Here is a 112,627-nt window from a genome sequence, read left to right as displayed (position 1 = left end):
CGTGTCGCCACCGATGAGCGGTGTCGCGGCGGCGATGGCCTCCTGCGTGTGAAACGACTTCACGAGCACGATGACCAGGTCCATCGGAGTCAGTCGCGTGCAGTCGCGCTCGGCGCGCACGGCGACCGGACGCTCGCCGCTGGGCCCGCGCATCCGCAGCCCGGCGGCGCGGATCGCCTCCACCTGGGCCGCGTTGCGGTTGATGAGCACCACGTCGTTGCCCGCTTCCGCCAGCGCCCCTCCGATGGCGCATCCCAGGGCGCCCGCGCCCAGCACTGCGATTTTCAAATCCGTCTCCTGTGAATGGACGGATTGTTGGCGGGGGCTGGCATGGCGTAAATCGCATGGGCTACATACACTCCATGTCGATTCGACATGAACAAAGCGGAGAATCCCATGCCCGACATTGACCTGCTGGATGGCCGGCAACTGCAACTGCTGGAGCTGCTCTACAGCACCGGCAGCGTCACGCGCACCGCCGAGGCGCTGGGCCAGACCCAGCCCACCGTCAGCATCTGGCTGGCCCGGTTGCGCTCGCAGCTGGGCGATCCGCTCTTCGTCCGCACGCCGCAGGGCATGCTGCCCACCCCGCGCGTCGAGGCCATGATCGCAACGGTGCGCAACGTGCTGGAGGGATTGCGTGCGCTCGCCCAGGCGCAGTCGGTGTTCGACCCTGCGACCATGCCGCGCAGGTTCCGCATCTTCATGACCGACGCCAGCCACATCACCCTGCTGCCGCGCCTCTTCTCGCAGGTGCGTGCCCTGGCGCCCGGCGTGTCGCTGGAGGCCGTGCCCATCCATGCCGGCATGGGTGCGGAGCTGGAATCGGGCGCCGCCGATCTGGCGCTGGGCTTCATCCCCACACTGGACGCCGGCTTCTACCAGCAGGCCCTGTACGACCAGGACTGGATCTGCCTGGCCCATCCCGACCACCCCCGCATCCGCCCCGGCGCGTCCTTCGGCCTGGACGACTACAGCCGGGAGGCGCACGCCGGCATCGTCTACGGCACGGGCGCCCAACTGCTGGACGCCACCATCCACCGCCTCGGCATCGAACGCCGCCTGGCGTTGCGGCTGCCCGGGTTCCTGGGCTTGCCGGCGATCCTCTCCACCACCGACCTGATCGCCACGCTGCCCCGGCAGATCGGTGAGACCCTGGCCGCCATCGGCGGCCTGCGGGTGCTCGACTGCCCGGTGCCCATTCCGGGCTTCCAGGTGCGGCAGCACTGGCATGCGCGCTTCCACCAGGACCCGGGCAACCGCTGGCTTCGAGGGGTGTGCGCAAACCTGTTCCTTCGCCCGGTCGGCGGGGGCCCGCAGTCGGATGCGTCAATGCACCGGCCGGCCCAGCCGCCGGCCGGCGCGTGAGATGCCGTAGTTCACCAGGCAATACAGCGCCGCCACCACCAGGTACACCGGCACCAGCGAGTGGTAGTTGGCGATCAGCACCCGGGCGTTCTGCATCAGCTCGCCATAGGTGACGACGTAGCCGAAGGTGGTGTCCTTCACCACGATGACCAGTTGCGCCACCAGGGCCGGCACGATGTAGCGCAGCGCCTGGGGGAAGACGATGGCGAAGAAGACCTGGGTGCCCGTGAAGCCCAGGCTGCGTGCGGCGTCGGTCTGGCCGCGGGGCACGGCCAGCACGCCAGCGCGATAGACCTCGGCCACCACGGCGGCGGTGCTGAAGGCTATGGGCAGGGTGAGCATCCAGTAGGTACTGAGTTTGATGCCCACGGAGGGCAGCACCAGGAAGCACAGGTAGATCAGCAGCAGCGTCGGCGTGCCCCGCAGGAACTCGATGGCCGCGACACTGGGCCAGCGCAGCAGCCGCCACCGGGAGAGCCGGCCCGCCATCAAAACGAGGCCCAGGCTCAGCGCGATGGCCGCGCTCATGGCCGCCGAGGCCAGCGTGCCGAGCAGGCCCTTGGCCAGAAAGGCCCAGGTCGTCGGCCAGGCGAAGAACTGCCAGTAGCGGGCCTCCAGCTGTCCGGCCGAATGAAAGCGCCACGCGATGCCGGCCGCCAGCACCAGCAGGGCGGCCGCCGCGATGGCGCTGAGCGCCCGCGTGAGTACGCGCGTGCGCGGGCTGGGCGCGCCGAACAGGGTGTCTTCGAGGGATCGGCTCATCGCAGGATGCGCACTTTCCGCTCCAGCAGGGCACCGGCCCAGCCGATCAGCAGGCCGGTCGCCACGTACATGGCGGCGGCCACCGCGAAGGCGGCCATGCCGATGGCGGAGTCGTTGCCGAGCTTGGAGACAAGCGCGGTCAGCTCGCGGCCCGGCATGGGCACCTGCGACGCCAGCGAGGTGGACAGCATCAGCGCGATGAGCAGCGATGTCATGGGTTGCACCACCGAGCGCAGCGCCTGCGGCAGCACGATCGAGGAGATCACCCGCACGGGCCGCAGCCCCAGGCTGAGCGCGGCCTCGATCTGGCCGGAGGGAATGGTGTTGATGCCGGTGCGCAGGTAGTCGGCCGTGAAGGCCGAGCAGACCAGCGCCAGCGTCAGCACCACGCTGTGCTCATAGTCGATCACCACTTCCAGGTCGGGCAGCGCGAAGACGATGAAGATCAGCAAGGCCACGCTGGGAATGTTGCGGAAGACCTCGACATGGAACGTGAGGAACGCGCGCAGCGGCGCCAGCGGGAGCAGCCGCAGCGCCGCGATCGCCACGCCCAGCGCGAAGCCGGGCACGAACGCGAGCGCGGTGAGCTTCCAGGTCAGCAAAAGGGCCTGCCAGAAGGCAGGCCCCTGCTCGGCCAGCAGCTTGGCGATGTCGCCCATCCTCTGCCCTGCTCAGGGCAACGCAGGCGGCGTCGGGACGGCCGTGCTGCCGGTGCGCTGGCCGATGGAGATGGTCCAGAGCTTGGCCCAGGTGCCGTCGGCCTCGATCTTCTTCAGGAAGGCGTTGACGAAGGCCACGCCGTCGGAGCCCTTGGGCAGGCCGATGCCGTAGGGGTCTTGCGCGCCAAAGGGCGCGCCGGCGAGCCGGGCGTCGCCGGTGCCCAGGCTCAGGGCGTTCAGCAGCAGGGTGTAGTCGGTCACATAGGCATCGACGCGGCCCTGGCGCAGGGAATCGAGCGCTTCCTGGTGGGTCTGGAATTCCTGCACGGTGCTCTTGGGCGCGAACTGCGCCAGGATGGCCGGGCCGGTGGAGCCGGCCTGGGTGGCGACCTTCTTGCCGCCCAGGTCGTTGTACGACTGGATGGCCTTGTTGTTCGCCTTGACCAGCACGCCGGCCTGCGAGGTGTAGTAGGGGCCGGCGAACGAGATCTTCTCGGCACGGGCGGGCGTGATCGAGTAGGTGGCCATGACCATGTCCACCTGGCCGTTGATGAGCACCTGCTCGCGCGTGGACGAGTTCACCTGCGTGAACTGGATCTTGGACGCATCGCCCAGGATGTAGCGGGTGATGAGCTGCGCCAGGCCGGCGTCGAAGCCGCGCATCCTGCCGTCCTTCTCGTTCAGCAGCGAGAAGAGGTTCGATGTCTGCGTGCCACCCAGGCGCAGCGCGCCGGCCTGCTTGATCTTGCTGGCCCAGGGGCTGGCCGCGACAGTGTCGGCGCTGGCTACGGGGCCACCGGCCACCAGCGCGTCGAACGCCGCCGCATCGATGGGCGTGCCCTGCGCGAAGAGCGATCCGCTGCCGGCGATCGCCAGCGCCGCCGCGGTGGATTTCAGGATGGATGTGATCGACATGGATTCCTCTCTGTTTGTTTCTATCTCGGGATGGGGATGGCCAGGGGCCATGTATAGCACTGCCGCGGGCACTTCGCTGTGGGCCAAGGCAGCCAGATGCCTGCGAATGCGGCTGGCGCGCCAGGCTGGCCGTACCGTGCAGGCAGGGTCAACGGGCCTTGCCGGCTTCCACCAGCTTCACCATGACCCACAGCGCCCGGTTCACGGGGGTGGCCACGCCCTTCGCCTGCCCGCGCTGTACCACGGAGCCGTTCAGGTGGTCGATCTCGCTGGGCTTGCCCCGGGCCAGGTCCTGCGCGGTGGACGACAACTGCCCCGGCATGGTGGTGGCGATGCCCCGCACCGCCGCATGCACGTCGCCGGGCAGCTCGATGCCGTCGGCCGCCGCGACGGCCAGGCACTCGGCCACCACGTCGGCGATGACCTCCGTCACCCCAACGGCCCGCGCCAGCCGGCCATAGGGCATTTGCGACACCGCGGAGAGGGCGTTGTAGGCGCAGTTGATCACCAGCTTGGCCCAGAGCGCGCCGCGCACGTTGCCCGAGACGTCGGTCGCGATGCCGGCCGCCGCGAATTGCCGCGCCACTTCGGCGCTGCGGGGCGAGGGGGCGATCACCAGCTCGCCCCGGCCATGGTGGCGCACGTGGCCCGGGCCGGCCATTTCGGTGGCCACGTACACCACGGCGGCGGCCACGGGGTGGGCGTCGCCCAGGACGGCCTGCACGCGCTCGTCGTTGTCCACGCCGTTTTGCAGCGTGAGCACCAGCGCGCCGGGCGCCAGGTGCGGCCGGATCTGCCGGGCCGCATCCTCGGTATCGGTGGACTTCACGCAGAACAGCACCACGTCCGCATCGGCCACGGCGCTGGCTGCGGTGCTGGCGGCCATGGGGACGTGCTCGTCCAGCCGGGCCGTCTGAAGCCGCAGGCCATGGGCCTGGACCTGCTCGACGTGCGCCTGGCGGCCGATCAAGGTGACCGCATGGCCGGCACGCGCCAGCAGGGCGCCGAAGTAGCAACCCACGGCTCCGGCGCCCATGACGGCGATGCGCAGCAGCGGGGTAGGCAACGGATGGGGGTTGGCGGGCGAGGCAGTCATGGCGAAAGCGGTCTCCTTGGGGGAGGTCGATCGTACGCCGGCCACGGCTCGGCCGTCTGCCAGACATGGCGTGATGCCGGGCGCTGGCCGCCGGGAGGGGCGCAAAAAAGCCCGCCGACGCGAACGCCGGCGGGCTTTCTTGATCCGGCCACCCGGGTGCCGGGATCGTGCCGCCGGGGTCAGCGCTGACCGGGCAGCGCGTAGGCGATCACGTAGTCCCCCCGGTCCGGCGACTGGCGCGCGCCGCCGGCGGTGACGACCACGTATTGCCTGCCGGTCCTGGGCGACTGGTAGCTCATCGGCCCGCCCTGGCTGCCCACGGGCAGGCGCGCCTTCCAGGCTTCCTTGCCGTTGCTGCTGTCGAAGGCGCGCAGGTAGTAGTCCTGCGTGCCGGCGATGAACACGAGGCCGCCCTGGGTGGCAAGCGTGCCGCCCAGCGTGGGCATGCCGATGGGGATGGGCATGCGCATCTTGATGCCCATGGGGCCGGTGTCCTGCACCGTGCCCACGGGCACCTGCCAGACGATCTGGCGGGTCTTCAGGTCGATGGCCGTCAGCGTGCCGAAGGGCGGCGCCTGGCAGGGAATGCCCGCCACCGACAGGAAGCGGTTCTTGTTGACCGCATACGGCGTGCCCTTGAGCGGCACCGCGCCCATGCCGGTGTTGACGGCCTCGCCGCCGCCGGCGGCCGCGCCGCGGTTGGCCGACGGAATCATCTGCACCCACAGGCCCAGGCGCATGTCGTTGGCGAACAGGAAGCCGTGCACCGGGTCCACCGACAGGCCGCCCCAGTTCATGCCGCCCAGCGAGCCGGGGAAGCTCAGCGACACGTCGGTGCCCGGTGCGGTGTAGAGGCCTTCGTAGCGCATCTTCTTGAAGGCGATGCGGCACAGCAGCTGGTCGAAGGGCGTGGCGCCCCACATGTCGGATTCGGTGAGCGTCTGCGCGCCGATCTGCGGCATCCCGACCGAGCGCGGCTGCGTCGCGGAATACTGCTCGCCCTGGATGTCGGCATTCTTCACCGGCTGCTCCTGCACTTCAGTCAGCGGCTTGCCGGTGGCGCGGTCCAGCACATAGATCTGCCCGGCCTTGGTGCCGATGGCCAGCGCCGGCACGGTGCGGCCGCCCTCGACGGGGAAGTCGATGAAGCTGGGCTGCATCGGCAGGTCGAAGTCCCAGAGGTCGTTGTGCACGGTCTGGTAGACCCACTTCTCCGCGCCCGTAGTCGCATCCACCGCCAGCACCGAGGCGCCGTACTTGTGGTTCAAGGCCGTGCGCTCGGCGCCGTACAGGTCGGTCGAGGGGCTGCCCATGGGCAGGAAGACGGTGTTCATCGCCGCGTCGTACGACATGGGCGCCCACGAGTTCGGGGTGCTGCGCACATAGGTCTTGCCGTCGGCGGGCGCCTTCTTGTCCTCCGGGTTGCCCGGGTCGAAGGCCCAGCGCATCTGGCCCGTGATGACGTCGAAGCCCCGGATCACGCCGCCGGGCATGTCGGCCTGCACGTTGTCGGCCACGCGCCCGCCCACCACCACGGTGGTGCCGGCCATCAGCGGCGGCGAGGTGAGCTGGTAGAACGGGTCGGGCGATGCGCCCAGGCCCGCCTTCAGATCCACCTGGCCGTTGTTGCCGAAGCCCTGGCAGAACTCGCCCGTGTCGGCGTCGACGGCGATCAGGCGGGCGTCGATGGTGTTGGTGAGGATGCGGCGCTGGCAATTGGCGCCGGCCGGCAGCGCCGCCGGCTGCACGGGCGACGCGCCCGCGGCAGTGATGGGCGGCAGGGGCGCTGCGGCGTCGAAGTAGGCCAGCCCCCGGCAGCGCTGCCACACGGACGACTTGGCGTTGATCGCACGCTTCCAGATTTCGCGGCCCGTGTCGGCTTCCAGCGCGATCAGGTCGTTGTGCGGGGTGCAGAGGTAGAGGCGCTCGCCGATCTGCAGCGGCGTGGTCTGGTCTTCGGCGCCGTTGCCGTTGCTCTCGGCCACATCGCCGGTGCGGTAGGTCCAGGCCACCTCCAGCTGGCCCACGTTGGCCCGGTTGATCTGGTCCAGCGCGGCGAAGCGGCTGCCGCCGTTGGTGTTGCCGTAGTGCTCCCAGTTCTTCTGCGCCTGGGCCGGGGCGACCGGCGTCAGGCCTGGGCCGCTGCCGTCAGCCGCCACCGTGGGGTGCGGCACGAACATGCCGCCGAACGCCGCCACCAGCACCACGGCCAGCAGGGCGGCCAGGCCGTAGGCGCCACGACCGCGCGGCGCAGCGAGGCGCGGATAGACCAGCGCCACCAGCAGGCCCAGCACGCCCAGAGCGAAGAGGCGCGAGAAAAGCGGCCAGAACGACCAGCCTGCGTCTACCAAGGCCCACACCGCGCTGGCCACCAGCGTCACCGCATACAGCCAGGCGCCGGCCGTGCGGCCGCGCCACAGCAGCACGCCGGCCACCAGCATGGCCAGGCCCGCCGGGGCGAAGTACAGGCTGCCGCCCAGCCGGGCGAGATAGATGCCGCCCGCCAGGAAGGCGAGGCCGAAGAGCACGCTCAGTGCGCCCACCAGCCTGGCCGGCCAGCGCGATCGCCCCGCCGACGGCTGGGGTTGTGTATTGAGGGTCACGAAATTTCCTCTTTTTTGATTTGTCGCAACTGGTATTTTCCCGCATTGCCCGTAACCCTGACGGCAACAGCGACTCGCCCATGAAAAAAGCCCCGGCGGGCAGGCTCGGGGCTTTGGGGGGTGGGCAGGCGCCGCCTGCCATCGATCGAATCGACCGCTCAGAGCGAATCGATGAAGCTGCGCAGCTTGTCGCTGCGGCTCGGGTGCTTGAGCTTGCGCAGCGCCTTGGCTTCTATCTGGCGGATGCGCTCGCGGGTCACGTCGAACTGCTTGCCGACTTCTTCCAGCGTGTGGTCGGTCGACATCTCGATGCCGAAGCGCATGCGCAGCACCTTGGCCTCGCGCGGCGTGAGGCCGTCCAGGATGTCTTTCACCACGTCGCGCAGGCCGGCCTGCATGGCGGCGTCGATGGGGGCGGTGTTGGCGCCGTCCTCGATGAAGTCGCCCAGGTGGCTGTCGTCGTCGTCGCCGATCGGCGTTTCCATGGAGATCGGCTCCTTGGCGATCTTCATGATCTTGCGGATCTTGTCTTCCGGGATCTCCATCTTCGCGGCCAGGATGGACGCGTCGGGTTCGAAGCCGAATTCCTGCAGATGCTGGCGCGAGATGCGGTTCATCTTGTTGATCGTCTCGATCATGTGCACCGGGATGCGGATGGTGCGCGCCTGGTCGGCGATCGAGCGCGTGATGGCCTGGCGGATCCACCACGTGGCGTAGGTCGAGAACTTGTAGCCCCGGCGGTATTCGAACTTGTCCACCGCCTTCATCAGGCCGATGTTGCCTTCCTGGATCAGGTCGAGGAACTGCAGGCCGCGGTTGGTGTACTTCTTGGCGATGGAGATCACGAGGCGCAGGTTGGCCTCGATCATTTCCTTCTTGGCGTCGCGCGAAGAGGTTTCGCCGTCGTTCATGCGCTTGTTGATGCCCTTGAGTTCGGGCAGCGGCACCACGACGCGGGCCTGCAGGTCCATCAGGCGCTGCTGCAGCTCCTGCACGGGCGGGATATTGCGCTGCAGCACCGTGCTCCAGGGCTTGCCGGCGGCGGCCTGCTTCTCGACCCACTTGAGGTTCAGCAGGTTGGGCGGGAATTCCTTGATGAACACGTCCTGCGGCATGCCGCACTTGTCCACGATGATGCGGCGCAGCTCGCGCTCCTTCTTGCGCACGTCGTCCACCTGGGCGCGCACCATGTCGCACAGCTTCTCGATGGTCTTGGCGGTGAAGCGGATGGTCATCAGCTCGGCCGACAGGGCCTGCTGGGCCTTCATGTAGGCAGGCGTGCCGTAGCCTTCCTTGTCGTAGATCTTGTGGACCTTCTCGAACAGCTCGCGCATGGTGTCGAAGCGCGACAGCGCCTCGCGCTTGAGTTCTTCGAGCTTCTTGGTCAGCGCCTTGGAGCCGCCCTTGCCGTCGTCGTCGTCCTCTTCGTCGAATTCGTCGAAGTCTTCCTCGGCCACGTAGTCGTCGGCCTCGTTCGGGTTGGAGAAGCCGTCCACGATGGTGGTGATGACGACCTTGCCTTCACGGATCTCCTCGCCCATCTTCAGGATCTCGGCGATGGTGGCGGGCGATGCGCTGATCGCCTCCATCATGTCCTGCAGGCCGCCTTCGATGCGCTTGGCGATCTCGATTTCGCCCTCGCGCGTTAGCAGCTCGACGGTGCCCATCTCGCGCATGTACATGCGGACGGGGTCGGTCGTGCGGCCGAATTCGCTGTCCACCGTGGAAAGCGCGGCTTCGGCTTCTTCCTCGGCTTCCTCGACGGTGGCGGCGGTGGGCGTCACGTTGTTCTGGAACAGCGTCTCGGCGTCGGGCGTCTGCTCGTAGACGGCCACGCCCATGTCGCCCAGCATGGCGACCACGACTTCCATCGTCTCGGCGTCGACCAGCTTGTCGGGCAGGTGGTCGGAGATCTCGACCTGCGTCAGGTAGCCGCGGGTCTTGCCCAGGGTGATCAGGGTCTTCAGTCGCGAGCGGCGCTTGGCCAGGTCTTCTTCCGACAGGACGGTCTCGTCCAGGCCGAATTCCTTCATCAAAGCGCGTTCCTTCGCCTTGCTGATCTTCATGCGCAGCGGCTTGACCTTCTCGGCGGGCGCGGCGGCGGCCGTGGCCACCTCGGGTTCCGCCTCGATCTCGCCTTCGAGGTCGGACTCGATGTCGGACAGGTCGGCGTCGTCGCCGCCCTCGGCGTCATCGGCCTTGGGCTTGCGGCCGCGCTTGGCCGGGGTCTTGGCAGCGGCGGCGGTGGTCGCGCTGGCGGCCTTGGCGGGGCGGCCCGGGCGCTTCTTCGGGGTGTCGTCGCCTTCGTCGGCGGTGGTGGCGGCAGCAGCAGCAGCCTTGGCGCGGACGGGCTTTTTCTTCAGCAATTCATCGGCAGCTTTGATGAGCTCGGCAGAACTTTTCACGGGTGAGGTCTTGACAGTGTTGGCTGCGGCACGGGGGGCGGGCGGGGCGGCCACGGCTTTCGCGGTCGCTTTCACAGCGGATTTGGAAACGGCCTTCGCGGCGGTGCCTGCAGCGGACTTGGGCGACTTCTCGGGCTTTTGAGCGGGCATGGGCAACCTCAGAATCAAAGACGGACAGAAAGGAACGCAAGCGCCACGATTCCCGGCGCGGGTGGCACGGCGCGGGCTCGCAGCCCGCGCGGCTCGAGAAGCCACGACCCCTTTCAGGTGACTGAAATAGGTGTCAGGTTCTCAAAAGGCAAGATGTCTGGGCGAACATTTGGTGTGCAGTCCTTGCGGCAGTTGGGGCGGTTGTGCGCGTTCGTCACGGTTGCCCCGGGGCCGGAGGTGTTGCTGTCGCTCTTGCCGGTAAACCGTACATTATACCGGCCTGCCAGAATTCAAGGGCCGGTGTCAAGAGGATGCGACAAGGCGCCCCCACGCTCCGTGGTGGCAAAGGAGGCCGGTGGCGCGCGGCGGAGCGCCCCCGCTCATGCGACCCTGGCCGCGATGCCGCGCAGGTGCTTGATGCGCTGCTCCAGTTCCTGGTAGCGCGCCAGGGCCTCGGGTTCGCGCGTGACCCGCGGGATCAACTCCTTCTGTTCCTGCATCAGCGCCTCGACCAGCATGCGGTCGAGCAGGCCGCGCAGCTCGCCCAGCAGTTCGGTCTCGTCGCCCTCGGTCTGCGCATGCGAGCCGGTCATCACCCGCTCGGCCGTGGCCGCGCAGGCATGGCCGCGCAGGGCTTCGCGCAGCACGGCCCAGGGCTGTGGGCCGTGTTCGTGCAATTGGCCTTCCAGCCAGGTGAAGAGCGGGCCGTGGGGCGCTGGCTGCGCGCACAGCGTGGCGTGGTCGTCGTGCGACAGCCGCTCCAGGAACTCCATGTGCGAGAGCAGCAGCCGTGCGGCATGGTCCACGCGGCTGGCCGGGGGCGTGCGCGGCAGCGGCGGCTGCGCGGGGCGCTCGTCCCTCTTCCACCTGCTCTTCCAGTCGCCCTTTTTCCAGTCGCCCTTCTTCCAGTCATCGGTGGATCGAGGGCTGAAGGGCTTGCGGGCATGGCCCATGCCGCCGCCGGGCTCGCCGGCGGGCTGCCAGCCGCCGGCGTCCGCCGCGCTCTGGCCCCAGGGCGGCTCGTCGGCATACGGGTTGTGGTCTTCGGTGGGCGGGCGCGCCGCATGCCGGCCGGGCGTGCGGGCCGCGTCCTGCGCGCTGGCGTGCTGCCAGAGCTCGGCCAGGTCCTTGGCATCGAGCTGCCCCAACTCGCCCAATTCGCCCAGCAACTGGCGGCGCAGGGCGCCGTCGGGCAGGGCAGACCAGAGCGGCCGGGCATTGCTCAGCATGCGCGCGCGCCCCTCGGCCGTGCCCAGGTCGCAGCCCTCGCGGGCCGCCTCGACGAGAAAGCGGCTGAGCGGCATGGCGTCGCCCACATGGCGCGCGAAGGCTTCCGTGCCATGGGCGCGGATGAAGCTGTCGGGGTCGTGCTCGGCCGGCAGGAAGAGGAACTTCACGCTGCGCGTGTCGCTGGCATAGGGCAGGGCGCCGTCCAGCGCCTTGCGCGCCGCCCGCCGGCCCGCGGCGTCGCCGTCGAAGCTGAAGACCACCGTGTCGGTGAAGCGAAAGAGCTTGTGCACGTGGTCGGCCGTGCAGGCCGTGCCCAGCGTGGCGACGGCGTTCGGAAAGCCGAGCTGCGCGAGCGCCACCACGTCCATGTAGCCCTCCGTCACCAGCGCGAAGCCGTGCTCGCGGATGGCGGTGCGCGCCTCGTACAGGCCGTAGAGCTCCCGGCCCTTGTGGAATACCGGGGTCTCGGGCGAATTGAGGTACTTGGGCTTGTCATCGCCCAGCACGCGGCCGCCGTAGCCGATGCACTCGCCCTTGACGTTGCGGATGGGGAACATCACCCGGTCGCGGAAGCGGTCGTAGCGCTTGCCGCCGTCGTCCTCGCTCACGATCACCAGGCCGCTTTCTTCCAGCAGCGGGTCGTCGTACTGCGCGAACACGCTGGCCAGCCCGCGCCAGCCCTCGGGCGCATAGCCCAGGCCATAGCGCTTGGCGACGGCGCCCGAGACGCCGCGGCCCTTGAAATACTGGATCGCCCGGGGCGAGTCGCGCAGATGCCGCCGCCACGATTCGCCCGCCTTTTCCAGCACGTCGGTCAGCGTGGCCTGCTTCTGGCGCTGGGCGGCGGCGCGCTCGCGGTCCTGCGGCGACACGTTGTCGTCCGGCACCTGCAGCCCGGTCTGCTGGGCCAGGTCGTGCACCGCCTCGACGAAGCCCATGCCGGCGTGGTCCATCAGAAAGCCGATGGCATTGCCATTCTTGCCGCAGCCGAAGCAGTGGAAGAACTGCTTGGACGGGCTGACGCTGAACGACGGCGACTTCTCGCCATGGAAGGGGCACAGGCCCATGAAGTTCGCGCCCGCCTTCTTGAGCTGCACGTAGCGGCCGACGACATCGACGACATCGACGCGCGAAAGCAGCTCCTGGATGAATGGCTGGGGAATGGACACCCGCCGATTTTCACCCATGGGCCCACAACATGCGGTGTTCTCCTGCAAGCAGGGGGAGTGCGGTAGCTGTTACCCTTTGCGACATGTCACCTGCCCAGCCCCTCCGAGCAGCGTCGTCGCTGGCGCATCCGTCACCACCGCCGTGCGGCCTGTGCCGGGATGCGCCGCCGCTGGACTTCAACTTCACGATGGCTTTCCAGCCCATCGTGGACATGCGCCAGCGCGTCGTGGTGGCGCACGAGGCGCTGGTGCGCGGCACCGACGGCAGCGGCGCTTTCAGCGTGCTCGAGCGCGTGACGGCCGAGAACCGCTATGCCTTCGACCAGTCCTGCCGCGTCAAGGCGGTGGAGCTGGCCAGCCGGCTGGGCATGCAGGGCCTGCTGAACATCAACTTCCTGCCCAACGCGGTCTACCAGCCGGAGACCTGCATCCGCGCCACGCTGATGGCCGCCGAGCGGCATGGTTTCCCGATCGAGCGCATCGCGTTCGAGGTCGCCGAGCAGGAAAACGTGGGCGACAAGGCCCACCTGAAGAACATTCTGCAGTCCTACCACCGGCAGGGCTTCCATACCGCCATCGACGACTTCGGCGCGGGTTATGCGGGCCTGAGCCTGCTGGCCGACTTCCAGCCCGACACGATCAAGATCGACATGGGGCTGGTGCGCGGCGTGGACGACGACCCGGTGCGGCAGGTCATCGTGCAGTCCATCCTGGGCCTGTGCGACTCGCTGGGCATCCAGGCGCTGGCCGAGGGCGTGGAGACCGTTGCCGAGATGGAATGGCTGATGGCCCGGGGCACGTACCTCTTCCAGGGCTACCTGTTCGCCAAGCCCGAGATCGAGGCGCTGCCCGCCGTCCGCTGGCCCTGACACTCCGAAGCGTCAGGCATTTGCTATGCTATTGATAGCTGAAGGCGCCTGATATACAGGCGCTGGAGCCATATTTCTTGCTTCATCGCGCCTGATTCGGCGGCTCACAGTATCGAGCTTCCGCCACTGCCGCGCACGGCATCCTGAACTGGCTCCGCCGCCGCCGGCATACGCACCTGCGGCAGGCAGTCCGGGTATTCCCGCTGGATGAAGGTGACCAGGGCTTCCCGCACCCGGCAGCGCAGATCGAACGCCAGGCCCGATGACCGGGCCGAGACCAGCACGCGGATCTGTATGGTGCGCTCCGTCACGTCGGTCAGCTGCAGCACTTTCACCCTGCGGTCCCACTCGGGCGCGGTCTCCAGCACGCGGTCGAGCTCGGCGCGCAGCGGGTCCAGCGGTAGGCGGTAGTCGGCATGGAGGAACACGGTGCCCAGGATCTCCGAGCTGTTGCGCGTCCAGTTCTGGAACGGGTTCTCGATGAACCACTGCAGCGGAATGATCAGCCGCCGCTCGTCCCAGATGCGCAGCACCACGTAGGTGCCGGTGATCTCCTCCACGCGGCCCCACTCGCCCTCGATGATCAGCACGTCGTCGATCCGGATCGGCTGCGCCAGCGCGATCTGCAGCCCGGCGATCATGTTGCTGAACACCGGCCGCGCCGCGATGCCGGCCACCAGCCCCACCACGCCGGCGGAGGCCAGCAGGCTTGCACCCACCTGCCGCGCGCCCGGAAAGGTCATGAGCATCATCGCCAGGCCCGCCATGAACACGCCCGACATGGCGGTGCGCGACAGCACCCGCGCCTGCGTGGCGATGCGCCGCGCCTGCAGGTTGTCCTCCACGTCGGCCGGGTGGCGAGCGATGATGCCGTTCGCGAGGCCCCGGATGCCGCGCATCAGAAGCCAGGTGCCGCAGGCGATCACCAGCAGGCCGTTGAGGTGCCGCACGCTGGCGATGTAGCGCTGCTCATCGCTGGCGGCCTGCCACACCATCTGCAGCGCGACGAGGGGCAGCAGCACGCGCATCACCGGCACGCAGGCCTGCACCACCGCATGCAGCAGCGGCGCGGGGCGGGTGGCGCGCAACGCCAGCAGCGCGGCGATGCGGTGGCCGAAGGCGGCGGCGACCACGGCAGCCAGCGCGGCGACGGCCGTGGTGGCCCAGGGTGACAGGTGCAGGGAGTCGAGCATCGGCAAAGAAAAAAGCGGCGCGGCGGCGGTGCCGGGCATGGACAGGCCAGACATCTTGACCGTACCGGCCGCTTTCCCGTTCGGCTGTCGGAGAGCGTCCCGCGTGCTGGAACGTCGATGGCGCTTACGCCGCCATTTGCCAAAAACGGCACCCAATTTGGTTACGTCTTGACATACTGCACGTCCAGAGGGAACCGCCCGCCGGCGTTCCCGCCCTTGTGCCCAACCTAGACACCGTAACCGTGATGGCTTTTTCCGCCAGGCGACCGCGTCGTAGTCCACCCGCTGGCCGCCCGGCAGGCCGGAGGCGTCCATGAGCCGGGCAGCCGGCGCGACGGCCTCGTTGCTGGAGCGTTGGATCGACCGCGACGCGCGCTGGTGGCGCGGCGTGCTGTGGGTGCTGCTGCCTGCACTGCTGGGCGCGGTGCTGGTGGTGCAGGGGCTGGCGGCGTGGCGCGCCCATGACCGGGCGGGCGACCGGGCGCAGATGCTGCAGGCCGCGGCCGACCGCCTGGTGCACCAGACCAGCGGCGGCCCGATGCTGGGCGCGGTCACGCTGCTGGGGCTGTCAGAACCTTCGTTGAAGGCGCTGGCCCGGGGCGAGCTGCCGCCCGACGCGCCGGCGGCCCTGGCGCGCATGGCGCTGGTGCGCGACCGCTTCCTGGGCAGCGCGATGTTCGTCATCTCGGCCAGCGGCACGGTGGTGGCGCACGACAGCGCCGGTCCTTCCGCCGTCGGGCTCAACCTGGCGTACCGGCCGTACTTCCAGCAGGCCATGGGCGGCGTGGTCGCCGTCTACGCCGCGCTCGGCGCCAACACGCACGAGCGCGGCCTCTACTACGCCGCGCCGCTCTACGACAAGGAAACCCCCGTCAGCGCCATCATCGGCGTGGTGCTGTTCAAGGTGGCGTTCGAAACCTTCGACGCCGCGCTGACGCGGGTCGGCCAGCCCATGCTGCTGATGTCGCCGCAGGGCGTGGCGTTCGCCTCCACCCGGCCCGAATGGCTCTATGCGGTGGCGCCGCCGCTCACCCAGGCCCGCATCGACGAGATCCGCGCGCTGCGGCAGTTCGGCCAGCGGTTCAACAACGGCGTGGCCTCGGCGCTGCCCTTCCGGCCCGACGCGAGGGAGGCGCTGGTCGACGGCGTGCGCTACGCCATCGAATGGCGTGCCATCGACTGGAACGACCCGGCCGGCCCCTGGCGGCTGGTGATGCTGGACGACGTGAGCGCGCTGGTGCCGCTGGCCGAGCGGCTCTGGGTGGGCGCGGCGGCCTTCGTGCTGCTGGCGCTGCTGGGCGCGATGGTGCGGGACATGGTGCGCAACCGCCTGCGCATGCGCGCCGCGATGGAACGCTTCGGCGTGCTGGGCGCCGCGCTGGAAAGCAGCCCGGTGGCCGTCACCATCACCGACGCGGACGGCCGCATCGAGTGGGTCAACCCCCAATACGAGCGCAAGACCGGCTACAGCCTGGCGGAGGTGCGGGGTGCCAAGCCCTCCATCGTCGCGAGCGGCCAGACGCCGCGCGAGACCTACGCCGGCATGTGGTCGCAGCTGCTCGCCGGCCAGTCCTGGCGCGGATCGTTCATCAACCGGCGCAAGGACGGAACGCTCTACCACGACGAGGCCACGCTCTCGCCGGTGTTCGACGGCCAGGGCCGGCGCATCGCCATCGTCGGCCTGCACGAGGACGTGACCGACCGTCGCCACCTGCAGGCCCAGGTCGCCGAGCAGCTCGCCTTCCAGCAGGCGCTGATCGACGCCATACCGGTGCCGCTCTTCTACAAGGGCGCGGACGGCCGCTACATCGGCTTCAACCGGGCCTACGAGCAGGCCTTCGGCGTGCAGCGCACCGACCTCATCGGCAAGACGGTGCTGGAGCTGGACTTCCTGCCGGCCGAGGCCCGCGCCCGCTTCGAGAGCGACGCGCGGGCCGCCGTGGCCGGCGAGCAATGGGTGCACAAGGAGGTCGACCTGCCCTACGCCGACGGCGCGCTGCACCACACGCTCTTCTGGCTGCACGGCTTCAGCCGCCCCGACGGCTCCCCCGGCGGAGCCATCGGCACGTTCGTGGACATCACCGACCGCCAGCGCGCCGAACGCGACCTGCGCCGCGCCAAGGAGCTGGCCGAGGAAACCGCCGCGCTCAAGTCCAGCTTCCTGGCCAACATGAGCCACGAGATCCGCACGCCCATGAACGCCATCATCGGCATGTCGCACCTGGCGCTGAGGTCGGGGCTGAACGCGCGGCAGATGGGCTACATCTCCAAGATCCAGCAGGCGGGACAGCACCTGCTGGGCGTGATCAACGACATCCTGGACTTCTCCAAGATCGAGGCCGGCAAGCTGGTGGTCGAGAACCAGCCCTTCGTGCTGGACCGCATGCTGGGCGGCGTGGCCGACGTGGTGGGCTACAAGGCCGCGGCCAAGGGGCTGGAGCTGGTGCTGGACGTGGCGGCCGACGTGCCCGCCCACCTCGTGGGCGACGCCCTGCGACTGGGGCAGATCCTCATCAACTATGCCAACAACGCGGTCAAGTTCACCGAGGCCGGCGAGATCCACGTCCTGGTGCGGGTGGTGGAGGCCGTGGGCGCGCGCGTGGTGCTGCGCTTCGAGGTGCGCGACACCGGCATCGGCATCGCGCCCGAGCAGATGGGGCGCCTCTTCCAGAGCTTCCAGCAGGCCGACACGTCCACCACGCGCCGCTACGGCGGCACCGGCCTGGGCCTGGCGATCTGCAAGAACCTGGCCGAGCTGATGGGCGGCGAGGCCGGCGCCGAAAGCACGCCGGGCGTGGGCTCGTCGTTCTGGGTCACGGTGCCGCTGGAGCGCGGCGAGGCGCTCCAGGCCCTGCCGCCGCCCGCCGGCCTGCGCGAGGGCCGCGTGCTGGTGGTGGACGACAACGCCACCGCCGCCACGGTGCTGGCCGACATGCTGCAGGCCATGGGCTTCGAGGCGACGCAGGTGCATTCCGGCGACCAGGCGCTGCAGGCCCTGGCGCAGGCCCGCGCCACGGGGCAGCACTTCGGCCTGCTACTGCTCGACTGGCAGATGCCGGGCATGGACGGCATCGAGCTCGCGCGCCGCATTCGCGCCCTGGGCTGGGACCGGGTGCCGCAGATGCTGATGGTGACCGCCCATGGGCGCGAGGAGCTGAGCCGGGCCGCGCGCGACGAAGGCATCGACTCGGTGCTGGTCAAGCCGGTGAGCGCCTCGGTACTGCACGACGCGCTGATGCAGCCGCTGGAGCACGGCTGGCTGCCCAGCCACGCGCCGCTGCTGCAGCCCGTGCCCGAAGAACTGCCCGCGTCGCTGCGCGGCGCGCACGTTCTGCTGGTGGAAGACAACGCGCTGAACCAGCTCGTCGCCACCGAGCTCCTGCGCGACGCGGGCCTCCGGGTGGACGTGGCCGACGACGGCCAGGCAGCGCTCGAGTGCATCGAGCGCCAGCGCTACGACGTGGTGCTGATGGACATGCAGATGCCGGTGATGGACGGCGAGACCGCCACCCGCCGCCTGCGCGCCGATCCGCGCCATGCCGGCCTGCCCATCATCGCCATGACCGCCAACGCCATGGAAGCCGATCGCCAGCGCTGCTTTGCCGCCGGCATGAACGACCACGTGGCCAAGCCGATCGACCCGCCGGTGCTGTGGGCCGCGCTGATGCGCTGGATCGCGCCACGCGGGGAGGGCGCCCCGGCCGGGGCGCCTGGCCGGCCGCCCCTGCCGCGCCCGCATGGCACCCCTGCCGCCGTGCGGCTGCCCCGCGACGTGGCGGGGCTGGACGCCGCCCTGGGCCTGCAGCGCGCCCTGGGCAAGCCCGCGCTCTATGCCGACATGCTGCGCCGGTTCGCGCAGGGCCAGCGCGGCACCGACCGCGCCCTGGAGGCGGCGGAGCAGGCGGGCGACGCGGCGCTGGCCGAGCGCCTGGTGCACACCTTGCGGTCGGTGGCTGCCAACATCGGCGCGCGCGGGCTGGCCGACCAGGCGCATGCGCTGGAGCAGTCGCTGCGGGCCGGCGAGCCCCCCGCCGCGCGCCAGCAGCTGCGCGACGCCATGGCCCTGTCGCTGGCCGTGCTGCTGCGCGGGCTGGACGCCTGGATGGACGAGACCATCACGTCGCCCGCCGCATCCGCCGACCCGGACGCCCCGCCGCCCGGCGAGGCCCTGCGCCACCTGGCGGCCCTGCTGCGGCAGGACGACCCCGCCGCGCTCGACTGCCTGGAGCAGCACCGCGCCGCGCTGCAGGCGGCGCTGGGCGATGCCTTCGAGCGGCTGGAGCGCAGCACCCGCGCATTCGAGTTCGACGCGGCGCTGGCCGTGCTGGCCCGCGCCGGCCCGGAGTGACCGCAGTGCAGCCGCCGACGAAAGCCCATTCGACCCCCGTTCTTGCAGGAGCCGCCACCATGGATTCGACCTTGCCAGCCGACCCCCGCGACCGTTTCGCGGACAAGCCCAGCGCCACGGTGCTGGTGGTGGACGACACGCCCGACAACCTCACGCTGATGGGCAACCTGCTGGCGGGCCGCTACCACGTGCGGGTGGCCAACGGCGGCGAGAAGGCGCTCAGGATCGCGCAATCGGCCACGCCGCCCGACCTGATCCTGCTGGACATCATGATGCCCGGCATGGACGGCCATGAAGTCTGCCGGCGCCTGAAGGCCCATGCGGCCACCCGCGACATTCCCGTCATCTTCCTGACGGCGCGCTCCGAATCGGAGGACGAGCGCGCCGGCCTGGCGCTGGGCGCGGTGGACTACATCACCAAGCCCATCAGCCCGCCGATCCTGCTGGCGCGGGTGCACACCCACCTGGCGCTCAAGGCCACGGCCGACTTCCTGCGCAACAAGAGCGCCTACCTGGAGCGCGAAGTGGCGCTGCGCACGCTGGAGGTGCAGGCGATCCAGGACGTGACCATCATGGCCATGACCTCGCTCGCCGAAACCCGCGACAACGAGACGGGCAACCACATCCGCCGCACCCAGCTGTACGTGAAGGTGCTGGCCGAGCGCCTGCGCCGCCACCCGCGCTTCGAATACCTGCTGAACGACCGCACCATCGACCTGCTCTACAAGTCGGCGCCGCTGCACGACATCGGCAAGATCGGCATTCCCGACAGCATCCTGCTCAAGCCCGGGCCGCTGACGGCCGAGGAATTCGAGATCATGAAGACGCACACCACGCTCGGGCGCGAGGCCATCGAGAAGGCCGAGCGGCGGCTGGGCATGCGGGTCGCCTTTCTCAGCACGTCCAAGGAGATCGCCTACAGCCACCAGGAGAAGTGGGACGGCAGCGGCTACCCGCAGGGGCTGCGGGGCGACGACATTCCGGTGTCGGCCCGGCTGATGGCGGTGGCGGACGTGTACGACGCGCTCATCAGCCGCCGCGTGTACAAGCCCGCCTACACCCACGAGCAGGCCTGCGGCACCATCGTGCGCGGCCGGGGCAACCATTTCGATCCCGACATGGTGGACGCCTTCGTGGAGGTGGCCGAGGACTTCAGGCAGATCACGGTGAAGTACCCCGACGACGACGGCGCGTGACCCCGGCGGGCGCCCGCCGTGCGCAGGCGGGCCGGGCCGCCCTCAGAAAGGCGCGGGCGCGGGCTTGTCGCCGGCTTCCGCCGCCGGGGCGGACGCCAAGGTATCGCCCGGGGTGGGCGCTGCATCGTCCGCCAGCACCGGCACATCCAGCGCGTCGGCCGCCTGGCGCACGGCCGCCTTGTCGCCCGCGCTGGCGAACTTGCTGTACTTGCTGAGGATGGGCACCAGCTGGCCGTAGATGCGCGGCGCGCCGGCCAGGCATTCGCGCTGTTCCATGAAGTCGGCCTCGCCGGTGAAGTTGCCCACCAGGCCGCCCGCTTCCGTCACCAGCAGGGAGCCGGCCGCCACGTCCCAGATCGACAGGCCCGTCTCGAAGAAGCCCTCGGTGAAGCCGGCGGCCACGTAGGCCAGGTCCAGCGCGGCGGCGCCGGGGCGGCGCAGGCCGGCGGTGCGCTGCATCACGTCGGCCATGATGTTCAGGTAGTTCTTGAAGTTGTCGCCCGGGCGGAACGGGAAGCCGGTGGAGATCAGCGATTCCTTGAGCTGCGTGCGCTTGGAGACGCGGATGCGGCGCTCGTTCAGGTAGGCGCCGCGGCCCTTGGTGGCGGTGAAAAGGTCGTTGCGGGTGGGGTCGTAGATGACCGCCTGCTCGACCTTGCCGCGCACGGCCAGCGCGATGCTGACGCAGTAGACGGGAAAGCCGTGGATGAAGTTGGTGGTGCCGTCCAGCGGGTCGATGATCCAGATGAATTCGGAATCCTTGGCGCCATGGCTGGTGCCCGATTCTTCGGCCAGGATGCCGTGGCCCGGGTAGGCGCCCAGCAGCGTCTCGATGATGATCTTCTCGCTGGCGTGGTCCACTTCGGTCACGAAGTCGTTGATCTGCTTTTGCGAGATGCGCACGGATTCCACGTCCAGCGCCGCGCGGTTGATGATGGCGCCGGCGGCGCGTGCGGCCTTGATGGCCACGTTGAGCATGGGATGCAGATTGGTCGACATTGGATTGTGATGAAGGAGCGGTGGAGCGCCGGGGGGCTCCGGATGGACGGCGCGCCGGGCGATGCCGGCGCGCAAAGGCGGCATTTTACCCAGGACGCGCCGATTCGCCGAGGCGGCGACAATCGCCGCCTGTCGCGCCCCGCCCGGGCGCACCGTTTCCCCTTCCTCGGCTTCCCGCATGAAAACCCGCTTCATCCTCATCCAGACCAGCCATGCCGGCAACGTGGGCGCCACGGCGCGCGCCATGAAGACCATGGGTTTCGACGACCTGGTGCTGGTGGCCCCGCGCTGGGCCAACGTGCTGCGGCGCGAGGAAACCATCCAGCGCGCGAGCGGGGCGCTGGACGTGCTGGCCAACGCCCGCATCGTCGCCACGCTGGACGAGGCGCTGGACGGCATCAGCCACCTGTGCGCCACGGCGATGACGCCGCGCGACTTCGGGCCGCCCACGCGCGAGCCCCGGGCGCATTTCGAGATGCTATTGAAAAGTGAGCATCAGGCCCAGGAATATCAAGCGCTGGAGCCTGATTTGACTGCGAATCTGGCAGCTGGGGCGCCTGCGGGGGAGGCCGGCGTGGCCTTCCTCTTCGGCAGCGAGCGCTTCGGCATGGCCAACGAGGACGTCTACCGCTGCCATGTGGCGCTCTCCATTCCCACCGATCCGCAGTTCGGCTCGCTCAACCTGGGCGCGGCGGTGCAGGTGATCGCCTACGAGTGGCGCCAGGCGCTGGGCGGCTTCGGGTCGCCGGCCCCGGCAGGCGCAGGCGCCGCCCCGGCGCGGGCCGACGCCCGGCAGGTCGCGGGCATGCTCGCGCACTGGGAGCGGGCGCTGGTCGAGATCGGCTTTCTCGACCCCGCCGCGCCCAAGAAGCTCATGCCCCGGCTGAACCAGCTGTTCAATCGCGCGCAACTGGGGCAGGAGGAGATCCACATCCTGCGCGGCGTGGCCAAAGCCATGCTGGAGACAGCGGAGCGCGCGCGGCGATAGACTGCGCGCCGTTGTCCGGGTCGTCGCCGATGGCCCGGGGCCCCTCAAAGAACCCGCTCGTTCCATGTTCCGTCGCCTCCGCTCCGATATCCAGTGCATCCTCGACCGCGATCCTGCCGCACGCAGCACGTGGGAGGTGGTGACCTGCTACCCGGGCCTGCACGCGATCTGGCTGCACCGACCGGCCCACTGGTGCTGGCAGCACGGGCTGAAGTGGCCGGGGCGCTTCATCTCCAACTTCTCGCGTTGGCTCACAGGCATCGAGATCCACCCGGGCGCGGTGATCGGCGAGCGCGTGTTCTTCGACCATGCCATGGGCGTGGTGGTGGGCGAGACCGCCGTGATCGGCGACGGCTGCACCATCTACCAGGGCGTCACGCTGGGCGGCACCTCGCTCTACAAGGGCGCCAAGCGCCACCCCACGCTCGGGCGCGACGTGGTGGTGAGCGCGGGCGCCAAGGTGCTGGGCGGCTTCGAGGTGGGCGACGGCGCCAAGATCGGCAGCAATGCGGTGGTCATCAAGCCGGTGCCGGCAGGCGCCACGGCGGTGGGCATTCCGGCGCGCATCATTCCGTCCAGGAGCGGCGCCAGCGCCGACGTCACCGAGCCGCAGCCCGCGCGCAGCTTCACGGCCTACGGCATCACCCAGGAAGACGACCCGCTGTCGCAGGCCATGCGCGGGCTGATCGACAACGCCTCGTCGCAGGAGCGGCAGATCGCGCTGCTCTGGGAAGCGATCGAGAAGCTGGCCCGCACCGCGCCGCAGGCCGGCGGCTGCGTGCCGGGCGACGCGGCGCGCTGCGAGCAGTTCGAGGCCGAGCGGCTGAACGCGCTGGTGGGCAAGTAAAGCGCCAAGCGAAGGCGTCGCCTGCCGCCTGTTTGCTATGAAAAGAATAGCTGCATGCGCTTGATACACAAGCGCCTGCGGCCTCTGGGACTGCTATGGAGGCCGGTTCAGTCGCGCGCCGGCCGCTGCGCGTTCTTGGGCCGGAAGGCCTTGCACACCGCGTCCCGCGTCTCGATGTACGGCCCGCCGATCAGGTCGATGCAGTAGGGCACCGCCGCGAAGATGCCCGGCACCGACTGCGCGCCCGCCGCGTCCTTCACGCCGCCCAGGGTCTCGGCGATCGCCTTGGGCTGGCCCGGCAGGTTGATGATGAGCGCCTTGCCGCGCACCACCGCCACCTGGCGCGAGAGGATCGCCGTGGGCACGAAGTGCAGCGAGATCTGGCGCATCTGCTCGCCGAAGCCCGGCATCTCCTTGTGCGCCACCGCCAGCGTGGCCTCGGGCGTCACGTCGCGCAGGGCGGGGCCGGTGCCGCCCGTGGTCAGCACCAGGTCGCAGCCGGAGACGTCCACCAGGTCCCGCAGCGTCTGCGCGATGGTGGCCTGGTCGTCCGCGATCAGGCGCGGCTCGTAGCTCACCGGGTTCAGCAGCGCCCGGTCCAGCCAGTCCTGCAGCGCGGGCAGGCCCTTGTCCTCGTACACGCCGCTGCTGGCGCGGTCGCTGACCGAGACGATGCCGATGCGCACGGCGTCGCAGCGCGGGTCGGGCATGGGGGCGGGGGGATTCAGGGTGTCAGTCATCGGTGGGCGCTCCTTCGTCGTGGGCTTCGGTGCTCGCATCGTCCATCTGCTCGCGCACCAGCTGGAACAGCTCGCGGTAGGCGCGGCCCTTGCGCGGGGCCAGGCCCTGCGACACCTGCACGTTGGCGACCTTGCCCTCGGGCTGCGCGTCCTTGCGCGCCTGGCGGATCAGCGCGCGGATCTGCTGGGTGTCGGTGCGCGGGAACTGCTCCAGCCATTCGGCCAGCGCGCCGTCCTCGGCGATCAGCCGTTCGCGCCACTGCTCGGCCTGGTGCAGCGCCAGCTTCTCGCTGGCCGATCCGCTGTGCTGCTCCTGCAAGGCGGCCTGGGCGGCCTGCACGGTGGCCTCGTCGAGCTTGCGCATCAGCTTGCCGACGTATTGCATCTGGCGGCGCTTGCCCTCGAAGTTGGTGATGCGCCTGGCCTCGGCCAGCGCGTCGGCCAGCTTTTCCGGCAGCTGCAGGCGCTCCAGCAGGTCGGCGCGCAGCGTGAGCAGGTCGCGGCCCAGGTCCTGCAGCGCATCGCTTTCGCGCTTCAGGTCGGTGCGGCTCGACTCGCTCGTGCCTTTGAGCTCGGCCTTGAGCTGGATGTCCAGTTCGCTGCCCTCGGCGACGAACTGGCCTCGCACGAAGTAGCCTTTGGTGGGTTTGCGTGACATGGTGGGGGAGGCGGGAAGGGAGACAGGGGCGCGGCTCGACAAGCCGAAGCGCGCCCGGAGAAAAGACCCGGCTCCATGGCGCCGGGGAGCGGCAAGTATCATAGCTGCCGATATGAATACACCCCGTGCACACGCCGCCCAAGGCGCCGATTCCGCCCCTGCCGACAACGGCTTCAGCTACACCCGTTCGTTCTTCGAAGGCCTGGTTGACCACGCCCTGGCGCATGCGCTGACGCTCGGCGCGACCGACGCGGGCGCCGAGGCCTCGGAGGGCTGCGGCCTGTCGGTGAACGTGCGCAAGGGCGAGCTGGAGACCGTGGAGCGCAACCGCGACAAGTCGCTGGGCGTGACGGTGTACGTGGGCCACCGGCGCGGCAACGCCAGCACGTCGGACTTCTCCCTCGCGGCCATCGAGCGCACCGTGCAGGCCGCGCACGACATCGCCCGCTTCACCGCCGAAGACCCCGTGGCCGGCCTGCCCGACGCGGCCGACATCGCGCCCGAGGCCACGCACCGCGACCTGCAGCTCTTCCACCCCTGGGCCATCGACAGCGAAACCGCGGCCCGGCTGGCGCTGGAATGCGAGGAGGCGGCGCTCGGCACGCACAAGCGCATCACCAACAGCGAGGGCGCGGGCGTGTCGGCCCAGCAGAGCCATTTCTTCAGCGCCCACACGCGCGGCTTTCGCGGCGGCTATGCCAGCTCGCGCCACAGCATGTCGGTGGCGCCCATCGCCTCGCTGCCCGGCCGCAATGCCGAAATGCAGCGCGACGCCTGGTACAGCTCCATGCGCGACGCGGCCGAGCTGGCGGCGCCCGCGCGCATCGGCCGCTACGCCGCCGAGCGCGCCCTGAGCCGGCTGGGCAGCCGCAAGATCGCCACCACCGAATGCCCGGTGCTGTTCGAATCGCCTCTGGCGGCCGGCCTGCTGGGCGGCTTCGTACAGGCGGTGAGCGGCGGCGCGCTCTACCGCAAGAGCAGCTTCCTGCTCGATTCGCTCGGCCAGCGCGTCTTCCCCCAGCACATCGACGTGGTGGAAGACCCCTTCCTGCTGCGCGGCAAGGGCAGCTCGCCGTTCGATGAAGAGGGCGTGCGCGTGGCGGCCCGCAAGGTGGTCAACGCCGGCCGGGTCGAGGGCTACTTTCTCTCTACCTATTCGGCGCGCAAGCTGGGCATGAAGACCACCGGCAATGCCGGCGGCTCGCACAACCTGAGCCTCACCTCGCGCCACACCCGGCCGGGCGACGATCTGGATGCCATGCTGAAGAAGCTCGGCACCGGCCTCTTCGTGATCGAGCTGATGGGCCAGGGCGTGAACTACGTCACCGGCGACTATTCGCGTGGCGCCAGCGGCTTCTGGGTGGAGAACGGCGAGATCGCCTTCCCGGTGCACGAGATCACCATCGCCGGCAACCTGAAGGACATGTTCCGCGGCATCGAGGCCGTGGGCTCGGACGCCTACAACTACGGCGCCAAGACGGTCGGCTCCGTGCTTATCAATCGCATGAAGGTGGCGGGCAGCTGATCGGCCCTGCTTGCGTCCAGGCAAAAAAAGACCCGCCGAGGCGGGTCGAATTGCTTGAAAAGCAAAGGGAGGGTTGTCGGCTGGAGGGCCGACGAGAGTGATCTTAGGGCGCGGCCTGCGTTTTGTGGCGTCCGGATGTGCCGTCTGATGGAAACGCGCCGTTGAGTCGTCCCACCGCTTTCCACCCTGCTGCGGCATCGTCCTACGGCCGCATGCGCCCGGCGCGAACGCCTGTCGTCTCAGGGTTTTCTAGGATGGCTCCATCTCCATTTTTCCGGTTTTTCCGGTGAGAGGCTATCGTGAACAGTTGGTACCGCCTGGACCTGGGCAGCGAACGCAAGGCATTCGAGCCCGCCCGTCAGATTCAGCAGATCTTCATGGCCCGGTTCCTGATGGACAAGCCCGGCTCCGGCCGTGCGCTTTTCTCCAGCTACGACTCCGTCGCGGACCAGGTGCATCTGTTCTTCTCCCCTGCTGCCGCCGACGTGGCCGTGCGCTTTCGCGCCGTGCCCTGCGACAAGCCGGTGGCGCCGTCCTACCTGAGCCTGCTGGCCGGCGAGGGCGACGCCCTGTCCACCTACTTCCCCGAACCGCTGGCGGCCTGACGCCGCGAGCCCCACGCGCCCCGCATGCAGGGCCTTGGGCACGGCATCAGTCGTCGATGGACGCGCTCCAGCGCTGGCCCCAGTCCCGCGCCTGGTCGATGTTGCGGCGGTCGCGCTTGGTGGGCCGGCCCTCCTGCAGCGTCGCGGCCGGCTCGGGCGCCAGGCGGCGCATCTCGGCCGCTTCCGCCCGCCTGGCCAGGCTCTCGGCGGTTTCCTCGTAGAGCAGTTGCGCGGCCGGCGCCGGCCCGCGCAGGCCGCTCAAGGCGCGCACGGCCACGGTGCGCTCCACGGGCCCCTGGCGCATCACCAGGGTATCGCCCGGCCGCACCTCGCGCGACGGCTTCGCCAACTGGCCGTTGACCGTCACGCGGCCCTTGTCGATCTCCTGCGCCGACAGGCTGCGCGTCTTATAGAAACGTGCGCACCAGAGCCATTTGTCCAGCCGCATCGATGCCATGGGGGTTGTGGTCATTGACGCCATTGTGCCTATGCGCAGCCGGGGGCGCACCCTCCGGCCGAGGCGCAACGGCCCCGGCCCGCCAAAGACCCTGCACCTATACTTCGCGGCTTCGTTTTCCCGTCACCATCCAGTCGCCCATGCCTCTTTCACGCCGCGTTTTCGCCATCGGCCTCGGCCTCGCCACGGCGCTGTCCGTTCCCCTGTCCGCACAGTCCCAGGACCGGGTGCTCACGGTCGCCTCCAGCGCCACCTATGCCCCCTTCGCGTTCGAGAACAAGGACAAGCAGATCGTCGGTTTCGACATCGACATCATCAACGCCATCGCGAAGCAGCAGTCGCTGAAGATCAAGATCGTGAACACGCCCTGGAGCGGCATCTTCGCCGCGCTGAACAACGGCGACGTGGACCTGGTCATCTCCGGTGTCACGATCAACGACAAGCGCCGCCAGAGCTACGACTTCACCGAACCCTACTTCGCGGCGCAGCAGCTGATCGCCGTGCCCAAGGCCAGCACGGTGACCTCGCTGAAGGACCTGGCGGGCAAGAAGGTCGCGGTGGTGAATGCCTCCACCGCGGACGACGTGGCCTCGCGCGAGTTCGGCAAGACCAGCCCGAACATCCGCCGCTTCGAGAGCACGCCGCTCATCATTTCCGAGCTCGCCGGTGGCGGGGTCGACGCGGCCATCGGCGACAACGGCGTGATCGCTTTCCGCGTGTCGCAGAACGCGGCGCTCAAGACCGTCGAAGATCCAGCCTTCCCCGTCGAGGGTTTCGGCATCGTGGTCAAGAAGGGCGACAAGGCGCTGCAGTCCAAGCTCAACGCCGGCCTGGCCGCCGTGCGTGCCGACGGCAGCTACAACCAGATCTACAAGAAGTGGTTCGGCAAGGACTACCAGCCGCGCTGATCTGCGATCTGAAGTCCCCGCCGCTGTTCCGGGCCCGGGGAACAGGCGTTCGTGAACGCCGTGGTGAGCGGGTGCCGGGCGCGCCCGCTTTCTCTTTTGGCACGGCGGTTGCCTTCCCTGCGGCTGGCAGCGCGGAAAGGGCAGCCTTGTGCTTCCCGTGAGTTTTGGAGAGGAAAATGCCATGCAGCCTGTCGAGTGGTTTGGCTGGTTCCGGCCGGACATCCTGGTGGAGTACAAGGACCTGTTCATCCAGGGCGCCTGGATGACGCTCGGGGTCACCGTGGTCTGCGTGCTGGCGGGCGGTATCTGGGGGTTGCTGCTGGCCCTGGCGCGGCTGGCGCATGCGCGCCATGCTCCGTGGAGCGGGGTGTGCCGCTATCTGCTGCGCTGGCCGTCCACCGTGTACGTGAGCTTCTTTCGCGGCACGCCGCTCTTCGTGCAGATCCTGCTCATGCATTTTGCGGTGATGCCGCTCTTCATCCACCCCACGTCGGGGCTGCTGGTGACCGGGGACTTCGCGCGCACGCTCAAGCAGGACCACGGCGCGCTCATCTCGGGCATCGTGGCGCTGACGCTCAACTCCGCTGCCTACATCTCCGAGGTGTTTCGCGCCGGCATCCAGTCGATCGCGCGCGGCCAGTCCGACGCGGGCCGGTCATTGGGCTTCACGCCCGGCCAGGTGATGCGCCACGTGGTGCTGCCCCAGGCCTTTCGCCGCATGCTGCCGCCGCTGGGCAACAACGCGATCTCGCTGCTGAAGGACACCTCGCTGATCTCCGCGATCGGCCTGGCCGAGATGGCCTACGCCGCCCGCACGGTGGCCGGGGCGTACTCGCGCTACTGGGAGCCGTACCTCGCGATCGCGCTTGCCTACTGGCTGATGACGCTGGCGCTCACCGGCGGCCTGCGGCGGCTCGAACACCACCTGGCCCGCAGCGACCGGGTGTGAACGGGTCCTGGCATCGGCTGCTCCGGCTCAGGCACCGCCCGTCGGCGCGCCACCCGTCCCGGCCGCCAGCGGCACCCGCACGATGGCGTCCAGCCCTTCGACGCGGCTGCCCTGCAGGCGATTGACGAGGGCGATGCTGCCGCCCAGCGCCTGCACGATCTCCTGGCAGATCGCCAGGCCCAGGCCCGAGCCGGTGCGGATGTCGCCGGCCGAGAAGGGCTGGAAGAGCCGCGTGGCCAGCTCCGCATCGATGCCTGGCCCCTGGTCGGCGATGGTGAGCGCGGCATGGCGCCCATCGGTGCGCAGGTCCACCGTCAGCGTGCTGCCGGGCGGCGCGTGGCGCACGGCGTTGTGCAGCAGGTTGCGCGTGAGTTCGCGCAGCATCCATTCGTGCGCCTGCATGGGCGCGGGGTCGGTGTGGATGCCGAAATCCAGGTCGTTCTGCGCCACCAGGGGCGAGAGGTCCAGCGCCACCTCGCGCAGCACCGTGTCCAGCCGGGTGACGGGCGGGGTGCTCTGCTGGCGCAGCTGCTCCACCTTGGCCAGCGCCAGCATCTGGTTGGCCAGTTGCGTGGCGCGGTCCACCGTGTCGCCGATCTCGCGCAGGGCCTGGTCCGGCGGCGCGTCGCCCCGAAGGGCCGACTGCACCTGGGTCTTGAGCACGGCCAGCGGCGTGCGCAGCTGATGCGAGGCATCGCGCACGAAGCGTTTCTGGTGTTCCAGCAGGTGGGCCAGGCGCTGCATGACGCCGTTGGTCGCGTCAATGAGCGGCTGCAACTCGCGCGGCGCGGCGGGGGCCGTGATCGGGTCGAGCTCCTCTTCCGAGCGGGCCTGCAGGTGGGCGCTCAGCTGGCGCACCGGCCGCGTGGCGCGCTGCACCACCAGCACCACGATGAGCGCGATGGCGGCCACCAGCAATGCCTGGCGCGCCACCGTGGCCCACAGCATCTGCAGCGCCAGGGCCTGGCGCAGCTCCAGCGTCTCGGCGACCTGGATCACCGCCATGCCGCGCCCTTGCGGCGAAGACACGGGCTGCAGCAGCACGGCCACGCGCACCGGCTGGCCACGGAATTCGTCGTCGTAGAAGTCGACCAGCGCGGAATAGGGTGGCCGGGCCGGGATGCGCCCGCGCCAGACCGGCAGCTCGGCAAACCCCGACACCAGCTCGCCGTGCAGGTTGGAGACGCGGTAGAACATGCGGCTCTGGTTGTCGGCCTCGAAGGTCTCCAGCGCCGAATAGGGCACGATGGCGCGCAGGATGGCGGCGTCGTCGTAGCCGCTCACGTCCAGCTGCTCGCTGATGCTCTTGGTGGAGGCGAGCAGGGTGCGGTCGTAGGCGGTGTGCAGCGAATCCAGCGTCTCGCGGTAGAGGCTCAGCGTGTTGAACACCACGAACGCGATCACCGGCACCAGGATGCCCACCAGCAGCTGCCGGCGCAGTGATCGGGCGGCGGGCCGCCTTGGCGCGCGGCTCACGCCTCGGCCTTGAGCAGGTAGCCGAGGCCGCGCAGCGTCATCAGCGTGAGGCGGGTGCCGGCCAGCTTCTTGCGCAGGCGGTAGACCACGACCTCGATGGCCTCGTACTGCACGTCCAGCTGGCCCGGAAAGACCAGCTCGTAGAGCCGCTCCTTCGTCACCGCGTGGCCCGGCTGCGCCAGCAGGGCGTGCATCAGCGCCAGCTCGCGGGGGGTGAACTCCATCACCTCGTTGCCCAGGTAGATCGCTCCGCTCTCTTTTTCATAGCGTATGGCGCCGATCAGAAGGGCGCTGGAGGCCGATTTGGCCTCTGAAGGCTCGCCGCTGCGCCGCAGCAGGGCGCGCAGCCGGGCCTCCAGCTCGTCCAGGTCGAAGGGCTTGGGCAGGTAGTCGTCGGCGCCGGCGTTGAGGCCCAGCACGCGGTCGCCCACCGTGCCGCGTGCCGTCAGCAGCAGCACGGGGGTGCGCAGGCCCCGCGCGCGGGCCTGCTGCAGCACCTGCAGGCCGTCCAGGCCGGGCAGGCTGAGGTCGAGCACCACGGCATCGGGCGGCTGCGCCGTCCACTGCGCCAGGGCCTCGCGGCCGTCGCCCAGGGCCGTGACCTCCATGCCCCGGCGCGCCAGCGAGCGCTGCAGCGTGGCCTGCATGGCGGCGTCGTCTTCCACGAGTAACAGTTGCATGCGCGGCACCTTAGCACCGGCGATACGGGGGTGGCAGGTGGGTGTTTTCCCTGAGTCTGCGGACAGCCGTTTGACAGGATGCGCGCGCATCATCGCCTGCGTCAGATTGCACCCACAACAGGAGACATCCATGCGTCGCGATACCTTCCTCAAGTCCCTGGCCGCCCTCGCGGCCGCCGGCACCTTGCCCCTGTCGGCCCAGGCCGCCACTGCCGTGAAGATGCTGCTGCCCGCCAACCCCGGCGGCGGCTGGGACACCACGGGCCGTGCACTGGGCAAGGCGCTGCAGGACGCGGGCGTGGCGTCTTCCGTCACCTATGACAACAAGGGCGGGGCGGCCGGTGCCATCGGCCTGGCGCAGTTCGTCAACGGCTCCAAGGGCGACCCGAACGCGCTGATGGTGATGGGCGCCGTGATGCTGGGCGGCATCATCACCGGCAAGCCGCCGGTCAACCTGTCGCAGGCCACGCCCATCGCGCGCCTGACCAGCGAATACAACGTCTTCGTGCTGCCGGCCAACTCGCCCTACAAGTCGATGGCCGAGGTGATCGTCCAGCTGAAGAAGGACCCCGGAAGCGTGAAATGGGGCGGCGGCTCGCGCGGCTCCACCGAGCACATCGCGGCGGCCATGATCGCCCGCGAAGTCGGCGTGGACCCGGCCAAGATCAACTACGTGGCCTTCCGTGGGGGCGGCGAAGCCATCGCCGCCATCCTGGGCGGCAACGTGACCATCGGCGGCGGCGGCTACAGCGAGATGGCCGAATACATCAACACCAAGAAGATGGTGCCGGTGGCGGTCACGTCGGGACAGCGGCTCAAGGGCTCGTCGGTGCCCACGCTCAAGGAGCAGGGCATCAACGTGGAGATCGGCAACTGGCGCGGCGTGTACGCGGCGCCCGGCATCACGCCGGCCCAGCGCAAGGCGCTGATCGACATGGTGGCCGCCGCGCTCAAGAGCAAGAGCTGGGCCGAGTCGCTGGAGAAGAACGACTGGACGCCCGCCTGGCTGGCGGGCGACGAGTTCGGCAACTTCGTCGATGCCGAATTCGCCAGCCTGCGCGCGACGATGGTCAAGGCCGGCATGGTCTGACCCAGCGCGGTGGCGCACCCGCTCCGCCCCTGACGGCGGAGCCGGCCTGCGGCGCCGCAGGCCGCCCAGCCGGATTGCGCAGCCATCGCCGCGCCCGGCTCCCGGAGCTTTCCCATGACTGAACCACTGAATTCCCCCCTCACCGCAGGCGACGCACCACCCGCGCCCGGCGCCGCCGGCGTGCCCGCGACCGGCATGCAGGTCGCCGTCGGCGTCGGCGTGTTGCTGACGGCCGCCGCCCTGGCCTGGGGCGCGCTCGACATCCCTTCCAATTCGGGCTACGGCGGTGTCGGCCCCAACTTTCTGCCGTGGCTGGTGTCGGGTGTGCTGGCCGTGTGCGGCGTCTTCCTCGTGTGGGAGGCGCTCTCCGGCGGCTTCCGCGAGCTGGACGCCGCCCCCGGCGCGGAGCGTGCCGACAAGGGCGCATTCGTGTGGGTCTCGGCGGGCCTGCTGCTGAACGCGGCGCTCATCACCACCCTGGGCTTCATCCTGAGCTGCACCCTCTGCTACGTGCTCGCGGTGCAGGGGCTGCGCCGCGCCGCCGGCCAGCCCGCCGCCGGGCAGCTGCGCACCTGGGCCACCGACCTGGTCACCGGCCTGCTCATTTCGGCGCCCGTCTTCTGGGCGTTCACCCAATTCCTGGCGATCAACCTGCCGGGCCTGACGAACACGGGGTGGCTGTAATGGAAATCTTCGACGCACTGCTGGCCGGCTTCGCCACCGCGGCCACGCCCGCCAACCTGCTCTGGGCCCTGGTGGGCTGCGCGCTGGGTACCGCCGTTGGCGTGCTGCCCGGCATCGGCCCGGCCGTGGCGGTGGCCATGCTGCTGCCCATCACCGCCAAGGTCGAGGTCACGGCCTCGATGATCTTCTTCGCCGGCATCTACTATGGCGCCATGTACGGTGGATCGACCACCTCCATCCTGCTGAACACGCCGGGCGAGACGGCGAGCATGGTGACGGCCATGGAAGGCAACAAGATGGCCAAGAGCGGCCGCGCCGGCGCGGCGCTCGCCACGGCGGCCATCGGCTCGTTCATCGCCGGCACCATCGCCACGGTGGTGGTGACGCTCTTCGCGCCCTATGTGGCCGACTTCGCCGTCAAGCTGGGCCCGCCCGAATACTTCATGCTGATGGTGCTGGCCTTCACCACCGTGAGCGCGGTGCTGGGCAAGAGCACGGTGCGCGGCATGACCGCGCTCTTCGTCGGCCTGGCGCTGGGCTGCATCGGCATGGACCAGATCTCGGGCGCGGCCCGCTACACGCTGGGCCAGCCGGAGCTGCTGGACGGCATCGACATCGTGCTGGTGGCTGTGGGCCTGTTCGCCGTGGCCGAGGTGCTGCATGCCGCCATGTACGAGGGCAAGGTGATCGACACGCAGAACCGCCTGGGCCGCGTGCACATGACGAAGCGCGACTGGAAGCGCTCGGTGCCCGCATGGATCCGCGGCACGCTGATCGGCACGCCCTTCGGCTGCATCCCGGCCGGCGGCACGGAGATCCCGACCTTCCTCAGCTACGCCACCGAGAAGAAGCTGGCCAAGGGCGAGGACCACGCCGAGTTCGGCACCAAGGGCGCCATCGAGGGCGTGGCCGGCCCGGAGGCCGCCAACAACGCCACGGTGACGGCCGCGCTGATTCCGCTGCTGACGCTGGGCATTCCCACCTCCAACACCACGGCCGTGCTGCTGGGCGCGTTCCAGAACTACGGCATCAACCCCGGCCCGCAACTGTTCACCACGTCGGCCACGCTGGTCTGGGCGCTGATCGCCTCGCTCTACATCGGCAACATCATGCTGCTGGTGCTGAACCTGCCGCTGGTCAGCCTGTGGGTGAAGCTGCTGAAGGTGCCCAAGCCGCAGCTCTACGCCGGCATCCTGATCTTCGCCACGGTGGGTGCCTATGGCATGCGCCAGAGCACGTTCGATCTGTTCCTGCTCTACGGCATCGGCCTGTTGGGCGTGCTGATGCGGCGCTTCGACTTCCCCACCGCGCCGGTGGTGGTGGGCATGATCCTGGGGCCATTGGCCGAAGCGCAGATGCGCAACGCCATCTCCATCGGCGAGGGCAGCTGGATGGTCTTCCTGCAGCGCCCCATGTCGGTCACGCTGCTGGTGATCGTGCTGGCCGTGCTGATCGTGCCCCGCATCATGAAGACCGTGGCTCGCCGCAAGCTGCAGCGGCTGCAGCCGCTGGACGCCTGAGCCACCCACGGCAAGCGGTTCCAACGAAAACGCCCGGCCTCGAGCCGGGCGTTTTGCTTGGGGGTGACGCTGGCGGTGGCTGGGTCAGAAATCCACGCTGGCGCTGACCACGAAGGTGCGGGGCGCGCCCAGCGCCAGGTATCCCGAGCCGGGATAGCCGCCGACGGAGGCCCAATAGTTCTTGTCGGCCACGTTGTCCACCCGGGCGCGCAAGGTGAGGGCGCGGCCGTTCCATTCGGTCAGGTAGCGCACGCCCATGTCCAGGCGCGTCCAGGCCTTGGCCTGCAGCGTGTTGGTGGCGTTGGCATAACGGCTTCCGGTGTAGACCGCGCGCGCATCGACCGCCCAGCCGCTGGCGCCGGGCACGTCCCATTCCGCGCCCAGCGTGGCCTGCAGGCGGGGCACGCCGATCACGCGCCGTCCGTCGGTGGCGGCGTTGCCGGTGCTGCGCTGCTCGGCGTCCAGCCAGGTGGCGCCGCCCAGCAGGCGCAGGCCGCGCATGGCCTCGCCATGCACGGTCAATTCCACGCCCCGGTGGCGGTCTTCGCCCTCAGAGGTGAAGCGGTTGTCCACCAGCACCGAGCGCGGCTTTTCGGTGGAGAAGAGCGCGATGCCGCCGCCCACGCGGCCGCCGTCGTACTTGAGGCCGACTTCCTTTTGCTTGGAGACGTAGGGCGCCAGGTTCTCGCCGGCGTTCGTCACCCGCACGCCGCCCGACGTGGCGGGCGCGGTGTCGCCCTGCACCAGGCCTTCGATGTAGTTGCCGTAGACCGAGAACTGCGGCGTGAGCTTGAACACCGCGCCCAGCACGGGGCTGGTGCGGCTGCCTTCGTAGACAGTGCTGGCGCCGCCGGGGTTGGTCACCGCGCCGTTGATGACCGTGCGGTAGGCGACCGACTCGACCTCGATCTTCTGGTGGCGGGCGCCGATGGTGAGCAGTGCGCGGTCGTCCAGGAACGAAAGCGTGTCGCCCAGCGCGAAGCTGCGCAGCTTGGTGCCGCCGTTGTAGGCCGGATCGGCCAGGTCGTTGCCCAGGAAGTTGAGCGGCGTGATGGCGTAGGAAGCCGGTTGGTAGAGGTTGGTGGCCAGGTTCACCCCGGAACTGAGGCCATACGCGTTGTCCTTCTTCAAATGGAAGGCAGAGAACGACGCCACCCATTCATGGCCCACGGCGCCGGTGCGCAGCTTGCCGCGCAGCCCCAGCTCGCCGGTGTCGACCTGGTCCTTGCGGGCGTTGTCGAAGCGGCTGGTGGTCAAGGCGCCGTTGCCGGCGGAAGACAGGGTCACGTTGGCCAGCGAATTGGCTTCCTTGCTGCGGCGCAGGCCGTAGGCGGCCCATGCGGTGACGTCGCTGGCGATGTCCCATTCGCCGCGCAGCGTGCCGAAGATGTCCTTCTCGTTGGAATACGTCCAGGGCTGGGCCCAGTTGGAGCTCGCATCCGGCGCCGCAGGGATGGCCGCCAGGGTGGCCGAGGGCGTGACGTTGGTGCGCGTGCGCTTCAGGCGGTTGTCCTGCCAGCCGATGTCGCCCGAGAGCCGCACGTCGCGGCTGCGCCAGTCCGCGCCCAGCGAAACCAGGCCCAGCCGGCTCTTCTCGTCATCCACCGCCGTGCCGTCGCCGCGGTAGGCCGCGTTCAGGCGAATGCCGATGTCGCCCTGCGGCCCCACGCGGCGGGCGATGTCGGTCGCGACCGTGGCGTTGCCGCTGTCGTCCACGCTGGTGGTGATGCGCGTCAGCGGCTCGTTGGGGGCCCGCTTGGGCAGCAGGTTGATGCTGCCGCCGATGCCGCCGCCGTTGGGGCTGGCCCCCACCAGGAAGGCCGACGCGCCGCGCAGCACCTCGACCCGCTCGAACAGCTCGGTGGCGATGTACTGGCGCGGCAGCAGGCCGAAGAGGCCGTTGTAGGCGACGTCGTCGGAGCTGAGCAGGAAGCCGCGAATGAAGTACGACTCCTGGAAGTTGCCGAAGCCGCGCGCCATGCGCACGGAGGGGTCGTTCTGCAGCACGTCGCCCACGCTGCGGGCGTGGCGGTCCTGGATCAGCTCGTTGGTGTAGCTGGTGATGGAGAACGGCGTCTCCATGTTGTCGCGCGTACCCAGGATGCCGGCCCGGCCGCCGCGTGCGACCTGCCCGCCGGCGTAGGCGGGCGAAAGGCCCTGGGCCGACGCATCGGCGCTGGCGCTGACGTCCACGGTGGGCAATGCCGCGGCCGCGGTGGCCGGCGCGGCGGGCGCGGTGTTCTGTGCCTGGACGGACAGCGTGTGCAAGGCGAGCACTGCGGCTGCCGCGATGGGATGGAGTCGGGTCATGGAATGGCCTGGATGCAGGGCGAAGGGTGGATGAGCAACGGAAACGGGCGGCGAGGACGACCGGCTGCGGACTGGCGAAAAAAAAGCGCCAGAGGCGCGGGCACGGCGTGGCATTGCGGCAGGCAAGCCGCCAGGGGCGGGAAGGCTGGGCCGGCTTGTCTGGTAAAAACGGGTGAGAAGCGGCGCCGCTGGCGGTGGGCCGCAGCAGCAGGCCCCCCCGGGGCACTGCATCGCGCTCCAGGGGGCCTCCCCCACCAGAGAAGCATGCTTGCAAGCCCGGCATTCTAGGGGGAATGAGAACCGTTATCAAGTGCGTAAGCGTTGACGGGCTCGATGCCTACGCATTGCGTGCGGTCCTTGCCGCAGCATGGCCCAGGGTTTGCTCATCCAGCACACCACGTCACAGGGCGCCATGCCCGGGAGCCTCGACACATGACACGCAGAAACCAACAAAAGGCCGCGGCCTTGTGGCGCCAGGGGACGGAGCTGTCCGTCGCCGCCCCGCAGGTCATCGCCCATCGACTCGCCCGCATGGCCGCTGCGGGGGCCAGCCCTTCCGCGCGCGACCAGCGCGAGTTCACCCGCATGGTGGCGGAAAAGCAGACCGCCTTCGCCCAGGCCTGGATGGCGATGGCCACACAGTCCATGGTGGCCGGCCCCGCGCTCGCGGCCAGCATGGCGCGCAGCTGGTTCACGCCCTGGGGCGCTCAGGCGTGGGCGGGCCAGCAGGCGCTGGCCGCGCAGTGGCAGTCCGCCGCCCTGGGGGTGATGGGCAAGGGCCTGGCGCCAGTGCGCGCCGCGGCGGTGGCCAATGCGAAACGGCTGAACCGGCTGTGACCGGCGGCGCCTGACGGCCGGTCAGCGCACCGGCCAGCCTCCCAGGTGCTGCTGGGCGATCTGGCTCAGGGCGGTGATCCACGGGCCGCTGTCGTTCATGCACGGGATGTAGCGGAACGCCTGCCCGCCCGCGTGCAGAAAGGCCTCGCGGGCTTCCATGTTGATCTCTTCCAGCGTCTCCAGGCAGTCGCCCGTGAAGCCCGGGCACATCACGTCCACGCTGCGCGTGCCGGCCTCGGCCATGGCGACGAGCGTGGGCTCGGTGTAGGGCTCCAGCCACTTCGCCTTGCCGAAGCGCGACTGGAAGGTCACCCGGAACTGGTGCGGCGCCAGGCCCAGCGCCTGCGTCAGCAGCCGGGCGGTGGCCAGGCACTCGGCCTGGTACGGGTCGCCCAGGCGCACGTTGCGCTCGGGAATGCCGTGAAAGCTCATCACCAGCTGCTCGGCCGGGCCGCCCTCGCGCGCCCAGTGCGCCCGCACGCTCTGCGCCAGCGCGTCGATGTAGGCGGGGTGGTCGTGATAGCTGTTGACGAAGCGCAGCTCCGGAAACCGCCGCTGGCGCCGCGCCCAGGCCGTGACGTCGTCCACCACGCTGGCGGTGGTGGTGGCCGAATACTGGGGGTAGAGCGGCAGCACCAGCACCCGGTCCACGCCTTCGTCCCGCAAAGCCTCGAGCTGGGATGCGATCGAGGGGTTGCCGTAGCGCATGGCGTGGCGCACCCCGACGCGCAAGCCTGCCTCGCCCAGCCAGCCGCGCAGCATCACGGCCTGCCTGGCCGTCCACACCGCCAGGGGCGAGCCCTCGGGCATCCAGATGCTGGCGTACTTGGCGGCCGACTTGGCCGGCCGAATGCGCAGGATGATGCCGTGCAGGATGGGCAGCCACGCCACGCGCGGAATCTCCACCACGCGCGGGTCGCCCAGGAACTGCGCGAGGTAGCGCCGCAGGGCGGGGGCGGTGGGTTCGTCGGGGGTGCCGAGGTTGCAGAGCAGGATGGCGGTGCGAGGGCCGCCGGAGCTGGCGGGCGGCTGGGCGGGCAGGGGCGTGGCGGACATGCCGGCATTGTGGAGGATGGCCGTTATGCTCGCCGCCATGCTCGACATTTCCCGCATCCGCGCCATCACCCTCGACCTGGACGACACCCTCTGGCCGGTCTGGCCCACCATCGAGCGGGCGGAGCAGGCACTGCGGGCCTGGCTGCTGACCACGGCGCCGGCCACGGCCGCGCTGCTGGCGGTGCCGGAGACGGCGCGTGCCATCCGGGCGGGCGTGGTGGCTGCGCACCCGCAGCTGTCGCACGACCTGAGCGCGCTGCGGCGCGAGAGCATTCGCGCGGCGCTGCATGCGGCCGGCGAGGACACGGCGCTGGCCGAGCGGGGCTACGAGGTGTTCTTCGCGGAGCGCCAGCGGGTCGACCTGTACGAGGACGCGCTGGAGACGCTGGAGTGCCTGGCGGCACGGCACCCGCTGGTGGCGCTGTCCAATGGCAATGCCGACATCCAGCTGATCGGCATCGGCCAGTATTTCCGCGCCAGCGTCAGTGCGCGGGAGTTCGGCGTGGCCAAGCCCGATGCGCGCATTTTTTGGGCCGCCGCCGAGGCGGCCGGCGTGGCGCCGCACGAGGTGCTGCACGTGGGCGACGACGCGGCGATGGATGCGCGGGGCGCGGTCGCCGCCGGCATGCAGGCGGTGTGGATCAACCGCACCGGCAAGCCCTGGCCGCTGGACGATGCGCACCTGCCGCACGCCACGGTGACCGACCTGCGCGGGCTCTGCGCGCTGTGGAACGCGGGGCTATGAAAAAAGTAGCTGGATGCCCAGGTGGATCAAGCGCTGGAGCCTGATTTCATAGTGAAACCTTGCCCCGCCAGATGTCGCGGTACATGGCCCAGTCGCCCATGAAGCTGTAGAGCGGCCGCTTGAAGCTGGCGGGCCGGTTCTTCTCGAACACGAAGTGCCCGACCCAGGCGAAGCCGTAGCCGCAGAGCAGTCCCACGAGCAACCACGCCGCATGCCCGGTGGCGACCATCAGCGCCAGGCAGGCCAGCGCCAGCGTGGAGCCGGCGAAGTGCAGGCGCCGGCAGGTGCGGTCGCTGTGCTCGGTCAGGTAGAACGGATAGAACTCCGCGAAGCTCCGGAAGCTGCGCGGGTCCACCGGCGTGGCGCCGGCGGGGTGCGCCGATCGCGGCGAGGGCGCCGCCTGGGTCGGGATGGGCATAGCGTGTCTCCTGGCGCCTTCTGGAGGGCGAGGCGCTCCAGACCAGTGTAGAAGCCGGCCGCCCGCCGCGCCAGGGGGCCGGCCCCGCGATCAGCGCGCCAGAAAGTCGCGCAGCGCGAACAGCGTCTCGTCGGGCGCTTCCGACATCTGCTGGTGGCCGCTGGGCAGATCTGTAACCGTGACGGCCAGGCCCGCCGACCGCGCCGCGGCGATCAGGCCCTGCGCCGCCTTCGGCTGGGTCATCTGGTCCTGGCGGCCCAGGGCGAACAGCACCGTCGCGGTGACGCGGGCCATGGCCGCCTCGCCGCCCGTGTACCGGTCGCAGGCCTGGAAGCCGCGGTGGAACACGTTGACCGCGGTGTTGGAGCGCAGCACGCGCCGGCCCAGCGCCATACCCGCGCCGAACACCCAGGCGCCCGCTCCCGAGGGCGGCGCCAGCGTGCTGCGCGAGAACACGTTGACCATGCGCATCGCCTTCTCGGGCTCGTTCAGCGCGGCGTCCAGCAGGGCGGGCGACACCTTCATGGGGTAGGCCGTGCCGACCAGCGCCAGGTGGGTGACGCGGTCCCGCAACCGAGCGGCCGCCTCCAGCGCGATCAGCGAGCCCCAGCTGTGGCCGGCCAGCGCGGCACGCGGCGCGCCGGCCGCCTGCAGCAGGGCGACGATGAATTCGGCCGCCTGCTCCACGCTCTCGGGCGCGTCGCCCGCGCTGCGGCAGTGCCCGGGCAGGTCCACTGCCAGCACGTTCCAGCCGTGGTGCGCCAGGTAGCGGCTCTGCAAGGCCCACACGCTGTGGTCGTTCAGCACGCCGTGGATCAGCACCACGGTGGGCTTGGCCGCATCGAAGGGTTTGCCGCCGGTGTAGCAATACGTGGCGGCGCCGTTGACGTCGAGGTACATGCTCAGCCTCCCGCTTTCTCGGCGGCCTTCAGCGCGCGCTTCAGGTCGTCTATGAGGTCGTCCGCATCCTCCAGCCCGATGGACAGGCGGATGGTGCCCTGCGAGATGCCTGCCTGCTGCAGCGCCTCGTCGCTCATGCGGAAGTGCGTGGTGCTGGCAGGGTGGATCACCAGGCTGCGGCAGTCGCCCACGTTGGCGAGGTGGCTGAACACCTTCAGCGCCTCGATGAAGGCCTTGCCCTGGGCGCGGGTGCCCTTCAGGTCGAAGCTGAAGACCGAGCCGGCGCCGCGTGGCAGCAGCCGCTGCGCCAGTGCGTGGCTGGGGTGCGATTCCAGCAGCGGATGGCCCACCCGCGCCACGAAGGGCTGGACGGCCAGAAATTCGACCACGCGCTGCGTGTTGCGCATGTGGCGCTCCATGCGCAGGGGCAGCGTCTCGATGCCCTGCAGGATCAGCCAGGCGGTGTGCGGGCTCATGCAGGCGCCGAAGTCGCGCAGCCCTTCGCGCCGGGCGCGCAGCAGGAAGGCGCCCACGGTGGATTCCTCGGTGAACACCATCTGGTGAAAGCCGTCGTAGGGCTGGGTCAACTCGGCGAACTTGCCCTTCGAGCGCGGGCCGTCCCAGTCGAAGCTGCCGCCATCGACCACCACGCCGCCGATCACCGTGCCGTGGCCCGAGAGGAACTTGGTGGCCGAGTGATAGACCAGGTCGGCGCCGTGCTCGAAAGGCTTGATGAGCCAGGGCGAGGTCAGGGTGGAATCGACCAGCAGCGGCACGCCGGCGTCGTGCGCCACTTGCGCGACGGCAGGAATGTCCAGCACGTCCAGGCCCGGGTTGCCCACGGTTTCGCCGAAGAACAGCCTGGTGTTGGGGCGCACGGCGGCGCGCCAGCCGTCGATGTCGCCCGGCTTCACGAAGGTGGTCTCGATGCCGAAGCGACGGAGAGTGTAGTGCAGCAGGTTCTGGGAGCCGCCATAGAGCGCGGTGCTGGCGACGATGTGGCTGCCCGCGCCCATCAGCGTGCAGATCGCCAGGTGCAGCGCGGCCTGGCCGCTGGCCACCGCGATGGCGCCCACGCCGCCTTCCAGGGCGGCCACGCGCTGCTCCAGCACCGCGTTGGTCGGGTTGCTGATGCGGCTGTAGACGTGGCCGGGCCGCTCCAGGTTGAAGAGCGAGGCGGCGTGGTCGCTCGACTCGAAGACGAACGAGGTGGTGAGGTGGATGGGCACGGCGCGCGCGCCGGTGGCGGGGTCGGGTGCGGCGCCTGCATGCAGCGCCAGCGTGTCGAAGCCGGGATCGGAATAGCCGGGCATGGTTGTCTTGTCTCCTGATGTACGGATGTGCGGGACATTGTGGGCTATATTCTTTCGTTATCTACCCGTGGCCCGCGCGGGCCTGAATCCCCGGAGACACCCATGAAAGTCAGTGACATCCTTCGCGTCAAAGGCAGCACGCTCTATACGGTGACGGCGGACGAGCCGCTGTCGCAGGCGGTGCAGGTGATGGCCGAGAAGGACATCGGCTCGCTGGTGGTGATGGACCACGGCGACCTGGTGGGCATGCTCACCTTCCGCGAGGTGATCCAGGCGACGGTCAAGAACGGCGGCAGCGTGGGCACGATGCTGGTGCGCACGGCCATGGACGACGCGCCGCTCACCTGCACGCTGGAAACCGAGATGGACGAGGTCCGCCGCATGATGCTGGGCCGCCATGCCCGCTACATGCCGGTGATGAACCAGCGCATGCTGATGGGCGTGATCAGCTTCTACGACGTGGCCAAGGCCGTGGTGGACAGCCAGAACTTCGAGAACCAGATGCTGAAGGCCTACATCCGCGACTGGCCTGAAGAGAAGGCACCAACCCCCTGAGCCGCTGCGCGGTTTCCCCGTTATTTCGTCGCGCTGCGCACGCCGGGATGGGGAACGACGCCAGCAGCCGGGCGAAGCCGGTTCCGCGGGGTCCGCTGGCTTGGCCTGCTCTGCGGCCATCTGATGGGCGGGGCCGTGCCGGCGCAGACCCCGTGCCCGTCGACTGGCTCTGACGCTGCTTTTCTTTGTCGGTGGGGCCGCACGTCACCGGCTCCCGCTGGGGCTCTGGGATAATCCCGCGCCATGAGCGGCAACACACTCGGCACCCTTTTCGCAGTCACCAACTTCGGTGAATCCCACGGCCCGGCCATCGGCTGCGTGATCGACGGCTGCCCGCCGGGCATGGAACTGTCGGAGGCCGACATCCAGGCCGACCTGGACCGCCGCCGGCCCGGCACCAGCCGCCACGTCACCCAGCGCGCCGAACCCGATGCGGTGGAGATCCTCTCCGGCGTCTTCGAAGGCCGCACCACCGGCACGCCCATCGCCCTGCTCATCCGCAACACCGACCAGCGCAGCAAGGACTACTCGAACATCGCCCAGAGCTTTCGCCCGGGCCATGCCGACTACACCTACTGGCACAAGTTCGGCATCCGCGACCCGCGTGGCGGCGGGCGTTCTTCGGCGCGGCTGACGGCGCCCACCGTGGCGGCTGGCGCCGTCGCCAAGAAGTGGCTGCGCGAGAAGTACGGCACCGCGTTCCGCGCCTGCATGACCCAGATCGGCGAGCTGCCGATTCCGTTCGAGAGCTGGGACCACGTGCCGCACAACCCGTTCTTCGCGCCCGTTGCCGACGTCTCGGCACTGGAAGCCTACATGGACGCGCTGCGCAAGGCCGGCGATTCCTGCGGCGCACGGCTGCGCGTGCAGGCGACCGGCGTGCCGGTGGGCCTGGGCGAGCCGCTCTACGACAAGCTCGACGCCGACATCGCCCATGCCTTGATGGGGCTGAACGCGGTCAAGGGGGTGGAGATGGGCGCGGGCTTCGACAGTGTGGCCCAGCGCGGCACCACCCACGGCGATTCGCTGACGCCGGACGGCTTCGCGAGCAACAACGCAGGCGGCATCCTGGGGGGCATCAGCAGCGGCCAGGACATCGAGGCCACCATCGCCATCAAGCCGACGAGCTCGATCATCAGTCCGCGCGAGTCGATCGACGTGCATGGCCAGAGCACCGAGGTCATCACCAAGGGCCGGCACGACCCCTGCGTCGGCATCCGCGCCGCGCCCATCGCCGAGGCGCTGCTCGCGCTGGTGCTGATGGAGCATGCGCTGCGGCACCGTGCCCAATGCGGTGACGTGGTGGCGGCGGTGGCGCCGATCAAGGCGTCGCGCTCCTGAGTCGCAGGCAGGGCAAGGCGAGGCCGGGGAGGGCGCGGCCCTGTCTGCGCCTGACCCGCCTGCCGGGCCCATGCCGGTCGGTGGATACAAGTCCGTTTTCGGGTTGAGCTTGTCGAAGCCAGGGCAAGGGGCTTGCCAGCCGTTCGGCAAGCGCGAGGCGAACGGTTCACTGCCTGGTATCGGCCTGCCGGGCGGCCATCCGCTATCAGCAGTTCGTGGTGGACTAGCAGTCAAATAGGCTGCAAGCGCCCGAGGAATAAACGCTGGTAGCTATCAAAAAAATAGCATTCGACATGAGCCGAATTCGGCCAAGGTAGGCGCCGGCATAAAGCCACGTCGGCGGGTAACGTGCGCAGCCTGTGCGCACGGCCTGCCGGCCGGATGGCTACTTGCGCACCTCGTCCACCATCGCCCGGAAGTCGTCGATGTCCTCGAAGCTGCGGTAGACGCTCGCAAACCGGATATAGGCCACCTTGTCGAGCTTCTTGAGTTCGCGCATGACCAGCTCGCCGATGCGGTTGGAGAAGATCTCCCGCTGGCCCAGGTTGAGCAGCTTTTCCTCGATCCGCTCGATGGCGCTGTCGATCTGGGTCGTGCTGACCGGCCGCTTGCGCAGCGCCAGCGTGAACGAGCCGGTGAGCTTGGCGCGGTCGTAGTCCACCCGCCGTCCGTCCTTCTTGACGATGGTGGGGAAGTTGACTTCGGGCCGCTCGTAGGTGGTGAAGCGCTTTTCGCAGGCGCCGCATTGGCGCCTGCGCCGCACGAAATCACCGTCCTCGCCAACCCGTGTCTCCACCACCTGCGTTTCGGCGTGGCTGCAGAAGGGGCATTTCATCGCGGGCGGGCGGTGGCGGCGCGTCGGTCGCGCTTCAACGGTAGACCGGGAAGCGGCTGGTCAGCGCATGCACCTTGGCGCGCACGGCGGCCAGGTTGGCTTCGTCGTGCGGGTTCTCCAGCACGTCCGCCACCAGGTTCGCGGTGATGCGGGTTTCCTCTTCCTTGAAGCCGCGCGTGGTGATGGCGGGCGTGCCCACGCGAATGCCGCTGGTCACCATCGGTTTTTCCGGGTCGTTCGGAATGGAGTTCTTGTTGATGGTGATGTGGGCCTGGCCCAGGGCCGCTTCGGCCACCTTGCCGGTAATGCCCTTGGCGCGCAGGTCCACCAGCATGACGTGGCTTTCGGTGCGGCCGCTGATGATGCGCAGACCGCGCGCGATCAGCGTCTCGGCGAACACCTTGGCGTTCTTCACCACTTGCTGCTGGTAGGCCTTGAATTCAGGCGTCAGCGCCTCCTTGAAGGCCACGGCCTTGGCGGCGATCACGTGTTCCAGCGGGCCACCCTGCAGGCCGGGGAAGATGGCGGAATTGATCGCCTTCTCGTGCTCGGCCTTCATCAGGATGATGCCGCCGCGCGGGCCGCGCAGGCTCTTGTGCGTGGTGGAGGTGACCACGTCGGCGAACGGCACGGGATTGGGGTATTCACCCGCGACCACCAGGCCGGCGTAGTGGGCGATGTCCACCCACAGGATGGCGCCGACTTCCTTGGCAATCTTGGCGAAGCGCTCGAAATCGATGCGCAGGCTGTAGGCGGAGGCGCCGGCGATGATCAGCTTGGGCTTGGACTCGCGCGCCTTGGCTTCCAGCGCGTCGTAATCGATCTCTTCCTTGTCGTTCAGGCCGTAGGAGACGATGTTGAACCACTTGCCACTCATGTTGAGGGGCATGCCGTGAGTCAGGTGGCCGCCTTCGGCCAGGCTCATGCCGAGGATGGTGTCGCCAGGCTTGAGGAACGCCAGCAGCACGGCCTGGTTGGCCTGCGAGCCCGAATTGGGCTGCACGTTGGCGGCATCGGCGCCGAAGAGCTGCTTCACGCGGTCGATGGCCAGTTGCTCGACGACGTCGACGTTTTCGCAGCCGCCGTAGTAGCGCTTGCCCGGGTAGCCCTCGGCGTACTTGTTGGTGAGCTGCGAGCCTTGCGCCGCCATGACGGCGGGCGAGGCGTAGTTTTCGCTGGCGATCAGCTCGATGTGTTCTTCCTGGCGAACGTTCTCCGCCTGGATGGCCGCCCACACTTCGGGATCGGCTTGTTCGACAAGGATATGGCGTTGGTACATGGCGTGGCAGTCCTATGACTTGTGTCCCTTGCAACAAGGGCTGCCCAGGCGAACGGCGGAACGCACGGCGACGAGATCGGTGCGGCACGCTTCCCAGTGGTCACAGGAGGTGCCTCCTGCCGGATTCCACGTCAGCGGCGGCGCCCCGAAAAAGGTCGCCGCGCCTATCGCCAGTCGCGTGCCCTGCTAGTGTAGCCGAGCCGCCAATGGCCCTGGGCGCGGGGGATCAGCCCTCGGCGCCCGTCAGCAGGGCGACCTTCTCGTTGGCCGGTGCCGCCTCGGGCGCCGCCGTGGCCGTGGTGCCGGTCGTGGAGGCCGGGGCGGCAGGCGCAGCCGATGCCGGCGCCTTGGTGGACAGCATGGCGGGTGGCGGCGGCGCCATCGGCTGGGGCGTGGTGAGCGGCACCGAGCGGCCCGCGGCCACCTGGCGCAGGCGGAAGTGTTCGGCCAGCACCTTGGCCGCATAGCCGCCGTCGTCGGGCAGGTTGGCCGCGCCCACGTAGTGCCGCAGTCCGCCCTCGAGCGAGCCCGCCCGCGTGATGCATTCCTGCAGCACCTTCACGCCCACGCGCAGGTTGGACACGGGGTCGAAGGCCGCGAAGTGGCCGCCGAAGTTGTCGTACTTGTCGGTGTGCACGCGGGTCATCACCTGCATCAGGCCCTGGGCGCCCACCGAGCTTTGGGCGAACGGGTTGAAGCTCGACTCCACCGCCATGATGGCGAGGATCAGGGTCGGGTCGAGCTTGGTGCGCGAGCCGATGTCGTAGGCCTCGGACACCAGCACCGCCAGCGGCTCGGGCGCCACGCGGTACTTCTTGCTCAGCCAGTACGCGACGGCCGCCTGCTCCTTAGGAAGATCCTTCGGGTTGCTGGCGGTGGCGCGTTCGCTGGCGCCCGGCTCCACCGGTGCGCCCAGCATCGCCACCTGGCGGGCCTGCAGCCAGTTGCGCAACTGCGCTTCGCCCGCATCGCGCAGGTCGGGCCGGGCCGTCAGGGTGATGACCACGAAGGCCAGGGCCAGCCCGACGAGGGCGAAACCGCTGTGGGTGATTTCCAGAAAGCCGTCGGTGACATCGGAGACGAACGTTCGTATACCGGCCAACCATGTTCCTGACGCTGTCATAGCTCTTCCTTTCTGAGTCGAGACCTGTGAAGCACCCTCCTGGGATCAGGGGGCGCTGCCAGGCTTCTCGCCTGGATTGGTACGCCATCGAGTTCGCGTCGCACGCGGCAGCGTGTCGATGGATGCGAACTGACTTAGCCGGGGTCGGCAGCGGAGTGGGGGTTTGAACCAGCCCGGAATTTCGGGCTGGCGGATTCTAGGAGCGCTCTAAATGCTAGGTCAACACTAACAAACCAGTTTCTTAGAACAATATATGATAACAAAACTGTAGGAAATCACAGTACTTGCCGAAATTCAAGGGTTTTCACCAGGGGCCTGGACATGGGTTTGTCACACTTTTGGCGGCCTTGCGGAACGGTCGTCAATGGACGGGCCCCGGACCATTGACGAAAGCATTTGCGCGGGTGCCGAGTGCGGGGTAAGGTGGCATTGCCTGTTGCGACAGGCATGCCAAAAGGGGCTTCTGCAGCGTGTCCGAGGGCGTTCAGCGCCATGGACCTGCGGCAGGAGTCCCGGCTGGCCACCCTCGGAAGCAATACCTTGCTTCCTGCCGAACCGACGTTCATCTCGGGGACGCAAATCGATGGCAGAGGACCTTCGTGTCCGCCGTCAAGCCCGGTGACGAATCCTTTCGTCACCGGGCTTTCTTTTTTTCGTTTCTTTACAAGGTGCATGGGGGCGTTTCTGGTGGAATGCCTGTTCCTGCCGCCTCGTTCAGAAACATCTTGTCATCCAACTTCTTTTTTTCCCGTGCGCCATGGGCCCTGCGGGTGTTGCGAGCCCTGGGCTGGACCGCGGCGGCCGTCGTGCTGCTGGGTGTGCTGGCCTGGTGGCTGGTTCCCGTGGTGCTGAAGGCGCAACTGGAGCAAAAAGGCACGCAACGGCTGGGCCGTGCGGTGACGGTCGAGGCGGTCGAGTTCAAGCCGTGGTCGCTGGAGCTGGAGCTGCGCGGCGTGAAGATGGCGACGGCGGACGGCAGCGGCTCCCAGGTGGAAATCGGACGCCTCTATATAGATGCGGCCATCCAGTCCCTGGTAAGGCTGGCCCCGGTCATCGACGCCATCGACATCGAAGAGCCGGTGGTGCGCTGGGCGCAAGTCGCGCCTGGCCGCCATGACATCGACGACGTGATCGAGCGTCTGGCCTCGAGCCCGGGCGCATCGGCCCCGGACGCATCCAACGGCCCGGCCCGGCTGGCCTTGTACAACCTGTCGGTCTCCGGCGGGGCGATCGACTACGAGGACCGGGTCGCCGGACGGACCCAGTCGGTGCGCGACCTGCGCCTGGCGCTCCCCTTTCTCAGCACCCTGCCGACCCACCGCGAGGTCACCGTGACGCCGCGGCTGGCCTTCCTGCTCAACGGCAGCCCCTTCGAAACCACGGCCGAGGCAACTCCGTTCGCGGCCGATCACCGTGCCGACGTGCGTTTGCGCATCCAGCAGTTCGACCTCGCTCCCTTGGCTCCCTACCTGCCCGCCAGCCTGCCGTTGCGGCTGCAGTCCGGCCGGCTCGATGCCGATCTGCAGGTGGCTTTCGAGCAAGCCGAGCAGCCTTCGGTCGACCTCTCCGGAACGGCGACCGTGCACGATGCCCGACTGCTGGACCGGCAAGGGCGTGAGACGGTGGCGTTCGACGCATTGCACGTGCAGCTGGGCAGCGTGCAGCCGCTGCAGCGCCGGGTTCGGCTCGCCGCCGTCGATGGCCTCGGTGTGCATGTGGAGATGCGCCGCCGGGCCGACGGCGCGCTGGACCTGCTCTCTGGCGAGGCGGCGGGCGCCTCGGCCGCAGTCCCTTGGGGCGGGCCGCCCGCGTCGCCGGGGGCGCCAGGTGCCCGTGCCGCCGCGCCCAGCGGGGAGCCCTGGCGCATTCAGGTGGAGCGCGCTTCGCTCAGCCAGGCCCGGCTGGGCTGGACCGACCAGGCCGCAGGCGGTGCCCGGTGGGAGGCCCGTGGCGTGAACCTCACCAGCTCAGGCATCGCCTGGCCGTTGAAGGAGCCGCTGCACTTCCAGGCCGAGGCCGAGTTCTCGGGTGATTCCGCGCCGGGCCAGGCGGGGCGGCTGGCGCTCGCGGGGCAGGCCACGCTGTCGTCGGCATCTGCGGCGGTGTCGCTGCGGTCGGTGCCGCTGGCACTGGCGTCGCCCTATCTGCAGGCCCACCTGCGGCCACGCATCAGCGGGGCGCTCGACGCCGACCTGGGCCTGGCCTGGAACGGTTCCGCCTGGCTGGCCCGGCTCGCCAGGGTGTCCGCGCGGGATGTCGCCCTGGCATGCGCCGGCGACGGCGCAGGCTGTGGCGCCACGCTGGCCGAAGCTGGCATGCCGCGCCCGGGCCAGCGCCGCCTGGCGGACTGGCGAAGCCTGACCGTCGAAGACGCCTGGGTGCGCCCCGCGCAGCGCGAGGTACGCATCGGCCGGCTGGCCTGGGCCGAGCCGCGTTTCCATGTGGCGCGCGATGCGGACGGCCGCTGGGCCTTCGAGGACTGGCTGGCGCCGGCACCCGCCGCCGCCCCGGACGGCCCCGCCCCGAAGGGCCCCCAGTCCCCTGCCTGGACGGTCACGCTGGCCGACTCGAGCGTGGAAGGCGGTGCGGTGGCGTTCCGCGACGCTTCGAACGTGCGGCCGGTGGCGGTCGATGTGTCGTCGCTGCAGATCCGCCTGCGCGATGCCGCCCCGCTGGCAAAGGCGGGTGCCGCGCCGCAGTCGGCGCTCACCTTCTCGGCCCGCGTCGGGTCCGGCCGATTCGAGCCGGGTCGCGTGGCCTACGAGGGCACGCTGCGCACCGCGCCTCTGCAACTGCAAGGCCGCGTGCAGGCCAGCCATGTGCCGCTGCAGGCGCTGGAGCCCTATGTGGCAGACCAGCTGAACGTGCGCATCGCCCGTGCCGAGGGCAGCTTTTCGGGCGAACTGGCGGTGGCGCAGAGCGAACGCGGCACCTCCACCACCGTGCGGGGCGACGCCACGCTGGACGAGCTGCGGGTGCGCGGCACCGAGGCCACCGACGGCGGCACGGCGTCGGACACCACGGCCTCGGTGGGCGGGGCGGGGCGCAGCGACCTCGTGCGCTGGAAATCGCTGGGGCTGCGCGGCATCGATCTGGCCATGCTCCCCGGCCGCCCCCTGGCCCTGCAGGTGCAGGAAACCGCGCTGACCGACTTCTTCGCCCGTGTGGTGCTGCAGGAAAACGGTCGCATCAACCTGCAGGACGCCTTCAGGCCACATGCTGCCGCCAACGCCCCGGCGGACACGGGTGCGGGCGCGTCCCCATCACCGTCACCGTCGCCGGGTGAGCGGGGCGGCAAGCCCGCGGCGCCGGCAGACAGCCCGGTACTGGCCTTCGGGCCGATCACGCTCAGCGGCGGCAGCGTGCAGTTCTCCGACCGCTTCGTGAAGCCGAACTATTCCGCCGACCTCAGCGAACTGGCGGGTCGCCTGAGTGCCATCTCGTCGGCCAGGCCCGGTGCCGGCGGCGATGGGCCCATGGCCGACCTGGAGCTGCGGGGCAAGGCCGAAGGTACGGCCACTGTGGAGATCAGCGGTAAGGTCAACCCGCTGGCCCAGCCGCTGGCGCTCGACATCCGGGGCCGCATGCGCGACCTGGACCTGCCCGCGCTCTCGCCCTACAGCGTGAAGTACGCGGGCCACGGCATCGAGCGCGGCAAGCTGACAATGGACGTCAACTACCGCGTGCTGCCGAGCGGGGAGCTGACCGCCAGCAACCGGCTGGTGCTGCGCCAGCTGGTGTTCGGCGAACCGATCGAAGGCGCGCCCGCGAGCCTGCCGGTGCGGCTGGCCGTGGCCCTGTTGGCCGACCGCAATGGCGTGATCGACGTCGATCTGCCGATCAGCGGCTCGCTCAACGATCCGCAGTTCAGCGTGGGGTCGCTGATCTGGAAGGTGCTGGGCAACCTGATCGTCAAGGCGGTCACCTCGCCGTTCGCGCTGCTGACCGGCGGATTCGGCGGTGGCGAGGAGCTGGACAAGGTCGATTTCCCGCCCGGCAGCGCCGTGCTGCAACCGGCGGCGCAAGCCCGCCTCGATACGGTCGCCAAGGCGCTCGCCGACCGGCCGGCGCTGAACCTGACGGTGGTCGGGGAGGCGGCGCTGGAGGCGGAGCGCGAGGGCTGGAAGCGTCAGCGCCTGCAGGATCTGGTGTTGTCCGAGAAACGACGCGCCGCCGCGCGGGCCGGCCAGGAGGCGGCCCAGGTCGCGCCGGTGACCGAGGCTGAATACCTGCCGCTGCTGCGCGAGGCCTATCGGCGCGCCGACATCGCCAAGCCCCGCAACCTGGTCGGCATGGCCAAGGACATGCCCCAGCAGGAGATGGAAAACCTGCTGCTGGCCAACATCCCCGTGCCGCAGGACGCCATGCGCAACCTGGCCATCGCCCGGGGCGTGGCGGTGCGCGACTACCTGGCGGCACGGTCGATACCGACCGACCGGCTGTTCCTGGGGGCACCCCGGCCGGATGCCTCCGGCGACGGGTGGGCGCCGCAGGCGGAGTTGAGTCTGGGTCGGCGTTAGCGCCGGGCGGCGCACGCTCCGAGCGGCCTGCGACCGGCGCAATGGGTTGGCCAAAAGGGTACGTTCCGGGGCGTGGTGGCGCTGCTGCCCGACCCGCGCTTGCACTGCGCCGCTGCGCCCCCAACTGCCTTGTCATCCCTGAACGGCGATAGCCGCAATGACCCTGCGCCACCGGCGGCGATCACGCCGCCTTCGGCACAGGGCAAAACCGGGCGAAAATAGCGTTTTCGATGGGCCGCGCCTCCCGGCGCGAATCGGCCCGTCGGCGCTGGTGTTCCGCCGGCCATCCTTCCTCCCTACTGGATCCATGTTCCCTTTTTCCTCCCGCAGCACCATGTCCGACGCACCTGAAGTGAATCCGGCCCCGGCCAAGGCCTCCGAGCCGCATCCCCTCGATGCGCTGACGGGCGGCGCCTTTTCTGCCCCTACCTCCGGCGAACGCGCTTCGCGCATCCGCGACTGGCTGGCCACGCAGCCCGAGCAAGACCAGCTGCAGGAAGTGTTCAAGGACCTGAGCGCCCGCGACAAGGGCGCGGCGCGCGCCGTGCGCGAGCGCCTCGACGAGTTGCGTCGTGCCAAGGGGCAGGAAGCCATCGCCGCCGAGTGGGCCGACAAGGCCCGGGCGCTGCTGGCGGCCCCCAAGCTCAATATCGCCGACGCGATGGCCTGGCAGCGCGACGCCGCCAAGGCCGGCGCGCCACTGTCGCGCGAGCCCCTGTCGGCGCTGAAGGCGCAACTGGCCGAGCGCATCAAGGTCATCGAAGACCTGCAGCACCGCGTGCAGGTGCAGCGCGAGGCGGCGGTGCTGCTGGCCCAGCGCATCGAGGTGCTTTCCACCAAGCCGTGGCGTGACGCCCAGGCCGCGCTGGAAGTGCTGCGCGCCGACGTCGGCCGCTGGCAGGAGCAGGCCGAGACCCTGACGGGCGATGCGTCGTGGCCGAGCGTGGAGGCCCGCTTCCCGCCGCTGCTGGACGCCTCGCGCGCGCAGCTGCTGCTGGTGTGGGATGCCTTCCAGCCGGCGGTGGCGCAGGCCGCCGCGGCGGCCGAGGACGCCAACACCCCCTTGCCATCGGTTCCGGTCTGGGCGGATGAACTGCGCGTGGCGCGGGGCCTGCCTTCCGAGGCCGCCGCGGCAGCCGCCAAGAGCGAGCCCCGTCCAGCCGCCAAACCGAAGGTCGATCCGCAGGTGCGCGACAAGGCCGTGCAGGCGGTGAGCGAGGCGCTTGCCAAGCTCGAACAGGAAACCGCCGAGGGCCATGGCAAGGCCAGCGCCGGAGCGGCTGCCGCCCTGCGCGCCGTGCTCAAGACGCAAGGCAAGCACATCGACAGCGCGCTCGAGCAGCGCGTGCACACCGCGCTGGTGGCGGCCGGTGAGCTCGAGGGCTGGCAGCGCTGGGGCGCCGACCAGGTCCGCGAAGACCTGGTGGCGCGCGCCGAGGGCTTGCTCAAGCGGCCCGACGGCCAGGCGCTGGGCGGCCGCAAGATGCAGGAAACCCTGCGCCAGCTGCGCGACCAGTGGAAACAGGCCGACCAGGGCGGACCGGCCAACCATGCACTGTGGAAGAAGTTCGACGAAGCCTGCAACGCCGCGCACAAGGTGGTCGAGGCGTGGCTGGACAAGGTCCGTGCCGATGCTGCCGAACACAAGGCGCAGCGGGTCGCGCTCATCGACGAGCTGAAGGCCTGGACCCAGGACCAGCTGCCCGCGATGGCGTCCGACCTGAAGGCCGTCAACCGAGCGCTGCACCAGTTCAGCGACCGCTGGCGCGATGGCGGCCATGTCGGCGAGAAGATCTTCGCGGAGCTGCAGCCGCAGTGGAAGCAGGCATTCGCCGCAGCGGCCGCGCCGCTGGAGAACTCCCAGAAGGAGAGCGTCGCCCGCCGCCAGGCCATGATCGAGGAAGCCGCCCAGCTGGGCGCCGCGCCCAGCCTGCGTGTGGACGCGGTCAAGGCCCTGCAGCAGCGCTGGCAGGCGGAGGCCCAGTCGGTTCCGCTGGACCGCAAGCACGAGCAGAAGCTGTGGGACGCATTCCGCAAGCCGATCGACGATGCGTTCAACCGCAAGACCGCCGACCGCGAACGCGCCACGACCGAGATGAGCGCACGCGACCGCGCCGTCCTGGAGGCCTCCAAGGCGCTGGAAGCGGCCAATGCCAGCGGCGACGCCCAGCGCATCCGCACGGCCATGGCCGACCTGGAAGCCGCGCTGCGCAGCCAGGCCCAGGGGAACCAGGAGGCCGCCGGTGCTTCTTCGAAGCCCAATGCGGCCCCCGCGCTCGTGGAATCTACGCCTGGCGCTATTGAAAATGTAGCAACCGATGCCGACGGCGAAGCGCAGGCCCCTGCAGCGCCCGAAGCGGCCGCCGCTCCCAAGCCGGCGCCGCGCCCCGTGGTGGCCGTGCGCGGCGATGACCGTCCCGGCATGAAGAAAGACGCGCCTGCCATGGCGGGCGGTCGCGGCCGCCCCGAAGGCCGTGGCGGCCGGGAGGGCGCGCGCGGCCCGCGCGATGCGGGTCGCCCCGGTGGCGATCGCTTTGGCGCGGACCGCGGCGGACGCTTCGGCGACCGCGGCGATGGGCCTGAAGCCCGCGGCCCCCGTCTGGGCGACGCGGCGTTCCGCGCCCAGCGTGACGCCATCGAGCATGCCCAGGCCGCGCTGCGCAAGCTGGCCGCGCAGGCCCATGGCGAGGCGCTGACCCAGGTGCTGTCCGCGTGGAGCCAGCGCGACCCGGCCCTGCTGCCGAGTGCGCAGGAACTCGGCGGGCAGGTCAATGCCGCGACCCGCACGGCGTGGGCGCAGGCCCTGTCTTCCGCTCCGTCGGGCGATGCGTCGCAGTCGCTGCTGCGTCTGGAGATGGCGGCAGAGGTACCGACCCCGGCGGAACAGCTGTCCGAGCGCCGGGCCCTGCAGCTGCAGCTGCTCACGCGCCGCAACGATCCCGCGCCCATCCAGACGTGGGGTCAGGACGCCGCGCGCGTGCTGGCCAGCGCCAGCGACGACGCCACCGCGCGCCGCCTGCAGAACGCGCTGAAGGCACTGCTGCGCAAGTGAGGCGAGCGCCCGTCCGGCATCTCGCGATGCCTTGGACGGGGCAAGAGGGCAGGGTGGTGCGGGCGAGGGCGCAAGGGTGTCGACCTTGTCCTCGTGCCCAGCCCGGCTCGCCCGCCACGCACGCCTGCACGCCTGCACGCCTGCACGCCTGCACGCCTGCACGCCTGCACACGGGCTGCCGTCTGGATTTCGTGCCTGCCGGCTTCGAGCGGGCAAAAAAAAGCCGCTGTGTTCACAGCGGCTTTTTGCATTTGGTGCCCAGGAGAGGACTCGAACCTCCACGATGTTACTCGCTAGTACCTGAAACTAGTGCGTCTACCAATTCCGCCACCTGGGCATTTCAGGAAAGATCGAATTATAGAACAGTTTTTTGCCTGTTCAAGCAAATCGATGAAGCCACGGCTGCATCGCGTCTGTGACGTTGCGCGGCCGGTGGCCGGAGCCGATCAGACCACCCGCCCGGGCCGCTTCGGAAAATAAAAAAGCCGCTTCGTACAAAGCGGCTTTTCTTTTCGAAACCCTGACGGGTTCTCGTTAAACTTGGTGCCCAGGAGAGGACTCGAACCTCCACGATGTTACTCGCTAGTACCTGAAACTAGTGCGTCTACCAATTCCGCCACCTGGGCTTTCAGGAAAGACTTAGATTGTATATCAAAAAATTGAACCCCGGTACCAATTCGTCGTCGGGAACGGAAGAAATTGAAGGCAGTGTGCAGGGGCACCGGGACGGTCACGGCTTCGTACTGCGTGACGACGGCGAAGGAGACATCTACCTGCCGCCCAACGAGATGCGGGCAGTGCTTCACAAGGACCGCGTGCGGGTGCGGATCGTGCGCCAGGACCGGCGCGGCCGTCCCGAGGGGCGCGTGGTGGAGATCATCGAGCGGCCCGCGCAGCCGCTGATCGGCCGGCTGCTGCAGGAAAGCGGGGTCTGGCTGGTGGCCCCCGAAGACAAGCGCTATGGCCAGGACGTGCTGATTCCGAAGGGCGCGACCGGCTCGGCCAAGCCAGGCCAGGTCGTGGTGGTCGAGCTGACGGAGCCGCCCGCGCTGTTCGGCCAGCCCGTGGGCCGCATCAAGGAGGTGTTGGGCGAGGTCGACGACCCGGGCATGGAGATCGAGATCGCCGTGCGCAAGTACGGCGTGCCGCACGAGTTTTCGGAGGCCTGCCTCGCGCAGGCCAAGGCCCTGCCCGACAAGGTGCGTGCGCAGGACAAGCGCAACCGCGTCGACCTGACCGACGTTCCACTCGTCACCATCGACGGCGAGGACGCACGCGATTTCGACGATGCCGTCTACTGCGAGCCCGCCAAGGTGGGGCGCGCCAAGGGCTGGCGCCTGCTGGTGGCCATCGCCGACGTGAGCCATTACGTGGAAACGGGCAGCGACATCGACATCGATGCCTACGACCGCGCCACGAGCGTGTATTTCCCGCGCCGCGTCATCCCCATGCTGCCGGAAAAGCTGTCCAACGGGCTGTGTTCGCTCAACCCCGAGGTGGAGCGTCTGTGCATGGTGTGCGACATGCTCGTCACCGCCAAGGGCGAGGTCCACGCCTACCAGTTCTACCCGGCCGTGATGTTCAGCCACGCCCGCTTCACGTACACCGAGGTCGCCGCCATCCTGGCCAACACCCGGGGCCCGGAAGCCACCAGGCGCAAGGCGCGCGTTCAGGATCTGCTGCATCTGCACGACGTGTATCGCGCCCTGCTGGCGGCGCGGCAGGTTCGCGGCGCGGTGGATTTCGAGACGACGGAGACGCAGATCATCTGCGACGACAACGGACGGATCGAGAAGATCGTTCCGCGCACGCGCAACGAGGCCCACCGCCTGATCGAGGAGGCCATGCTGGCGGCCAACGTCTGCAGCGCCGATTTCATCGCCCAGGGCAGGCAGCCAGGCCTGTTTCGCGTGCACGAGGGCCCCACGCCGGAAAAGCAGGAGATCCTGCGCAACTACCTGAAGGCGATGGGCGTCGGCATGACCATCGGGGACGATCCCAAGCCCTCGGAATTTCAGGCCATCGCTACGGCGACGAAAGACCGGCCCGACGCGCAGCAAATCCACACCATGCTGCTGCGTTCGATGCAGCAGGCCATCTACACGCCCGTGAACAGCGGCCATTTCGGCTTGGCGTTCGAGGCGTACACCCACTTCACCAGCCCCATCCGGCGCTACCCGGACCTGCTGGTCCACCGGGTCATCAAGGCGATCCTGGGGAACACGAAGTACCGGCTCCCGGCGCTGCCGACACCGGGCGAAGCCCATGCCAAGCTCGCCAAGCGGCTGGCTGCCCGGGTAGCCGCGCCCACGAACAAGCCGCGTAAGGAGGCGCCGCCGCCCTCCAAGGAAGTCCAGGCCTGGGAGGCCGCCGGCCTGCATTGCAGCGCCAACGAGCGGCGCGCCGACGAAGCCAGCCGCGACGTGGAAGCCTGGCTCAAGTGCAAGTACATGCGCGAGCATCTGGGCGAGGAGTATTCCGGCGTGGTCAGCTCCGCGACCAGCTTCGGCATCTTCGTCACGCTCGACGCCATGTACGTGGAAGGCCTGGTGCACATTACCGAGCTGGGGGGCGAGTACTTCAAGTTCGACGAGGCGCGCCAGGAACTGCGCGGCGAGCGCACCGGCATCCGCTATGCCATCGGCACCCGCGTGAACGTGCAGGTCAGCCGGGTGGACCTCGACGGCCGCAAGATCGACTTCCGCCTGGTGAAGGACGGCGAGGCCTACGCGCCCGTGAAGTCCCAGCGCGAGCGCGGCGGTGAGGCGCCCCGGTCGCCCCGTGATGACGTGGCGCTGGACGATGCGCCTGCCTCGGGCCGCGGTGGCCGTGGCTCGCGCTCCCGCGGTGCAGCGGCCAAGGACCGGTCGGCGCGCGGGGGTGCTGCCTCCGCCAAGGCGCCGGCGAAGAAGCCCGCGGGCAAGAGCGCGCCCAAATCGCGGCGCTCCCGTCGCTGAGCGGCAGGCGAGTCCGGCCCGGTTGCCGAGCCGGGAGGCCAGAACACCACAGTCCCAGGCCCATGCGCGCCGGGCTGCGGTGCAGATAGCGGTCCGATCCGGCGGCCATGCCGCGCGCGGCCGCACTACTTGGAAGGTGAATCGTGACGATGAAGAACAAGGTGGCGATCGTGACCGGGGCGGGCACCGGTATCGGGCGGGCGGCCTCGCTGGCTCTCTTGCGGGACGGCTGGACGGTGGTGCTGAGCGGGCGCCGGCCGCAGCCGTTGCAGGATGTGGCCGAGGAGTCGGGGGCCGGGCCCCGCGTGCTGGCCGTTCCCTGCGACGTGTCCGATCCGCAGTCGGTCCGTGCGCTGTTTGATCGCGCCGTCGATGCGTTCGGCCGGGTCGATCTTCTGTTCAACAACGCGGGCGTGGGTGCGCCGGCCGTGCCCATCGACGAGCTGCCGATCGAGCAGTGGAAGCAGGTGGTGGACATCAACCTGAGCGGCATGTTCTACGGCATCCAGAACGCCTTCCGTGTGATGAAGGCGCAGTCGCCGCGAGGCGGCCGCATCATCAACAACGGCTCCATCTCCGCCCACACGCCAAGGCCGAATTCGATTGCCTACACGGCCACCAAGCATGCCGTGCTGGGCTTGACCAAGACGGCATCACTCGACGGGCGCCACCACGACATCGCCGTGGGCCAGATCGATGTGGGCAATGCCGGGACCGAGCTCGCCCAGCGCATGACCCAGGGGGTGATGCAGGCCCACGGGCAGGTCGCCCCCGAGCCGCTGATGGACGTCGACATCGTGGGGCAGTCCGTGCTCTACATGGCCAACCTGCCGCTCGAAGCCAATGTCATGTTCCACACCGTCATGGCGACCAAGATGCCGTTCGCCGGTCGTGGCTAGCGGGGCGCTGCCCGCACGCAGCGCCCGGGCTGCCTGGGCGCCACGCTGGCGTGGCCTGGCGGGGACGATGGGGCTGGTGGTGGCCGCGCTGTGGCCATCTGGGGCGCTGCCCCAGGCGCTGACCGCAGCGGAGATGGCGCCCCGTGTGCTGGCCTGCACCGCATGCCATGGCAAGGAGGGGCGCGCCACGCCGGAAGGCTACTTTCCGCGCATCGCCGGCAAGCCTGCCGGGTATCTCTACAACCAGCTGCAGAACTTTCGGGACGGACGCCGGAACTATGCGCCCATGGCGCATCTGCTCCGGCACATGAGCGATGCGTATCTCTGGGAGATGGCGCGTTATTTCGCCGCGCTCGATGTGCCCTATCCGCCAGCGGCGCCGGCCAAGGCACCGGAATCCACCCTGCGGCGTGGGGCCCGGCTCGCGCTGCAGGGCGACCCTGCGCTCGGCCTGCCGGCCTGTGCCCAGTGCCATGGCCCGGCCCTGGCGGGTGGTGGCGACTACGTGCCCGGCCTGCTGGGCCTGCCTCGCGACTACATCAACGGGCAGATCGGGGCCTGGAAGGCAGGCCAGCGCCGCGCGCACGCGCCCGACTGCATGGCGCGCGTCGCCGATGCGCTCACGCCGGACGACATCGGCGCGGTCTCCGCGTGGCTGGCCGCGCAGTCCTTGCCGCCGCCGTCTGCGAGCCCGCTGCCCACCCTGCCGCCGCCATGGCCCTGCGGTGGTCTCGGTGCCACGCCCCACGGGGGCCGGACGCCATGAGCCGGGCTCGGGTGGGTCGATGGTTCGCGGCGGTCCTGGCGGTGGGCCTGCTGGTGGGCTTGGCGGTCGGTTCGGTGCTATGGCGGGCCGTGGGGCAGCACGTGGCCGAACCGGCCCCGGCGTCGCAGTCCGTCCTGCCGGCCCAGGGTGCGGATGTCATTCGGCGCGGCGAATATCTGGCGCGCCTGGGCCACTGTATGGGTTGCCACACGGCGCAGGGCGGGGCGGCATTCGCCGGCGGACATGGCATCGAGACACCCTTCGGCACGATCTACGGCCCCAATCTCACGCCGGACGCGAAGACGGGAATAGGGCGCTGGTCCGCCGACGACTTCTGGAACGCCCTGCACCACGGCATATCCCGCGATGGCCGGCTGCTGTATCCGGCGTTTCCGTACCCCAGCTACACCCACGTCACCCGCCAGGATGCCGACGCCATCTTCGGCTACCTCCGTTCGCTGCCGGCGGTAGAGCAGGCGAGCCGCCCGCATGCATTGCGGTTCCCGTTCAACACCCAGGCGGCGGTGGCTGCCTGGCGGGCCTTGTATTTCCGGCCCGGTGCGTGGGTTCCCGACCAGGACCGGCCACCGGAATGGAACCGGGGCGCTTACCTGGTGCAGGGCCTGGGACACTGCGCCGCCTGCCACGCCCCGCGCAACGCCTGGGGCGCCACCGTCGATGCGGCCGCCCTGCGCGGCGGAATGATGCCGGTGCAGAACTGGCTGGCTCCCTCGCTGGCGGCGCCGCACGAAGCAGGCGTGGCTGACTGGCCGCTGGAAGAGATCGTGGCGCTCCTGCAGACCGGGCAATCCCCGCGGGCGACCGTGTCCGGCCCCATGGCCGACGTCGTCTTCGGCAGCACGCAGTACCTGCACGCGGAGGACGCCCGGGCCATGGCGGTCTACCTGCAGTCCCTGCCGCAGCAGAACCGCGCCGAGGCGCCGAAGGCCGCCGTGCCGGGCGCCGCCGTCATGGAGCGGGGCGCGGCGGTGTACGCGGCACACTGCGCGCAGTGCCACGGCGCGTCGGGGCAAGGGCAGCCCGCGCAGTTCTCCGCGCTGGCCGCCAACCGCGCGGTGAACCTCGGCAATCCCACCAACCTGGTGCGCATGGTGTTGCAAGGAGGCTACGCCCCGGCGACACCCGGAAACCCCTGGCCCTACGGCATGCCGCCGTTCCAGCAGGTGCTGGGCGACGAAGACATCGCCGCCGTGCTGACCTACGTCCGCAATGCCTGGGGCAACCGGGCGCCGCCGCTGGACAGCCTCGATGTCCAGCGCGTGCGGGAGCGCCGCGCCCCGGGTTAAGCTCGGGGCGGCACCGCTCTGCCGGTCCCGCGTCGAAACTCTGAAAGTCTCTCCTTCCATGCCCCTTCCTGCCGTAGAGCCCGCTGCCAGCGCCACTCCAGAGGTCGCCGACCTTTGGGTCGTCTGCCTCTGCGCTGCATGGTGCGGCGTGTGCCGGGATTACCAGGCGCTGTTCGACGACGTGGCCGCGGCCCATCCCCGCGCCCGTTTCGTGTGGTTGGATGTCGAGGACGAATCGGACCTGGCTGGGGACATCGACGTGGACACATTCCCGACGGTGCTCCTGGCAGCCGGGGGGCATGCGCGTTTTCTCGGCCCCCTGTTGCCGCAGGCGGGGGTGCTCAGGCGGATGGTGGAGAATCTGGAGGATCAGGCGGCGCTGCCTGCCGCGCACGAGGCCCAGGCATTGCTCGCCCGCGTTGCTGCGCGGCACGGCTGAAAGGGGCGCGACAGGCGCCGCGTGCCGCTTCGCTGGCAAATCAGTGCGTTAGCGGCTACAATAAGATTCTCACGACCAACCGGGCGGGTACTCACCGCCCTTTTTTTTTGGGCGTTTATTTTCCAGCTCGAAGCTGCCGGGAATGATTCGGGCGGTTGTCGGGTTTTTTGTATTTCCGGACACTGAACAGAAGCACACGTGGCATTGCAAGAGATCGTCGAACAAACCGTCAGCGGGCTGGGCTATGACCTGGTGGAAATCGAGCGCTCCGCTGGGGGGCTGCTGCGCATCACCATCGATCACCCCTGGACCCCCCCGGTTTCGCCCGGCGATGGTGGTGCCGGTGCGGCCGCAGGCCCGCTGCCCGAGCAGTTCGTGACAGTGGAAGACTGCGAGAAGGTCACCCGCCAGCTGCAGTTCGCGCTCGAAGTGGACGGCGTTGAATACAAGCGCCTGGAAGTCTCGTCACCCGGCATCGACCGTCCGCTGCGCCACGAACAGGATTTCGTGCGATTCGCCGGCGAGGTGATCGATCTGACGCTCAAGGCCCCGCTGGGCGCGGCCGCCGAAGGCCAGGTGAATGCCAATCGCAAGAAATTTCGCGGCACGCTGGAGCGGGCTGATTCGGGTGGCTGGCAGATCGTCTGGAGCGAGGAGCCGCCACCCAAGCCCGGCCAGCGCGTGAGCAAGAAGCGCGTGCCCGCCCCGCTGCAGGCCCTGGGCTTCACGCTGGATGAGCTGAAGGACGCCCGGCTCGCGCCGCTGGTGGACTTCAAGGGCCGTGGAGCCAAGGCGGGCCAGGCCGGCGCCTGAACCCCAAGAACAATATCGGGCCGCTGCCGGCGCATCGGTCCTCGGGTGATTGAAATAGGAGAGTCGTCGCATGAATCGCGAACTGTTGATGTTGGTCGAAGCCATTTCGCGCGAAAAGAACGTGGAGCGCGATGTGGTGTTTGGTGCCGTGGAGTTGGCGCTGGCCCAGGCTACGAAGAAGCTGTACCCCGGCGAGGTGGACATCCGCGTGTCGATCGATCGTGACAGCGGCAATTACGAGACTTTCCGTCGCTGGCTGGTGGTGCCCGACGATGCGGGCCTGCAGAATCCGGAAGCCGAAGAGCTGCTGATGGACGCGCGCGACCGCATTGCCGACGTCGAGGTCGGCGAGCACATCGAGGAAGGCGTCGAGTCGGTGCCCATCGGCCGTATCGGCGCCATGGCGGCAAAGCAGGTGATCCTGCAGAAGATCCGCGACGCCGAGCGCGAAATGCTGCTCAACGACTTCATGTCGCGTGGCGAGAAGATCTTCACCGGCACGGTCAAGCGCATGGACAAGGGCGACATCATCGTAGAGTCCGGCCGCGTGGAAGGGCGCCTGCGCCGCTCGGAGATGATCCCGAAGGAAAACCTGCGCAATGGCGACCGCGTGCGCGCCATGATCATGGAAGTGGACCTGACGCTGCGCGGCGCGCCGATCATCCTGTCGCGTTCCGCGCCGGAATTCATGATGGAGCTGTTCCGCAACGAAGTGCCCGAGATCGAGCAGGGCCTGCTCGAGATCAAGAGCTGCGCCCGCGACGCCGGCAGCCGCGCCAAGATCGCCGTGCTCTCGCACGACCGCCGCGTGGACCCCATCGGCACCTGCGTGGGCGTGCGGGGAACGCGCGTCAATGCCGTCACCAACGAGCTGGCCGGCGAGCGCGTGGACATCGTGCTGTGGTCGGAAGACCCCGCGCAGTTCGTCATCGGCGCGCTGGCGCCTGCCAACGTCTCGTCCATCGTGGTGGACGAGGAAAAGCACGCGATGGACGTGGTGGTGGACGAGGAGAACCTCGCCATCGCCATCGGCCGTGGCGGCCAGAACGTGCGCCTGGCTTCCGACCTCACTGGCTGGAAGATCAACATCATGGACGCGGCCGAATCCGCCCAGAAGCAGGCCACCGAGACCGACACCTCGCGCCGCCTGTTCATGGAAAAGCTCGATGTGGACGAGGAAATCGCCGACATCCTGATCGCCGAAGGTTTCTCCAGCCTGGAAGAAGTGGCCTACGTGCCCATCCAGGAAATGCTGGAGATCGAGAGCTTCGACGAAGACACGGTCAACGAGCTGCGCGCTCGCGCCAAGGACGCCCTGCTGACGATGGAAATCGCCCGCGAGGAAAGCGTCGAGGGCGTGTCGCAGAACCTGCGTGACCTGGAAGGCCTGACGCCTGAACTGATCGCCAAGCTGGCCGAAGGGGGCGTCCACAGCCGTGACGACCTGGCCGATCTGGCCATTGATGAACTGACTGATTTGACCGGACAGTCGCCGGAAGATGCCAAAGCCTTGATCCTGAAGGCTCGTGAACATTGGTTCGCAGGGCAACCAGAGTAAGGGTAGGGAGGTACGAATCCAATATGTCCAGTAATACCGTTGCAGAGTTCGCGAACGAACTCAAGAAGTCTCCCGAGACCTTGCTCGACCAGCTCAAGTCCGCTGGCGTGGCCAAGTCCAACGCGAGCGATGCCTTGTCCGAATCCGACAAGCAGAAGCTGCTGTCCTTCCTGCAGGCCAGCCACGGCACCGTGGCCACCGATCGCCGCAAGATCACGCTGACGAAGAAGTCGACCAGCGAGATCAAGCAGGCCGACGCCACCGGCAAGGCCCGGACCATTCAGGTGGAAGTGCGCAAGAAGCGCACCTTCATCAAGCGCGAGGACGAGGCCGAGACCGTGCCGGAAGGCGAAGACGCGGCTGAGAGCCCGAGCGCCGCCGATCTGGAGCTGGTCCGCCGCGAGGAAGAAGCCCGTGGCCAGGCCGAACTGATCCGCCGCCAGGAGGAAGAGCTGAACGAGAAGCGCCGCGAGCGGGAGAGCCGCGAGCAGCGCGAACGTGAAGCCGAAGAGCGTGCGGCCGCCTACGCGGCGCAGGAAGCCGAGAAGGCCGCCCAGGCATCGGCCCAACGCCAGGAAGTCGTGCGTGGCCAGGCGGCCGAAGCCGCCGCCCGCACCGCCGCGCAGGCGGAGGCACGTGCCAAGGCCGAGGCCGAGTCCGCCGCGCGCGTCGCGGAGGAAACGGCGCGCGCCGCCGACCTGGACGAGCGCCGCCGCAAGGCCCTCGCCGAGGCCGAGGCCATCCGCGCCATGATGGCCGCTCCCAAGAAGGTGCTGGTCGCCAAGAAGCCCGAAGAGCCCAAGCCGGCTCCCAAGGCACCCGGCGCCGCCGATGCCAAGAAGGGCACGCTGCACAAGCCGGCCGCGACGCCGGGCGCGGCGCGTCCGGGCGCGCCCGCCGCACCGGGCGGTGCCGGCAAGGAAGTCAAGTCCGCCAAGCTCTCGTCGAGCTGGGCTGGCGATCCGGCCAAGAAGAAGGAAATCAAGACCCGTGGCGACAGCAGCGGGGGCGTGGGGCGCAACAACTGGCGCACCGGCCCGCGTGGCCGCCGCGGCAACGACCGGGGCGACGATCACCACCACCAGCCGCAGGCGCAGGTGGAGGCGCGCGTCATCGAAGTGCACGTGCCGGAAACCATCACGGTGGCCGAGCTGGCGCACAAGATGTCGATCAAGGCGTCCGAGGTCATCAAGTCGCTGATGAAGATGGGCCAGATGGTCACCATCAACCAGCCGCTGGACCAGGACACGGCCATGATCGTGGTCGAAGAAATGGGCCACAAGGCCGTGGTGGCGGCGCTGGACGATCCGGAAGCCTTCACCGACGAGGACGTGTCCGGCCAGCAGGCCGAACTGCTGCCGCGCGCTCCGGTGGTCACCGTCATGGGCCACGTGGACCACGGCAAGACCTCGCTGCTGGACTACATCCGCCGCGCCAAGGTGGCGGCGGGCGAAGCCGGCGGCATCACGCAGCATATCGGCGCCTACCACGTCGAGACCGAGCGCGGCATGGTGTCGTTCCTCGACACCCCCGGCCACGAGGCCTTCACGGCCATGCGGGCCCGCGGTGCGCAGGCGACCGACATCGTCATCCTGGTGGTGGCGGCGGACGACGGCGTCATGCCCCAGACGAAGGAAGCCATCAAGCACGCCAAGGCGGCCGGCGTTCCGATCGTCGTGGCCATCACCAAGTCCGACAAGCCCGATGCGAACTTCGAGCGCGTGAAGCAGGAGCTGGTGGTCGAGGAGGTCGTGCCCGAAGAGTACGGCGGCGAGTCGCCCTTCGTGCCGGTGTCGTCCAAGACGGGCGCGGGCATCGACGAGCTGCTCGAGCAGGTGCTGCTGCAGGCCGAAGTGCTGGAGCTGAAGGCGCCCGTAGAGTCGCTGGCCAAGGGCCTGGTGATCGAAGCGCAGCTGGACAAGGGCCGCGGCCCGGTGGCCACGGTGCTGGTGCAGTCCGGCACGTTGAAGGTCGGCGACATCGTGCTGGCCGGCCAGACCTATGGCCGCGTGCGCGCCATGCTGGACGAGAACGGCCGCGTCGCCAAGACGGCGGGCCCGTCGATCCCGGTGGAGATCCAGGGTCTGACCGAGGTGCCCCAGGCAGGCGACGACTTCCAGGTGCTGGGCGACGAGCGCCGTGCCCGCGAAGTCGCGACCTACCGCGCCGGCAAGTTCCGCAACACCAAGCTGGCCAAGCAGCAAGCTGCCAAGCTGGAGAACATGTTCGCCGACATGACTGCGGGCGAGGTGAAGTACCTGCCCATCATCGTCAAGGCCGACGTGCAGGGTTCGCAGGAAGCGCTGTCGCAGTCGCTGCTCAAGCTCTCGACCGACGAGATCAAGGTCCAGCTGGTGTATGCCGGCGTGGGCGGCATCAGCGAATCGGACGTCAACCTGGCGATCGCCTCCAAGGCCATCGTGATCGGCTTCAACGTGCGCGCCGATGCCGGTGCGCGCAAGCTGGCCGAGAACAACGGCGTCGATCTGCACTACTACAGCATCATCTACGACGCCGTGGACGAGCTGAAGGTGGCGATGTCCGGCATGCTGGCACCCGAGCAGCGCGAAGAGGTCATCGGCACGGCCGAGATCCGCACCGTGTTCGTGGCGACGAAGATCGGCACCATCGCCGGCTCGTACATCACGTCGGGCATGGTCCACCGCAATGCACGCTTCCGCCTGCTGCGCGACAACGTCGTGGTCTACACGGGCGAAGTGGACTCGGTCAAGCGCCTGAAGGACGACGTCAAGGAAGTCAAGGAAGGCTTCGAGTGCGGTATCAAGTTGAAGAACTACAACGACATCAAGGAAGGTGATCAGCTGGAGTTCTTCGACATCAAGGAAATCGCGCGGACGCTGTAAACCATGGCTGGCAAGAAATCCTCCACGCCCAACCGCGGCTTCAAGGTCGCGGACCAGATCCAGCGCGATCTGACCGAGCTGATCCGCGAGTTGAAAGACCCGCGCATCGGCATGGTGACCCTGCAGGCCGTGGAGGTCACGCCCGACTACGCGCACGCGAAGGTGTTCTTCAGCGTGCTCGTGGGCGACCAGCAGGCGACGCAGGATGCGCTGAACCAGGCCGCAGGCTTTTTGCGCAACGGGCTTTTCAAGCGCCTGCACATCCACACCGTGCCCACGCTGCACTTCATGTTCGACCGCACCACCGAGCGTGCCGCCGACATGAACGCGCTGATTGCGCGCGCCGTGGCGTCCCGCTCCAAAGACGACGAGGACGCATGACCGCACGCGCTCCCCGCATCCGGGTGCAGCGGCGCCCGGTGCACGGAGTGCTGCTGCTCGACAAGCCGCTGGGCTTTTCCAGCAATGACGCCTTGCAGAAGGTGAAATGGCTGCTGCGCGCCGAAAAGGCGGGCCACACCGGCACGCTCGATCCGCTCGCCAGCGGCGTGCTGCCGCTGTGCTTCGGCGCGGCGACCAAGTTCAGCCAGTTGCAACTGGACGCGCCCAAGACCTATGAAGCCGTCGCGCTGCTGGGCGTGACCACGTCCACCGGCGACGCCGAGGGCGAGGTGCTGGAGCGCCGCGAGGTCAATCCCGCGCAACTGAGCGACGAGCGGCTGGCCGAGGTGCAGCGTCAGTTCACCGGTCCGATCCGGCAGGTGCCGCCGATGCACAGCGCGCTCAAGAAGGACGGCCGTGCGCTCTACGAATACGCCCGGGAGGGCATCGAGGTGGAGCGGCCCGCGCGGGACGTCACCATTCATGCATTGCAACTGGCTCTGGCGCCCGTGGATCAAGCGCAGTACGCTATCAAAATGATAGTAAACTGCAGCAAGGGCACCTACATTCGCACGCTGGGCGAGGACATCGGCCGGGCGCTGGGCTGCGGTGCGCACCTGACGTTCCTGCGCCGCACCGACACGGGCGGGCTGGGGCTGGACCGCTGCGTCACCCTGGCCGCGCTGGAGGCGATGGCGGAAGACGACCGGCTGGCGTGCGTGCACCCGGTCGAGACGCTGCTGCCGCAGCACGAGCGTGTCACGCTCGACGGCGAGAATGCGGGCCGATTCCTGTCGGGCGTGCGTCGGCGGGGGGCCTGGCCCGACGCGCCCGCCGTGGCCGTGTTCGGCAACGCGCCGCGCGCCCTGCTGGGCGTGGGGCACATCACCGCAGGCGAGCTGGTGCCGGACCGGCTCCTGAGCCCGCTCGAAATTCAACAGATCATCGAAATCGGAAACACACCGCGGACTACGGAGCGCGGCACATTGGAAGCACTATGAGCAAACAAATTCGCAACATCGCCATCATCGCGCACGTCGACCACGGCAAAACCACCATGGTCGACCAGCTGCTGCGCCAGTCCGGCACCTTCGCCGACCACGAAAAGGTCGTCGACACGGTGATGGACAACAACGCGATCGAAAAGGAACGCGGCATCACCATCCTGGCCAAGAACTGCGCCGTGAGCTGGGAAGGCACGCACATCAACATCGTCGACACCCCGGGCCACGCGGACTTCGGCGGCGAAGTCGAACGTGCCCTGTCGATGGTGGACAGCGTGGTGCTGCTGATCGACGCGCAGGAAGGCCCCATGCCCCAGACGCGCTTCGTGACCAAGAAGGCCCTGGCCCTGGGCCTGCGCCCGATCCTGGTGGTGAACAAGGTCGACAAGCCCGGTGCCAACCCCGACAAGGTGGTGAACGCCGCGTTCGACCTGTTCGACAAGCTGGGCGCGACCGACGAGCAGCTCGACTTCCCCGTGGTGTATGCCTCCGGCATCAACGGCTGGTCGTCGCTGGAAGAAGGCGCTCCGGGCGAGCAGTGGGGCCCCGACATGTCGGCCCTGTTCAACACCATCCTGAAGCACGTCCCCCCGAACTCGGGTGACGCATCGGCTCCGCTGCAGCTGCAGATCTCGGCGCTCGACTTCTCCACCTTCGTGGGCCGCATCGGCGTGGGCCGCATCAGCCAGGGCACCATCAAGCCCGGCCAGGACGTGCTGGTCATGGAAGGCCCCGACGGCAAGAGCGTCAAGGGCCGCGTGAACCAGGTGCTGACCTTCCAGGGCCTGGACCGCATGCAGACCCCGCTGGCCGGCCCCGGCGACATCGTGCTGATCAACGGCATCGAGGACATCGGCATCGGCGTGACCGTGACCGACCCGGCCAACCCCGCGCCGCTGCCCATGCTGAAGGTGGACGAGCCCACGCTGACGATGAACTTCTGCGTCAACACCTCGCCGCTGGCCGGCCGTGAAGGCAAGTTCGTCACCAGCCGCCAGATCTGGGACCGCCTGCAGAAGGAACTGCAGCACAACGTGGCCCTGCGCGTGAAGGAAACCGACGAGGAAGGCATCTTCGAAGTGATGGGCCGGGGCGAACTGCACCTGACCATCCTGCTGGAGAACATGCGCCGCGAAGGCTACGAGCTGGCCGTGTCCAAGCCCCGCGTGGTGTTCAAGGACATCGACGGCGTCAAGCACGAGCCGATCGAGCTGGTGACGGCCGACATCGAGGAAGGCCACCAGGGCGGCGTGATGCAGGCCCTGGGCGAGCGCAAGGGCGAGCTTGTCAACATGGAATCGGACGGCCGTGGCCGCGTGCGCCTGGAATACCGCATCCCGGCGCGGGGCCTGATCGGCTTCACCAACGAATTCCTGAACCTGACGCGTGGCTCCGGCCTCATCAGCAACATCTTCGACAGCTACGAGCCGCACAAGGGCGACATCGGCGGCCGCAAGAACGGCGTGCTGATCTCCATGGACGACGGTGAAATCTTCACCTATGCCCTGGGCAAGCTGGACGACCGCGGCCGCATGTTCGTGAAGGCGAACGATCCGGTGTACGAAGGCATGATCGTCGGCATCCACAGCCGCGACAACGACCTGATCGTGAACGCCACGCGCACCAAGCAGCTGACCAACTTCCGCGTCTCGGGCAAGGAAGACGCGATCAAGATCACGCCCCCGATCGACCTCACGCTGGAATACGGCGTCGAGTTCATCGAGGACGACGAACTGGTCGAGATCACGCCCAAGAGCGTGCGCCTGCGCAAGCGCTTCCTGACGGAAAACGAGCGCAAGCGCGCAGCCCGCTCCTGATCGGGGGCCGCCAGCACGCAGGTGCTGCGGCCGGCCGGATCGAGGCCCGGAATTTTTTTGGAAAGGGTGCGTCCGCTGCGGTGGACGCACCCTTTTTGCCTGGGGCCGGCGGAGAATGCGGCCCCCGGACACCGGTTCGTGGAATTTTTTTTTACAACCAACTGCGCCGGCCCTCGTCAGGGCGGCCCGCGCTGGAGTCGTCGCATGGCAGGCAGGGCAGCGGGTTCGTGGGGTGCGCTCACCCACGGCAGGGCGGTGTGGCTGATGGTGGCGATCACGCTGATGTGGTCGATCGCCGGCGTGGTCACGCGCTACCTGGAGGCAGCGCGCAGCTTCGAGGTGACCTTCTGGCGCAGTTTCTTCACGGTGGTGGCGCTCCTCGCCATCCTGCCGGCGCTGCAGGGCCGCGCCGTGTTCGCCTCCATGCGCCGGGGCGGCCGGGCGCTGTGGGTGTCCGGCCTGTGCTGGAGCGTGATGTTCACCGCCTTCATGGTGGCCATCTTGCTGATGCCGGTGGCCAACGTGCTGGTGACGATGGCGGTCGGCCCGCTGCTCACGGCCGTCTTCGCCTGGCTCTTCATCGGCCACCGCATCGCGCCGCGCACCTGGGCGGCCATCGGCGTGGCGGGGCTGGGCATCGGCTGGATGTACGGCGCCCAGGTCGCCGGCCTGCCGCTGCTGGGCACGTTGGTGGCCCTGTGCGTGCCGGTGGCCGCCGCCGTCAACTGGACGGTGGTGCAGCATTCGCAGCGGCACGGCCACGCGGTCGACCTGGCGCCGGCGGTGCTGGTGGGGGCCGTCATCTCGGCGCTGGCGACCCTGCCGGTGGCTTTGCCGTTCCAGGCCTCTGCCCATGACCTGATGCTGCTGGCCCTGCTGGGCGTGGTGCAGCTGGCGGTTCCGTGCGTGCTGGTGGTGCGCTGCGGGCAGGTGCTGAAGGCGCCGGAGATCGCCCTCTTGGGTTTGCTGGAGGTGATCTTCGGTATCGTGCTGGCATGGCTGGGCGCGGGCGAGCGGCCCACGGCCGCCGTGCTGACGGGTGGCGCGCTGGTGATCGGCGCGCTGGTGTGCAATGAACTGTGGGGTTGGAAAGAAGAACGATGAGCGACAAGACGGAGACGACGACGAACACGAACACGAATACGGGCACCGGCACGGCGGCAGCCGCCGCGGCGCCTGAGGTGCTGACCGAGGTGCGGGGCCAGGTGGGCTTCATCACGCTGAACCGGCCGAAGGCGCTCAATGCGCTGTCGCTGGGCATGGTGCGCGAACTCATGCGCACGCTGCTGGCGTGGCGGCAGGACCCGCAGGTGCTGGCCGTGGCGATCCGCGGCAGCAACAAGGAAGGGGCTTTCGGCGCCTTCTGCGCGGGGGGCGACATCCGCTTTCTGCACCGTGCCGGCACCGAAGGCAACCCGCAGTTGGAAGACTTCTTCACGGAAGAGTACGCGCTCAACCACCTCATCCACCACTACGGCAAGCCCTACATCGCGTTCATGGACGGCATCGTCATGGGCGGGGGCATGGGCATCAGCCAGGGGGCGAGCCTGCGCATCGTGACCGAGCGCACCAGGATGGCCATGCCCGAGACGGCGATCGGCCTCTTTCCCGACGTGGGCGGCGGCTACTTCCTGTCGCGCTGCCCCGGCCACGTAGGCGAGTGGCTGGCGCTCACCGGCAACACCATCGGCGCGGCCGATGCCGTGGCCGCCAAGCTGGCCGACGGCAGCATGGCATCGGCCGACCAGGCCGCCGTGTGGGAGGCGCTGGGCACGCAGTCCTTCGGCGATGGCGCGGCCGTGCAGCAATGGGTTGAATCAAAATTGATAGCAACAAGCCCAGGTGGGATAAGCGCGCGAAGCCAAATCGACCATTATTTCGGCCTGCCCGACGTGCCCGCGATCATGGCGGCGCTCGAGGCTGCGGCGGACGACGACTGGTGCCGGTCGACCGCCGCCACGCTGCGCCAGCGCTCGCCGCTGATGCTGTTCGTGGTGCTGGAGCAGATCCGCCGCGCCCGCGCCATGAACCTGGCCGACGACCTGCGCATGGAGCGGGACATGGTGCGCCACTGCTTCCATCTGCGCCCCGGGCAGAGCGAAACGCTGGAAGGCATTCGCGCTCTGGCCGTGGACAAGGACCACGCGCCGCGCTGGAACCCGGCGCGCATCGAAGACGTTTCCGCCGCTACGGCGCGCGCCTTTTTCGACAGCCCCTGGCCCGCGCACGCCCATCCGCTGGCGACCCTGGCTGGCTGAAGCCGGGCCGACGGCTTGCGGCGGCCTGGGCCTGGCCGGCTGTCGTGAAAGACTTCAGCCGGGCAGGGGCGCCAGCTATCTGTTCCCTACTTGCTGGTATACGGCGGTCGCGACCGCCAGCAGGGCAGGGCGTGGCAATGCGCCGCTCAGCGCATAGCCGAAGCCCTGGTCCACCCAATAAAAGCTGGCCACGGCGCCGTCCTGATGGAACTGGAAGGCCGTTTCCCCTGCTTGCCCGGCCTTGGCGCTGCCCGGCGTGGTCGAGGCGGCGTCCAGCGCACCCAGGTAGAACGTGATGCGCTGGCCGGTCGGGTCCTGGTACATGAACTGCGCACGGGCACCGTCGCCGCCCGGCAGCAGGCGCCCGCCCACCAGCTCGAAGCCCTGGGCCGACAGCACCGGCACGGCGAGCGGCCGGCCCAGCCGCCGGGACAGCCACTGCACCAGATGGTCCTGCTGCGCCGCGCCGACTTCGACCGGGTGGCGCTGCTCGGGCTGGAAGACCGCGTGGGCCACGGCCGCCTGCTGCACGAAGGCGGCAGGCGCAGCCGCACTGGGCGCATTGCCCATGCCGCCGGCCCCAATGCGCTCGCTCTCGCCGTGCCATCCCCAGCCCAGGCCGAACGCCAGCAGCCAGCCGGCCGCGATGCCGCCCCAGCGGCTCCAGTCGCCCTGCCGGTCATGCCGCCGCTGCAATTGCTCGGCGGCCTGGCGCAGCCCGGGCGCCGGCTCTGCGGGCTGCAGCGCCCCGTGCAGCGCGCGCAGGCCGTCGCGGTGCTGCTGCCATGCAGCCACGTCGGCCAGCGTGTCCGCGTCCAGGCCGTCCCGCACGCGCTGGACCTGCGCGGGGGAGCACTGGCCGTCGACGAGCGCATGCAGGCGCGCATCGCCGTGCGGATCGGTCGCAGGGTCGGCGGGAGGGCGCTGCATGGGCGGTCGCTCGCTCATCATTTCAGCCGCCGCAGCGCGGGTGGCGCATCGGCCGGCGTCCGGGCCGCATCGGCGGGCACGGGCGCAACGCCGCCAGGCCGCTGATCGGCGCTTTCCATCCATTCACGCATGCGCGAACGGGCCCGCGACAGGCGCGACATCACGGTGCCGACGGGCACGCCCAGCACGCGGGCGACCTCGGTGTACGGCAAGTCTTCCAGGGTGACCAGCAGCAGCACGGCGCGCTGGTCGGGCGGCAGGCGCTGCAGGCAGCGCTCCAAGTCCAACGCAGTGTCGTGGCTGAGCCCGGTGGCGGCCGGAAGCTCGGCGGCGGCGTCCTGCCCGTCGAGCAGGTGCAGGGGCGGGGCGCCCCGGCGCTGGTTCAGGTAGAGGTTGTGCATGAGCGTGAAGAGCCATGCCCGCAGATCGGTGCCCGCGCGCCACAGCAGCCACTTGCGGCAGGCCCGCTCCAGCGTGTCCTGCACCAGGTCGTCCGCGGCCCAGCGGTCCCCTGTCAGCATGCGCGCATAGCGGCGCAGGCCGGGCAGATGGTCCTGCACCTGGGCGCGGTTCATGCCGGGGCGATGGGTCGGGGCGGTATGCCGGGCTCAGGGCGTGGCGGTGCGCCAGACCTTGTTCACCCCGTCGCCGGTCTTGTCGCCGGGCTTGGTGTCCTTGGCCCAGTAGTAGAGCGGCTTGCCCTTGTAGGCGATCTGGCGGCTGCCGTCATCGCGCTGCACCACCGAGTAATCGGGGGCCGCCGGGGCGGTGGCGCCCGCCATCAACGGCGGCCAGTTGGTGGCGCACTGGCCGTTGCAGACCGACTTGCCGCTGCCGGCCGTGTCCCGGTCGAAGGTGTAGAGCGTCATGCCATTGGCGCCCACCAGCACGCCGTTCTGCACGCTGGCAGGCGCCATGGGCTGGGTGGCGGCGCAGCCGGCGGTGAAGGCGAGCACGGCCAGGGCGGGGGCCAGAAAGGTGAGCTGCTTGATCGTCATCGGAATCTCCTGTCGGTGCCGGCCGTGCCGGGTGCGGATTGCACCCGTCTCCAAGGCGGCCTGCGAAGGGATGAACACCGCCAGCGCGTGGTTTATTCCACGGCACCCTGAAAAAAAGCGCTAGCCCCGCGTCAGCGGTGGTGCACCTTCATCGCGCGCTCCACCTCGCGCTTGCCTTCGCGTTCCTTGATGGTGTCGCGCTTGTCGTGCTCGGCCTTGCCCTTGGCCAGGGCGATTTCGCACTTCACGCGGCCGTCCTTCCAGTGCAGGTTGAGCGGCACCAGCGTGTAGCCGCGCTGATCGACCTTGTTCACCAGCTTCTCGATCTGCTCCTTGTGCAGCAGCAGCTTCTTGGTGCGGGCAGCCTCGGGGTTGACGTGGGTCGAGGCCGTCTTGAGCGGGTTGATCTGGCAGCCGATCAGGAACAATTCGCCGCCCCGGGCCAGCACGTAGCCATCGGTCAACTGCACCTTGCCTTCGCGCAGGGCCTTGACCTCCCAGCCCTGCAGCACGAGGCCCGCCTCCAGGCGCTCTTCGAAGAAGTAGTTGTAGGCCGCCTTCTTGTTGTCGGCGATGCGGGACGATGTTTCGGGTTTCTTGGCCATGGCTTTCAGATGCGGCGCAAATCGGGAGTTCAAAGGCCTCCCTACAATTGTTGTCGTCTCGCTCGCAGGATTTTAGGCCAGGCACGTCTGGAAGCCGTCCCACCTGAAGGCCCCTCGCACGTCCCTATCATTTCCCCTATGAAAACCGTCAACAAGTCCGTCCTGATCTGGTATAGCCCCGAAGAAATGTTCGCGCTGGTGACGGATGTGGCGAAGTACCCCGAATTCCTGCCGTGGTGCGACCGGGCTGCGGTGCTGGAGACGGCGGGCGACACCATGACGGCCGAGGTCGGCATCGCGCTGGGTGCCATCCGCAAGTCGTTCGTCACGCGCAACACGCACGTGCCGGGCCGCAGCGTGCAGATGCAGCTGGTGAAGGGCCCCTTTTCGCAGCTGGAGGGGCTCTGGCAGTTCCACGCCGTGGGCGACGGCACGCAGCGCGCCTGCCGGGTGGAATTGCAGCTGCAATACGGGTTCGACAGCGCGGCATTGGCCGCGCTGGTGGGGCCGGTGTTCGACCGCATCGCCAGCACCATGGTCGATGCGTTCATTAAGCGGGCCGAGCAGGTCTATGGCTGAGCCGGCCGGAACGCCGTCCCCGATCCAGGTGGCGGTGGTGGCTTCCATTGCACCGGGCGAAGTCAGGGAGTGGTCGTTGCGGCTGCCCGCGGGCGCCTGCGTGTCCGATGCGCTGAAGGCCTGCGGCCTGGACCCTGACCACGCGCAATGTTCCAGCAGCGTGTGGGGCCGGGCCGCGCCGCCAGGGCAGGCATTGCGCGACCAGGACCGCGTCGAATGGTGCCGGGCCCTGCTGGTCGATCCAAAGGTGGCGCGCCGCCAGCGCTTCGCGCGGCAGGGTGCGCGCACGGCCGGGCTCTTCGCCGACCGCCGACCGGGAGCCAAGGCGGGGTATTGAGCGGCCGGGCCATCGGCCTGGGTGCAGGCAGGCTCGGGCGGGACGGCGATGGCCCGGTGGTTCCAGTGTGCTGCCTGACTGGCTGAACGCTGCCGTCGTCAGCGCGCCGCAGCCGGGCCGCAGTCCGATGCGATCACCGAATCGGCGCGCTGCGTCTCTGCCGCCCGCGTGGCGTCGTCCATGAAGCCGCGTTCGCCCTGGGCGTTGGTGTGCGAGAGCAACTGGCCCGAATTCAGGGTGGCCTTGGCTTGCCGTGCCCGCGCGCAGTTGTCGGCACGTGCCTTGGCCACGCGTTCGGCTTCGGCCTTCTTCCTGGCCGCTTCAGCCGCCTCGGCCTCGGCTTTCTTCTTTTCCAGCGCCTCGTCCTTGCCGGCGGGGCGGGGCGCTGGTGCCGCCGCCTGGCCGGAGGGCGCCCCGGCGGGTTGCGACACCGCCGCGCCGCCGTCCTGCGCGGCGGCAGCCGCTGGTGCGGCCGGAGCGGGCGTTCGGGACGTGCCGCGTGGCTGCTGGAGGATGTTGGCCTGCGGCGTCTCTGCCGGCGGTGGGCGGTCGCTGAAGACCTTGCGTCCGTCCTTGTCCACCCACTGCCATTGCGCAGAAGCGCCCAGGGCCCATGTGCAGGCCACCGCCAACAGAACCAGCTTGTGCTTTGTCATGCGCCGCAGTTTATCTGCGCCGCCGCACGCGCACCAGCGCGGGCGGCCCTGCGCCGCGTTCCGCTGCGTGGGCACGGGTACAATCCGCCTTTTGGAGCTTTCTCATGCGCCTTCTTGGAAAAGCGCTCACCTTCGACGATGTGTTGCTGGTGCCAGCGTACTCCCAGGTCCTGCCCAAGGACACGTCCCTCGCGACGAAACTCTCCCGCAACATCCAACTGAATCTGCCGCTCGTGTCCGCCGCCATGGACACGGTGACCGAGGCGCGCCTGGCCATCGCCATCGCGCAGGAAGGCGGCATCGGCATCGTCCACAAGAACCTGACGGCGCAGGAGCAGGCAGCGCACGTGGCCAAGGTCAAGCGCTACGAGTCGGGCGTGGTTCGCGACCCGGTCGTCATCACCCCACAGCACACGGTGCTGCAGGTGCTGCAGCTCTCCGAGCAGCTGGGCATCTCGGGCTTTCCGGTGTGCGACGGCGGCAAGGTCGTGGGCCTGGTCACCGGGCGTGACCTGCGCTTCGAGACGCGCTACGACGTCAAGGTGCACGAGATCATGACGCCGCGCGAGAAGCTCGTCACGGTCAACGAGAAGGACGGCACCTCGCCCGAGCAGGCCAAGGCCTTGCTGAACAAGCACAAGCTCGAGCGGCTCCTGGTCGTCAACGACGCCTTCGAGCTCAAGGGCCTCATCACCGTCAAGGACATCACCAAGCAGACCAGCTTCCCCAACGCAGCGCGCGATGCCTCGGGCCGCCTGCGCGTGGGCGCGGCGGTCGGCGTGGGCGACGGCACCGAAGAGCGCGTGGAAGCGCTGGTCAAGGCCGGCGTCGACGCGATCGTGGTCGACACCGCCCACGGCCACAGCCACGGCGTGATCGAGCGCGTGCGCTGGGTCAAGAAGCACTATCCGCAAGTGGACGTGATCGGCGGCAACATCGCCACCGGCGCGGCCGCCCTGGCGCTGGTCGAGGCCGGCGCCGATGCGGTCAAGGTCGGCATCGGCCCGGGCTCCATCTGCACGACCCGCATCGTCGCGGGCGTCGGCGTGCCGCAGATCATGGCCATCGACAGCGTCGCCACGGCCCTGAAGGGCACCGGCGTGCCGCTGATCGCGGACGGCGGCATCCGTTACAGTGGCGACATCGCCAAGGCGCTGGCCGCCGGTGCCAGCACCATCATGATGGGCGGCATGTTCGCCGGCACCGAAGAGGCGCCGGGCGAAGTCATCCTGTTCCAGGGCCGCAGCTACAAGAGCTACCGCGGCATGGGCTCCATCGGTGCCATGCAGCAGGGCTCGGCCGACCGCTATTTCCAGGAATCGAGCACCGGCAACCCCAATGCCGACAAGCTGGTGCCCGAAGGCATCGAAGGCCGTGTGCCGTACAAGGGCTCGATGGTCTCCATCGTCTTCCAGATGGCGGGCGGCGTGCGCGCGGCCATGGGCTACTGCGGCTGCGCCACGATCCAGGACATGAACGACAAGGCCGAGTTCGTCGAGATCACCACCGCCGGCATCCGCGAGAGCCACGTCCACGACGTGCAGATCACCAAGGAAGCCCCCAACTACCGCGCCGACTGATCCATCGGCATCCGCAGGCCCGAACCCACGCAAAAGCGGTGTTCGGGCCTTTGTCTTTTCCGTCCCCCGTCGCCTGACCGCCCCGCCATGCAACACCAGAAAATCCTCATCCTCGACTTCGGCTCGCAAGTCACCCAGCTCATCGCCCGCCGCGTGCGCGAGGCCCACGTCTACAGCGAGGTCCACCCGTGCGACGTGACCGACGAGTGGATCCGCGAATACGCCAAGGACGGCTCGCTCAAGGGCGTGATCCTGTCCGGTAGCCACGCCAGCGTGTACGAGGAAACGACCGACAAGGCGCCGCAAGCGGTGTTCGAGCTGGGTGTGCCGGTGCTGGGCATTTGCTACGGCATGCAGACCATGGCGCACCAGCTGGGCGGCAAGGTGGAAGGCCACCACAAGCGCGAATTCGGTTTTGCCGCCGTGCGCGCGCATGGCCACACCGAATTGCTGAAAGACATCGCCGACTACACCACGGCCGAAGGCCACGGCATGCTGAACGTGTGGATGAGCCACGGCGACAAGGTCACCGAGCTGCCGCCGGGCTTCAAGCTCATGGCCAGCACCCCCAGCTGCCCCATCGCCGGCATGGCCGATGAGACGCGCCGCTTCTACGCCGTGCAGTTCCATCCGGAAGTCACGCACACCGTGCAGGGCAAGGCACTGCTCGACCGCTTCGTGCTGGGCATCTGCCAGGCCTCCCCGGATTGGGTCATGGGCGACTACATCGAGGAAGCGGTCCAGAAGATCCGCGAGCAGGTGGGCGACGAAGAAGTCATCCTGGGCCTGTCGGGCGGCGTGGACTCTTCCGTCGCCGCCGCGCTGATCCACCGCGCCATCGGCGACCAGCTGACCTGCGTCTTCGTGGACCACGGCCTGCTGCGCCTGAACGAGGGCGACATGGTCATGGAGATGTTCGAGGGCAAGCTGCACGCCAAGGTCATCCGCGTCGATGCCAGCGAACTCTTCCTGGGCAAGCTGGCCGGCGTGAGCGAGCCCGAGGCCAAGCGCAAGATCATCGGCGGCGAGTTCGTCACCGTGTTCAAGCAGGAGGCCGCCAAGCTCAAGGCCGCAGGCGATGGCGTCGGCAACGGTACTGACGGCCGACCGGCCGTCAAGGGCGCGACCTTCCTGGCACAGGGCACCATCTACCCCGACGTGATCGAGTCGGGCGGCGCCAAGAGCAAGAAGGCCGTCACCATCAAGAGCCACCACAACGTCGGTGGCCTGCCCGAGCAGCTGGGCCTGAAGCTGCTGGAGCCGCTGCGCGAGCTGTTCAAGGACGAAGTGCGCGAGCTGGGCGTGGCGCTGGGCCTGCCGCCCGCCATGGTCTACCGCCACCCGTTCCCGGGCCCCGGCCTGGGCGTTCGTATCCTGGGTGAAGTGAAGAAGGAATACGCCGACCTGCTGCGCGAGGCCGACCACATCTTCATCGAAGAGCTGCGCAACTTCATCGACCCCGCCACCGGCAAGAGCTGGTACGACCTCACCAGCCAGGCCTTCACCGTGTTCCTGCCCGTCAAGAGCGTCGGCGTGATGGGCGACGGCCGCACCTACGACTACGTGGTGGCCCTGCGCGCCGTGCAGACCAGCGACTTCATGACCGCCGACTGGGCGGAGCTGCCCTACGCGCTGCTCAAGAAGGTGTCCGGCCGCATCATCAACGAAGTGCGCGGCATCAACCGCGTGACCTACGACGTCAGCAGCAAGCCGCCAGCCACGATCGAGTGGGAGTGACCTGGCCGCCGACCCGCGGGATCGGGTCGGCCGGTCACCAGCGCGCTGGCACCCAAGTGCCGGGTCAGCGCGGCAGCGCGACCCGCAGCACGTCGAACGGCAGCAGCGGCGGCGGTGCCTTCTGCTTGTCGGTCTGCCCGTTGACCACCCACAGGGCGGAGCCGGCCAGCGCCGCGGTGGTCGGGTACTTCAGGCGGGGGTCGTGCAGGCGCTGCAGCACGCGGGCGCTGTCCCAGTCGCGGGAGAGCGCCACGCGGTCCAGTTCGTGGGTCGCGTTGCGCACCACATAGAGATCGGTGGGGCCGGCCAGCACCAGGCCGTCACCGTGCTTCAGGTCGAAGCCTTCCATGCGCACCTGCGCGACCGCGCGCGTGGCCGTGTCGATGCGCCAGAGCTGGCCGGTGAACTGCTGCACCGACAGCAGCCAGCGCCCGTCGGGCGAGGCCACGATGCCGTTCAGGTTGATCTGGTTGGATTCGTAGCGGATCGGGGTGCCGCGCAAGTCCAGCCAGGGCTCCAGCCGGGCCGCCGGGCCCTGCCGGGTGTCGATGCGCCAGAGCGTCGGGCGGAAGGAGTCGGTCACGTAGAGGAACGGGCCGGCCAGTGCCAGATCGTTCAGGAAGGCGTGGCCGTCCTTCGGGCCTTCCACGACTTGCAGCGTGGCGGCCGTCTTCGGGTCGATGAGCGCCACCGCGTCGTTGGGGCCTGCGGCCACCCACAGGCGGCCCTGCGGGTCGATCTCCATGCCATAGGCCGCCTGGCGGCCGGGTGACCCGCCCGACTGGAACATCTCGGCCTTCGCGGCGCCCGGGGCCAGGCGGTAGATGTGCCCCTCGGTGCTGGAGCCCACGTAGGCCACGCCCGTCGTGGGGTCGATGGCGATGCCTTCGGGGAAGACGTTCGCGCCCTCGAACGTCACACGCCCCGTTACCATGCTCGGGCCCGCGGGCTCGATCAAGCCGCAGGCGATGCGCCCGCCCGAGTCGCCCGCCGGGTCGCTGGCGTAGTCGTCTTCCTTTTCGTGCACGACCAGCGTGCGGCCCAGCACGCCGGTCTGGCCTGGCTGCAGCGTCAACTGCGGGTTCGTGTGGCGCAGGCTGCCCCGGCCATCGGCGCCCACGTCGATGTTCGGCAACTCGCCCGCGTGCGCTTCATGCGCCGACTGGCCGGGCCGGCCGTGGTTGCGCGTCATGAACGGGTCGAAATGCCCGCCCGCCGCGCCGAACGGAACGATCTGGCCGGTGGCCGCGTCCGGCCCGGGAGCGCAGGCCCCGTGGGCATGGATGTGGAAGCCATGGCGGCCCGGCGCCATGTTCTGCACTTCGATGGCAATCTCCACGCCGGTACTCCCGGGCAGCTCTCGCAGCATGGCGCGGCCAGCGGGGCTGCCTGCCGGGTTCAGCAGGGCGACCTGGGCGGTCGCTCCTTCGGCGGCTGCCGCCGGGCCGGGCGGCACGGCACCTGCCGCAGGGGTCGGCGGCGTGCCCGCGCGCGGCATGTCGAAATTGCCGGTGGCGGCGCAGCCACTCAGCAACAGGGCCAGTGCCGCTGCGGCTGCCGCCGAGGGCATCTTCTGGGGCAGGGTGTGGGTCATGCGGAACCTCGTGTGGAAAGAAAAAGGCACAAAGAAAGCGGCGATGCGCCGTCGCAAGCGCGACCGGGCGGCCGCGCCCGCCGTCGGCGGCCGGCGGTCAGCGGCGGGGGTAGCTCACGCGGTAGATCACGCCGTTCTGGTCTTCGGCGACCAGCAGCGATCCGTCGCGCGCCACGGCCAGGCCCGCCAGCCGGCCGAACTGCGCCGGGCGTTGGGTCTTCTGCGCTTCCGCCGGCGCGGGCTTGGGGCCGGGCTGCGTCTGGTCGGCGGGCGCGCTGGCCATCAGCCAGCCGCTCACAAAGTCTTCCGTGCCGGTAGGCCGGCCATTGGCGTCGAAGCGCACGCGCACCACGTTGTAGCCACTGGGCTGCGAGCGGTTCCACGAGCCCCGGAACGCCACGAATGCGTCGCCTCGGTATTCCTGCGGAAATTGCGTGCCCATGTAGAACGCGAAGCCGATGGGCGCGGCATGCGCGGTGTACTGCAGCACCGGCGCCTCGGTGGTGGGGCAGAAGTCGGCCTTGGTGGTCTGCGGCGGCTCGTTAACCTGGAAGCGGGTCACCTGCTTGTTGCCCCAGCAGAACGGCCAGCCGTAGTGCTTGTTCATCTGGATGGCGTTGAGCTCTTCCGGCGGTTCGTCGTCGCCCTGGAAGTCCGATCCGTGGTCGAAGCCCCAGAGCGTGCCGCCCGTCGGGTGCCAGCCGAAGCCGATGGTGTTGCGCAGGCCGCTGGCCACCACTTCGCGGCCCGTGCCATCGGGCCGCATGCGCAGCATGGTGGCCGATTCGCCGTTGGTCTCGCGGCAGTTGTTGCAGGTGGAGCCAACCGTGACGTACAGCCACCCATCCGGGCCGAAGGCCAGTGTGCGGTTGGGGTGCTGCCCGGCGTCCGGCAGGTCGTCCAGCAGCACGCGGGGCGTCGACAGGCTGCCGTCCGTCTGGACGTCCGCCACCATCACCTTCTTGTCGGTCACCAGATAGAGCTGGTTGCCGCGCAGCGCCAGGCCATGGGCGTACTTGGCGTTCTGCAGCACCACCTTCTGCTGGTCGGCCCGGCCGTCCCCGTCGGTGTCGCGCAGCAGCAGCACGTCGCCCTGTTCCCGCCGGCTGGCGTACACGTCGCCATTGGGCGCCACCACCAGCCAGCGCACGTTCTGCAGATCGCGTGCGAACACCGTCACCTGGAAGCCCGCCGGCACCTTGAGCTGGGTCAGCAGCCCCTCGTTGAACTTCACCGGTGTGGGCTCGACCACGCCGCCGGTCACCCGCACCGGCCCGTCGCCCGGCGGAAGCTGCGCGCTGGCGACGAGATGCGCTCCCGCCAGGCAGGCGGCGAACGCGATCGAGCGGTGCAGAGAAGTGGGAAGTGTCATGGATGGGCGCTCCGTGTGGGATGGTCGAGTGAGCAGCAGGCGGGCGTATGCAGAAGGCCCGCCGCTCGTTCGAGCCATCCTCTGGGCGCTGCGGCGCGGCCATGCCATCCGCGGCCCTTCGCCGATGTAGGAGCGCATCGGCGATGCGGCCAAGGGTGCCGTGACCGCCCTGCCACGGTAGCGTTGCGGCCTACAGCCGTGGGGCGGACGCTCCCACGACGAGGCTGGCGCACGGACCATGGGTGGGGATGGGTGGCGCCCGTAGCTTCAATGCATGAACTCCAACGCCCCCACCTCCGCGGCCGCACCGGCCACGGCACCGGACCCGACCATCCACGACTTCGTCGCCGACAAGATGTTTCCCTGCGTGGGTGCCAAGTCGGCCCTGAACAAGGGGCGGCTGCACACCCAATCGTTCGGCCGCCTGGCGGATCCGTCCCATACCGAGGCGCTGTACCGGCGGCTCCTGGATTTCTCGGCACAGTACCCGGACCCGGGCAATCTGCCGGTGAGCTTCGTCGCGATGTTCGACCCCGAGACCGATGGCGCGGCAGGCGAGCAGGGCTTCGAGCAGGCGCTGTGGCGGCAGCTGCAGCAACTGCACGAGCACGACGTGGCCCAAGGCGCGGCATGGGCCGAGGGCGTGAGCGACAACCCCGAGCGCGAGGATTTCTCGTTCAGTGTGGGCGGCCGGGCGTTCTTCGTAGTGGGGTTGCACCCGGGGGCCTCGCGCCTGGCACGGCGCACGCCCGTGCCCAGCCTGGTCTTTAACTTCCACCAACAATTCGAGCACCTGAAAGCCACCGGCAAGTACACCGTGATGCAGGACGCGATCCGTGCGCGCGACGTCGCGCTGCAGGGCTCGATCAACCCGGTGTTGGCCCGGTTCGGCGAATCGTCCGAAGCGCGCCAGTACTCCGGCCGCGCCGTGGAGGCCGGCTGGAAATGTCCGTTCCATTCCAAGGCCCCAGAACATGCATGAATGCCGCCATTCCACCTGCCGTATCCCGCCCCAGTCGGGCGTCGCCTTCAAGCTGCGCGCCAGCGAAGTGCTGCGCATCTATGACCCGATGGGCGAACAGGTGGCCGATCTCTTCGCCTTCGCCGAGGACGATCACCGCTGCAGCCTCTCGTCAGGCCGCAGCATCGACTATGCGTCGAAGATCTACCTGACGAAGGGCGACCCGCTCTATTCCAATGACAGCCGGGTCATGTTCCGCATCCTCGAGGACACCGTGGGCCGGCACGACTTCCTGCTCACGCCCTGCAGCCAGGAGATGTTCGAGATCCTCTACAAGCACCAGGGCCACCACCCGAGCTGCTTCGAGAACCTCTACACCGCCCTGGCGGAATTCGGCATCCGGCCCGAGCAGATCGGCACGACCTTCAACGTGTTCATGAACGTGGAAGTGGGCCCGGATGGCACCGTGGCCGTGAAGCCGCCGCTCTCACGTGCGGGCGACTACATCGAGCTGCGTGCCGAGATGAACCTGATCTGCGGGCTCACCTCGTGCTCGGCCGAGAACTCCAACAACGGCAGTTTCAAGCCCATCGACTACGAGATCATCACGCGGCCCTGCAACGGCGAGTAAGGCCGGAGGATTGCTCTGGCGGGCCGGCGCTAGCCCTTGCCGCCCGGCGCGCCGTAGGCCGTCAGCGTATACGCGTACAGCTGAAAGCCCATCTCCGAGGCGATGGCACGCAGCCGCTCCTCGATCACCGGGTCGTGGAATTCGCGCACCGCGCCGGTGGCGGTGCAGACGAAGTGGCCGTGGTGCTCCTCGCCGTCGTTCAGTTCGTACACGGCCTTGTTCTGCTGCAGCTGGCTTTTCTTGAGCAGGCCGGCCTGCTCGAACTGCGCCAGCACCCGATACACCGTCGCCAGGCCCAGATCGACCCCGCCTTGCAGCAGCAGGCGGTACACGTCTTCCGCGGCCAGGTGGCGCTCCGGGCTGGTGTGGAATGCGTTCAGCACCTGGATGCGGGGCAGGGTGGGCTTGAGGCCGGAGGCCTGGATGTCGGCGGGCATGGCGGCTCGGGTCGATTCAGCGTCGAACGGTCGCGTGGAGCAGCAAAAAAAGCCTGGCTACGCGGGCATACACCCGTTGGCTGGCAAAAACGACCCTTCGGACCGGAAGGTCCTGGAGTCGCCCCACGATGAAACCGGGGCCGGCGGTGCATTGGTCTGTGCACTGGCCGGCGATTGACTGCAGTGTAGCATTGAATGAGAATGGTTATCAATAACCAGCATCGATTTTTTCAATGCTCTGTTCGCCGGGCCGGTCGAGCAGGCCCTTGCGGACTGGGCCACAGCCGGCATCCACGCACTGCACCGCCATGACCACTACCCCTTTCGAACACCTGCTGAACGAGCACCGCGCCCTGCTGGCCCACTACGGGCGGGCCCAGCTGCGCTGCACCGAACTGCTGACCTGGCAAGCCCGCGAGATCGAGCGGCTGCAGGCGCAGGCCATCCGGCTGCGCGCCCGGGCCATCGTGCGCGACAGCCAGCTCGCCTTCGCGCAGCAGGACCACGCCGCGCTCGCCGCCAGCGTGCCGGGCCTGCCCAGGCGACGGGCGCTGGCCGCGCAGGTCGAAACCCTGGCGCAGCGCATGCAGGCGCTCGCCCGGGACGTACTGCACTGGCAGTGGCGGGCGGGCGGCATCGGCGTGCAGGCGCCCGCCCGCGCCGCCGATGCAGCGGCCGAGGGGCTTGCGGCAACGACCTCCGATGCGCCCGCGCGTTCGGTGCTGTGGATCGCCCGCAGCGACACGGGCGGCTGGGTGACCCGGCAGACGCATTCCCGCGCCGGGGGCCTGCCGTCCGCCGAGCCCGCCGGCCCGCCCGCGGGCCCCGGGGCCGTCAACGCACTGGCGCTGGAAGGCGTGGACCCGCAGGCGCTGGAGGCCAGCCTGGTCGCGGCCGACCTGGTGATCTGCCAGACCGGCTGCCTGGGCCACAACGACTACTGGCGCGTGCACGACCACTGCAGGCGCACCGGCAAGGCCTGCGTGATGGTGGACCAGCCGCAGCTGGCGCCCACGTGGCGGGAGACCCGCCAACCCGCCGCGGCGGGGGTGGCCGCACCGGGTGGCACCGCCACTCCTGCAGATTGATTGCTATTGAATTGATAGCTGGATGCGCTTGATCCATCGGCGCTGGAGGCCAAAAAGACCATGAATTAGACGGGCGGGCGACGTTTCCGCCCCCGCTCGCCGCTGGCCACTCTCCGCTCGCCGCTCGCCGCTCACGCCATGGTCATCAGGCTGGCGTTGCCGCCCGCCGCGGCCGTGTTCACGCTCAGCGAACGCTCGATCACCAGGCGCGTCAGCGGCACGTCGCCGTCGCCGGGCTGCATGCCGGTCACGCCCACGATGGCCCCGGGGCGCCGGGCGACGGCCTGGCAGACGCTGCGCAGCGACGCCGCATCGCCGTGGTGCAGCACGGCGTCGATCGGCACGGCGGCAGCGTCCTGCCAGTCGTCCACCAGCGCGATGCGGGCCTGCACGGCCGCTGGCAGCCGGCCATGCAACGCGGCGGCCTCGCTCCGGGGCCAGACGGCGGTGCCACCCACGGCCAGCACGGCCGCCAGCTGCGTCAGCCGGTCCGCGTCGCTCGCGGCCAGGCACAGGGTGCGGGCGCGGGGCGCCAGCAGGTACTGGTTGCGCTCGCCGGTAGGGCCGGGCAGGGGGCAGGCCAGCCCGGCGCACGATGCGGCGGCCAGCGCCGGGCAGCGCGCCGCCAGCGCCTCGTCGCCGCCCGAGGCGCGCGCCCAGTCCGCCAGTGCCCGCAGCGGTGCCTGCAGATCGGCCTGGCGGCCGGCGTCAGGTTCCGTGGCCGACGTGCTGCGGATGGCCGCGAGGGCGGATGCCGCCGGGTGCGATGACAGCAGGCGCAGCAGATAGAGCGGCCCGCCTGCCTTCGGCCCGGTGCCCGACAGGCCCTCGCCGCCGAAGGGCTGCACGCCCACCACCGCGCCCACCATGTTGCGGTTGACGTAGACGTTGCCGGCATGGGCGCGGCGCACCACCTGCCCCACCGTTTCGTCGATGCGGGTGTGCAGGCCCTGCGTCAGGCCATAGCCGGTGGCGTTGATCTCGTCCAGCAACTCGTCCAGCCGGGCGCGCTCGTAGCGCACCACGTGCAGCACCGGGCCGAACACTTCGCGTTGCAGCTCGCCGATGCGGTCCAGCTCGATCAGCGTGGGCGGCACGTAGGTGCCCTGGGCCAGCACGCCCGGCGCCACGGCCGGCTGGAACACGGTGCGCCCCTGCGCCTGCAGCGTGTCGATGTGCCGCTGGATGCCCGCCTGCGCCTCCGCGTCGATCACCGGGCCGACATCGGTCGCCAGGCGGGCGGGGTCGCCCATGCGCAGCTCGCCCATGGCACCGCGCAGCATGGCCAGCACGCGGTCGGCGGCGTCGGCCTGCACGCACAGCACGCGCAGGGCGGAGCAACGCTGGCCGGCGCTGTCGAAGGCCGAGGCCACCACGTCGGCCACCACCTGCTCCACCAGCGCGGACGAGTCCACGATCATCGCGTTCTGCCCGCCGGTCTCGGCGATCAGCGGGATCGGCCGGCCCTGCGCGTCCAGCCGCCCCGCCACGCCGCGCTGCAGCAGGCGGGCGACTTCGGTCGAGCCGGTGAACATCACGCCCATCACGCGTTCGTCGGCCACCAGGCGCGCGCCGACGGTGTCGCCCGCGCCGGGCAGCAGCTGTACCGCGGCGGCGGGCACGCCGGCCTGGTGCAGCGCCTGCACGGCCAGCGCGGCGACCAGCGGGGTCTGCTCGGCCGGCTTGGCCAGCACCGTGTTGCCGGCCGCCAGCGCGGCGGCGACCTGGCCCATGAAGATGGCGAGCGGGAAGTTCCAGGGGCTGATGCACACCACCGGCCCCAGCGGGCGGTGCGTGGCGTTGTCCAGGTGCTGGCCGGCCTGCGCGGCGTAGTAGCGCAGGAAGTCCACCGCCTCGCGCACCTCGGCTACGCCGTTGGCGCAGGTCTTGCCCGCTTCGCGCATCAAGAGGCCCAGCAGATCGGCCATGCCGGCTTCCAGCAGGTCGGCCGTGCGCAGCAGCAGCGCGGCGCGCTCGGCGGGCGGCGTGGCGGCCCAGGCGGGCAGGGCGGCCTGGGCGGCGGCGATGGCGCTGTCGACGTCGGCGAGCGATGCCTCCTGCACCTGGCCCACGACGTCGGCCAGGCAGGCGGGGTTGCGCAGCGGCACCGGGCCGGCCGCGCCCGCCTGCACCGGCCCGGCGATCATCGGGCCGGCCTGCCAGGTGCGGGTGGCGCTGGCGGCCAGCGCGGCGTTCAGCGCCGTGAGCGTGTGCTCGTTCGACAGGTCGATGCCGGCGGAATTGACCCGTGCCGGGCCGTAGAGCGCTGCCGGCAGCGGAATGCGCGGGTGGTGCAGGCCGGCGCGGCCTTCGCTCGCGGCGGTGGCGTCCACGGTGGCGACCGGGTCGCCCACCAGCGTGGCCAGCGGTAGGGTGGCGTCGGCCACGCGGTTCACGAACGAGGTGTTGGCGCCGTTTTCCAGCAGGCGCCGCACCAGGTAGGCCAGCAGCGTCTCATGCGTGCCCACCGGCGCGTAGATGCGGCACGGCCGGCCCAGGCCGGCGGCGCCCACCACCTGTTCGTAGAGCGGCTCGCCCATGCCGTGCAGGCACTGGAATTCATACTGGCCGGGCTGCCAGGCGGCGGGGTCGGCCAATTGGTAGATGGTGGCCAGCGTCTGCGCGTTGTGCGTGGCGAATTGCGGGTACACCGCGTCGGGCGCGGCCAGCAGCTTGCGGGCGCAGGCGATGTACGACACGTCGGTATGGGCCTTGCGCGTATAGACCGGGTAGTCGGCCAGGCCGTCGACCTGGGCGCGCTTGATCTCGCTGTCCCAGTAGGCGCCCTTGACGAGACGGATCATCAGCCGGTGGCCGCTGCGGCGCGCCAGGTCCACGCAGTAGTCGATCACGAACGGGCAGCGCTTCTGGTAGGCCTGGATGACGAAGCCGATGCCGTTCCAGCCCGCCAGTGCCGGCGCGTGGCAGAGGCGCTCCAGCAGGTCCAGCGACAGCTCGAGGCGGTCGGCTTCCTCCGCGTCGATGTTCAGGCCGATGTCGTAGCCGCGTGCCAGTTCGGTGAGTTGCAGGAGGATGGGATAGAGCTCGTCCATCACCCGGGCGTGCTGCGCGCGGCTGTAGCGCGGGTGCAGGGCCGACAGCTTGATCGAGATGCCGGGGCCGTCATACACGCCCCGCCCGCCGGACGCCCGGCCGATGGCGTGGATGGCCTCGACGTAGGAAGCCAGGTACCGCTTCGCGTCCTGCGCGGTCAGCGCGGCCTCGCCCAGCATGTCGTAGGAATAGCGAAAGCCCTGGGCCTCCAGTGGCTGCGCGTGCACCAGGGCCTGGGCGATGGTCTCGCCCGTGACGAACTGCTCGCCCATCATGCGCATCGCCATGTCCACGCCCTTGCGGATCAGCGGCTCGCCGCCCTTGGCCGTGAGCCGGCGCAGCGAGGCCGTCAGGCCCGTCTCGCTGTGCGTGGCCACCAGCTTGCCGGTCAGCAGCAGGCCCCAGGTGGCGGCGTTGACGAAGAGCGACGGGCTCTTGCCCAGGTGCGGCTCCCAGTCGCCGTGGCTGATCTTGTCGCGGATCAGTGCGTCGCGGGTGGCGGCATCGGGAATGCGCAGCAGCGCCTCGGCCAGGCACATCAGCGCCACACCTTCCTGCGACGAAAGTGCGAACTCCTGCAGCAGCCCCTGCACGATGCCGGCGCGGCCGCCCGCGCTCTTGCGCTCGCGCAGGCCGCCGGCCAGGCGCAGCGCCAGCGCCTGCACGTCGGCCCCCATGGTTTGCGGCAGGCGGGCAGATTCCAGCAGCGGGGCCAGCGCCTCGGGCTCGGGCCGCCGGTAGGCGTCGGTGATGGCCTGGCGCAGTGCCGGGTCGGCAGGACGGGGAGCGAAGGCGGCGGTGGGGTGGGACATGGCAGGCTGCCGGGTTGGAACACGGGCCGGCGCACGCTGGGGCCGGGGATGTGGCGATGATCTGGCTTTACGAGGTGAATAAATCACTGAAAATACCGTAGATCAACGAATCATTCACCAATGCCATCCGCCATGCAGCACGATCTGGACCGCATCGACCGCAAGATCCTGAAGATTCTTCAAGAGGACGGCCGCATCGCCAATCTGAAGCTGGCCGAGGCGGTCGCGCTGTCGCCCACGGCCGTGCTGGCGCGCGTGCAGCGCCTCACCCGCGACGGCTTCATCCTGGGGTATGAAGCACGGCTTGACCCGCTCAAGCTCGGGGCGGGCATGCTCGTCTTCGTCGAGGTCTTGCTGGACCGCACCACGCCCAACGTGTTCGACCAATTCAAGGTCGCCGTGCAGGTGCATCCCGAGATCATGGAATGCCACATGGTGGCCGGTGGGTTCGACTACCTGCTCAAGACCCGCAGCGCCGACATGGCGGCCTACCGCGCCTTTGCCGGCAACGTGCTGTGGCAGTTGCCGGGCGTGCGCGAGACCCGTACCTACGCGGTGATGGAAGAGGTCAAGCACTCCAGCCATCTGCCCATCGCCTGATGCCCGCCCCCCGAGCGATTGCGATGCCGCTGACATGAAATGTGCGTGTTCGCCCTGCACGTTGCAGCACGGGCTCCGCAATAATCACCCTCCGTATCCACCATCGAATCGAGGGAACAGCCATGCGATCCATTCGCCTTGCCGCCGCTGCGTTGCTGGCGGGCCTTTGCAGCCAGGGCGCCCTGGCGGCGTGCTACGTGGTGTATTCGGCCGACAAGCAGGTCATCTACCGCTCGCAGGTCCCGCCGGTCGATCTGTCGCGCCAGCTGCACGAAACGCTGCCCCGCGTGGCGCCGGGCGGCACCATGGTCTTCACGCTCGACACCTATGGCTGCGAGATCGAGATCAACCGCCTGCCGGGCAGCGCCGGCTACAACGCCGTGGGCTACGTGCCCCGTCCGGCCCGCGCCGACCGGGGCTGACGCCCCCGCCCGGCCCGCCACGGCGCCAGGGCGGGTCCGCCCAGGCGGGCGGCCAGCCGCTGCGCGGCCTGAGACAATGGCGGGTTATGAGCGCCCCCAAAGATACCGAAAAAACACGCCGCGCCGAGGTCATCGCAGAGACCTCCGGCGCCTTGCCCACCCCGGGAACCCCCGCGTCCGACCTGCCCGACGGCTGGCTCGAAGTCACCTCCATGGACATGGACGCCCAGGGCGTCGCCCGCAAGCCCGATGGCAAGGTCGTCTTCATCGACGGCGCGCTGACCTCCGAGATCGTCAGCGCCAACACCCACCGCAAGAAGAACAACTGGGAGCAGGCGAGCCTGACCGCCATCCACCGCGAATCGTCGCAGCGGGTGCGCCCGGGCTGCCCGCATTTCGGCCTGCACGCCGGCGCCTGCGGCGGCTGCAAGATGCAGCATCTGCACGTGGGCGCGCAGGTGGCGTCCAAGCAGCGCGTGCTGGAAGACAACCTCTGGCACCTGGGCAAGGTAAAGGCAGAGACCGTGATGCGCCCCATCGAAGGCCCGGCCTGGGGCTACCGCTACCGGGCCCGGCTGGCGGTGCGCCACGTCATCAAGAAGGGCACGGTGCTGGTGGGCTTCCACGAGCGCAAGAGCCGCTACATCGCCGACATGGCCGTCTGCCCCGTGCTGCCGCCGCACGTGAGCGCCATGCTGGTGCCGCTGCGCGCGCTCATCGCGTCGATGGACGCACGCGACACCTGCCCGCAGATCGAGCTGGCCTGCGGCGACGACGTGACCGCGCTGGTGCTGCGGCACCTGGAACCGCTCTCTGAGGCCGACCTGGCCCGCCTGCGCGCCTTCGCCGCCGAGCACGCCGTGCAGTGGTGGCTGCAGGCCAAGGGGCCCGACACCGTCAAGCTGCTGGACGAGGGCGGCGCGCAGCTGTCGTATGCGCTGCCCGACTTCGGCATCACCATGCCCTTCAAGCCGACCGACTTCACGCAGGTGAACCCGCACATCAACCGTGTGCTGGTCTCCAAGGCGCTGCGGCTGCTGGATGCCCGCAAGCACGAGCGCGTGATCGACTGGTTCTGCGGCCTGGGCAACTTCACGCTGCCCATCGCCACGCAGGCGCGCGAGGTGCTGGGCATCGAAGGCAGCGAGACGCTGGTCGCCCGCTCCCGCGAGAATTACCAGCTGAATCAGGCGTCAGCGCCCCAGGGACAAGCGCTGGCTGCTACGGATTTCGTAGCGCGCAATTTGTTCGAGATGACGCCCGAGATGCTGGTGGCCGACGGAACCGCCGACAAGTGGCTGGTCGATCCGCCGCGTGAAGGCGCCTTCGCGCTGGCCAAGGCGCTGGCGGACATCCACCAGGCCCGCATCGGCGCCGAAGACGCCGCGCCCCTGCCGGCGGCGGCGCAAGGCTGGACGCCGCCGCAGCGCATCGTCTACGTGAGCTGCAACCCGGCCACGCTGGCGCGCGACGCCGGCCTGCTGGTGCACCTGGCGGGCTACCGCTGCGTGGCGGCGGGCGTGGTCAACATGTTCCCGCACACGGCGCACGTCGAAAGCATGGCGGTGTTCGAGCGGGCTTGACGGGCATCGAGGGGCGCGGCGCCGCGGGGGCAGGGCGGGCATGCGCCCAGGCTGCGGCGAGCTCCTGGTTTCGAAGCATTTCAGGGCGCGGCGCTTGGATTTTTGGGCGCCTTCAGCTATGAAAAATATAGCAAGCAGCGGGGCGAGGCTACGCACACGGCCACGCATCAGCTGCGCGTACGGGCGGTGGCGTCGCCCGACCGGCTGCCCGCACCTTCGCCGTCCGCCGAGCGCTTTGCGGGCGTGGCGGGCTTGTCCTCCACCTTGCCCAGCACCGAGGGCGTACCCTCGATCTTGTTCTCGCGCATGTAGCCGTCCATCTCCTTCCAGCCCGCGAAGACCAGCGCCTTGGGCGCCTTGGGGTTCAGGGCGAAGCAGTCCTCCAGCCCGCGCATCGCATGCCGGCACGCGCCGCCGACCGCCTTGGCTTCGGATTCCTTGGCGACGGTGCGCGGATCCGGCCCCAGGCCCGGAATCTCACAGCCGGAGAGCAAGGGCAGAACCAGTACCGAGGCCAGCCAGCAGCGGCGAGCGGAGGCGTGCAGGGCGTGCATGGCGTGCAAGAAGTGCGGGAGGGCTGTCATGTGCTTAGCTTATCGGCAGCGGCGCGGCCAAGTTGAGCCCCCGGTGAACGCGGCGCCTATCGGACGGGCATGAAAAAGGCCTCCGAAGAGGCCTTGGGGTGTCGATTCACCACCTGCGGTGGCGCCGGTGGACGCGCTTACTCGCGCTCGCCGCCCATGATGCCCAGCAGGGCCAGCAGGCTCTGGAACACGTTGAAGATGTCCAGGTACAGGGCCAGCGTCGCGCTGATGTAGTTGGTTTCGCCGCCGTCCAGGATCTGCTTCAAGTCGTACAGCATGTAGGCGCTGAAGATGCCGATGGCGGCGACCGAGATCGCCATCATGCCGGCCGAGGAGCCCACGAACACGTTGATGACCGCGCCGACCATCAGCACCATGGCGCCGACGAACAGCCACTTGCCCATGCCCGACAGGTCGCGCTTGATCACGCTGGCCAGGCTGGCCATGACGAAGAAGACGCCCGCCGTGCCGGCGAAGGCCGTCATGATGAGCTCGGCACCATTGGAAAAGCCCAGCACCATGCCGATGAGGCGCGAGAGCATGAGGCCCATGAAGAAGGTGAAGGCCAGCAGCACCGGCACGCCGGCCGCCGAGCGCTTGGTCTTCTCGATCGCGTACATGAAGGCAAACGCGCCGCCCAGGAACACGATCAGGCCCACGCCGCCGCGCAGCGACTGGGTGATGCCCGTGGCCACGCCCACCCACGCGCCCAACACGGTGGGCAGCAGGCTCAAGGCCAGCAGCCAGTAGGTATTGCGCAGCACCTTGTGGCGCTGCTCCTGCGAAATGCCGTAGCCCGCAGTGCCGATTGAGGTGACTTCGGTGTTCATGATGTCGATTCTCCTGAGTGCCCGCAGGGTGCGGGTCTTCAAATTCTAGGTGCGGCATGAAAAACGCATTGCAATACCCGCGCTCCATCCCGTACTTTGCCTTGAGAAGGCGGGCGGGCAGCGGAGGCAGGGCGCATCCCGTGCGTATCCCGTACTTTTGGGATGCATTGTTTTGCCCTTGGCACAAGCGCGCAGGTCGGGCAGGCCGCTATGCTCTGCGGCTACTCCTTTTCATTCCTTCACTCACCCGCCGGACGGCATCGCCATGAAGACCAAACCCGAACTCGAACTCGCCGACGTCAAGAAGATCGCCGCCGCCGCGGAAGCGGAGGCCGTCAAGAACCAGTGGGCCGTGACCATCGCCATCGTGGACGACGGCGGCCATCTGCTCTGGATGCAGCGCCTGGACGGTGCCGCGGCCATCTCCTCGCTGATCGGCCCGGCCAAGGCGCGCACGGCTGCCCTGGGCCGCCGCGAGAGCAAGGTGTATGAAGACGTCATCAACGGCGGGCGCACGGCCTTCCTGACGGCGCCGGGCGTGGACGGCCTGCTGGAAGGCGGCGTGCCGATCATGAAGGACGGCCAGTGCCTGGGCGCCGTGGGCGTGAGCGGCGTGAAGTCCACCGAGGACGCGCAGATCGCGCGTGCCGGCATCGCCGCGCTGGGGCTGTGACACCGGATCGACGTAGTTTGCTATCGATTCGATAGCATATTGCGCTGGATTCGCAAGGTCGCCGCGCCGAAAACGCCGTGATTCACCCTTGTGGCCCGTCCCGACAAAAAAACCGGCTTGAAGCCGGTTTTTTGTTGTCTGCGCCACTGCGGCGGGGTTTAGCGGGGGCGGCGAAAGAAAAAACGCCTGGCTACGCGAGCGGTGAGCCCGTTGGCTGGCTAAAACGACCCTTCGAATCCGCTTGCCGCGAATCCTGGAGTCGCCCCACGATGAAAACGTCGGTGTCCGGGCGCAGCACGGTGCCTGTGTGCCGGCGGCCGGGCCACGCTGCCTACTTGGTCAGGATGAGCTTGCCGAGCTTGGTGGCCTGCAGGCGGTACACCGAGCCGTTGTGGCTGATCGACACCGTCTTCTGGCCCTGCAGCAGCGCGCTGCTGTCCACCGAGTGCGCCGCGCCGGCGGCAGGCCGGGCTGCGGCGCCCGAATCGCTGGAGCCGCGCACATTGAACGGCTGGCCGGCGAAGAAGGAAGAAGCGGAGGGAGCGGTCAGGGTGGCTTGCATGCGAAGTCCTCGTTGCGTTGCGATTGAGTTAATGATAACCATTCGCAATTGATAGTCAAGCGGCGCGCTGGAGAATTCGTAAGAAAGTGAGTCGCTCCAGGGCCTGGGAGGGCTCGGGGCCGTGGCGATGGGCCGTGGAGCGAAGGAGCGGGGTGCTCGTGCCGCGCAGGGGGCGGCCGAGCAGGGGATGCACTGTCGGAAAGGTGCCACGGCCGACGCGGTCAGCACTGCACGGTGGCGGCGGTGGCGGCGGTGACTAAGGCTGCGGTTCGGTCACGAAGCCGATCTTGCGCACGCCGGCCCGTTGCGCGGCCGACATCGCCTGGGCCACGCGCTCGTAACGCACGTCCTTGTCGCCGCGGATGTGCAGGTCGGGCTGCGGGTCCTTGGCGGCTTCGGCTTTCAGGCGGGGCTCGAGTTCGTCGTCGCCGATGGTGGTCTCGTTCCAGTGGTACTTGCCGTCGGCGGTGACCGAGAGGCGGATCGTCTCCGGCTTGATGTCCTCGCGCTGGTTGGAGGCGCGCGGCAGGTCCACCGGCACGGCGTGCTTCATGACCGGCACGGTGATGATGAAGATGATGAGCAGCACCAGCATGACGTCCACCAGCGGCGTCATGTTGATCTCGTTCATCACTTCATCGGCGTCGTCTTGCGTTCCGAAGGCCATGGCGCATCAACCCTTCTTGATCGGCAGCACCTTGGCCTGCTCGCCGGGCGCGCTCACGCGGGCGCCGGTGACGAAGTAGGCGTGCAGGTCGTGCGCGAAGCTGTTCAGGTTGTTCAGGATCGACTTGTTGCCGCGCACCAGGGCGTTGTAGCCCAGCACGGCAGGGATGGCCACCGCCAGGCCCAGGGCCGTCATGATCAGCGCTTCGCCGATGGGGCCGGCCACCTTGTCGATGGTGGACTGGCCCGACGTGCCGATGGCCACCAGCGCGTGGTAGATGCCCCAGACGGTGCCGAAGAGGCCGATGAACGGGGCGGTGGAGCCCACCGAGGCCAGGATGGCCAGGCCCGACTGCAGGCGGGCGGTGAATTCGTCGATGCAGTTGCGCAGGCTGCGCGTCACCCAGTCGCTCACATCCAGGCTGTCGTGCAGATGGGCCTTGGTGTTGCGGTGGTGCGCGGTGGCCTCGCGGCCTTCCAGCGCCAGGTGGCGGAACGGGTTGGCGTTGTCGTTGCCCAGCTTTTCCATGCCGGCGGCGAAGTCTTCGCTGTGCCAGAAGTCACGCGCCATGCGGGCGTGCTTCTTGAATTTGACGATGTCCAGCGCCTTGATGAGGATGACGATCCAAGAGGCCAGCGACATGCCCAGCAGCAACACCGCCACGGCGCGCGTGACGAAGTCGCCCTGAATCCAGACGTTGGCGATGCCGAATTGCGATTCCATGAAAACTCCTGATGATTATTCGAGAACAAAATTGACGGGGACCAGGTTCCACATGGTCTCGGGCACGCCGTTGCGCTTCCCGGGCACGAACCGCCAGCGCATCACGGCTTCCTGGGCCTGGCGGTCCAGCCGGTCGAAGCCGCTGGACTTGTTGACTTCCACCTTCTGGGGCAGGCCGTCGGTGCCGATCAGCACTCGCAGTACGACCTTGCCCTGCTCGCCCAGCCGCTTGCTGATGGCCGGGTAGGTGGGCTTCGGATTGTTCAGATAGGCCGCGTCGCTCGAGGGCATCTCGATCTTCGGAGGCGCAGGGGGCGCGGGCGGGGCCGGCGCTGGCGCGGGTGGCGCCACTGGCGCCTGGATGGGCGGCGCGGGCGGTTGCGGCTCGACCGTGCCGGTGGGCGCGTTCGGCGCAGGCGTGGGGTCTGCGATGGCCACCGGCATGGGCGCCGGCCGCGGTGCGGGCGCCGGCGGGCGGGGCGCGGGCTTGGGTGGCGGCGGGGGCGCCGGCTTGGGCGGTGGTGGCACGGGAGGCGCGGGCGGGGTGGGGGGCGCGGGCGGTGTGATGAATTCGCTCAGCACTTCGGCGGGCACGATCACCTCGGCGGCGCGGCGCAGCAGGCCGGATTGCAGCGCCCACAAACCCGCCACGTGCAGCAACACCACCGAACCGGCGATGACCGCGTTGCGGCTCAAGCCCCCGGAGGAGCCGTATCGATCGAACTGGGACATAGAAATGCATGCAGCCGGCTGCGCCATCACGGCGCGCCGACGGCCTGGAAGGCCAGGTTATTTACGGAGAATCCACCAGACCGAGCCGACCACGAGGATCAGGCTGCCAGCGAGTGTGGAGAGGAATTCCATGCTTTGCTTTCCGTGATGGATTTGGCAAGCTGGATCGTCTGCGTCGTCTCGTTGTGCAAGGCGGCGACCGGGTACGACACACCGCACTGCGCCACCACGGCGCGGGCGCAGTCTTCGCATCGGCCGCACTGCGTGGCGACACCCAATTCGAACTGGATCTCGTCGAAGCTCATGCCCGCGTGCGCATGGCGTGCAATTTCGCGGTCCGAAACACGGCGGCAAACACAGACGATCATGGGGCAGGCAGTGGTGGCTGGCTGTTGAAGATGAAGCCATTATAAATGCGAATTCATCGCATTTGCAATTTCTATCGTCGCCGAAGGGTAAGGCGACGTAAAAAGTGGACGGCTGCGATTCCCCCTGTGCCCCATGTCCAGGCCGCACCCCACGCCCCGGCGACATCGGCCAGACGCAAAAAAACCGGCGCTTGGGCCGGTTTCTTCGCGAGGCGTTCGCCAGGGTGTGCGCGTTACTTGACGTGCTTGCCGATCAGGCCTGCCATCTCGAACATCGAGACCTGGGGCTTGCCGAACACTTCCTTGAGCTTGGCATCGGCGTTGATCATGCGCTTGTTGGAAGCGTCCTGCAGGTTGTTGGCCTTGATGTAGACCCACAGCTTGCTGATGACTTCGGTGCGCGGCAGGGGGGTGGAGCCGACCACGGCAGCCAGAGCGGGGCTGGGGGTCAGGGCCTTCATGAATGCGGCGTTGGGGGTGCGCTTCTTAGCGGGGGCGGCAGCCTTGGCTTCGGAGGCCGGCGCTTTTTTTGCAGTTGCCATGTTGGGTTTTCCTTGTTGGAAGTGAAATACGTTACCAGCGAAAACCTGCTTCCCACTGGCTGTGGCGATGCTAATAGGAAAAAAACGCGAATCCAAGGTGAGAAACTTTTTTTTGCCTCCAGATGTTGCGCTGCCGCGGGGTGGCTCTCGGCACTGCCACACGGCCGGGCCGACGCTCCTGGCTCATCCCTGGCGGCCCCTGCGGGCCAGCAAAATCACCAGCACGGCCGCCAGGATCACGCCGCAGGCCAGCCATTCGCGCGGGCTCACGGCCTCGCCGGCCACCACGCTGCCCAGCAGCAGCGCGATCAGCGGGTTGACGAACGCATAGCTGGACGCCAGGGCCGGGCTGGCATGGCGCAGCAGATAGAGGTAGGCGCTGAAGGCCACCAGGGAGCCCAGCACCACCAGATAGAGCCATGCGGCAGCGGCGGCCGGCTGCGGCGGCCAGCTCGGCCGCTCCCCCAGGGCCCCGGACACCGCCAGCAGAACGAGGCCACCGCAGAGCATTTCGCTGGCGAAGCCCGCCGCGCCGGGTGCGAGCGGGCAGCGCGTGGTCGACAGCACCGACCCCAGCGACCAGGCCGCCGTGGCGGCCAGGATGCACACCAGGCTGAGCGGAGACGCGGCAAAGCTCGCGCCTCGCACCAGCAGCAGCACGCCGGCCAGCCCTAGCGCCATGCCGAGGCACTCGCCCGCGGACGGCCGCCGACCCCACAGCAGCCCCCAGCCGCAGATCATCATCGGCACCACCGCGATGCACGCCGCGATCAGGCCGGAGCCGATGGCCACGCTGGCCTGCGCCGTCAGGCCCATGCCGGCGCCGAGCATCAGGGTGCCGATGACGGCCGCGTGCGCCCATTGCCGCGCCGTGGGCAGGTCAGGCCCTGACCGGCCGGCGCCCGGCCGCACCCGGCGCCACACCACCCAGCCCATCAACAGCAGGCCCGCGACGAGAAAGCGCGAGCCCATCTGGAAGAAGGGCGGAAAGCTCACCAGCGCGACCCGTATCGCCAGGTAGGTGGAACCCCAGACGAGGTAGCAAGCCAGGAGCGCGAGCAGGACGGGGGCCGGCAGCGTCGGCGCGAGCCAGCGCGCGGGGTGATGGGACCAGGTGTTCATGCCGGAAATGCTACGGACGGGCGCGCCGCCCGGCCATGCCGCTTTCAAGGTTGAATCGCACCATTGCCTTGCAATTGCTGGTTCAATGGGGCGATGACCGAAACATTCGATATGGATGCCCACGACGGCCGCATACTGGCCGAATTGCAGGCCGACGGCCGCCTGAGCATGGCCGAGCTGGGCCGCCGGGTGCACCTCAGCCAGCCGGCCGTCACCGAACGGGTGCGCAAGCTGGAGGCGGCCGGTGTCATCCTGGGCTACGGGGCGCGGGTGGACCACGAGCGGCTGGGCTACGGCATCCGTGCGCTGGTGCGGGTCGGGCGGGCCGAATACGCACGGGTGGTGAAGCTCATCGAGAACACGCCCGAGGTGCTGAATGCCTTCAACGTCACCGGGGAAGACAGCTGGATCCTCGAGATCGCCGTCATCGATGTGAGCCACCTGGATGCGGTGGTCACCGGGTTCTGCCTGCTCGCCCAGACGTCCACCTGCATCGTGCTGAACGCCGCAAGGGAACATGCGCCGCTGCTGCCGGCGCGCCGGGAGGCCATCCGGCCGCCCATCCGCAAGGTGACGGGCCGCTAGTTGCCTTCGGGGGCAGGGGGCGCGGCCGGCGTGCGTCCACGGCGCACGGGCAGGGTGGCCAGCACCACGCTCGCCAGCGCGATGCCGAAGGCCACCATCTGCATGGGGGTCATGCGCTCGCCCAGCACCAGCACGCCCACCAGCGTGGCGCTGACCGGCAGCAGTACGGTGAAGATCCCGCCCTGCGCGGCGGGCACCGCCTTCAGGCCGGTCATCCACAGCCAGACGCTCCACACGCAGGCGGCCAGCGCATAGAACACCAGCAGCAGCCAGGTGCCCGCGCCCACGGCGCCGAAGTCGAAGTGCCAGGCGGCATGGAGGCCGAAAGGGGTGGCGATGAGGAAACCCCACAGATTGATGAGCGAGGTGATGCGCCGGGGGCCGAGCGTGCCGGTCAGCTTCTTGCCGATGACCGAGTACGCGGCTTCGCACAGCGACGCGGCGACCAGCAGCGCATAGCCCAGCCACACCAGATTGTGGGTGTTTTGAGGCTCCAGCGCTGATGATACGGGCGCATGATGCTCTGGTTTTGATAGCGAGAAGAGCAGGATGCCCGCCACCGCCATCGCGACGGAAAGCCAGGTGCGGAGCGCCACCCGCTCGCGCAGGAACACCCAGCTCATCACTGCCACCGCCGCGGGGATGGACGACATGATCACGCCCGCCGACGTGGCGCTCGTCATGCTGACGCCGTAGATCATGCATACCGTGAACAGGAAGTTGCCCAGCAGCGACTGAAGGAACAGCAGCCCGATGGTGTGGGCGGGCAGCGGCGCCTCGGCCGCCGGCTTGCGCAGCCAGTGAAGCATGGCGACGCCGCCGATGCCGAACCGCATCCACGCCAGCAGGAACACCGGAAAGGCCGCTGCCAGCGGCTTGGAAAGCGCGACGTAGCTGCCCACCAGGGACATGCTGAGTGCGAGGCAGAGATAGGCGACAGGGCGGCTGGGCGTATTCACTAGACTGCGGCACGAATCATTGGAGATCCGATCATGCCCCACGAATCCACCGATCAGCCGGCGCCGTTGCGCCACGTCTTCGTCTACGGCACGCTGCGGCGCGGCGGCAGCAACGACATCACCCGCCTGCGGCCCGCCGCCCGCTACGTGGGCACGGCCCGGCTGCGCGGCGCGCTCTACGGGCTCGGCCCCTATCCGGGCATGCGCCTGGACGGCCACGGCGACGACGATCCGCCGGTGATCGGCGAGGTGTACGCCGTCAGTGCGGAGCTCGAGCGCCAACTGGACGTGATCGAGGGCCTGCGGCTGGACGTGCCCGCGCAGGACCTGGATGAATATGCCAAGCGCGACGTAGTGGTGGAAGTCGGTGGCCAGCCGATTCCGTGCTTCATGTACGAGATCCATCCCCGGTTCGCCAACGATACGGCGCGGCTGCTGCACGGAGACTGGTTCCAGGTCGTGCAGCCGCTGGGCGGGTCCATCGAGGTCGAGCTTCCAGCGACGTAAACGCACTTCCACGATGTGAAATAGAGCCATGCCGCGCTGCACAAAAATTTCTTGATATGAGAAATCATTTTTCACATGGAAAAATTTTGTGACTAAGCCGTTGATTGCAAAGGACAATATTTCACTCTTCTATAAGACATAAGAGCTTGCGCAGGTCTTATAGAAGACTTAAAGTTGATTCCAAGGGCCAGTCGCCCGATGTGTCCGCAACTTCCCTTTCTGGAGAGAACCATGCCCCAATCGCTGAATGCCCAACTGAGCCGTGAACAACAGATCGCAGCCCTCGAACTCGACTGGGCGCAAAACCCGCGCTGGAAGGGCGTGAAGCGCAATTACTCCGCCGCCGACGTGGTGCGCCTGCGCGGCAGCGTGCAGCCCGAGCACACCTACGCCCAGCGCGGCGCTGAAAAGCTGTGGGACAAGATCAACGGCGGCGCCAAGAAGGGCTACGTGAACGCGTTTGGCGCCATTTCCGCCGGCCAGGCCATGCAGCAGGCCAAGGCTGGCCTCGAAGCCGTGTACCTGTCGGGCTGGCAGGTGGCGGCCGACGGCAACACGTCTGAAACCATGTACCCCGACCAGTCGCTCTACGCCTACGACTCGGTGCCCACCATGGTCCGCCGCATCAACAACACCTTCAAGCGTGCCGACGAGATCCAGTGGGGCCGGGACGTGAACCCGGGCGACAAGGAATTCATCGACTACTTCCTGCCGATCGTGGCCGATGCGGAAGCCGGGTTCGGCGGCGTGCTCAACGCCTTCGAACTGATGAAGAACATGATCGCCGCCGGTGCTGCAGGCGTTCACTTCGAAGACCAGCTCGCCGCCGTCAAGAAGTGCGGCCACATGGGCGGCAAGGTGCTGGTGCCCACGCAGGAAGCCATCGAAAAGCTGATGGCGGCCCGCTTCGCCGCCGACACCATGGGCGTGCCCACCATCATCCTGGCACGCACCGATGCGGAAGCCGCCAACCTCATCACCTCCGACCATGATGCGAACGACAAGCCGTTCCTGACCGGCGAGCGCACGCAGGAGGGCTTCTACCGCGTCAAGAACGGTCTGGAGCAAGCCATCAGCCGCGGCGTCGCCTACGCCCCCTACGCCGATCTGGTGTGGTGCGAAACCGGCGTGCCGGACATCGGCTTCGCCCGCGAGTTCGCGCAGGCCGTGCACGCCGCCTGCCCGGGCAAGCTGCTGAGCTACAACTGCTCGCCCTCCTTCAACTGGAAGAAGAACCTCAACGAAAAGCAGATCGCCTCGTTCCAGGAAGACCTGTCCGCCCTGGGCTACAAGTACCAGTTCATCACGCTGGCCGGCATCCACATCAACTGGTACAACACCTTCCAGTTCGCCCACGCCTATGCCCGTGGTGAAGGCATGAAGCACTACACCGAGATGGTGCAGGAGCCTGAATTCGCGGCGCGCGAGAAGGGCTACACCTTCGTGTCGCACCAGCAGGAAGTGGGCGCCGGCTACTTCGACGACGTCACCACCGTGATCCAGGGCGGCTCCTCCAGCGTGAAGGCGCTGACGGGCTCCACCGAAGAAGAGCAGTTCCACTGATCTGCCCACTCGAAGGCGGCCCCGGGGCCGTCCTTGCCCACGAAGCCCGGCCAGTGCCGGGCTTTGTCGTTCCTGGGCGGCGCCGCGCCGGTCGCGGCCAGGCCGGCGGCGGGACGGGTTAAAATCACCGGATCTCAACGCACAAGGGCGAGAAAGGCAATCTGGTTATGACACCGCGAACTACTTCGGAGCCATCCACCGGCCTGTAAAGGCTGGACGTTCGCGCCTGCACACCTTCTTGCTGCACCCCCATCCAAAAGCGCGGACTTGTGTTCCGCGCTTTTTGTTTTTGGGCATGGCGCGGGCTCTTCCGGATGAATGGACGAACAGGATTTTTGAATGATTCAGATCACGCTTCCCGACAACTCCCAGCGCGAATTCCCCGGCCCGGTCACGGTGTCCGAAGTCGCCCGCTCCATCGGCCCGGGCCTGGCCAAGATCATGGTGGCCGGCAAGGTGGACGGCAAGCTGGTGGATGCCAGCGACCTCATCGACCACGATGCGCGCCTGCAGATCATCACGCCGCGCGACCAGGAAGGCGTGGACATCATCCGCCACTCCTGCGCGCACCTGGTGGGGCATGCCGTCAAGCAGCTCTACCCGTCCGCCCGCATGGTGATCGGCCCGGTCATCGAAGAGGGCTTCTACTACGACATCGCCTTCGAGCGGCCTTTCACGCCCGAAGACATGGCCGCCATCGAGCAGCGCATGAAGGAGCTGATCGCGCTCGACTACGACGTCATCAAGAAGATGACGCCGCGTGCGGAGGTGATCGAGGTCTTCAAGGCGCGCGGCGAGGAATACAAGCTGCGGCTCATCGAAGACATGCCCGATGAGAAGGCCATGGGCCTTTACTACCATCAGGAATACGTGGACATGTGCCGTGGCCCGCACGTGCCGAACACGCGCTTTCTGAAGGCGTTCAAGCTCACCCGCGTGTCGGGCGCGTACTGGCGCGGCGATGCGAAGAACGAGCAGCTGCAGCGCATCTACGGCACCGCCTGGGCCGACAAGAAGGACCTCGACGCCTACATCCAGCGCATCGAAGAGGCCGAGAAGCGCGACCACCGCAAGCTCGGCCGCGAGCTCGACCTGTTCCACATCGACGAGTATTCGCCGGGCACCGTGTTCTGGCACCCCAAAGGCTGGACGGTGTGGCAGGGCGTGGAGCAGTACATGCGCCAGGTCTACCGCGACAACGGCTACCAGGAGGTGAAGGGCCCCCAGATCCTCGACAAGCACCTGTGGGAGAAGACGGGCCACTGGGACAAGTACCGCGAGAACATGTTCACGACGGAGAGCGAGAAGCACGACTACGCGCTCAAGCCGATGAACTGCCCGGGCCACATCCTGATCTTCAACCAGGGTGTCAAGAGCTACCGCGACCTGCCGCTGCGCTTCGGGGAATTCGGCCAGTGCCACCGCAACGAGCCCACCGGCGGCCTGCACGGCATCATGCGCGTGCGCGCCTTCACGCAGGACGACGGCCACATCTTCTGCACCGAAGACCAGATCCAGCAGGAGTGCATCAACTTCACTGCGCTGCTGCAGAAGGTCTACAAGGACTTCGGCTTTACCGACATCATCTACAAGGTGGCCACGCGTCCCGCAAAGCGCATTGGTTCGGAAGAAAGCTGGGACAAGGCCGAGAACGCGCTCATCGAAAGCCTGAAGGCTTCGGGCTGCGACTACCAGATCGCCGTGGGCGACGGCGCCTTCTACGGCCCGAAGCTCGAATACACGCTGCGCGACGCTATCGGCCGCCACTGGCAGTGCGGCACGATCCAGGTCGATCCGTCGATGCCCGAGCGCCTGGGCGCCGAGTACGTCGGTGAAGACGGCGCGCGCCACACCCCCATCGTGCTGCACCGCGCGATCGTCGGCAGCCTGGAACGATTCATCGGCATCCTGATCGAACAGCACGCTGGCGCGCTGCCCACATGGCTGGCGCCGGTGCAGGTCGCCGTGCTCAACATCACCGGCGCGCAGGACGAATACTGTCGCGAAATTGCCGCAAAGCTGCAAAAATCATTGCCGAATCAAGGCCTTAGAGTGGTGACCGATCTGCGTAACGAAAAGATCACGTATAAAATACGAGAGCATTCGTTGCAAAAGCTGCCTTACATCCTCGTCGCAGGCGAGAAAGAAAAGGCAGCCGGCGCCGTCGCAGTGCGCGCCCGAGGCAATCGAGACCTCGGTGTGATGTCTCTCGAAGCGTTCGTCGCGCTCATCGCAGAAGACATTGCCTCTAAAGCCTGATTTGGTTGAAAACATGCTTTAGCCCGCGTGGACAGTGCGGCATTAGCTACTATTTTTGTAGCATCTTGATTGAAGGAATAGAGCCATCGCTACTGAATTTCGTGATCGTCGCCACCGCGAAGAGCGCAAGCACCGCCTGAACCGGGAAATCATGGCCCCCGAGGTCCGCCTCTCGGGTCCTGACAATGAGCCATTGGGCGTCGTGAGCCTCATGGAAGCTCTGCGCATGGCGGGCGAGTTGGATGTGGACCTGGTGGAGATTGCCGCCACGGCCAGCCCCCCCGTTTGCCGTCTCATGGACTACGGCAAGTTCAAGTACCTTGAACAGAAGCGCGCGGCGGAGGCCAAGGCCAAGCAGACGGTCATCGAAATCAAGGAAGTGAAGTTCCGTCCCGGTACCGACGACGGCGACTACAACATCAAGATGCGCAACATCCGCCGCTTCCTGGCGGAAGGCGACAAGTGCAAGATCACCCTGCGCTTCCGTGGGCGGGAAATCACCCACCAGGAGCTGGGTCTGGCCCTGTTGAACCGCATTCGCGACGATCTGGGTGATTCGATCCTGGTGGAGCAATTCCCCAAGCTCGAAGGGCGCCAGATGATCATGATGATCGCGCCGGGTCGCAAGAAGCCCGCAGCGGCCAAGCCTGCGGGCGAGACCGCGGGCAGCGCCGCTCCGGCGGCCTGACAGGGCGGGGCGGGCCGATCGGTCCGCCAGAAGGGTCTTGAAGAATGTGCGGCATGGGGCCTTCCAGGTCCCGTGCGGCATGAGACGGCGTGAAAGCGCCGTCGCGCAGCGCAGCAATGCCGCTGCTTAAAAGTGGCTCGGGGCCAACAAGTTTGCGAATCGGTTTGCAAACGCCTCACGAGCACAAAGAAGAAGGAGCATTCACATGCCCAAAATGAAGACCAAGAGCAGCGCGAAAAAGCGTTTCCGCGTTCGTCCCGGTGGCACCGTCAAGCGCGGTCAAGCCTTCAAGCGTCACATCTTGACCAAGAAGACCACCAAGAACAAGCGCCATCTGCGTGGTGCGGTTGCTGTGCACGAGACCAACATGGGCTCGATTTCACAGATGCTGCCCGGCATGGGCGTTTAATTTACTGACGAACAAGGAGTACTCACATGCCTCGCGTCAAACGTGGTGTAACGGCCCGTGCCCGTCACAAGAAAGTTCTAGCCCTCGCCAAGGGTTTCCGTGGTCGCCGCGGTAATGTCTTCCGCATCGCCAAGCAGGCGGTGATGAAGGCTGGGCAATATGCCTACCGTGACCGCCGCACCAAGAAGCGCGTGTTCCGCCAACTGTGGATCGCCCGTATCAACGCCGCTTCGCGCGAACTGGGCCTGACCTACAGCCAGTTCACGAACGGCCTGAAGAAGGCTTCCATCGAGATCGACCGCAAGATGCTGGCCGACCTCGCGGTGCACGACAAGGCTGCCTTCGGCAGCATCGTGGAACAAGTCAAGGCCAAGCTGGCTGCTTGAGTTCACGGTCGATTGCTATTGAGTAGATAGCAGTCTGCGCACTAACAACAAGGGCTAGAGCTTGAAAAGGCACTAGCCCTTGTTTATTTTCATGAGTCGATATGAACGAGCTGGATTCCCTGGTCGAAAGCGCGCGGCAACTGTTCGCGCAAAGCACAACCCCTGCTGATCTGGAAAACGCCAAGGCGCAGTTTCTGGGCAAGTCCGGCCGCCTGACCGAACTCATGAAAGGCATGGCGCAGCTGACGGTGGAAGAAAAGAAATCGCGCGGCGCTGCGATCAATCTGGCTAAGCAGGCCGTTGAAGCGGCGTTGACCGACCGCCGCCAGGCGCTCGCCGATGCGGAACTGCAGCTGCAGCTCAAGGCCGAGGCGCTGGATGTCTCCCTGCCAGGACGCCAGCGGGGCCGGGGCGGCCTGCACCCCGTGTCGCTCACGCTCGAGCGCATCGAGCAGATCTTCGGCTCCATGGGTTTCGAGGTGGCGGAAGGCCCCGAGATCGAGACCGACTGGTTCAACTTCACTGCGCTCAACACGCCGCAGGACCACCCGGCGCGTTCCATGCACGACACGTTCTACGTGGAAGGCGGCACCCCCGATGCGCCGCATCTGCTGCGCACCCACACCAGTCCCATGCAGGTGCGCCACGCGGTGCAGCACGTCAAGCGCCACCGCGAGAGGATCGACGCGGGGCAGGGCATGCCCGAGATCCGCGTCATCGCGCCCGGCCGCACCTACCGCGTCGACAGCGACGCGACCCATTCCCCGATGTTCCACCAGTGCGAAGGCCTGTGGATCGGCGAGAACGTGAGCTTCAAGGACCTGAAGGTCGTGTTCACGGCCTTCTGCCGCACATTCTTCGAGAGCGACGACCTGGTGCTGCGCTTTCGCCCCAGCTTTTTCCCGTTTACCGAGCCCAGCGCCGAGATCGACATCCAGTTCCAGAGCGGCCCGCTGGCCGGCCGCTGGCTGGAAGTGGCGGGCTCCGGCCAGGTGCACCCGAACGTGGTGCGCAACATGGGCCTGGATCCCGAGACCTATATCGGCTTCGCTTTCGGCATGGGCCCGGACCGGCTGACCATGCTGCGCTACGGCGTCAACGATCTGCGCCTGTTCTTCGACGGCGACGTCCGCTTCCTCACGCAGTTCCAGTGAAGCGTGCCGGCATGAGGCCGGCAAGCCGGGGCTGCGTGGCGGCCCGACCATCGATCGAATCTAGAGAATCCGAAAATGCAATTTCCAGAATCCTGGCTGCGCGAGTTCTGCAACCCGCCGCTGACCACCGCCGAACTGGCCGAAACGCTGACCATGGCCGGTCTCGAAGTGGAAGAGCTGCGCCCCGTGGCGCCGGCGTTCACGCGCATCGTCGTCGGCGAGATCAAGGAGGCCGTGCAGCACCCCAATGCCGACCGCCTGCGCGTCTGCCAGGTCGACGTCGGCCAGGACGCGCTGCTGAACATCGTCTGCGGCGCGCCGAATGCCCGCGTCGGCATCAAGGTGCCGTGCGCCCTGGTCGGGGCCGAGCTGCCGCCGGGTGAAGACGGCAAGCCTTTCGTCATCAAGCTCGGCAAGCTGCGCGGCGTCGAAAGCCAGGGCATGCTGTGCTCGGCCAAGGAGCTGCAGCTGGCCGACGATCACGGCGGCCTGCTCGAGCTGGCCGACGATGCGGTGCCTGGCCGCGACATCCGCGAGCAGCTCGACCTGGACGACACGCTCTTCACCCTGAAACTCACGCCCAACCTGGCCCACGCACTGAGCGTGTACGGCATCGCGCGCGAGCTGTCGGCGTTGACGGGCGCACCGTTGAAGTCGCCCGAGATCGCTCCCGTGGCGACCTCATTGGACGAGCGCCTTCCCGTGAAGGTGGTGAATGCCGATCTGTGCGGGCGGTTCTCCGGCCGCATCGTGCGCAACGTCAATACGCGAGTGGCGACGCCGCAATGGATGGTCGACCGGCTGGCCCGCTGCGGGCAGCGCAGCGTGTCGCCGCTGGTGGACATCTCCAACTACGTGATGTTCGAGCTGGGGCGGCCGTCCCACATCTTCGATCTGGACAAGATCGACGGCGGCCTGGAGGTGCGCTGGGGGCGCGAGGGTGAGCAGCTGAAATTGCTCAACGGCAACACGGTGACCGTGGATGCCACCGTGGGCGTCATCGCGGACCGCCAGGCCGTCGAATCGCTGGCCGGCATCATGGGCGGCGACGCCACGGCGGTGTCGGACGACACGCGCCACATCTATGTCGAAGCCGCCTTCTGGTGGCCCAAGGCGGTGGCCGGTCGGTCGCGCCGGTTCAATTTCTCGACCGATGCGGGGCACCGCTTCGAGCGCGGCGTGGATCCGCAGAACACGGTGGAGCACATCGAGCGCATCACGCAACTGGTGCTGGACATCTGCGGCACGTCCGAGACCACGTGCGGGCCGGTGGACGATCAGGTGCTGGACGTGCCGCAGCCCAGGCAGGTCACCCTGCGGGTGGCGCGCGCCGCCAAGGTCATCGGCATGCCGCTCGCGCAGGGCCAGTGCGTGGATGCCTTGCAGCGCCTGGGCCTGGAGGTCACGGCGCAAGACGGCGTGCTGCAGGTGGTCGCGCCCTCCTATCGCTTCGATATCAACATCGAGGAAGACCTGATCGAGGAAGTCGCGCGCATGATCGGCTACGAGCGGTTGCCCACCACGCCGCCGCTCGCGCCCATCACGCCGAAGCTGCGCGCCGAATCGCGCCGCAGCGCCTTTGCCGTGCGACGCGAGCTGGCCGCGCTGGGCTACCAGGAGACCATCAACTTCAGCTTCGTGGAGGCGGAATGGGAGCGTGACCTCGCCGCCAATGCCCAGCCGATCCAGCTGCTCAACCCCATCGCCAGCCAGCTCAGCGTGATGCGCTCGTCGCTGCTGGGCTCATTGATGCAGGTGCTGAAGTTCAACCTGGACCGCAAGGCCGACCGTGTGCGGGTGTTCGAGCTGGGCCGCGTGTTCCTGCGGGACGGATCGGTGGTGGACACCGACACGACCGTGGCCGGCGTGCACCAGCCGATGCGCGTCGCCGGCCTGGCGTATGGCCCGGCCGAAGCGCTCCACTGGGGCTCCAAGTCTCAGGCGGTCGATTTCTTCGACGTCAAGGGCGACGTGCAGGCACTGCTGGCGCCCCTGGGAGCCACGTTCGCGCCGGCCACGCACCCCGCCATGCATCCGGGGCGCTGCGCCCAGGTGGTGCTGGACGGCGAAGTCGTCGGCCATGTCGGTGAACTGCACCCGCAGTGGCGCCAGTCCTGGGGCCTGCCGCTGGCGCCCATCGTTTTCGAACTCGAACTCGAGGCGGTGCTGCGCCGCCCGGTGCCGGTGTTCAAGGCGGTGGCCAAGCACCAGGCCGTCGAGCGCGACATCGCCGTGGTGGTCGCTGAGCGCGTGACCCACGGCGAGGTCATGGCGGCCATCCACTCCGCCGTGCCCTCCGACGTGCTGCGATCGGCCGTGCTGTTCGACGTGTTCCGGCCCAAGCCGCTGCGTGACGGCGAAACCGCTGGCGCCGGGGCGCTGGCCGCTGGCGAGAAGAGCCTGGCGGTGCGCCTCACGCTGGGCAGCGACGCGGCTTCGCTGACCGAAGCAGAGATCGATGCGGCCGTGCAATCCACGCTGCAGGAACTGTCGCGCCGAACCGGCGCAAGGCTGCGGTGAGCATGTTGAAGGGAGATGCCGACGTGGTGGAATTCACCGTGGAAAGCCTGGAGACGCCCGCGCTCACCAAGGCGCAGCTGGCCGATCTGCTGTTCGATCACATCGGGCTGAACAAGCGCGAGTCCAAGGACATGGTGGATGCGTTCTTCGACCTGATCGCCCAGAGCCTGGTGGAAGGCCGGGACGTGAAGCTGTCGGGGTTCGGCAACTTCCAGATCCGCACCAAGGCACCGAGGCCGGGGCGCAACCCCCGCACGGGCGAGTCCATTCCGATCGAGGCGCGGCGCGTGGTCACCTTCCACGCGAGCAGCAAGCTCAAGGAGCAGATCCAGAACCCGCCTGCGGGGTAAACAAGGCCTGGATCGCCGGCGGTCGCCGGGCACTGGCAACCCGCAATCCGCTGCGGTACCCTTGCCCGCTGGCCTGCCTGTCCGCGAAGTCCCATGAGCACATCGCTTCCTTCCATTCCCGCAAAACGCTACTTCACGATCGGTGAAGTGGCGGAGCTCTGCGGCGTCAAGCCGCACGTGCTGCGCTACTGGGAGCAGGAATTCACCCAGCTGCGCCCGATGAAGCGCCGTGGCAACCGACGCTACTACCAGCACCATGAAGTGCTGATGATCCGCCGCATCCGGGACCTGCTCTATGACCAGGGCTTCACCATCAGCGGCGCCCGCAACCGCTTGCAGGATGGTCCATGGACGGACAACGAGTCCGCCGTGTATCCGTCCGACGCGGCTGGCGATGGTGCGGCTCCGTCAGTGCCTTCCGCGCCGGCGGTCGTGTCGACATCGGTGGACGCTGCAGCGATCCGCAAAGAATTGCGCGAAATTCGCGAGCTTCTTCTGGAAGGCGAGATTTCCGTCCTATAATTGCGGTCTTGTCGGCGTGTAGCGCAGCCTGGTAGCGCACTTGCATGGGGTGCAAGGGGTCGCGAGTTCGAATCCCGCCACGCCGACCATTTTTTTTCAGTGAATCAATGGGCTATGCCGCAAGGCGTAGCCCATTTTTTCTTGATGCCTTAGCGAAAGGGCGCGAGGGCGCGAGGGAGCGGTTCCCGCCACGGCTTGGGGGCCATGCCTGGCGCAGATCGGGTGGCGCCCTTACCGTCACGCGGTGGCAGGCCGGGATTGCGCGGCGACGGCCCGCCGCAGGTGCCGGTCAATGCAGCTGGGATGCGAACAGCGTGCGGACCAGGGTGGGCAGGGAGTGTTCCAGCGGCATCGCCTGGGCGATGAGCGTCTCCGCCCGTTCCACCTGCGCAGCCAGGATCCGGCGCGTCTGCCTCGCGCCCACCATCGACACCAGCGTGGACTTGCCCACGTCCTGCCTGCAGTCCTTGCCGAGGAGGGACGGTTCCATTTCCTGGTCTGCCAGATCGTCGGCCAACTGGAATGCCTGCCCAAGTGCGTCCGCAGCCTCACGCAGCAGGCCGCGCGTGCGGGCGTCTGCGCCCGCAGCCAGGCTCGCGATCTCGAATGCCGCCGCGAACAGCACTCCCGTCTTCAACTGGTTCGTGCGGGCGATCTGGGGCCGGCTCGACTCCCCCGCTGCCGCATGGAGATCGCGGTACTGTCCGGTCACCAGCCCTTCGATGCCCACCGCGTCTGACAAGACCGCCACCATGTCCGTCCTGACCCGCGGGGCGATGGCTGCGGCGGTGGCCGTGACGCGCCATGCCCGCGCCAGCAGCGCGATCGCGGCCAGCATGGCAACGTCTTCTCCGAACGCGATGTGCACGGTCGGCTGCCCTCGGCGCAGCTTGGCGTCATCCATGCAGGGCAGATCGTCGAGAAAAAGCGACGCGGCGTGCACCATCTCCAGCGCGCAGGCCGCGTCCAGCACGTCGGCGGGGTCCAGCCGAAAGCCGCGTGCTGCCAGCAGCACAAGCAGCGGCCTTACCCGTTTGCCTGGGGCCAGCACGCCGTACCGCATGGCCGCACCGACACGGTCCTGGTGTGCGTCGGCGGCGGGCAGCAGTGTCCGAAGCCGCTCCTCGATCATCCCGCGCAGCGTGTCGGTCGACGCGCCGACGGATGGCGCCTGAAGCGGCACGGCATGGGCAAACGACGGCAAGGCCGCAGGCAGAGCAAGCATGGGATGAAACTGGTTGGTGCGCCCACCAAGCGGACGCCAGGGTATGCACCTTAGTCACAAAGGCATGGCATGAACCCTTGCAGGGCGCAACTCAAGCCCGCGTCCTACAGCCCAGGTGGACACAATAGCTGGATTGGCCCGGGCTTGCCGCCAGGCCGCCACCATCCATGCACTTCGCCGTCATCGCCCCACCATTCACCAGCCACGTGCGAGCGTTGGAGGCCCTGGCATCGGTGTTGATGGATCGCGGCCATCGCGTGAGCTGGCTGCACCAGGCGGACGTGTCCACGCTGATCCGCGACCGCCGCATCGGCTTTCATGCGCTGGGTGCGGCAACGCACCCAGCGGGGCAACTGGGCGCCATCGTCGCCCGCGCCGCCGACCCTGGCGGGCTGGGCGGCTTGCGCCGCGTGATCCAGGACGTCGCCGCAGGAACGGACATGCTGTGCCGCGAGGCCCCTGCCGCGCTCGAACGTTGGGGTGTCGACGTCATCGTCGCCGACCAGATGGAGGCGGCGGGCGGTCTGCTGGCCGCTGGTCTGGGTTTGTCTTTCGTGTCGGTGGCGTGCGCGCTGCCCGTGAACCGGGATCTCCGTGTGCCGCTTCCGGTGATGCCCTGGGGTTATGCCCAGGATAAGCGCGGTGAGCAGCTGAACGAGGGCTCCACCCGTGTCTACGACTGGCTGATGACGCCGCACGAGCGGGTGATCCAGCGCCATGCGGCCCGGTTCGGCCTGGCGGGGCGGCGCACGCTGGCCGACTGCCTCTCGCCGATCGCCCAGATCAGCCAGACCACGGCAGGTTTCGACTTCCCGCGTGCGGACCTCCCGGCGCATTTTCACCATGTCGGGCCGCTGCGCGGGCCGTTGGTTGCCGAGCCGCCGCTCGACCTTGAACTGGATGCATCCAGGCCCTTCGTCTTCGCGTCGCTCGGCACGCTGCAGGGCGGGCGCTTCGGGCTGTTCAAGCGCATTGCCCACGCCTGTCGCGATGAAGACCTGCAGTTGCTCATCGCCCACTGCGACCGCCTGGACGGTGCGCAAGCTGCGGCCCTGGTGCGCGCCGGGGCCACGGCCGTGACCGGTTTCGCGCCGCAACGCACGGCCCTGGCGCGTGCCGACGTGGTGGTAACGCACGCGGGTTTGAACACGGCCATGGATGCATTGGAAGCGGGCACGCCGCAGCTGGCGCTGCCATTGGCCTTCGACCAACCCGGCGTGGCAGCGCGTATCGCCCATGCAGGTACGGGGATCAAGCTCCTTCCTCCGCTTGCCAGCGTGAAGGC

The 112,627-nt window shown here is 68.6% G+C and carries 98 protein-coding genes, 3 tRNA genes and 1 riboswitch (2 of these 102 only partly in view); of the genes, 56 read left to right on the top strand and 45 right to left on the bottom strand.

Annotated features, from left to right (window positions below; genetic code table 11):
- Positions 1-288: the 5' end (the start) of a ketopantoate reductase family protein gene (locus ABWV53_RS10035; RefSeq protein ID WP_353365423.1), read on the bottom strand. The gene continues 642 nt to the left of window position 1, outside the view; the window shows 288 of its 930 coding nt (coding positions 1-288); the start codon lies at positions 286-288; the stop codon falls past the left edge of the window.
- Positions 289-396: 108 nt separating this feature from the next.
- On the opposite strand from ABWV53_RS10035, the gene ABWV53_RS10030 reads away from it, so the two are divergent.
- A complete protein-coding gene (locus ABWV53_RS10030; protein ID WP_353365421.1) occupies positions 397-1,368 on the top strand; it encodes a LysR family transcriptional regulator in 972 nt (323 codons plus the stop codon).
- Here the strand turns inward: ABWV53_RS10030 and ABWV53_RS10025 are convergent.
- The 7 genes from ABWV53_RS10025 to dnaG form a co-directional block, all read right to left on the bottom strand.
- Complete coding sequence (locus tag ABWV53_RS10025; RefSeq protein WP_353365419.1) at positions 1,330-2,130, bottom strand: amino acid ABC transporter permease; 801 nt, start codon at positions 2,128-2,130, stop codon at positions 1,330-1,332. The genes ABWV53_RS10030 and ABWV53_RS10025 overlap by 39 nt on opposite strands.
- The gene (locus ABWV53_RS10020; protein ID WP_353365417.1) at positions 2,127-2,789 is read right to left on the bottom strand and encodes an ABC transporter permease subunit; all 663 of its coding nucleotides are present in this window, start codon (positions 2,787-2,789) and stop codon (positions 2,127-2,129) included. Before ABWV53_RS10020 ends, ABWV53_RS10025 begins: the two co-directional genes overlap by 4 nt.
- 12 nt (positions 2,790-2,801) lie before the next feature.
- Entirely contained in the window at positions 2,802-3,704 is a 903-nt protein-coding gene (locus ABWV53_RS10015) for a glutamate ABC transporter substrate-binding protein (protein ID WP_353365415.1), read from the bottom strand.
- Positions 3,705-3,852: 148 nt separating this feature from the next.
- Positions 3,853-4,800: a ketopantoate reductase family protein gene (locus tag ABWV53_RS10010; protein ID WP_353365413.1), complete on the bottom strand. Its 948-nt coding sequence runs from the start codon at positions 4,798-4,800 to the stop codon at positions 3,853-3,855.
- Between the two features lie 179 nt (positions 4,801-4,979).
- The gene (locus ABWV53_RS10005; RefSeq protein ID WP_353365411.1) at positions 4,980-7,403 is read right to left on the bottom strand and encodes a glucose/quinate/shikimate family membrane-bound PQQ-dependent dehydrogenase; all 2,424 of its coding nucleotides are present in this window, start codon (positions 7,401-7,403) and stop codon (positions 4,980-4,982) included.
- A 158-nt stretch (positions 7,404-7,561) separates the two neighbouring features.
- Positions 7,562-9,958, bottom strand: coding sequence for an RNA polymerase sigma factor RpoD (gene rpoD, locus ABWV53_RS10000; protein ID WP_353365409.1), 2,397 nt, complete (start codon positions 9,956-9,958; stop codon positions 7,562-7,564).
- Between the two features lie 380 nt (positions 9,959-10,338).
- Positions 10,339-12,357, bottom strand: a complete 2,019-nt coding sequence (gene dnaG / locus ABWV53_RS09995) for a DNA primase (RefSeq protein ID WP_353365407.1) — start codon at positions 12,355-12,357, stop codon at positions 10,339-10,341.
- A 188-nt stretch (positions 12,358-12,545) separates the two neighbouring features.
- Between dnaG and ABWV53_RS09990 the strand changes: the two genes are divergently transcribed.
- Positions 12,546-13,226 carry an EAL domain-containing protein gene (locus ABWV53_RS09990; protein ID WP_353365405.1) on the top strand — a complete coding sequence of 227 codons (681 nt, stop codon included), beginning with the start codon at positions 12,546-12,548 and terminating at the stop codon, positions 13,224-13,226.
- Positions 13,227-13,330: 104 nt separating this feature from the next.
- Here the strand turns inward: ABWV53_RS09990 and ABWV53_RS09985 are convergent, their stop codons facing one another.
- Positions 13,331-14,419 (bottom strand): mechanosensitive ion channel family protein, encoded by a 1,089-nt coding sequence (locus tag ABWV53_RS09985; RefSeq protein ID WP_353365403.1) that lies wholly within the window; start codon positions 14,417-14,419, stop codon positions 13,331-13,333.
- A 313-nt stretch (positions 14,420-14,732) separates the two neighbouring features.
- Between ABWV53_RS09985 and ABWV53_RS09980 the strand changes: the two genes are divergently transcribed.
- Complete coding sequence (locus tag ABWV53_RS09980; protein WP_353365401.1) at positions 14,733-18,767, top strand: response regulator; 4,035 nt, start codon at positions 14,733-14,735, stop codon at positions 18,765-18,767.
- Positions 18,768-18,826: 59 nt separating this feature from the next.
- Positions 18,827-19,963, top strand: coding sequence for a response regulator (locus ABWV53_RS09975; protein ID WP_353365400.1), 1,137 nt, complete (start codon positions 18,827-18,829; stop codon positions 19,961-19,963).
- A gap of 42 nt (positions 19,964-20,005) precedes the next feature.
- Here the strand turns inward: ABWV53_RS09975 and ABWV53_RS09970 are convergent, their stop codons facing one another.
- Complete coding sequence (locus ABWV53_RS09970) at positions 20,006-20,962, bottom strand: inositol monophosphatase family protein (RefSeq protein WP_353365399.1); 957 nt, start codon at positions 20,960-20,962, stop codon at positions 20,006-20,008.
- A 178-nt stretch (positions 20,963-21,140) separates the two neighbouring features.
- Here ABWV53_RS09970 and ABWV53_RS09965 point away from each other — a divergent pair, with 178 nt between their 5' ends.
- Positions 21,141-21,950 (top strand): RNA methyltransferase, encoded by an 810-nt coding sequence (locus ABWV53_RS09965; protein ID WP_353365397.1) that lies wholly within the window; start codon positions 21,141-21,143, stop codon positions 21,948-21,950.
- A gap of 64 nt (positions 21,951-22,014) precedes the next feature.
- Positions 22,015-22,797 carry a serine O-acetyltransferase gene (cysE, locus tag ABWV53_RS09960; protein ID WP_353365395.1) on the top strand — a complete coding sequence of 261 codons (783 nt, stop codon included), beginning with the start codon at positions 22,015-22,017 and terminating at the stop codon, positions 22,795-22,797.
- 107 nt (positions 22,798-22,904) lie between these two features.
- On the opposite strand, the gene mog is transcribed toward cysE, so the two are convergent.
- Both mog and yjgA read right to left on the bottom strand, forming a co-directional pair.
- Entirely contained in the window at positions 22,905-23,507 is a 603-nt protein-coding gene (gene mog, locus ABWV53_RS09955) for a molybdopterin adenylyltransferase (protein ID WP_353366686.1), read from the bottom strand.
- A 22-nt stretch (positions 23,508-23,529) separates the two neighbouring features.
- Positions 23,530-24,195: a ribosome biogenesis factor YjgA gene (yjgA, locus tag ABWV53_RS09950; RefSeq protein ID WP_353365393.1), complete on the bottom strand. Its 666-nt coding sequence runs from the start codon at positions 24,193-24,195 to the stop codon at positions 23,530-23,532.
- 112 nt (positions 24,196-24,307) lie between these two features.
- Here yjgA and pmbA point away from each other — a divergent pair, with 112 nt between their 5' ends.
- Entirely contained in the window at positions 24,308-25,720 is a 1,413-nt protein-coding gene (gene pmbA, locus ABWV53_RS09945) for a metalloprotease PmbA (RefSeq protein WP_353365391.1), read from the top strand.
- Between the two features lie 299 nt (positions 25,721-26,019).
- Positions 26,020-26,325 (top strand): hypothetical protein, encoded by a 306-nt coding sequence (locus ABWV53_RS09940; RefSeq protein ID WP_353365389.1) that lies wholly within the window; start codon positions 26,020-26,022, stop codon positions 26,323-26,325.
- Between the two features lie 46 nt (positions 26,326-26,371).
- Here the strand turns inward: ABWV53_RS09940 and ABWV53_RS09935 are convergent, their stop codons facing one another.
- Entirely contained in the window at positions 26,372-26,797 is a 426-nt protein-coding gene (locus tag ABWV53_RS09935; protein ID WP_353365387.1) for an RNA-binding S4 domain-containing protein, read from the bottom strand.
- 125 nt (positions 26,798-26,922) lie between these two features.
- Here ABWV53_RS09935 and ABWV53_RS09930 point away from each other — a divergent pair, with 125 nt between their 5' ends.
- Together ABWV53_RS09930 and ABWV53_RS09925 are read left to right on the top strand one after the other, a co-directional pair.
- Positions 26,923-27,690 carry a basic amino acid ABC transporter substrate-binding protein gene (locus ABWV53_RS09930; RefSeq protein ID WP_353365385.1) on the top strand — a complete coding sequence of 256 codons (768 nt, stop codon included), beginning with the start codon at positions 26,923-26,925 and terminating at the stop codon, positions 27,688-27,690.
- Between the two features lie 181 nt (positions 27,691-27,871).
- Positions 27,872-28,639 (top strand): amino acid ABC transporter permease, encoded by a 768-nt coding sequence (locus ABWV53_RS09925; protein ID WP_353365383.1) that lies wholly within the window; start codon positions 27,872-27,874, stop codon positions 28,637-28,639.
- Positions 28,640-28,666: 27 nt separating this feature from the next.
- On the opposite strand, the gene ABWV53_RS09920 is transcribed toward ABWV53_RS09925, so the two are convergent.
- Both ABWV53_RS09920 and ABWV53_RS09915 read right to left on the bottom strand, forming a co-directional pair.
- Positions 28,667-30,115: a sensor histidine kinase gene (locus tag ABWV53_RS09920; protein ID WP_353365381.1), complete on the bottom strand. Its 1,449-nt coding sequence runs from the start codon at positions 30,113-30,115 to the stop codon at positions 28,667-28,669.
- Complete coding sequence (locus ABWV53_RS09915; protein ID WP_353365379.1) at positions 30,112-30,795, bottom strand: response regulator transcription factor; 684 nt, start codon at positions 30,793-30,795, stop codon at positions 30,112-30,114. The genes ABWV53_RS09920 and ABWV53_RS09915 overlap by 4 nt, the downstream gene beginning before the upstream one ends.
- Before the next feature lie 130 nt (positions 30,796-30,925).
- Between ABWV53_RS09915 and ABWV53_RS09910 the strand changes: the two genes are divergently transcribed.
- The 3 genes from ABWV53_RS09910 to ABWV53_RS09900 all read left to right on the top strand — a co-directional run bounded on the left by ABWV53_RS09910 (position 30,926) and on the right by ABWV53_RS09900 (position 34,089).
- The gene (locus tag ABWV53_RS09910; protein ID WP_353365376.1) at positions 30,926-31,885 is read left to right on the top strand and encodes a Bug family tripartite tricarboxylate transporter substrate binding protein; all 960 of its coding nucleotides are present in this window, start codon (positions 30,926-30,928) and stop codon (positions 31,883-31,885) included.
- A 114-nt stretch (positions 31,886-31,999) separates the two neighbouring features.
- Positions 32,000-32,569, top strand: a complete 570-nt coding sequence (locus tag ABWV53_RS09905; protein WP_502903861.1) for a tripartite tricarboxylate transporter TctB family protein — start codon at positions 32,000-32,002, stop codon at positions 32,567-32,569.
- Positions 32,569-34,089 (top strand): tripartite tricarboxylate transporter permease, encoded by a 1,521-nt coding sequence (locus ABWV53_RS09900; protein WP_353365374.1) that lies wholly within the window; start codon positions 32,569-32,571, stop codon positions 34,087-34,089. The genes ABWV53_RS09905 and ABWV53_RS09900 overlap by 1 nt, the downstream gene beginning before the upstream one ends.
- An 84-nt stretch (positions 34,090-34,173) precedes the next feature.
- On the opposite strand, the gene ABWV53_RS09895 is transcribed toward ABWV53_RS09900, so the two are convergent.
- Positions 34,174-36,399: a TonB-dependent receptor gene (locus ABWV53_RS09895; RefSeq protein WP_353365372.1), complete on the bottom strand. Its 2,226-nt coding sequence runs from the start codon at positions 36,397-36,399 to the stop codon at positions 34,174-34,176.
- 432 nt (positions 36,400-36,831) lie between these two features.
- Between ABWV53_RS09895 and ABWV53_RS09890 the strand changes: the two genes are divergently transcribed.
- A complete protein-coding gene (locus tag ABWV53_RS09890) occupies positions 36,832-37,236 on the top strand; it encodes a polyhydroxyalkanoate granule-associated phasin (RefSeq protein WP_353365370.1) in 405 nt (134 codons plus the stop codon).
- 21 nt (positions 37,237-37,257) lie between these two features.
- Here ABWV53_RS09890 and hemH read toward each other — a convergent pair whose 3' ends face one another.
- Complete coding sequence (hemH, locus tag ABWV53_RS09885) at positions 37,258-38,292, bottom strand: ferrochelatase (RefSeq protein WP_353365368.1); 1,035 nt, start codon at positions 38,290-38,292, stop codon at positions 37,258-37,260.
- A gap of 37 nt (positions 38,293-38,329) precedes the next feature.
- Here hemH and ABWV53_RS09880 point away from each other — a divergent pair, with 37 nt between their 5' ends.
- Positions 38,330-39,037, top strand: coding sequence for an HAD family hydrolase (locus ABWV53_RS09880; RefSeq protein ID WP_353365366.1), 708 nt, complete (start codon positions 38,330-38,332; stop codon positions 39,035-39,037).
- Positions 39,038-39,083: 46 nt separating this feature from the next.
- Here the strand turns inward: ABWV53_RS09880 and ABWV53_RS09875 are convergent, their stop codons facing one another.
- The 3 genes from ABWV53_RS09875 to ABWV53_RS09865 form a co-directional block, all read right to left on the bottom strand.
- Positions 39,084-39,455, bottom strand: coding sequence for an Mpo1-like protein (locus tag ABWV53_RS09875; protein ID WP_353365364.1), 372 nt, complete (start codon positions 39,453-39,455; stop codon positions 39,084-39,086).
- A 90-nt stretch (positions 39,456-39,545) separates the two neighbouring features.
- Entirely contained in the window at positions 39,546-40,355 is an 810-nt protein-coding gene (locus tag ABWV53_RS09870; protein WP_353365362.1) for an alpha/beta fold hydrolase, read from the bottom strand.
- Between the two features lie 2 nt (positions 40,356-40,357).
- Complete coding sequence (locus tag ABWV53_RS09865; protein WP_353365360.1) at positions 40,358-41,668, bottom strand: O-acetylhomoserine aminocarboxypropyltransferase; 1,311 nt, start codon at positions 41,666-41,668, stop codon at positions 40,358-40,360.
- Positions 41,669-41,770: 102 nt separating this feature from the next.
- On the opposite strand from ABWV53_RS09865, the gene ABWV53_RS09860 reads away from it, so the two are divergent.
- Together ABWV53_RS09860 and aroC are read left to right on the top strand one after the other, a co-directional pair.
- Positions 41,771-42,223: a CBS domain-containing protein gene (locus ABWV53_RS09860; RefSeq protein WP_056667544.1), complete on the top strand. Its 453-nt coding sequence runs from the start codon at positions 41,771-41,773 to the stop codon at positions 42,221-42,223.
- A 243-nt stretch (positions 42,224-42,466) separates the two neighbouring features.
- Positions 42,467-43,564 carry a chorismate synthase gene (gene aroC / locus ABWV53_RS09855; RefSeq protein ID WP_353365357.1) on the top strand — a complete coding sequence of 366 codons (1,098 nt, stop codon included), beginning with the start codon at positions 42,467-42,469 and terminating at the stop codon, positions 43,562-43,564.
- A gap of 385 nt (positions 43,565-43,949) precedes the next feature.
- Here aroC and nrdR read toward each other — a convergent pair whose 3' ends face one another.
- The 3 genes from nrdR to ABWV53_RS09840 form a co-directional block, all read right to left on the bottom strand.
- Positions 43,950-44,399 carry a transcriptional regulator NrdR gene (gene nrdR, locus ABWV53_RS09850; RefSeq protein ID WP_353365355.1) on the bottom strand — a complete coding sequence of 150 codons (450 nt, stop codon included), beginning with the start codon at positions 44,397-44,399 and terminating at the stop codon, positions 43,950-43,952.
- Between the two features lie 34 nt (positions 44,400-44,433).
- Positions 44,434-45,678, bottom strand: a complete 1,245-nt coding sequence (glyA, locus tag ABWV53_RS09845) for a serine hydroxymethyltransferase (RefSeq protein WP_353365353.1) — start codon at positions 45,676-45,678, stop codon at positions 44,434-44,436.
- 35 nt (positions 45,679-45,713) lie between these two features.
- A riboswitch (ZMP/ZTP riboswitch) is annotated at positions 45,714-45,866 on the bottom strand.
- A 38-nt stretch (positions 45,867-45,904) separates the two neighbouring features.
- Positions 45,905-46,801: a lytic transglycosylase domain-containing protein gene (locus tag ABWV53_RS09840; protein ID WP_353365351.1), complete on the bottom strand. Its 897-nt coding sequence runs from the start codon at positions 46,799-46,801 to the stop codon at positions 45,905-45,907.
- Positions 46,802-47,526: 725 nt separating this feature from the next.
- Here ABWV53_RS09840 and ABWV53_RS09835 point away from each other — a divergent pair.
- Together ABWV53_RS09835 and ABWV53_RS09830 are read left to right on the top strand one after the other, a co-directional pair.
- Positions 47,527-51,321: a DUF748 domain-containing protein gene (locus ABWV53_RS09835; RefSeq protein WP_353365349.1), complete on the top strand. Its 3,795-nt coding sequence runs from the start codon at positions 47,527-47,529 to the stop codon at positions 51,319-51,321.
- A gap of 307 nt (positions 51,322-51,628) precedes the next feature.
- Positions 51,629-54,373 carry a DUF349 domain-containing protein gene (locus tag ABWV53_RS09830; protein WP_353365347.1) on the top strand — a complete coding sequence of 915 codons (2,745 nt, stop codon included), beginning with the start codon at positions 51,629-51,631 and terminating at the stop codon, positions 54,371-54,373.
- A 252-nt stretch (positions 54,374-54,625) separates the two neighbouring features.
- On the opposite strand, the gene ABWV53_RS09825 is transcribed toward ABWV53_RS09830, so the two are convergent.
- Both ABWV53_RS09825 and ABWV53_RS09820 read right to left on the bottom strand, forming a co-directional pair.
- Positions 54,626-54,710: transfer RNA gene (locus ABWV53_RS09825), tRNA-Leu, on the bottom strand.
- Between the two features lie 204 nt (positions 54,711-54,914).
- Positions 54,915-54,999, bottom strand: a tRNA-Leu gene (locus tag ABWV53_RS09820).
- 18 nt (positions 55,000-55,017) lie between these two features.
- On the opposite strand from ABWV53_RS09820, the gene rnr reads away from it, so the two are divergent.
- The 13 genes from rnr to ABWV53_RS09755 all read left to right on the top strand — a co-directional run bounded on the left by rnr (position 55,018) and on the right by ABWV53_RS09755 (position 71,436).
- Positions 55,018-57,330: a ribonuclease R gene (rnr, locus tag ABWV53_RS09815; RefSeq protein WP_353365345.1), complete on the top strand. Its 2,313-nt coding sequence runs from the start codon at positions 55,018-55,020 to the stop codon at positions 57,328-57,330.
- A 149-nt stretch (positions 57,331-57,479) separates the two neighbouring features.
- The gene (locus ABWV53_RS09810) at positions 57,480-58,229 is read left to right on the top strand and encodes an SDR family oxidoreductase (protein WP_353366684.1); all 750 of its coding nucleotides are present in this window, start codon (positions 57,480-57,482) and stop codon (positions 58,227-58,229) included.
- Positions 58,222-58,995, top strand: coding sequence for a c-type cytochrome (locus ABWV53_RS09805; protein ID WP_502903859.1), 774 nt, complete (start codon positions 58,222-58,224; stop codon positions 58,993-58,995). The genes ABWV53_RS09810 and ABWV53_RS09805 overlap by 8 nt, the downstream gene beginning before the upstream one ends.
- A complete protein-coding gene (locus tag ABWV53_RS09800; RefSeq protein ID WP_353365343.1) occupies positions 58,992-60,302 on the top strand; it encodes a c-type cytochrome in 1,311 nt (436 codons plus the stop codon). The genes ABWV53_RS09805 and ABWV53_RS09800 overlap by 4 nt, the downstream gene beginning before the upstream one ends.
- 58 nt (positions 60,303-60,360) lie before the next feature.
- On the top strand, positions 60,361-60,741 hold the full coding sequence (locus ABWV53_RS09795) for a thioredoxin family protein (protein WP_353365341.1): 381 nt from the start codon (positions 60,361-60,363) through the stop codon (positions 60,739-60,741).
- Positions 60,742-60,939: 198 nt separating this feature from the next.
- Positions 60,940-61,554 (top strand): ribosome maturation factor RimP, encoded by a 615-nt coding sequence (rimP, locus tag ABWV53_RS09790; protein WP_353365339.1) that lies wholly within the window; start codon positions 60,940-60,942, stop codon positions 61,552-61,554.
- 70 nt (positions 61,555-61,624) lie between these two features.
- Positions 61,625-63,112 carry a transcription termination factor NusA gene (gene nusA / locus ABWV53_RS09785; RefSeq protein ID WP_353365337.1) on the top strand — a complete coding sequence of 496 codons (1,488 nt, stop codon included), beginning with the start codon at positions 61,625-61,627 and terminating at the stop codon, positions 63,110-63,112.
- A gap of 23 nt (positions 63,113-63,135) precedes the next feature.
- Positions 63,136-65,976, top strand: a complete 2,841-nt coding sequence (gene infB / locus ABWV53_RS09780) for a translation initiation factor IF-2 (protein ID WP_353365335.1) — start codon at positions 63,136-63,138, stop codon at positions 65,974-65,976.
- A 3-nt stretch (positions 65,977-65,979) separates the two neighbouring features.
- Positions 65,980-66,357 (top strand): 30S ribosome-binding factor RbfA, encoded by a 378-nt coding sequence (rbfA, locus tag ABWV53_RS09775; RefSeq protein WP_353365333.1) that lies wholly within the window; start codon positions 65,980-65,982, stop codon positions 66,355-66,357.
- Entirely contained in the window at positions 66,354-67,358 is a 1,005-nt protein-coding gene (gene truB / locus ABWV53_RS09770; protein ID WP_353365331.1) for a tRNA pseudouridine(55) synthase TruB, read from the top strand. The genes rbfA and truB overlap by 4 nt, the downstream gene beginning before the upstream one ends.
- Positions 67,355-69,178, top strand: coding sequence for a translational GTPase TypA (gene typA, locus ABWV53_RS09765; RefSeq protein WP_353365328.1), 1,824 nt, complete (start codon positions 67,355-67,357; stop codon positions 69,176-69,178). The genes truB and typA overlap by 4 nt, the downstream gene beginning before the upstream one ends.
- Positions 69,179-69,382: 204 nt before the next feature.
- Complete coding sequence (locus tag ABWV53_RS09760) at positions 69,383-70,282, top strand: DMT family transporter (RefSeq protein WP_353365326.1); 900 nt, start codon at positions 69,383-69,385, stop codon at positions 70,280-70,282.
- Complete coding sequence (locus ABWV53_RS09755; protein WP_353365324.1) at positions 70,279-71,436, top strand: enoyl-CoA hydratase/isomerase family protein; 1,158 nt, start codon at positions 70,279-70,281, stop codon at positions 71,434-71,436. Before ABWV53_RS09760 ends, ABWV53_RS09755 begins: the two co-directional genes overlap by 4 nt.
- Before the next feature lie 75 nt (positions 71,437-71,511).
- Here ABWV53_RS09755 and ABWV53_RS09750 read toward each other — a convergent pair whose 3' ends face one another.
- The 4 genes from ABWV53_RS09750 to smpB form a co-directional block, all read right to left on the bottom strand.
- Entirely contained in the window at positions 71,512-72,366 is an 855-nt protein-coding gene (locus ABWV53_RS09750; RefSeq protein WP_353365322.1) for an anti-sigma factor family protein, read from the bottom strand.
- 17 nt (positions 72,367-72,383) lie between these two features.
- Complete coding sequence (locus tag ABWV53_RS09745; protein WP_353365320.1) at positions 72,384-72,941, bottom strand: RNA polymerase sigma factor; 558 nt, start codon at positions 72,939-72,941, stop codon at positions 72,384-72,386.
- Positions 72,942-72,974: 33 nt separating this feature from the next.
- Positions 72,975-73,364 (bottom strand): COG4315 family predicted lipoprotein, encoded by a 390-nt coding sequence (locus tag ABWV53_RS09740; protein WP_502903858.1) that lies wholly within the window; start codon positions 73,362-73,364, stop codon positions 72,975-72,977.
- A gap of 131 nt (positions 73,365-73,495) precedes the next feature.
- Entirely contained in the window at positions 73,496-73,969 is a 474-nt protein-coding gene (smpB, locus tag ABWV53_RS09735) for an SsrA-binding protein SmpB (protein ID WP_353365318.1), read from the bottom strand.
- 138 nt (positions 73,970-74,107) lie between these two features.
- On the opposite strand from smpB, the gene ABWV53_RS09730 reads away from it, so the two are divergent.
- Together ABWV53_RS09730 and ABWV53_RS09725 are read left to right on the top strand one after the other, a co-directional pair.
- Positions 74,108-74,548 (top strand): type II toxin-antitoxin system RatA family toxin, encoded by a 441-nt coding sequence (locus ABWV53_RS09730; RefSeq protein ID WP_353365316.1) that lies wholly within the window; start codon positions 74,108-74,110, stop codon positions 74,546-74,548.
- On the top strand, positions 74,541-74,885 hold the full coding sequence (locus ABWV53_RS09725; RefSeq protein ID WP_353365314.1) for an RnfH family protein: 345 nt from the start codon (positions 74,541-74,543) through the stop codon (positions 74,883-74,885). Before ABWV53_RS09730 ends, ABWV53_RS09725 begins: the two co-directional genes overlap by 8 nt.
- Before the next feature lie 98 nt (positions 74,886-74,983).
- Here the strand turns inward: ABWV53_RS09725 and ABWV53_RS09720 are convergent, their stop codons facing one another.
- Positions 74,984-75,541, bottom strand: a complete 558-nt coding sequence (locus tag ABWV53_RS09720; protein ID WP_353365312.1) for a DUF4124 domain-containing protein — start codon at positions 75,539-75,541, stop codon at positions 74,984-74,986.
- Positions 75,542-75,645: 104 nt separating this feature from the next.
- Here ABWV53_RS09720 and guaB point away from each other — a divergent pair, with 104 nt between their 5' ends.
- Together guaB and guaA are read left to right on the top strand one after the other, a co-directional pair.
- Positions 75,646-77,121, top strand: coding sequence for an IMP dehydrogenase (gene guaB / locus ABWV53_RS09715; RefSeq protein WP_353365310.1), 1,476 nt, complete (start codon positions 75,646-75,648; stop codon positions 77,119-77,121).
- An 87-nt stretch (positions 77,122-77,208) separates the two neighbouring features.
- A complete protein-coding gene (guaA, locus tag ABWV53_RS09710) occupies positions 77,209-78,858 on the top strand; it encodes a glutamine-hydrolyzing GMP synthase (protein ID WP_353365308.1) in 1,650 nt (549 codons plus the stop codon).
- Positions 78,859-78,922: 64 nt separating this feature from the next.
- Here guaA and ABWV53_RS09705 read toward each other — a convergent pair whose 3' ends face one another.
- Both ABWV53_RS09705 and ABWV53_RS09700 read right to left on the bottom strand, forming a co-directional pair.
- Complete coding sequence (locus tag ABWV53_RS09705; RefSeq protein WP_353365306.1) at positions 78,923-80,452, bottom strand: superoxide dismutase family protein; 1,530 nt, start codon at positions 80,450-80,452, stop codon at positions 78,923-78,925.
- A 97-nt stretch (positions 80,453-80,549) separates the two neighbouring features.
- Positions 80,550-81,824 (bottom strand): PQQ-dependent sugar dehydrogenase, encoded by a 1,275-nt coding sequence (locus tag ABWV53_RS09700; protein ID WP_353365304.1) that lies wholly within the window; start codon positions 81,822-81,824, stop codon positions 80,550-80,552.
- Between the two features lie 274 nt (positions 81,825-82,098).
- Here ABWV53_RS09700 and gntA point away from each other — a divergent pair, with 274 nt between their 5' ends.
- Together gntA and ABWV53_RS09690 are read left to right on the top strand one after the other, a co-directional pair.
- The gene (gntA, locus tag ABWV53_RS09695) at positions 82,099-82,806 is read left to right on the top strand and encodes a guanitoxin biosynthesis heme-dependent pre-guanitoxin N-hydroxylase GntA (RefSeq protein ID WP_353365302.1); all 708 of its coding nucleotides are present in this window, start codon (positions 82,099-82,101) and stop codon (positions 82,804-82,806) included.
- On the top strand, positions 82,799-83,416 hold the full coding sequence (locus ABWV53_RS09690; RefSeq protein ID WP_353365300.1) for a DUF1989 domain-containing protein: 618 nt from the start codon (positions 82,799-82,801) through the stop codon (positions 83,414-83,416). Before gntA ends, ABWV53_RS09690 begins: the two co-directional genes overlap by 8 nt.
- Positions 83,417-83,445: 29 nt before the next feature.
- Here the strand turns inward: ABWV53_RS09690 and ABWV53_RS09685 are convergent, their stop codons facing one another.
- Entirely contained in the window at positions 83,446-83,853 is a 408-nt protein-coding gene (locus tag ABWV53_RS09685) for a Fur family transcriptional regulator (RefSeq protein WP_353365298.1), read from the bottom strand.
- A 308-nt stretch (positions 83,854-84,161) separates the two neighbouring features.
- On the opposite strand from ABWV53_RS09685, the gene ABWV53_RS09680 reads away from it, so the two are divergent.
- On the top strand, positions 84,162-84,941 hold the full coding sequence (locus tag ABWV53_RS09680) for a DUF2325 domain-containing protein (RefSeq protein WP_353365296.1): 780 nt from the start codon (positions 84,162-84,164) through the stop codon (positions 84,939-84,941).
- A 131-nt stretch (positions 84,942-85,072) separates the two neighbouring features.
- Here the strand turns inward: ABWV53_RS09680 and putA are convergent, their stop codons facing one another.
- Positions 85,073-88,807 (bottom strand): trifunctional transcriptional regulator/proline dehydrogenase/L-glutamate gamma-semialdehyde dehydrogenase, encoded by a 3,735-nt coding sequence (gene putA / locus ABWV53_RS09675; RefSeq protein WP_353365294.1) that lies wholly within the window; start codon positions 88,805-88,807, stop codon positions 85,073-85,075.
- Between the two features lie 132 nt (positions 88,808-88,939).
- Between putA and ABWV53_RS09670 the strand changes: the two genes are divergently transcribed.
- The 3 genes from ABWV53_RS09670 (at position 88,940) to rlmD (ending at position 91,412) form a co-directional block, all read left to right on the top strand.
- Positions 88,940-89,407: an Lrp/AsnC ligand binding domain-containing protein gene (locus ABWV53_RS09670; RefSeq protein ID WP_353365292.1), complete on the top strand. Its 468-nt coding sequence runs from the start codon at positions 88,940-88,942 to the stop codon at positions 89,405-89,407.
- 122 nt (positions 89,408-89,529) lie between these two features.
- Positions 89,530-89,829 (top strand): hypothetical protein, encoded by a 300-nt coding sequence (locus ABWV53_RS09665; protein ID WP_353365290.1) that lies wholly within the window; start codon positions 89,530-89,532, stop codon positions 89,827-89,829.
- A gap of 86 nt (positions 89,830-89,915) precedes the next feature.
- A complete protein-coding gene (rlmD, locus tag ABWV53_RS09660) occupies positions 89,916-91,412 on the top strand; it encodes a 23S rRNA (uracil(1939)-C(5))-methyltransferase RlmD (RefSeq protein ID WP_353365288.1) in 1,497 nt (498 codons plus the stop codon).
- Positions 91,413-91,579: 167 nt separating this feature from the next.
- Here rlmD and ABWV53_RS09655 read toward each other — a convergent pair whose 3' ends face one another.
- Together ABWV53_RS09655 and ABWV53_RS09650 are read right to left on the bottom strand one after the other, a co-directional pair.
- Positions 91,580-91,966 carry a hypothetical protein gene (locus tag ABWV53_RS09655; RefSeq protein ID WP_353366681.1) on the bottom strand — a complete coding sequence of 129 codons (387 nt, stop codon included), beginning with the start codon at positions 91,964-91,966 and terminating at the stop codon, positions 91,580-91,582.
- Between the two features lie 167 nt (positions 91,967-92,133).
- Positions 92,134-92,826 (bottom strand): Bax inhibitor-1/YccA family protein, encoded by a 693-nt coding sequence (locus tag ABWV53_RS09650; RefSeq protein WP_353365286.1) that lies wholly within the window; start codon positions 92,824-92,826, stop codon positions 92,134-92,136.
- 265 nt (positions 92,827-93,091) lie between these two features.
- Here ABWV53_RS09650 and ABWV53_RS09645 point away from each other — a divergent pair, with 265 nt between their 5' ends.
- Positions 93,092-93,499, top strand: a complete 408-nt coding sequence (locus ABWV53_RS09645) for a GlcG/HbpS family heme-binding protein (protein ID WP_353365284.1) — start codon at positions 93,092-93,094, stop codon at positions 93,497-93,499.
- A 331-nt stretch (positions 93,500-93,830) separates the two neighbouring features.
- Here the strand turns inward: ABWV53_RS09645 and hemP are convergent, their stop codons facing one another.
- From hemP to yedA, 7 genes are all read right to left on the bottom strand, one after another.
- Positions 93,831-94,061 carry a hemin uptake protein HemP gene (gene hemP, locus ABWV53_RS09640; protein WP_353365282.1) on the bottom strand — a complete coding sequence of 77 codons (231 nt, stop codon included), beginning with the start codon at positions 94,059-94,061 and terminating at the stop codon, positions 93,831-93,833.
- Between the two features lie 256 nt (positions 94,062-94,317).
- A complete protein-coding gene (locus tag ABWV53_RS09635) occupies positions 94,318-94,728 on the bottom strand; it encodes an ExbD/TolR family protein (RefSeq protein ID WP_056667402.1) in 411 nt (136 codons plus the stop codon).
- Between the two features lie 6 nt (positions 94,729-94,734).
- Positions 94,735-95,451 carry a MotA/TolQ/ExbB proton channel family protein gene (locus ABWV53_RS09630; protein WP_353365279.1) on the bottom strand — a complete coding sequence of 239 codons (717 nt, stop codon included), beginning with the start codon at positions 95,449-95,451 and terminating at the stop codon, positions 94,735-94,737.
- Between the two features lie 15 nt (positions 95,452-95,466).
- Entirely contained in the window at positions 95,467-96,183 is a 717-nt protein-coding gene (locus ABWV53_RS09625; RefSeq protein WP_353365277.1) for an energy transducer TonB, read from the bottom strand.
- A gap of 98 nt (positions 96,184-96,281) precedes the next feature.
- Positions 96,282-96,551: a (2Fe-2S)-binding protein gene (locus ABWV53_RS09620; RefSeq protein WP_353365275.1), complete on the bottom strand. Its 270-nt coding sequence runs from the start codon at positions 96,549-96,551 to the stop codon at positions 96,282-96,284.
- 233 nt (positions 96,552-96,784) lie between these two features.
- Positions 96,785-97,093 carry an SWIB/MDM2 domain-containing protein gene (locus ABWV53_RS09615; protein WP_056667392.1) on the bottom strand — a complete coding sequence of 103 codons (309 nt, stop codon included), beginning with the start codon at positions 97,091-97,093 and terminating at the stop codon, positions 96,785-96,787.
- A gap of 183 nt (positions 97,094-97,276) precedes the next feature.
- Entirely contained in the window at positions 97,277-98,215 is a 939-nt protein-coding gene (gene yedA / locus ABWV53_RS09610; protein WP_353365272.1) for a drug/metabolite exporter YedA, read from the bottom strand.
- Positions 98,216-98,326: 111 nt separating this feature from the next.
- On the opposite strand from yedA, the gene ABWV53_RS09605 reads away from it, so the two are divergent.
- A complete protein-coding gene (locus tag ABWV53_RS09605; protein ID WP_353365270.1) occupies positions 98,327-98,800 on the top strand; it encodes an Lrp/AsnC family transcriptional regulator in 474 nt (157 codons plus the stop codon).
- Here the strand turns inward: ABWV53_RS09605 and ABWV53_RS09600 are convergent.
- Positions 98,797-99,759 carry a DMT family transporter gene (locus ABWV53_RS09600; protein WP_353365268.1) on the bottom strand — a complete coding sequence of 321 codons (963 nt, stop codon included), beginning with the start codon at positions 99,757-99,759 and terminating at the stop codon, positions 98,797-98,799. The two genes, ABWV53_RS09605 and ABWV53_RS09600, sit on opposite strands and share 4 nt — an antisense overlap.
- Before the next feature lie 33 nt (positions 99,760-99,792).
- On the opposite strand from ABWV53_RS09600, the gene ABWV53_RS09595 reads away from it, so the two are divergent.
- From ABWV53_RS09595 to ABWV53_RS09545, 11 genes are all read left to right on the top strand, one after another.
- Positions 99,793-100,266 carry a gamma-glutamylcyclotransferase family protein gene (locus tag ABWV53_RS09595; RefSeq protein ID WP_353365266.1) on the top strand — a complete coding sequence of 158 codons (474 nt, stop codon included), beginning with the start codon at positions 99,793-99,795 and terminating at the stop codon, positions 100,264-100,266.
- Positions 100,267-100,497: 231 nt separating this feature from the next.
- Entirely contained in the window at positions 100,498-101,829 is a 1,332-nt protein-coding gene (gene aceA, locus ABWV53_RS09590; RefSeq protein WP_353365264.1) for an isocitrate lyase, read from the top strand.
- Between the two features lie 339 nt (positions 101,830-102,168).
- Positions 102,169-104,088 (top strand): threonine--tRNA ligase, encoded by a 1,920-nt coding sequence (gene thrS / locus ABWV53_RS09585; protein WP_353365262.1) that lies wholly within the window; start codon positions 102,169-102,171, stop codon positions 104,086-104,088.
- 85 nt (positions 104,089-104,173) lie between these two features.
- Entirely contained in the window at positions 104,174-104,776 is a 603-nt protein-coding gene (infC, locus tag ABWV53_RS09580; RefSeq protein WP_353366680.1) for a translation initiation factor IF-3, read from the top strand.
- 205 nt (positions 104,777-104,981) lie between these two features.
- A complete protein-coding gene (gene rpmI / locus ABWV53_RS09575; RefSeq protein WP_008904041.1) occupies positions 104,982-105,185 on the top strand; it encodes a 50S ribosomal protein L35 in 204 nt (67 codons plus the stop codon).
- A 26-nt stretch (positions 105,186-105,211) separates the two neighbouring features.
- On the top strand, positions 105,212-105,571 hold the full coding sequence (gene rplT, locus ABWV53_RS09570; protein ID WP_056667373.1) for a 50S ribosomal protein L20: 360 nt from the start codon (positions 105,212-105,214) through the stop codon (positions 105,569-105,571).
- Positions 105,572-105,672: 101 nt separating this feature from the next.
- A complete protein-coding gene (pheS, locus tag ABWV53_RS09565) occupies positions 105,673-106,725 on the top strand; it encodes a phenylalanine--tRNA ligase subunit alpha (protein WP_353365259.1) in 1,053 nt (350 codons plus the stop codon).
- Positions 106,726-106,800: 75 nt separating this feature from the next.
- Entirely contained in the window at positions 106,801-109,245 is a 2,445-nt protein-coding gene (gene pheT, locus ABWV53_RS09560; RefSeq protein ID WP_353365257.1) for a phenylalanine--tRNA ligase subunit beta, read from the top strand.
- 2 nt (positions 109,246-109,247) lie between these two features.
- A complete protein-coding gene (locus tag ABWV53_RS09555) occupies positions 109,248-109,595 on the top strand; it encodes an integration host factor subunit alpha (protein WP_353365255.1) in 348 nt (115 codons plus the stop codon).
- 93 nt (positions 109,596-109,688) lie between these two features.
- Complete coding sequence (locus ABWV53_RS09550; RefSeq protein WP_353365253.1) at positions 109,689-110,117, top strand: MerR family transcriptional regulator; 429 nt, start codon at positions 109,689-109,691, stop codon at positions 110,115-110,117.
- A 12-nt stretch (positions 110,118-110,129) separates the two neighbouring features.
- A tRNA-Pro gene (locus tag ABWV53_RS09545) sits at positions 110,130-110,206 on the top strand.
- 200 nt (positions 110,207-110,406) lie between these two features.
- Here the strand turns inward: ABWV53_RS09545 and ABWV53_RS09540 are convergent.
- Positions 110,407-111,342: a polyprenyl synthetase family protein gene (locus ABWV53_RS09540; protein WP_353365251.1), complete on the bottom strand. Its 936-nt coding sequence runs from the start codon at positions 111,340-111,342 to the stop codon at positions 110,407-110,409.
- A 167-nt stretch (positions 111,343-111,509) separates the two neighbouring features.
- Here ABWV53_RS09540 and ABWV53_RS09535 point away from each other — a divergent pair, with 167 nt between their 5' ends.
- Positions 111,510-112,627 carry the 5' portion of a nucleotide disphospho-sugar-binding domain-containing protein gene (locus ABWV53_RS09535; RefSeq protein WP_353365249.1) on the top strand. The gene runs 178 nt beyond the window's last position, so only the first 1,118 of its 1,296 coding nucleotides appear in the window; its start codon is at positions 111,510-111,512; its stop codon lies off the right edge, out of view.

The organism is Acidovorax sp. FG27 (assembly GCF_040365715.1).
Taxonomy (GTDB): domain Bacteria; phylum Pseudomonadota; class Gammaproteobacteria; order Burkholderiales; family Burkholderiaceae_C; genus Paracidovorax.
This window is presented reverse-complemented; position numbering and strand designations above follow the sequence as displayed.

Bases quoted from the DNA above. Each gene is read 5' to 3' on its own strand.
- ABWV53_RS10030 (WP_353365421.1), top strand. From the start codon at position 397: ATGCCCGACATTGACCTGCTGGATGGCCGGCAACTGCAACTGCTGGAG.
- ABWV53_RS10025 (WP_353365419.1), bottom strand. From the start codon at position 2,130: ATGAGCCGATCCCTCGAAGACACCCTGTTCGGCGCGCCCAGCCCGCGC.
- ABWV53_RS10020 (WP_353365417.1), bottom strand. From the start codon at position 2,789: ATGGGCGACATCGCCAAGCTGCTGGCCGAGCAGGGGCCTGCCTTCTGG.
- ABWV53_RS10015 (WP_353365415.1), bottom strand. From the start codon at position 3,704: ATGTCGATCACATCCATCCTGAAATCCACCGCGGCGGCGCTGGCGATC.
- ABWV53_RS10010 (WP_353365413.1), bottom strand. From the start codon at position 4,800: ATGACTGCCTCGCCCGCCAACCCCCATCCGTTGCCTACCCCGCTGCTG.
- rpoD (WP_353365409.1), bottom strand. From the start codon at position 9,958: ATGCCCGCTCAAAAGCCCGAGAAGTCGCCCAAGTCCGCTGCAGGCACC.
- ABWV53_RS09990 (WP_353365405.1), top strand. From the start codon at position 12,546: ATGGCTTTCCAGCCCATCGTGGACATGCGCCAGCGCGTCGTGGTGGCG.
- ABWV53_RS09985 (WP_353365403.1), bottom strand. From the start codon at position 14,419: ATGCTCGACTCCCTGCACCTGTCACCCTGGGCCACCACGGCCGTCGCC.
- ABWV53_RS09980 (WP_353365401.1), top strand. From the start codon at position 14,733: ATGAGCCGGGCAGCCGGCGCGACGGCCTCGTTGCTGGAGCGTTGGATC.
- ABWV53_RS09975 (WP_353365400.1), top strand. From the start codon at position 18,827: ATGGATTCGACCTTGCCAGCCGACCCCCGCGACCGTTTCGCGGACAAG.
- ABWV53_RS09970 (WP_353365399.1), bottom strand. From the start codon at position 20,962: ATGTCGACCAATCTGCATCCCATGCTCAACGTGGCCATCAAGGCCGCA.
- ABWV53_RS09965 (WP_353365397.1), top strand. From the start codon at position 21,141: ATGAAAACCCGCTTCATCCTCATCCAGACCAGCCATGCCGGCAACGTG.
- cysE (WP_353365395.1), top strand. From the start codon at position 22,015: ATGTTCCGTCGCCTCCGCTCCGATATCCAGTGCATCCTCGACCGCGAT.
- mog (WP_353366686.1), bottom strand. From the start codon at position 23,507: ATGCCCGACCCGCGCTGCGACGCCGTGCGCATCGGCATCGTCTCGGTC.
- yjgA (WP_353365393.1), bottom strand. From the start codon at position 24,195: ATGTCACGCAAACCCACCAAAGGCTACTTCGTGCGAGGCCAGTTCGTC.
- pmbA (WP_353365391.1), top strand. From the start codon at position 24,308: ATGAATACACCCCGTGCACACGCCGCCCAAGGCGCCGATTCCGCCCCT.
- ABWV53_RS09935 (WP_353365387.1), bottom strand. From the start codon at position 26,797: ATGACCACAACCCCCATGGCATCGATGCGGCTGGACAAATGGCTCTGG.
- ABWV53_RS09930 (WP_353365385.1), top strand. From the start codon at position 26,923: ATGCCTCTTTCACGCCGCGTTTTCGCCATCGGCCTCGGCCTCGCCACG.
- ABWV53_RS09925 (WP_353365383.1), top strand. From the start codon at position 27,872: ATGCAGCCTGTCGAGTGGTTTGGCTGGTTCCGGCCGGACATCCTGGTG.
- ABWV53_RS09915 (WP_353365379.1), bottom strand. From the start codon at position 30,795: ATGCAACTGTTACTCGTGGAAGACGACGCCGCCATGCAGGCCACGCTG.
- ABWV53_RS09910 (WP_353365376.1), top strand. From the start codon at position 30,926: ATGCGTCGCGATACCTTCCTCAAGTCCCTGGCCGCCCTCGCGGCCGCC.
- ABWV53_RS09905 (WP_502903861.1), top strand. From the start codon at position 32,000: ATGACTGAACCACTGAATTCCCCCCTCACCGCAGGCGACGCACCACCC.
- ABWV53_RS09900 (WP_353365374.1), top strand. From the start codon at position 32,569: ATGGAAATCTTCGACGCACTGCTGGCCGGCTTCGCCACCGCGGCCACG.
- ABWV53_RS09895 (WP_353365372.1), bottom strand. From the start codon at position 36,399: ATGACCCGACTCCATCCCATCGCGGCAGCCGCAGTGCTCGCCTTGCAC.
- ABWV53_RS09890 (WP_353365370.1), top strand. From the start codon at position 36,832: ATGACACGCAGAAACCAACAAAAGGCCGCGGCCTTGTGGCGCCAGGGG.
- hemH (WP_353365368.1), bottom strand. From the start codon at position 38,292: ATGTCCGCCACGCCCCTGCCCGCCCAGCCGCCCGCCAGCTCCGGCGGC.
- ABWV53_RS09880 (WP_353365366.1), top strand. From the start codon at position 38,330: ATGCTCGACATTTCCCGCATCCGCGCCATCACCCTCGACCTGGACGAC.
- ABWV53_RS09875 (WP_353365364.1), bottom strand. From the start codon at position 39,455: ATGCCCATCCCGACCCAGGCGGCGCCCTCGCCGCGATCGGCGCACCCC.
- ABWV53_RS09870 (WP_353365362.1), bottom strand. From the start codon at position 40,355: ATGTACCTCGACGTCAACGGCGCCGCCACGTATTGCTACACCGGCGGC.
- ABWV53_RS09865 (WP_353365360.1), bottom strand. From the start codon at position 41,668: ATGCCCGGCTATTCCGATCCCGGCTTCGACACGCTGGCGCTGCATGCA.
- ABWV53_RS09860 (WP_056667544.1), top strand. From the start codon at position 41,771: ATGAAAGTCAGTGACATCCTTCGCGTCAAAGGCAGCACGCTCTATACG.
- aroC (WP_353365357.1), top strand. From the start codon at position 42,467: ATGAGCGGCAACACACTCGGCACCCTTTTCGCAGTCACCAACTTCGGT.
- nrdR (WP_353365355.1), bottom strand. From the start codon at position 44,399: ATGAAATGCCCCTTCTGCAGCCACGCCGAAACGCAGGTGGTGGAGACA.
- glyA (WP_353365353.1), bottom strand. From the start codon at position 45,678: ATGTACCAACGCCATATCCTTGTCGAACAAGCCGATCCCGAAGTGTGG.
- ABWV53_RS09840 (WP_353365351.1), bottom strand. From the start codon at position 46,801: ATGACAGCGTCAGGAACATGGTTGGCCGGTATACGAACGTTCGTCTCC.
- ABWV53_RS09830 (WP_353365347.1), top strand. From the start codon at position 51,629: ATGTTCCCTTTTTCCTCCCGCAGCACCATGTCCGACGCACCTGAAGTG.
- ABWV53_RS09810 (WP_353366684.1), top strand. From the start codon at position 57,480: ATGAAGAACAAGGTGGCGATCGTGACCGGGGCGGGCACCGGTATCGGG.
- ABWV53_RS09800 (WP_353365343.1), top strand. From the start codon at position 58,992: ATGAGCCGGGCTCGGGTGGGTCGATGGTTCGCGGCGGTCCTGGCGGTG.
- ABWV53_RS09795 (WP_353365341.1), top strand. From the start codon at position 60,361: ATGCCCCTTCCTGCCGTAGAGCCCGCTGCCAGCGCCACTCCAGAGGTC.
- nusA (WP_353365337.1), top strand. From the start codon at position 61,625: ATGAATCGCGAACTGTTGATGTTGGTCGAAGCCATTTCGCGCGAAAAG.
- infB (WP_353365335.1), top strand. From the start codon at position 63,136: ATGTCCAGTAATACCGTTGCAGAGTTCGCGAACGAACTCAAGAAGTCT.
- rbfA (WP_353365333.1), top strand. From the start codon at position 65,980: ATGGCTGGCAAGAAATCCTCCACGCCCAACCGCGGCTTCAAGGTCGCG.
- truB (WP_353365331.1), top strand. From the start codon at position 66,354: ATGACCGCACGCGCTCCCCGCATCCGGGTGCAGCGGCGCCCGGTGCAC.
- typA (WP_353365328.1), top strand. From the start codon at position 67,355: ATGAGCAAACAAATTCGCAACATCGCCATCATCGCGCACGTCGACCAC.
- ABWV53_RS09760 (WP_353365326.1), top strand. From the start codon at position 69,383: ATGGCAGGCAGGGCAGCGGGTTCGTGGGGTGCGCTCACCCACGGCAGG.
- ABWV53_RS09755 (WP_353365324.1), top strand. From the start codon at position 70,279: ATGAGCGACAAGACGGAGACGACGACGAACACGAACACGAATACGGGC.
- ABWV53_RS09750 (WP_353365322.1), bottom strand. From the start codon at position 72,366: ATGCAGCGCCCTCCCGCCGACCCTGCGACCGATCCGCACGGCGATGCG.
- ABWV53_RS09745 (WP_353365320.1), bottom strand. From the start codon at position 72,941: ATGAACCGCGCCCAGGTGCAGGACCATCTGCCCGGCCTGCGCCGCTAT.
- ABWV53_RS09740 (WP_502903858.1), bottom strand. From the start codon at position 73,364: ATGACGATCAAGCAGCTCACCTTTCTGGCCCCCGCCCTGGCCGTGCTC.
- smpB (WP_353365318.1), bottom strand. From the start codon at position 73,969: ATGGCCAAGAAACCCGAAACATCGTCCCGCATCGCCGACAACAAGAAG.
- ABWV53_RS09730 (WP_353365316.1), top strand. From the start codon at position 74,108: ATGAAAACCGTCAACAAGTCCGTCCTGATCTGGTATAGCCCCGAAGAA.
- ABWV53_RS09725 (WP_353365314.1), top strand. From the start codon at position 74,541: ATGGCTGAGCCGGCCGGAACGCCGTCCCCGATCCAGGTGGCGGTGGTG.
- ABWV53_RS09720 (WP_353365312.1), bottom strand. From the start codon at position 75,541: ATGACAAAGCACAAGCTGGTTCTGTTGGCGGTGGCCTGCACATGGGCC.
- guaB (WP_353365310.1), top strand. From the start codon at position 75,646: ATGCGCCTTCTTGGAAAAGCGCTCACCTTCGACGATGTGTTGCTGGTG.
- guaA (WP_353365308.1), top strand. From the start codon at position 77,209: ATGCAACACCAGAAAATCCTCATCCTCGACTTCGGCTCGCAAGTCACC.
- ABWV53_RS09705 (WP_353365306.1), bottom strand. From the start codon at position 80,452: ATGACCCACACCCTGCCCCAGAAGATGCCCTCGGCGGCAGCCGCAGCG.
- ABWV53_RS09700 (WP_353365304.1), bottom strand. From the start codon at position 81,824: ATGACACTTCCCACTTCTCTGCACCGCTCGATCGCGTTCGCCGCCTGC.
- gntA (WP_353365302.1), top strand. From the start codon at position 82,099: ATGAACTCCAACGCCCCCACCTCCGCGGCCGCACCGGCCACGGCACCG.
- ABWV53_RS09690 (WP_353365300.1), top strand. From the start codon at position 82,799: ATGCATGAATGCCGCCATTCCACCTGCCGTATCCCGCCCCAGTCGGGC.
- ABWV53_RS09685 (WP_353365298.1), bottom strand. From the start codon at position 83,853: ATGCCCGCCGACATCCAGGCCTCCGGCCTCAAGCCCACCCTGCCCCGC.
- ABWV53_RS09680 (WP_353365296.1), top strand. From the start codon at position 84,162: ATGACCACTACCCCTTTCGAACACCTGCTGAACGAGCACCGCGCCCTG.
- putA (WP_353365294.1), bottom strand. From the start codon at position 88,807: ATGTCCCACCCCACCGCCGCCTTCGCTCCCCGTCCTGCCGACCCGGCA.
- ABWV53_RS09670 (WP_353365292.1), top strand. From the start codon at position 88,940: ATGCAGCACGATCTGGACCGCATCGACCGCAAGATCCTGAAGATTCTT.
- ABWV53_RS09665 (WP_353365290.1), top strand. From the start codon at position 89,530: ATGCGATCCATTCGCCTTGCCGCCGCTGCGTTGCTGGCGGGCCTTTGC.
- rlmD (WP_353365288.1), top strand. From the start codon at position 89,916: ATGAGCGCCCCCAAAGATACCGAAAAAACACGCCGCGCCGAGGTCATC.
- ABWV53_RS09655 (WP_353366681.1), bottom strand. From the start codon at position 91,966: ATGCACGCCCTGCACGCCTCCGCTCGCCGCTGCTGGCTGGCCTCGGTA.
- ABWV53_RS09650 (WP_353365286.1), bottom strand. From the start codon at position 92,826: ATGAACACCGAAGTCACCTCAATCGGCACTGCGGGCTACGGCATTTCG.
- ABWV53_RS09645 (WP_353365284.1), top strand. From the start codon at position 93,092: ATGAAGACCAAACCCGAACTCGAACTCGCCGACGTCAAGAAGATCGCC.
- hemP (WP_353365282.1), bottom strand. From the start codon at position 94,061: ATGCAAGCCACCCTGACCGCTCCCTCCGCTTCTTCCTTCTTCGCCGGC.
- ABWV53_RS09635 (WP_056667402.1), bottom strand. From the start codon at position 94,728: ATGGCCTTCGGAACGCAAGACGACGCCGATGAAGTGATGAACGAGATC.
- ABWV53_RS09630 (WP_353365279.1), bottom strand. From the start codon at position 95,451: ATGGAATCGCAATTCGGCATCGCCAACGTCTGGATTCAGGGCGACTTC.
- ABWV53_RS09625 (WP_353365277.1), bottom strand. From the start codon at position 96,183: ATGTCCCAGTTCGATCGATACGGCTCCTCCGGGGGCTTGAGCCGCAAC.
- ABWV53_RS09620 (WP_353365275.1), bottom strand. From the start codon at position 96,551: ATGATCGTCTGTGTTTGCCGCCGTGTTTCGGACCGCGAAATTGCACGC.
- ABWV53_RS09615 (WP_056667392.1), bottom strand. From the start codon at position 97,093: ATGGCAACTGCAAAAAAAGCGCCGGCCTCCGAAGCCAAGGCTGCCGCC.
- yedA (WP_353365272.1), bottom strand. From the start codon at position 98,215: ATGAACACCTGGTCCCATCACCCCGCGCGCTGGCTCGCGCCGACGCTG.
- ABWV53_RS09605 (WP_353365270.1), top strand. From the start codon at position 98,327: ATGGATGCCCACGACGGCCGCATACTGGCCGAATTGCAGGCCGACGGC.
- ABWV53_RS09595 (WP_353365266.1), top strand. From the start codon at position 99,793: ATGCCCCACGAATCCACCGATCAGCCGGCGCCGTTGCGCCACGTCTTC.
- aceA (WP_353365264.1), top strand. From the start codon at position 100,498: ATGCCCCAATCGCTGAATGCCCAACTGAGCCGTGAACAACAGATCGCA.
- thrS (WP_353365262.1), top strand. From the start codon at position 102,169: ATGATTCAGATCACGCTTCCCGACAACTCCCAGCGCGAATTCCCCGGC.
- rpmI (WP_008904041.1), top strand. From the start codon at position 104,982: ATGCCCAAAATGAAGACCAAGAGCAGCGCGAAAAAGCGTTTCCGCGTT.
- rplT (WP_056667373.1), top strand. From the start codon at position 105,212: ATGCCTCGCGTCAAACGTGGTGTAACGGCCCGTGCCCGTCACAAGAAA.
- pheS (WP_353365259.1), top strand. From the start codon at position 105,673: ATGAACGAGCTGGATTCCCTGGTCGAAAGCGCGCGGCAACTGTTCGCG.
- pheT (WP_353365257.1), top strand. From the start codon at position 106,801: ATGCAATTTCCAGAATCCTGGCTGCGCGAGTTCTGCAACCCGCCGCTG.
- ABWV53_RS09555 (WP_353365255.1), top strand. From the start codon at position 109,248: ATGTTGAAGGGAGATGCCGACGTGGTGGAATTCACCGTGGAAAGCCTG.
- ABWV53_RS09550 (WP_353365253.1), top strand. From the start codon at position 109,689: ATGAGCACATCGCTTCCTTCCATTCCCGCAAAACGCTACTTCACGATC.
- ABWV53_RS09540 (WP_353365251.1), bottom strand. From the start codon at position 111,342: ATGCTTGCTCTGCCTGCGGCCTTGCCGTCGTTTGCCCATGCCGTGCCG.